Raw genomic sequence first — 115343 nt, 5'->3', positions numbered from 1 at the left:
GAAAATGATGCGCCGGATGGTACAGGATTTCGCGCAGAATGAGGTGGCACCGGCCGTTGAACGTATGGAGAAGGAAGACCGCTTCCCGGAAGAACTGATTCCTAAAATGGGGGAGCTCGGTTTAATGGGGATCCCGATCCCTGAAGCATACGGGGGAGCCGAGATGGATTATACCTCCTATATCATTGCGATTCATGAACTATCTAAAGTAAGTGCGACCCTTGGTGTCATATTATCTGTACACACATCAGTGGGGACCCACCCGATTTTATATTTCGGATCGGAAGAACAGAAATCCAAATACATCCCGAAACTCGCATCGGGTGAATATTTAGGTGCCTTCGCTTTGACGGAACCGAGCGCGGGCAGTGATGCCAGCAGCCTGAAGACGCGTGCTGAGAAAAAGGGAGATCGATACATCCTTAACGGCTCCAAGGTGTTCATTACGAATGGAGGCAGTGCAGATACCTTCATCGTTTTCGCGCGGACGAATCCCGAAGTGTCTCCGAGTAAAGGCTTGAGCGCTTTTATTGTGGAGCGCGGCACACCTGGGTTCTCGATTGGAAAAGCGGAAAGGAAAATGGGCATGCATGGGTCGAGTACGGTTTCTTTGAACTTTGATGCCTGTGAGCTACCAGCTTCCCAGCTCCTTGGTAAAGAAGGAGAAGGTTATAAAATCGCCCTCTCCAATTTGAATATCGGAAGAATCGGCATCGCCGCCCAGTCACTTGGTATTGCGGAAGCCGCTTTGGAGCATGCCGCCGCCTATGCAAAAGAGCGGGAGCAGTTCGGGCGCCCGATTGCCCATCTGCAGGGGGTTTCCTTCAAATTGGCAGACATGGCCACGGAAGTCGAAGCTTCCAAACTGCTGGTCTACAATGCAGCATCGATGCAGGCATTAGGAAAACCGTGTAGTAAAGAGGCATCGATCGCTAAGCTGATCGCTTCCCGTACAGCAGTTAAAGCAGCCATTGAAGCGGTTCAGGTCCATGGAGGCTACGGATACACAGAAGACTATGCGGTGGAACGGTTTTTCAGAGATGCAAAAGTGTGTGAGATCTACGAAGGAACAAGCGAAGTCCAGCGTGTCGTCATCGGCAATCATCTGGTGAGAGATTAGGAGGATGGAGAAATGAATTTCACATTAACAGAAGAGCAGGAAATGCTTAGAAAAATGGTTCGGGACTTTTCCAAGAATGAGGTGGAACCAACAGCGGCAGAGCGGGATGAAGAGGAGCGTTTTGATCGTGAAATTTTCGACAAAATGGCTGAACTCGGGCTGACGGGAATACCATGGCCGGAAGAATATGGCGGCATCGGTTCGGATTTCATCAGTTACGTGATTGCTGTGGAGGAGCTTTCCAGAGTGTGTGCTTCCACAGGCGTCACCCTTTCTGCGCATATTTCTCTGGCCAGCTGGCCGATTTATACATTTGGAACGGAAGAGCAGAAGAAGAAGTTTCTGGCTCCACTGGCTGCGGGTGAAAAGCTTGGCGCCTACGCTTTATCCGAACCGGGGGCAGGGAGTGATGTGTCTTCCATGCGCACTCAGGCAAAGCTTGACGGTGACAGCTATGTACTGAATGGAAACAAAGTGTGGATCACCAATGGTGGTGTCGCTGATACGTATGTCGTCTTTGCTAAGACGAATCCGGATGAAGGGAACCGCGGCATCAGCGCCTTCATCGTAGAAAAAGACACACCGGGATTCTCCACAGGGAAAAAAGAGAAAAAACTCGGTATCCGCTCTTCTCCGACGACAGAGTTAATCTTTGAAGACTGCCGGATTCCTAAGGAAAACCTGCTTGGTGGAGAAGGCCAGGGCTTTAAAATCGCGATGATGACGCTGGACGGTGGTAGAAACGGCATCGCTGCCCAGGCTGTAGGAATTGCGCAGGGGGCGCTTGATGAGTCTGTCGCCTACGCCAAGGAGCGGGAGCAGTTCGGCAAGCCGATCGCTGCTTTACAGGGGATATCTTTCAAACTCGCGGATATGGCAGCTGAAATCGAAGCTTCCCGTCTGCTTACGTATCAAGCGGCCTATTTGGAATCTGAAGGTCTTCCGTATTCCAAGGCGTCGGCCATGGCGAAGTTGTTTGCCGGTGATACGGCGATGAAGGTAACCACAGAAGCGGTTCAAGTTCACGGCGGATATGGATATACGAAGGATTACCCGGTGGAACGGTACATGCGGGATGCGAAGATCACTCAGATCTATGAAGGGACCCAGGAGATTCAACGTCTCGTTATCGGCCGGATGGTAACGAAGTAGGAAGGTGATGGATGATGCACCCGCTGGCGGAACGAATACAAAATCAGGATATGAGGGCGCTTGCCCGTGCCATCACGCTCGTTGAAAATGAAGATCCGGAAAAGCTTCCACTGATGAGTGATATCTTTTCGATACAGAAAAAGGCACACTATATCGGCATCACAGGCTCCCCGGGGGCAGGGAAGAGCTCCTTGATCAACCACCTGCTGACGTTTTTAAGAAAGCAGGAGCTTACGGTCGCTGTTATTGCTGTCGATCCTACAAGTCCATTCAGTGGAGGGGCTCTCCTTGGGGATCGCACAAGAATGAACCAGCACTTTCTTGATCCTGGAATCTTCATCCGCAGTATGGCGACGAGAGGCAGTCTGGGAGGTTTGGCAAGAGCGACGAAGGACAGCATCCGGGTCTGTGATGCTTACGGATTTGATGTCGTACTTGTGGAAACGGTGGGTGTGGGTCAGTCGGAGCTGGATGTGATGAAGGTGGTGGATACCACAGGTCTTGTCCTGACACCGAACAGTGGCGATGTCCTTCAGATTTTCAAAGCCGGGATCATGGAAATTGCCGATCTCTTTCTTATTAATAAAGCAGACCTCCCCGGCGTGCGGAAGCTGAAATCGACCCTCGAGGAATATTTGATGATCATTCAGCCGGAAGGGTGGCAGCCGCCTATTGTTGAGACGGTGGCCACGGAATCCAAAGGAATGGCAGACGTCTGGGAAAAGGTGCAGGATCATCGTACGTATTTATACGAAACCGAGGCAGGGATGAAGCGGAGAAAAGACCAGCTGCAGCTGGAAGTCTATGATCTGATCCGTGAAGAAATATGGCGGAACGTAAAATCTTCGGTAGAGATGGACCCGGAGAAAACACAGGCCTTCCAAAATCCCGACGCCGACCCCTATCAGCTGGCCCGATCATGGTTTCAGGAATGGGCTGGGAAGGATGAATGATGTGACAGATCAGCAGGTACCATCCACCATCAAAGACGAAGCATTGATTGTGAAGCGGCGGAATCAGATGATCAAGGGTGCCGTCACGCTGTTTATGGAAAAGGGATTTCATAAAACGACGACACGGGAGATCGCCAAAGCTTCCGGTTTCAGTATTGGAACCTTATACGAGTACATCCGCAAGAAGGAGGATGTATTGTTTCTTGTCTGTGATTCTATTTATCAGCGTGTAAAAGAAAGAATGGAAGCTTCGATCGACCCGGAACAGACAACCGTCAAAAGTCTGATTCAGGCGGTCCGATCGTATTTTCAATTGATGGACGATATGCAGGATGAGGTTCTGGTGATGTATCAGGAAGTGAAATCGCTGTCACGGGAAGCTCAGGAATATGTCCTGCAGAAAGAGCGTGACATGGTCGCCATGCTGGAGCAGGTCATCATCAACAGTCTCCCGGGCGAGTACGCGGAAGCGGAAGTACGCTTAATGGCCAACAATATTTTTGTGCAGGGACAGATGTGGGGATTCAGGCGTTGGATTCTGCAGCGTAATTTTACGATTGAAACGTATACCGATACCCAGATCCATCTGCTTTTAAGAGGACTGGGGAAAGAGACAGAAGGAATTACAGCCGGCTGACAGCGCGGGGCATGCGTAGCAGCAGCTGAAAAAGAAAGGAAGAGCGGAAATGGAACAACCGATAATCTATAAGCCGAAAAATCCTGTTCGATTCGTAACGGCTTCCAGTCTTTTTGATGGTCATGATGCTTCCATAAATATCATGAGGAGAATTCTTCAATCGACCGGTGCGGAAGTGATCCATCTCGGTCATAACCGTTCTGTCGAAGATGTAGTCAACGCCGCCATCCAGGAAGACGCCCAGGGCATTGCCATCTCATCCTATCAAGGCGGACATGTAGAATATTTCAAATATATGGTCGACCTTTTGAATGAAAAAGGGGCGGGACACATCCGTGTCTATGGCGGAGGAGGCGGTGTGATTATTCCGAGAGAGATCAAGGAGCTTCACGAGTATGGTGTGGCCCGGGTATTTTCTCCAGAAGACGGCCGTTCACTCGGCCTGCAGGGGATGATCAATAAGATGATGGAGGAATGTGATTTTCTCCCGCCACTGGATGTGGAAAAAGGGGTGGCCGATTTATCTGAAGGGAGCCACCAGGCGATCGCCCGCTTCATTACCTACGTAGAAAACACATCCAAGGAAGAACGCGAGGCCGTAGCTGCCTTTGAAACAGCAGTTGAGAAAACGCAGGATAAAACGATCCCGGTTCTTGGAATCACCGGTACAGGGGGAGCAGGAAAAAGTTCGTTAACCGATGAACTGATCCGCCGCTTTATTCATGAAGTCCCGGAGAAGAAAATCGCTGTTCTGTCGGTCGACCCGACGAAGAAGAAAACAGGCGGCGCTCTGCTTGGGGACCGGATCCGGATGAATGCGATTTTCCATCCCCGTGTCTATATGAGGTCCATGGCGACAAGGGAGGCCCGTTCAGAATTGTCTACGGCAGTGGAAGAAGCCATCCAGGTCGTTAAAGCCGCTGGTGTAGACTTCATTATTGTCGAAACGAGCGGGATCGGACAGGGGGATGCCGCTGTAACAGATATTACGGACTTGTCCATGTATGTAATGACCGCGGAGTTCGGGGCACCTTCCCAGCTCGAAAAAATCGACATGATTGATTTTGCTGACTTCATCGTCATTAATAAGTTCGAGCAGAAGGGTTCGGAAGATGCTTTTAATCAGGTGAAAAAGCAGTATCAGCGCAGCCATATGCTGTTTCATGAAGATGACAGCCGCTTTCCTGTCTTTGGGACCATTGCCAGCCAGTTCAATGACCCGGGCACCAATACATTGTTCGCCGCTCTCCTTGAGACGTTGAACGAAACCTATGCCTGGGAGGATGAGACTTCTTATTCTTCACTGAACCAAAAAGCGGAAAAGCAGAATGTGATTATACCGAATGAAAGAAAGCAGTATCTGCGGGATATTTCCATGGCAGTCCGCCATTATCATAAGCGCACCGATACACAGGCGGAAGCGGCGAGTAAGCTTTATCAGCTTCAGGGAACCCTCGATATGGTGGAGGATGAGGGTGTGAGAGAGAACCTCCGCCGCTTAATGGAAGATTATGAACGGACCATCGACCGTCATGACCTCGGCAAACTGGAAGATTGGGATGGTCTTCATGAACGTTACAGCGGGGATACCTATACATTTAAAGTGAGAAACAAAGACATTACAATGGACCTCACAACCGAAAGTCTGAGCGGAACGAAAATCCCGAAAGTCGCCCTGCCGCACTACAAAGACTGGGGAGACCGGTTAACGTGGCTTCTTCAGGAAAATGTTCCAGGAGCTTTCCCATTTACAGCCGGCGTTTTCCCGTTCAAGCGGAAGGGAGAGGATCCGAAGCGCCAGTTTGCCGGAGAAGGAACGCCGGAGCGGACGAACCGCCGCTTTCATTATTTATCCGAAGGTGATGATGCGAAACGGCTGAGTACGGCCTTTGATTCTGTCACCCTTTACGGGGAGGACCCCGATGAACGGCCGGATATATACGGGAAAGTCGGCGAGAGCGGAGTGAATATCTGCACGCTTCAAGATATGAAAAAGCTGTATGACGGGTTTGACCTTGTCGATCCAACGACGTCGGTATCGATGACGATTAACGGACCGGCTCCGATTATTCTGGCGATGTTCTTCAACACAGCCGTTGACCAGCAGCTTGCCAAGTTTAAGAAGGAAGAAGAACGGGAGCCGACAGCTGAAGAAGCACAAAAGATAAAAGAGGAAACGATCCATGTCGTCCGCGGCACCGTGCAGGCAGATATTCTGAAAGAGGACCAGGGACAGAATACATGCATTTTCTCTACAGAATTTGCCTTGCGGATGATGGGGGATATTCAGCAGTATTTCATTGACCATCAAGTCCGCAACTATTATTCCGTTTCCATATCCGGCTATCATATTGCCGAAGCAGGGGCCAACCCGATTACACAGCTGGCCTTCACTCTTGCGAACGGCTTTACTTATGTGGAATATTATTTGAGCCGGGGGATGGACATCAACAAGTTCGCACCCAATTTATCCTTTTTCTTCTCCAACGGACTGGATCCGGAGTACACCGTACTCGGACGCGTAGCGAGACGGATCTGGGCAGTGGTGATGCGGGATAAATACGGTGCTGATGAGCGGAGTCAGAAGCTGAAGTATCACATTCAGACATCCGGACGCTCGCTCCATGCCCAGGAAATAGACTTTAATGACATCCGGACGACGCTGCAGGCATTGATTGCGATTCAGGATAATTGTAATTCCCTGCACACCAACTCCTATGATGAAGCCATTACAACGCCGACCGAAGAGTCGGTGAGAAGGGCCATGGCGATTCAAATGATCATCAGCAAGGAGTTCGGCCTCACGAAAAATGAAAACTCCCTGCAGGGGGCGTACATTATAAGGGAATTGACTGACCTTGTGGAAGAAGCAGTTCTCCAGGAGTTCGAACGGATCAACGACCGTGGTGGTGTGCTGGGTGCGATGGAGCGCCAGTATCAACGGGGGAAAATTCAGGAAGAGTCGTTGTATTATGAAGGGAAGAAGCATTCAGGTGAACTGCCGATCATCGGAGTGAACACGTACTTGAATCCAAATCCTCCTTCTGAAGAAGAAATCGATTCGATGGAGCTCGCCCGTGCTTCGAAAGAAGAGAAGAATCATCAGATTACAGAACTGCGCCGTTTCCAGCAGTCGAATGAACGGACGGCTGCTGAGGCTCTGCATCGGCTGAAGCAGACGGCCGCCGGCGGTGGAAACATTTTTGCTGAGCTGATGGAAACCGTCAAAGTGGCCAGCCTCGGCCAGATTACGAACGCCCTCTATGAAGTAGGGGGGCAGTATAGAAGGAACATGTAGGCTGTTCTGAAAGATAAAACCCGTCCTGTGATTTGGAAATCTCCTCACAGGACGGGTTTTACATAAGTTTAGACGCATCGTTTTAGTGGCCGCCCACCTGATCGTCATCGTGGGCCTGGTTCACTTCTGTCACATACGGTTTTTTCATGCCGTACCATTCATACGTAATGTTGTAGGTTCCTCCTTCTTCAAGGAGCATCCAAGTGCTCGTATCCTTGACAGATACTTTCTTCTCATCAATCGTGACATAATAGCCTTCATCATTATGGACTTTCTTCGTCACTTCTGCTTCCTCGAGGTGTTCGGAGTGGATGATTCCGAAGCTTGAGTAGAGCCAGACTCCAACAGCGGCAGCAGTCAGAATGATGGCTGTCCAGTTAAAAGGGCGGTTTTCCATTGATCGTCTCTCCTTACATAGAGCATTCTCCTTTTTATTTTAAAGGATATCTCCAGGAACACAAAGGCTTATGTTTGTTTTCTATTTTTCAGCACAAGGTTTACTTTCATGCAGCTTTGGCTAGAAAAGTAAAGAAGAGGCAGACTCTATTTGATTTTTGTACAGGCACCTCATATAATGGATGGTATGATTAAATGTGATTCGTATGCCCATGAAGTCATTAATTCTATTTTGTCTAGATAAAGGAGTGCTGAATCGTGAGCGTAAAAGAACTCAGCCCACAGAAGATTGAAGAAATTTCCATGATCGAACTGGCGACCATGATATTGGAAGAGGAGCGCGAAGCCATTGATTTCAATGAAATCTTTAACCGGATTTCAAAAATGAAAGGTTTCACAAAAGCGCAGAATGAAGAGTACATTTCCCAGTTCTACACAGATATGAACATTGACGGCCGTTTCATGACGATCGGGACGAACCGTTGGGGCTTGAAAAAGTGGTACCCTGTAGAGCAGATGGAAGAAGAAATCGCCAACCTGCCTCAGAAACGCAAAAAGAAGAAGAAAAAGAAAAAACCTTCCAAGGTGCTTGAAGATGAGCTTGGGCAGGATGGATACAACGATGAAGATGAGAATCTCGAGGATGATCTTGAGCTTACTGATGAAGACCTTGACCTTGATGATGACGATGATTACGATGGTGATTATGAAGAGGATGACCTGGATGAAGAAGAGGAAGAAATTGTGGAAGATGACCTCAGCTTCGTTGGAGATGACGATGAAGATAAATAAGGAGGTTGACTTTCAAAAGTCATATCAGTAAAATCTTATTTGGGCTCTTTAATTTCCTTGAACGGAATCCAAACGCTCCCCGGCAATGACGGGGAGCGTTTTTTGTTTTTACATCCCCTTATCAAATTGAAGCTTTAGTAAATAACTAATTAATACAAATAGAGAAAGAGGGATTTGACGTGGCAACAAAATACATTTTTGTAACAGGCGGAGTGGTGTCATCTCTAGGAAAAGGGATTACAGCTGCTTCATTAGGACGATTATTGAAAAACAGAGGCTTGAAAGTAACCATCCAGAAATTTGATCCATACATCAACGTAGACCCGGGTACGATGAGCCCGTACCAGCACGGGGAAGTTTTCGTTACAGATGACGGCGCTGAAACCGATTTGGACCTTGGTCACTACGAGCGCTTCATCGATATCAATTTGAACAAATTCAGTAACGTGACAACAGGGAAAGTCTACTCCACCGTTATTAAAAAAGAACGCCGCGGCGACTACCTCGGCGGAACCGTTCAGGTTATTCCGCACATTACGAATGAAATCAAAGACCGTGTATTCCGTGCCGGTCATGAGACGAATGCAGATGTCGTCATCACAGAAATCGGCGGAACCGTCGGGGATATCGAATCCCTGCCATTCCTTGAGGCGATCCGCCAGATCAAGAGCGATATCGGACGCGAGCACGTCATGTACCTGCATTGTACATTGGTACCTTACTTGAAAGCGGCCGGTGAAATGAAGACAAAACCGACCCAGCACAGTGTGAAAGAGCTGCGCTCTCTCGGCATTCAGCCGGATGCGATTGTCCTTCGTACAGAGATGGAAATTTCCGAAGACATGAAGGAGAAAATTGCCCTGTTCTGTGACATCAACAAGGAAGCGGTCATTGAAATGGCGGATGCTGATACGCTTTACAATGTTCCGATCAACCTTCAGGAGCAGAAACTTGACCAGCTGACATGCGACCACTTCGGTCTGGACTGTGCACCGGCCGATATGACCGAATGGAATAAGCTCATTGATCGTGTGAAAAACCTGCAGCACAAGACGACAATTGCGCTTGTCGGTAAGTATGTAGAACTTCCGGATGCGTATATTTCCGTTGTAGAGGCCCTGAAACACGCAGGATACAGCTACGATTCCGATGTCGAAGTGAAATGGGTCAATTCAGAAGGGCTGAATGCGGCCAACGTGGAAGCTGAACTGAACGGTGTAGACGGCATCCTTGTTCCAGGCGGATTCGGGGACCGTGGCATCGAAGGCAAAATCGACGCCATCCGGTATGCACGCGAAAACCGCATCCCATTCCTCGGCATTTGTCTGGGGATGCAGCTGGCAACAGTTGAATTTGCCCGTAACGTTCTCGGTCTTGAAGGAGCGCATTCGGCAGAAATCGATCCATCTACCGCGCATCCGATCATTGATCTTCTTCCTGAGCAGAAAGAGGTATCTGATCTTGGAGGGACGCTGAGACTGGGCATTTACCCGTCCCGCCTCAAAGAAGGGTCCAAAGCATTGGAAGCCTACGGGGAAGAAGTCGTCTATGAGCGTCACCGCCACCGTTTTGAGTTTAACAACCATTACCGTGAACAGATGGAAGCAGCCGGCTTCAAGTTCTCAGGAACAAGCCCTGACGGCCGTCTTGTTGAGATTATCGAAGTGGAAGATCATCCTTGGTTCGTGGCGAGCCAGTTCCACCCGGAATTCAAATCACGCCCGACTCGTCCGCAGGAGTTGTTCTACGGCTTTATCGGAGCAGCTATGAAAACTTACCAATAAAAGAGCTGGAAAGAAAGGCTGGAGCGGGGGACCGCGCCAGCCTTTCTTGTTCAAAAAACTTCTGACAGAAGAGGCTTTTTCATGTCAGGGAGAAGAATGATGTCGAATTCCAGTTTGATTCCAGAAAATATGACAACGCATCCATTTGTAGGCAGGAAATGACAGGGGGCGCCTCGAAACTAAAGGAATGAGAGAAAAAGTACACGATCATGGAAAGGGAGGGAGAAAGAATGACGAATAAAATCCTGATTGTCGATGATCAGCCGGGGATCCGGTTACTGCTTGAAGAAATTCTGAAAGCAGAAGGCCATGAGACCATTTCGGCTAAAACAGGTAAAGAAGCGTGCCAGGTGGTGAAGGAAGAGAACCTTGACCTTATCATCATGGATTATAATCTTCCTGTCATGCATGGAAGAGACGTTCTCCAATTTCTTGAGGAAATGAACGATTCTTCTCCAGTTATGATTATCACAGGGGATTCGGAGGAATCAGTAAGAAAGGACATCGATTTCCATTTTGTCACGCATATCATAACAAAACCTTTTGATATCCATAACTTGAAGGAAATGGTAAATGGGACGCTTGTTCACAGCCGTTCATGACTTTTTTCTTAATGTAAGCGTTATATAATCCTCCTATTGTTGCACCATAAGAAGGGTATTGGTATTCTATTACTGTAACCAAACTTGCATGGTGTGTTTTCGTATGGAAACAGACTTGTAAATAGGGAAAGCACGTTATTCAAAGGAGGATATCTTTCATGCCACTAGTATCAATGAAAGAAATGCTGGAAAAAGCGAAGGAAGAACGCTACGGTGTAGGTCAGTTCAACCTTAATAACCTAGAATATGCCCAGGCCATCCTGCAGGCTGCAGAAGAAGAGCAGTCTCCGGTCATCCTTGGTGTTTCTGAAGGTGCCGGACGTTACATGGGCGGCTTCAACGTAGTCGTTGACATGGTGAAGGCCCTTATGAAAGCCTACGGTACAACTGTACCGGTTGCGATTCACCTTGACCACGGTTCCAGCTTCGAAAAATGTGCAGAAGCGATCCACGCCGGATTTACTTCTGTCATGATCGATGCTTCTCACGATCCATTGGAAGAGAACATCGCTGTAACGCAAAAAGTTGTTGAGCTTGCTCACATCCACGGCGTATCTGTTGAAGCAGAACTTGGCCGTGTAGGTGGTCAGGAAGATGACTTGATCGTAGACGATGCTGAAGCTGCCTACGCGATCCCTTCTGAGTGTAAGCAATTGGTAGACGAAACAAATGTTGACGTATTTGCGCCGGCACTTGGTTCTGTCCACGGCCCTTACAAAGGTGAACCGAACCTTGGCTTTGACCGCATGGAAGAAATCATGGGACTTGTAGACAAGCCGCTTGTTCTTCACGGTGGTACAGGAATCCCGACGGCTGACATTAAGAAAGCTATTTCTTTCGGTACAGCTAAAATTAACGTGAACACTGAAAACCAGATCGCACAAGGGAAAGCCGTACGTCAAGTTCTTGCTGACCAGCCTGAACAGTACGACCCTCGTAAATATCTTGGACCAGGCCGTGACGCAATCAAAGAAACGGTTATCGGCAAGATGCGCGAATTCGGTTCTTCCAACAAAGCGTAAGAACCTCTGTATCAAGGAAGCCGCTACCCCTGTAGCGGTTTCCTTTTAAGCATGAATGAAAACGCAATCATTCGACATTTTTCATGGTTGAGCATCCAACACAAAGGGAAGAGGAGTGGAGATTATGAAATTTTTCATCGATACAGCCAATATTGAGGATATCCGCGAAGCCAATGCTCTCGGCATTCTTGCAGGTGTGACGACAAACCCGAGTCTCGTCGCCAAGGAAGGCGTTTCTTTTCACGACCGCTTAAGAGAGATTACGGCAGAAGTAGCCGGATCTGTCAGCGCGGAGGTCATTTCTGAAGACGCAGAAGGAATGATTGGGGAAGGGAAGGAACTTGCAGCCATTGCGCCGAATATTACCGTAAAGGTTCCCATGACAATGGAAGGGTTGAAAGCTGTAAAAGCATTCAGTGACTTGAATATCAAGACAAACGTCACGCTTGTGTTTTCAGCCAATCAGGCGCTGATGGCAGCCAGAGCAGGCGCTTCCTACGTTTCACCATTCCTCGGCCGTCTTGATGATATTGGCCAGAACGGCATGGAATTAGTCGCTCAAATCTCAGAAATCTTCGATCGTCATGCGATTGATACAGAAATCATCGCTGCTTCGGTCCGCCATCCGGTTCATATCACGGAAGCGGCCCTGCATGGTGCGCACATTGCAACGGTTCCTTTTAAGGTGCTGAATCAAATCGTGAAGCATCCTTTGACGGATCAGGGAATCGAAAAATTCCTGAATGACTGGAACAACCAAAAATAATGTGTGATTTGGTAAAAATTGCACATAATAAGTGAAAATCTTGACCTTTAAAGCGAGGAGTTTTCCATGCGTAAACTATTAGTAAAAGGCGGGGCCCCGCTGCGGGGACAGGTAAGGGTGAGCGGCGCCAAAAACAGTGCGGTTGCTCTTCTTCCAGCTGCGATTTTAGCTGAATCCCCTGTAACGATTGAAGGCCTGCCGGATATATCGGATGTTGGTATTTTGGCTGATCTTCTGGAAGAGATCGGTGGCACGGTGGCAAAGGAAGGCAGAACCGTACATATCGATCCGTCCAATATGGTGGACATGCCGCTCCCGAACGGGAAGGTGAAAAAACTTCGGGCTTCCTATTATTTCATGGGAGCTATGCTCGGCCGTTTCAATAAAGCGGTCATCGGGCTTCCCGGCGGCTGTCACCTGGGCCCGCGTCCGATCGACCAGCACATCAAGGGTTTCGAGGCTCTTGGGGCGGAAGTGACGAACGAACAGGGCGCCATTTATCTAAGAGCGAAAGAACTTCGAGGCGCACGTATTTATCTCGATGTAGTCAGTGTTGGAGCGACTATCAATATTATGCTTGCTGCCGTCAGGGCAAAAGGGAAAACCGTCATTGAAAATGCCGCAAAAGAGCCGGAAATCATTGATGTGGCCACCCTGTTGACGAGCATGGGCGCCAAAATCAAAGGTGCGGGTACAGATGTCATCCGCATCGAAGGGGTGCAGGAACTGCAGGGATGTCTGCATACGATTATCCCCGACCGGATTGAGGCCGGTACCTACACCATTATGGCAGCAGCCCAGGGAGACGGGATGGTCATTGATAACGTCATTCCCCAGCATCTCGAGTCCCTGCTTGCCAAGCTCAGGGAAATGGGCGTGACCATTGAAGAAAATGATGAGCAGCTGTACGTACGTCCCGGGAAACAACTAAGAAGTGTGGATATCAAGACACTCGTTTATCCAGGGTTTGCGACAGACCTTCAACAGCCGTTCACTTCCCTGCTTACACAGACACAAGGGACGGGTGTTGTCACCGATACGATCTATCAGGCCCGCTTCAAGCACGTGGATGAGCTCAGACGAATGAATGCCTCCATAAAAGTGGAGGGGGGATCAGCGATTGTGACCGGTCCTTCCAAGCTTCAGGGCGCGAAGGTGAAAGCCACCGATCTAAGAGCTGGTGCCGCTCTAGTGATTGCCGGTTTAATGGCAGATGGAATTACAGAAATCACCGGAGTAGATCATATCGAACGAGGGTATGAAAATATAACCAATAAGCTGATTGATCTGGGCGCCGACGTCTGGTATGAGGAAATGTCGGAAGAGGAAATCGAACAGTTCCAAAACTCTTAAGTTTTCACCTGGGGCGTTATTCTCCAGAGGGACTGCAGGAGAACCGCCTCCCGTGTGTCGTACGCGCTGTGGGTGGGAAGGAGAGGAAGAGGGAGCCGGAAATGGCGGCTTCCTTTTCCTTTTCCTATCCTCACAGCATCTTCTGAAAAAATAACATTGAAACTCTTGAGTGACAGGAGTACAATGAATGTTGTTTATGAGTTAGAAGGATCATGTCACTTGCTTCTTTAGGCTTCTTTTTTTTACTTCACTTAACTTCTCCTTTTTCTTCTTTGCAAGTATTCACTTTGAGAAGTCGTTGACTCCGTTCACATTTAATTCCAAGAACCTATAAATTGGGTCCATCCATACCTTGATTGGGTTCAGGGTCGGAAAGGGCCTATTGATGCAGATGGTGACCCATGAACGCCCGGTCCTTTAGTGGGACAGGTACGTGTATCCAAGCGATAAGAAATGAAAAGAGTGGTGATTACGTGGCAGATTTAACAATCTCCAATTTAGAAACATTGACCTTAAAGGACCTTTATACAAAAGCCAGGCAGTATAAAGTTTCTTATTATGCAAAGCTGACGAAGCGTGAATTGATTTTTGCCATTCTGAAAGCTCAGGCAGAAAAAGACGGCTTTTTGTTTATGGATGGCATTCTGGAAATCATTCCTTCTGAAGGCTTCGGTTTCCTGCGTCCGATTAATTATTCTCCAAGTGCAGAGGACATTTATATTTCTGCCTCCCAGATCCGTCGTTTTGACCTGCGTAACGGGGATAAGGTGTCCGGAAAAGTCCGTCCGCCGAAAGAAAACGAAAGATATTATGGGCTGCTTCACGTAGATGCGGTCAACGGGGAGGACCCGGATTCCGCCAAGGAGCGTGTCCACTTCCCGGCATTGACACCGCTTTATCCTGACAGACATATGAAACTGGAGACGGAAACGAAAAAGCTTTCCACAAGAATTATGGATTTGATGGCTCCCGTGGGTTATGGACAGCGTGGCTTAATTGTTGCTCCTCCTAAAGCAGGGAAAACGATGCTGCTGAAGCAGATGGCAAACAGTATTTCCACCAATCACCCCGATGCAAAGCTGATTATTCTGTTAGTCGATGAGCGTCCGGAAGAGGTGACGGATATCGAACGGTCCGTTGCCCCGGATGTGGATGTCGTCAGTTCGACCTTTGATGAAGTCCCGGAAAACCATATCAAAGTGTCGGAGCTGGTACTGGAAAGGGCGATGCGCCTTGTGGAACACAAGCGTGATGTGATTGTGCTGATGGACAGCATCACCCGTCTTGCCCGGGCGTACAACCTGGTCATCCCGCCAAGTGGCCGGACATTATCCGGTGGTATTGACCCGGCTGCCTTCCATCGTCCGAAGCGTTTCTTCGGCGCTGCACGGAATATTGAAGAAGGTGGAAGTCTGACGATTCTAGCCACGGCGCTTGTTGATACAGGCTCCCGGATGGATGATGTCATTTATGAAGAGTTCAAGGGCACAGGGAACATGGAGCTGCATCTTGACCGCAGTCTGGCAGAACGCCGGATTTTCCCTGCTATTGATATTGTAAGGTCCGGTACGAGGAAAGAAGAGCTTCTTCTTCCGCAGACCCAGCTGGATAAAGTCTGGGCCATCCGGAAAACGATGTCCGATTCCCATGATTTTGCTGACCGGTTCCTCCGTCGACTCCGTGCGTCGAAAAACAACGACGAATTTTTCGATCTGATGGACAAGGATATGAAAGGCAAAGCTTCACCGGCGCGCCGCTGATCCCTCCGCCGGGCTTTTGGCGGGCCTGTGGGTGGAAACAACACCTTCTCTGACCATTCATAAAAACTGGTTGTTGCATTGGGGTCTCCCCCCTGTTATAATCTTTCTATGTGAGTTTCAGTACAAGGTGTATGTTGAACCTTCGACGGCTCTTACAATAACTCTGTCTCTCAAGGATTCAGGGCAAAAAGGAGTGGAAGAACATGAAAGCAGGAATTCATCCAGAATACCGTAAAGTCGTATTCCTAGACACAAGTTCTAATTTCAAGTTTCTAACAGGATCTACTAAGACTTCTGAAGAAACGATCGAGTGGGAAGATGGAAACACTTACCCATTGATCCGTGTAGAGATTAGTTCTGCGTCTCACCCGTTCTACACAGGTAAGCAGAAAGCTGACAAAGCTGGCGGCCGTGTGGATCGCTTCAAGAAGAAATATAACCTTTCATAATTATGATCCACCTTCTACGGAAGGGGACATCATCATTTTGAACAAAAACAGGCAAATTGTCTCAAAGGTTTGCCTGTTTTTTTGTCAAAAAAATGCGGGAAAAGAGGTTCAAAAGACTGAACAGCTGCTTCCCGGGGAAGTATGAATATTAGGGAGCTGTCCTTGGTGTTTGAGCCGCGGTGGGATCCGGGGCTGCCGAGGAAGCTCTTTTTTGATGAGATACAGGATAAACGAAACAATTTTGCTGGATTGAGCTTGATTGATGGAGAAGGGAGCGACAGTGGACGTGTATGTGATGAAACAGAGCGGATGGGTTGAACTGATCTGCGGAAGCATGTTCAGTGGAAAATCAGAAGAGCTGATCCGCAGGGTAAGACGGGCAACCTTTGGAAACTTGAATGTGCGCGTGTACAAACCTGCGATCGATGACCGTTATAAGGAAGATGCTGTAGTTTCCCATAATGGGACTTCAGTGACGGCGCGGCCGGTAAAAAACTCTTTGGATATTCTGCAGCAGGTCACGGATGAGATGGATGTTGTAGGGATTGACGAAGTACAGTTTTTTGACGAACATATCGTAGAAGTAGTCGAATGCCTCGCAGACAAAGGCATACGCGTCATCGTCGCTGGTTTGGATACGGACTTCAGGGGAGAACCTTTCGGTAAGATGCCTGAGCTGATGGCTCTGAGTGAAAGTGTGACAAAATTGAACGCGATCTGCCCGGTCTGCGGATCGCCCGCAAGCCGTACGCAGCGTTTGATTGATGGGGAACCGGCCTCTTATGACGATCCGGTTATTCTGGTGGGAGCGTCAGAATCCTACGAGCCGCGCTGCCGTCATCATCATGAAGTGCCGAACAAACCCAGGCAGAAGGAAATAAAAGCCGCTTATGCGGAGTAACCTGTTTTAAAAACAGCCGGTCTTGGTGCCGGCTGTTTTTTTATGCTTGGCTCTGTTATTGCTTGGTGTTGTTATGTAACATGTGAGCTCAGATCACCCCTTTCTGTTATGGGATTTGTAGGAGGCGGCCTTGGGAATGACTCCCTTTCCACGGGGTATCGTGAGCTTCCTCAAACTTCGTTCCCCGCGGAAAGCGGACGGTTTTCCCTGCCAACCCATGCTCTGAGTAAATAGCGGACCGGACCCCTGATTCCAGACGGAAACGATTTAGTAATCGTTTAAAATATCAACAACAGATTTTAACAGAGCTTTATGCTTAAAACGGACTGGGTGTGCTTCGATGTGCTGACGAAGGTTTTTCATCGGCGTGGATGTGGTATTCTATGGAAAAGCAGAGGATTCCTATCTTCTTTATCCCTCGGAAAAGGAGTGGAAAAAATGAAAACAAGCGCATATCTTATGGAGAAATCCAATTTGTTGGAAGAATCCATGAACGCCTATAAATATGCGGTGGAAGTGGTTCGAAAAAACAGTCCTTTGAGCCGCGATTTAGCTCAATCGTGTGCGGAAGTGTGCCGTTCCTGTGCCGACGAGTGTCTGAAACTCGGGGACAGCCGATCCGGCAGGACATATAAGATGTGCCTTGATTATGCGGAATTGTGTGAAGAGCTGGAATATCACATTCAGGAGGACCCCCGCCGGTTAAGGAAACTTGTGTAACAGCAGGCCATCGATGTCCTGCTTGTTTCAGCATGTTGAAAGCTGCACGGAACCTTATTACATACCCTCACCTCTTCTGGTCATACTAGGCCTAAAAGGATAAGAGGTGATACCTTGAAACAGCACGTATTGATACCAGCCGCTGTGCTGTGCCTGCTTGCTGCCGGCTGTGGGACACAAGTGGAAAAATATCAGGGGCAGACGAGCCGTGACGATGTAGAGAATATGGGAATGAACAATGAAGTGACCATGGAAGATGAGAACCCGCGATCCGTAAATAAAGTCGGTCACACATGGGGACTGAAACAGGATCGCGAGTTGATCAAGACAGCCGCCCAGCAGCTGGAAGGGGTGGCGGTTAAACGTGTCATCATGGAGGCGGACCAGGTTTGGGTGACCGTTGATATAGCTGGTGAAGAGGACATGTCAGAGGAAGAACGGGAAGAGTGGAAAGACCAGGTTGGTGAAGCGGTTTACAAAGCAGTCCCCCGTTATGATATCCATGTCAAAATAAAGTGACGTCTGTGGACCGGCCCCGTATTGGTGCCGGTTTTGTTTGGTGGTTTTCCGGGGTTGTTGTATCTCCAGGCGCTCTATAATATAATTAGACTGTTATGGAGAAAGAGGTGCATACCATTGATCGAACGTTTACAAACATTAGAAGATCGTTATGAAAAATTGAATGAATTACTTAGTGATCCTGAAATAATTTCTGATACGAATAAACTGCGCGAGTATTCCAAAGAACAGTCCGGATTGCAGGATACCGTGACTGCCTATCGTGAATATAAAGAAGTGACCGAGCAGCTGGATGATGCAAAAGCGATGCTTGACGACAAAATGGATGCGGATATGGTGGAAATGGTCAAAGAAGAAATTCATGAACTTTCCACACGCAAACAAGATCTTGAAGAGCGCTTGAAAGTCCTTATGCTTCCGAAAGACCCGAACGATGACAAGAACGTTATCATGGAAGTGCGCGGCGCAGCCGGTGGGGATGAAGCGGCTCTATTTGCTGGTGACCTTTACCGCATGTACGCACGCTATGCAGAGGCTCAGGGGTGGAAGACAGAAGTCATTGAAGCAAATGCAAGTGATGTCGGCGGTTATAAAGAAATTATCTTTATGGTGTCCGGAAACATGGCCTTTTCCAAGCTGAAGTTCGAGAACGGCGCTCACCGCGTGCAGCGTGTACCTGAAACGGAATCAGGCGGACGTATTCATACTTCTACCGCGACTGTCGTAGTTATGCCTGAAGCAGAAGAAGTCGAAGTAGAGTTGCACGATAAAGATATCCGAGTCGATACGTTTGCTTCAAGTGGTCCAGGAGGGCAAAGTGTCAACACGACCATGTCCGCCGTACGTCTGACTCACGAACCAACAGGAACTGTTGTATCTTGTCAGGATGAAAAATCACAAATCAAGAACAAAGAGAAGGCGATGAAAGTTCTTCGTGCTCGTGTTTATGATAAATTCCAACAGGAAGCACAAGCAGAATACGATGAAAACCGTAAATCTGCTGTAGGTACAGGAGACCGCTCCGAGCGTATCCGTACGTATAACTTCCCGCAAACACGTGTGACGGATCACCGCATCGGTTTGACGTTACAGAAGCTTGACCAGATTCTTCAGGGAAACATGGATGAAATCATTGATGCCCTGTTGATCGAAGAGCAGACGAAAAAAATGGAACAGCTTGGTGAATAGTATGCAGCCTACTTTTACGACGATTCGGGAAGCCCGCCGCTGGGCTTCTCTTTTTTTGCAGGAGCATGACAGAGAGACCCAGGCCGCGCAGCTTTTACTCGAAGGATATCTGGGATGGAGCTTTTCGAAAATGCTTGCCTATGAAGATGAACCACTGAATGAGGAAGTGAAAAAGAACTTCATCAATGCTGTCCGGGCGCATGCGGAGACCGGAGAGCCCGTTCAGCATCTGCTTGGTTCTGCTTCCTTTTTTGGCCGGGAGTTCCACGTGACGCCGGATGTTCTCATCCCACGCCCGGAAACGGAAGAACTTGTCCTTGGTGTCATGGAATGGGCACGTGCCGAAAAAATAGCATCGCCAAAGATTGTGGATCTTGGAACAGGAAGCGGGATCATTGCCATTACAGCTTCATTGGAAATACCGGGAAGTGATGTGACTGCTGTGGATATTTCCGAGGCAGCCCTGAGAGTGGCAGCGGCCAATGCGCGTCGCCACGAGGTGGATATCCAGTTTTACCAGGGTGATTTCCTATCCCCTGTACAGCATGAACCATTTGATATTCTCATTTCAAACCCTCCTTATATTTCTGAAGAAGAAAAAGCGTTGATGGATGATACCGTTCTTGATTTTGATCCTTCTCTGGCGTTATTTGCAGAAGAAGAAGGCCTGGCCGCCTACAAGCGTATTCTCACTCAGGTCGCGCATGCGGAACAGAAGCCTCTTCTCCTCGCCTTTGAAATTGGATGGCTTCAGGGAGAACAAGTCTTGTCTATGATTGAACAACTGCTGCCCGGCTTCCAGGCCGAGGTCAGAACAGATATCAACGGACGGGACCGGATGGTTTTTGCAAGCCGGAGGAAAACAGAATAAAAATCTGGTTTTTTTAATAGATTCATAGGTCAATGGTTTAAGATATTTCCTCCCTGCCCATACTAGCAACTAGTAAGGGACAGGGAGGAAGAGGACGATGAAAAACAGTGTACTGCTATTATTCAGTTTAATTATTCTTATGACCGTTCTGCCGTGGGGGCAGCGCTCAGAAGCCGGCATAGATTATCAAGTCATCCCGGATGAAGCGATTCGTCTCCGGATTCTTGCAGACAGCAATGACGGGGAGGATCAGCGTATCAAACGGAAGGTGCGCGACCAAGTGAATGCTGAAATTACTGAATGGGTGAAGGACCTCACATCTGTAGAATCCGCCAGGCAGTTAATTGAAGCCCGGCTGCCTGAATTGGAAGTCATCGTTGAAGAGACGTTGAAAGCCGAGGGGGAACGTTCCTCCTATACGGTGGATTACGGGGAAAACGTCCAGTTTCCAACAAAGCTTTACGGGTCTTATATTTATCCAGCCGGAGAGTATGAAGCGGTGTTGATTACGCTTGGAAGAGGGACTGGCGACAACTGGTGGTGTGTGTTGTTTCCTCCTTTATGCTTCCTTGATTTTTCAAACGGCACAAGTGTAGCTGAAGCTGAAGAAACACCTTCGGACAATGAGGAAGATGTGAAGGAAGAGAAGGAAGAAAAAGAAGTGAAGTTTTTCGTTGTAGAGATATGGGAAAGTCTATTTTCCTAGCATAGAATCCACCCCTTTTTTCATAGAGTGAATCAAAGGGGTGGATTCTATCATGTTTATTAAACAAATAGACGATCAAAACTTCCAGTTGGTTAAGGAGAATAAGGTTGTAGGCTCTTTTTGTCTGACGCCTGTGTCCGCCGGTCGGAAAATGGAGAAACTGCATGTGCAGGCTGCGGTGACGCCTGGGACAATCCTGCAGATTTTTGAGCTGATCCAGGTTTATGTGCAAGATAAGAACCTGGGACCGCTTCACGTGGAGAGTCATTCCCAAACGCTGGACCTTCTTTTACAGCATCAGGGTTTCCGTCTGGAGGATGTCGAAAAAAGATTGTGGATATATGAAGGGTCACATGCGAAATTGTGAATAACTAAGGAACTTATTCACAATTGGCCTTTTTGTTGTTGATAACCTGTGCACAGTGGTGGATTTATCTTCCAAGTTACTAACGGATTCTTTGGATATGTGGGTATTTTTGTGGATAACTTGAGGACATCTTGTGAATAATGTCTAAATTTGCGATATATTGTAGAATTCATCATAATATATGTAGATATTTACCTAGAACAAAGGAGTACGGACCATGTGTATGCAAACGAAGATGTGGAAAAGATTGAATCATCCACAAAAAAACGATGAAGCTGTCAAGGAAGCGGCGGAGCTGCTTCTGAATCAGCAGGTGGTAGCTTTTCCGACGGAAACGGTATATGGACTGGGTGCTGATGCAACCAACAAAAAAGCCGTCCAGAAAATTTTTGAAGCCAAAGGACGTCCTTCAGATAATCCTTTGATTGTCCATGTATCGGACCGCGCCCAGGTGGAAAGTCTGGCCGTGGAAATTCCTCCGGTAGCAGCTGAACTTATGGATGCTTTCTGGCCGGGACCGCTCACCTTGATTGTTCAAAGCAATGGATCCGCAGCGGAAAATGTGACGGCTGGATTGTCGACGGTCGCTGTCCGTATGCCGGATCATCCATTGGCCCTGGCTCTTTTGGAGGCGGCCGATACACCGCTGGCCGCTCCGAGTGCCAATCGCTCCGGCCGTCCGAGCCCTACGACCGCTGCCCACGTCTATCAGGATCTGAATGAGCGGATTGCCGGTATCCTTGATGGCGGACCGACAGGAGTCGGTCTGGAATCAACGGTGCTGGATATTACTGCCGGGATTCCGGTCATTTTACGCCCCGGGGGAGTGACGAAGGAAGATTTAGAGACCGTGCTTCCACGCGTTGCCGTGGACCCGGCTTTGGCCGGCAGCGCCGAAGCTCCGAAGTCTCCCGGTATGAAATATAAGCATTATGCACCGGAAGCGCCACTCTGGCTTGTGGAAGGGGACGATTCCTTTTTTGCTGAAACGCTGGCTGCGTGTAAATCCCGTGGAGAACGGATCGGGATTATTGCAAGCCGGGAACTGGCGGATTCCCTGGATCACGACCGTATCATCCGCTGTGGATCCCGCCGCCGCCTTTCAGAAGTGGCGGAAGGTTTGTATGGTGCTCTTCGTGAATTCAAGGAAGCAGATGTTGATGTTATTTTGTGCGAATCCTTCCCTGAAACCGGGGTGGGTGCTGCTGTGATGAACCGTTTGAATAAAGCTGCTGAGAAAAAGGTCAAAGACCAATGACATAGCTCCCCCTCCCCGCGCATACGATGATACAGCATGTCCGGGGAGGGGGTTTTTCGTTGGAACAATTATCTTCACTGCTGCTGCTTTCCATCGCTTTGGGGCTGGATGCTTTCTCTGTGTCGTTAGGAATAGGGATGCAGGCGGTGCGTATGAGATATGTCCTGCTGACAGGGATCGCCATCGGGCTTTTTCATATTTTCATGCCTGGACTGGGAATGCTTCTCGGACAGTGGTTGTCTGCCGGCGCGAGCGAGTGGGCTGAAATGGCTGGAGGCTTTATGCTGTTCGGTCTTGGTGCCTACACTGTGTTTGCCTCGTTTACGGAAAAACACGCGGTCTCCTATCGTCTCAGCGGGGTCGGTTTCTGGCTGTTTGCATTAAGTGTTAGTATCGACAGCTTTCCTGTGGGCTTCAGTCTGGGGCTGCGGGAGGCGGATGTGGTGATGACGATTGCCTCTTTCGGCCTGTTCAGTATGCTGTTGACGTGGACGGGCTTTCTTATAGGAAGAAGGGCTGGAGCTTTCCTGGGGATTTACAGCGAGCTCCTGGGAGGCAGTATCCTGTGTGCCCTCGGCCTCTATGCTATATTTTGAGCATTCTTTCAGGAAGAGAATCCTCTGTGATATGATGGAATAAAACGGATTCTATATGAGGAGAAATTGGAAATGAATATCTTATTTGTATGTACAGGTAATACATGCCGAAGTCCGATGGCAGAAGCGCTTCTCAAATCAAAATACGATCAGGACAAGGTGCGTTCTGCCGGTATTTTTGCCGGAAAAGGAGAACCGCTCGCGGAAAACTCCAGCCTCGTTCTACGTGAAATCGACCTGTCACTGAACCATCAGACAAGCCCCGTTTCAGCTGAAACCCTTGAATGGGCAGACCTTGTTCTGACAATGACAGACCGCCATAAGCAGACGCTTGCAATTCAGTATCCTGACCATCAGGAGAAGTTCTTCACCCTGAAGGAGTACGTGCTCATTGATGAGAATCAGTGGGGGGAATTGAAGGAACTGTACAGCCATTTTGAAGAAAAGCGGACAAGCCTGCTCGCCAAATACCATCACCTCAATGATGAAGAACTCGAATCCAGACTCCGTGAAGAGCTGGACGATGAAATCAGCCGGATTGAACGGTTGGAAAAACAGCTCCCGGATGTGAATATTACGGATCCGTTCGGAGGAAGCCTGAATGTCTATCGGAGGACCAGGGATGAACTCAGCCGGCACATCGATGTTCTCGTGGACAAGCTGAAGGATGAGCAGTCATAAAAAACGGACCCCTTCGGGGGGCGTGTGTACATAAGGATTTCCCTTCTTTCTATTCATTGACAGTCCTATAGGAAACTGGCACGATATAGTGGAATGTAGAAGAGGGGAGTGTGCGTAAATGAAAGTCATTCTTGCCTCCGATCACGGCGGTGTGAATTTGCGTAGAGAAGTAGCAGAGGTCCTGACAGAACTGGACGTGGCGTTTGAGGATGCCGGATGTGATTGTGAAGGATCGGTGGATTATCCGGATTATGCGATACCGGCAGCGGAGCGCGTAGCAGCCGGTGAATTTGATAAAGCCATTTTAATCTGCGGGACGGGTATCGGGATGTCCATTTCCGCAAACAAAGTGAAAGGTATCCGAGCTGCCCTGGTGCATGATTTATTTACGGCAAAGGTCACACGTGAACATAATGACTCTAATGTCCTGTGCATGGGAGAGCGCGTCATCGGACCCGGCCTGGCGAGGGAAATTGCCAGAACGTGGGTATCTACAGATTTCGAGGCTGGTCGTCACGAAAGACGTGTAAGTAAGATTGCCGAATATGAAAATAAGTAATACAATGGGATATAGAAATGCGGAGGTCTTACAGCTTTCGCTGCGATAAAAAGGAGGAGCAGAATCAGCTTCTCCTTTTTTATCATAAAGCCTGTGTTACCGGTGTTCCGGGTACTTAACAAAGGAGGTGCGGGGAAATGGCGCAATGGAATCATGTGGAGAATGATATGAAGCAGCTGATAGATGAACTGCTTGAATCCGATATTCTGCAGAAGGGATTGTTTGTAGTCGGTTGTTCGACCAGTGAAATTGCCGGGGAACGTATCGGCACATCCGGCAGCGAGGCGATCGCTGAATCTGTTTTTCATGCTTTGCTGAGCATTCAGTCTGTCGACGGTGTCGACCTGGCTTTTCAATGTTGTGAACATTTGAACAGGGCTCTGGTGGTGGAACGCTCCGTGCTTGAGCGTGAACGGCTGCAGGAAGTAGCGGCTGTTCCTGTTCCGGAGGCGGGAGGATCGATGGCTTCCTATGCCTTTAAGCATTTGAAGGATCCAGTCCTTGTTGAAGCTGTACAGGCAGCGGGAGGTCTCGATATCGGAGACACGCTGATCGGCATGCATTTGAAGCGGGTGGCTGTTCCTGTCCGATTGAAGCAGAAAACAGTGGGGCATGCCCATATGACAGCAGCTAAAACCCGTCCTCCGCTCATCGGGGGAGCACGGGCGGTGTATGAAAGGGATACAGAAGGATCGTTTTGTGACTAAGAGCCATGAAAGGGGAACGAAATACGATGAATCATGTAAAAACAGCAGATGCAGAAATCTTTGCCGCGATGGAGAATGAAAGACAACGCCAACAGGATAATATTGAGCTGATTGCCTCTGAAAACTTTGTTTCTGAAGCCGTAATGGAAGCCATGGGTTCTGTACTCACCAACAAATATGCAGAAGGGTACCCAGGGCGCCGGTACTACGGCGGCTGTGAGCACGTAGACGTCGTGGAAAATCTTGCGCGCGATCGTGCCAAGGAATTGTTTGGAGCGGAGCACGTAAACGTACAGCCTCACTCCGGAGCCCAGGCAAATATGGCTGTTTACTTTACAGTATTGGACCACGGCGATACTGTACTCGGCATGAACCTCAGCCATGGCGGTCACTTAACACACGGCAGTCCAGTGAACTTCAGTGGGAAACTGTACAACTTTGAGGAGTACGGCGTTGATGAAAACGATCAGAAAATTGATTATGACGCTGTGCTCGCGAAAGCCAAAGAAGTGCAGCCGAAGCTGATTGTTGCGGGTGCCAGTGCCTATCCGAGAGAAATCGATTTTGCAAAATTCCGGGAGATTGCTGATGAAGTGGGTGCCTACCTGATGGTGGATATGGCTCACATTGCAGGACTTGTAGCATCCGGCCTTCATCCAAACCCTGTCCCTCATGCCCAGTTTGTAACAACAACGACCCACAAGACACTCCGTGGTCCTCGTGGTGGAATGATCCTCTGTGAAAAAGAGTTTGCGAAGAAAATTGATAAGAACGTCTTCCCTGGTATGCAGGGCGGCCCGCTTATGCACATCATCGCAGCGAAGGCGGTCTCCTTTAAAGAAGCGCTGCAGCCTGAATTCAAACAGTATTCCCGCCAGGTGATCGCTAATGCGAAGCATCTTGGAGAGGCTCTTGTAAATAAAGGAGTGGATATTGTTTCCGGCGGAACGGACAATCATCTGCTGTTACTGGACTTAAGAAGCAAGGAGTTAACCGGGAAAGTCGTTGAGAAATCCTTGGACGCCATCGGACTGACAACGAACAAAAATGCCATTCCGTTTGACCCCGAGAGTCCTTTCGTTACGAGCGGCATCCGGATCGGGACAGCTGCCGTTACAAGCCGCGGCTTCCAGGAAGCGGAAATGGAAGAAATCGCAGATCTGATTGCCTTCACGCTTGACCACCATGAAGACGAAGAGAAAATGAAAGAAGCAGAGAAGCGCGTTCGTGCTCTTACTTCCCGCTTCCCTCTATACCAGACGTTAAATTATTCATCCATCTGACACAAAAAGCCTTCCAATATAGAGTTGTCCATTAGTCGTGTGAAGGGCCACTTTCCGCATATCGATGGATGAATGCCGCGGGCATCGCCGCCGATAAGCTCCTCGTCTGCGGAAAGGGAAGGGGCTTTCGCTCCTGGCGGCAAGAAAGAAAAAAGCTTATAAAGAAAGAGCTGCCTGTACACAGGGAGCTCTTTCTTTATGGATTCTTTTCCTTTTCCATCCATCTGTGAATGATTCTTTTCTGCTGTTCATGAAGGAAATTAACATTTTGTAAGGAAATCGAAATGAAATCCGGGTTGCAGGAGAGAGGCTTTTTCAGTACAATTTAAAGGATGTAAATTTTGAGAAGGAGTGAATGGCAATGGCAAACGTTTATGTACTGGATCACCCTTTGATTCAACATAAGTTGACCTACATACGTAAAAAAGAGACGGGGACGAAAGACTTTCGTGAGCTCGTGGATGAAGTAGCTGCTCTTATGGCTTTTGAAATCACGCGTGATCTTCCATTGGAAGAAGTGGAAATCGATACGCCTGTCGTGGAACAGGCCAGAGCGAAAGTGCTGACAGGGAAGAAAATCGGCCTTGTTCCTATTTTACGTGCAGGCTTGGGTATGGTGGATGGAATTATACAACTGATTCCAGCTGCGAAAATCGGTCACGTTGGACTTTATCGTGATCCTGAGACGCTGAAGCCGGTGGAGTATTATGTCAAACTTCCAAGTGATATCGAAGAACGTGAACTGATTGTCATCGATCCGATGCTGGCCACAGGCGGATCTGCCAATGAAGCAATCCACTCCTTGAAGAAACGTGGAGCACGCCAAATCCGCCTGATGTGCCTTGTAGCGGCGCCTGAAGGTGTAGAAGCTGTTCAGGCAGAGCACCCGGATGTTGATATCTACCTGGCAGCCCTTGATGAAAAACTGAATGAAAAAGGCTATATTGTCCCTGGTCTCGGAGATGCCGGTGACCGCCTATATGGCACTAAGTAAACGTACGGCTACTATTCCTCAACAGAAGGAGGCAGCACCATGGCAGAGCGAATTAAAGTAATGACCATTTTTGGTACGAGGCCGGAAGCCATCAAAATGGCTCCGCTTGTATTGGAATTGAAAAAACGCAGTGACCAGTTTGAGCCGATTGTAACAGTCACCGCTCAGCACCGTGAAATGCTGGATCAGGTGCTCACGATTTTTGATATCACTCCTGATTTTGATCTGGATATTATGAAAGATCGACAGACACTGGCCCAGGTAACGACGAGGGCGCTGGAAGGTCTGGACAACGTCATGAAGGAGACGAAGCCGGATGTTGTTTTGGTGCACGGAGATACGACCACGACATTCGCTGCTTCCCTTGCGGCCTATTACAACCAGATTCCTGTCGGGCACGTGGAGGCTGGACTCCGCACGTGGAATAAGTACTCTCCGTTCCCGGAAGAAATGAACAGGCAGCTGACAGGGGTCATGGCAGATCTTCATTTTGCTCCGACGAACAAGTCCAGGGATAACCTGATCGCTGAGAATAAATCAGAGGACCATATTTTCGTAACCGGAAATACGGCCATCGATGCCCTGCAGACGACTGTCCGGGATGATTATCAATCGGCTGTACTGGATGAAGTGGGTTCCAAGCGTCTTGTGTTAATGACGGCGCACCGCAGGGAAAACCTCGGTAACAATATGGAACAGATGTTCAGAGCGATTAAGCGCCTCGTTCAGGAACACGACGATATTGAAGTTGTCTATCCAGTTCACCTGAATCCAGTGGTTAAAGAAACGGCGGACAGCATTCTTGGTAATGATGACCGGATTAAATTGATCGATCCACTCGACGTCATCGACTTTCATAACTTTGCTTCCCGTGCGCATTTGATTCTGACTGATTCCGGCGGCGTGCAGGAAGAGGCACCGTCTCTCGGTGTACCTGTCCTTGTTCTGCGTGATACGACCGAACGTCCAGAGGGGATTGAAGCAGGTACGTTAAAACTCGCCGGGACAGATGAAGACCACATTTTCCACCTTGCTCATGAGCTTCTATCTGAGGATGAGAAGCATGAACAGATGGCGAAGGCGTCCAACCCTTATGGAGATGGACAAGCATCTGCGCGTATTGCAGAAGCCATCCAATATTATTTCGGCCGCAGGCAGGAAAAGCCGGCAGCTTTTGAAATTGACGAATAAAAAGGAAGCTGAGCTCATTCGAGCTCAGCTTTCAGTCTGTAGAAAAAGTTCATCATAACCAGTTAGAGTTGTCCGTATGTCATGTTGAGAGGGCACGTTCCGCTTATCGGTGGATGCTTGCCGCGGGCACGGCCTCAGCTAACTTGGTCAAGAAAACCATGGGACCAAGTGGATCTTCGGCTCGCGCTGTTCCCGCAGGCGTCACCACCGAACGCTCCTCGTGCCGATGCCTGTGGGGAGACAGCTTTATCCTATGATAAAAGAGAACGTTGAGCGTAGCTCCTTCGCTATTGCAAAAGAACAGTACAGCCTGCGTTACAGCTGCTTGCGTGGGAAAGATCCTATCCATAACCAATTATTGGTGATCGATCCTTTGGAGTCACTAGAAAAAAGGTTTCTCTAAAAGCTGAGCTCATTCGAGCTCAGCTTTTTTTATGGAAGTATAATCGTTCTCTACTGGCAGAAGCTATCCTAAAAAGGAGCGCACCGTTATGAAACTTTTGGTTCCCATAATATCTGTCTTTCTGATGGTTTCAGGCTTTCGTGCTCCCGAGCCGGATGAAGAGGTCACCATCATCATAGAAGTGGAACAGCCTGTGGCAGAGTTTGTTGATGAGCTGGAGCGGAGGTTTCCGAGGCTTGAAGTGGTCGCCCGATATGACACGCTGTTGAATGCCGCAGCCGTGAAGGGCCGGGTGAATGAACTTGAACAAGCAGCGAGGATGGAAACGGTCAGGAATCAGCACGCTGTTACCCAGTATCAGGCCCTCGCCACAGATGAAATCCCCTACTCCACACACACGCTCCGTAACGAGATGCAGACTTCCTATACAGGGAAGGGCGTGAAAGTGGGGGTGATTGATACCGGTGTGGACTACACCCACCCTGATTTAACGAAAAATTATCAGGGAGGCTGCGACACCGTGGACTTTGATGATGATCCAATGGAAACAGAAGGAGAGGGTGCGACGATCCACGGCACGCATGTTGCCGGAGTCATTGCTGCGGATGGGGAGATGAAGGGGATGGCCCCTGATGCTGATCTGTATGCGTATCGAGCACTCGGTCCAGGGGGGATGGGGACATCGGTCCAGGTCATCGCCGCACTGGAAGAAGCTGTGGAAGATGGCATGGACGTCATCAACCTTTCACTGGGGAATGATGTGAACGGGCCGGATTGGCCAACGACGCATGCTGTCAACAAAGCCGTGGAAATGGGAGCTGTCGTAGTAGCTGCCGCAGGGAATTCAGGTCCGGATGCGTGGACAGTCGGTTCACCGGCCACTTCCAGCCTTGCCGTAACCGTCGGGGCCTCCTCTATGAAAACGAAAGTCCCAGCCCTGAAGATCCCTGGTGAAAAAGAGCGCATACACATCCAGACACTTTCAGGCTCTGTTCCCTGGTCGTTGGAAAAAAAGTACCCGGTCGTTTTTGCAGGGACAGGGGAGACAGAGGTTTCTGATGCCCGCGGGCATATCGTCTTGTTTGAGCGTGGAGGGCTGCCTTTTTTCGAAAAAGCCTTAAAGGCGTATCAAGCGGGAGCGGAGGCTGTGCTCATCTACAATCATGAAGAGGGTTCATTCAGTGGCGGGCTGAATGGAAGCAGGATTCCAATTCCGGCAGCCTCGCTGACGAAGAAGGAAGGGCTGTGGCTGAAGGAAAAGGCCGTCGAGCAGAATCAATGGGTCGAAACCGTCATGCTTGCGGAGGATGAGCAGGTGGCGCCATTCAGTTCACGGGGACCTGTCACAACAAACTGGGAGGTCAAACCTGATCTCCTGGCACCCGGTGTAGCCGTGTGGAGTACAGTCCCGGGCGGCTACACACCCCTGCAGGGCACGAGTATGGCTGCCCCGCACATTGCCGGTGCGGCGGCCTTGTTGAAAGAAGCACATCCGGACTGGACGCCGAAAGAGATCAAAAGTGCGTTGGTTAGTACAGCGGATGTGATGGAGGGAAAAGGAGAGACATTTCTCCCGACGGAACAGGGAGCCGGGGTATTCAATATGACGGAAGCTCTTCAACCACCCCTTCTTTTTCATCAGGAGGACATGGTTATTGGAAAAGTTGAGGGACGGCTGGAGCGGAAAAACCTTGCATTAACCTTGGAAAACCGAACTGACGAATCCGTAGAGGTCCGGTTTCAACAACCGGAAAGAAAACAGGGGGAGACATGGGAACTGCCACTGCCGTTCCGCCTTGAAGGAAATGAAACAAAGGAAGTAAGCATAGGACTTGGGTTGAATGGATCCTTCCTGGACGAGGGTGTGCAGGAAGGGTACGTGTCCTTTCAAGCAGGCGGTGTGTCTTACAATGTTCCTTATATGTACGTGAATCAGAAATCGACCTATGAATGGGTTTCCGGATTTGAGTTCACCCAAAGGTGGCCGGCTGGGGAAAAGGCCGACTACCGTTTTCACCTTTCGGATCCTGTGGATAGTATTGTTATTGACCTGTATCGTGCGGGGACGATGATGTGGACAGCCACCCTCGTGGAGCTGGAGGAACAGGAAGCCGGCATGGTGGAAGGTGAAGTCTCTGTCCGTAATCAGGAACTGGCAGGGATGTATACAGCAGTGGTGGAAATTGTGCATGGAAGGGAGAAGGCCAGCTATGCCTTTCCAGTATATATAGAAGGGAACCGATAAAAAAGCACCACAGAACGAGGTTCTGTGGTGCTTATCCGTGGCCTTGGAATCATGGTTATTTATATGCAGGAAGATTGTGTCACAATTGTGACGGAAATGTGATCGAACGGTGTCAATCCTTTGTATTTTTAATCACAAACACATTGACATGAAACCACCCCTATTGTATTCTTACATAGTGTGGAATGATAAGGTTTTCATAGGTGACTTGCAGATGCCATCCTGAAAGTGGAAGGGAAGGAAATGATTGAAAAAATACGACCCTCCTTTTAAAGCGATGGCGCTGACCAGCAGTATCCTTTCCCAGCTTGCAGGCGGTCCGCTCGCAGGTGTTTTTTTAGGGAAATGGGTGGACAGTCACTATTCCACTGAACCCACATTCTTAATCATTGGATTATTCCTTGGGTTAGGTGCAGGTACATATGGAACCATTCATTTAGTACGGACGTATACGGGAGACGATTAACATGCAAGGATATCATCAGATGATTACCCGTCAGCGAAAATGGATGTTCTACCTTCTGGCATTATTTGTACTTGGTTGGGGGATTACCCCTTGGCAGCCAATTTTTCTTGGACTTCTGCTTGGAAGTGCATTGAGCTACTACAACCTCTGGCTCATGCAGAGAAAGATCCGCAAATTAGGAGAAGCTTCCTCAGACAACCGCTCCGTAAGAGGGATTGGCACATTTACGCGACTGGCTTCCGGCGCTTTAGCTGCAGTCATCGCCCTTCAATATGAAGAATATTTCCATTTAATTTCTGTAGTTCTGGGCTTAATGACAGCCTACATTGTCATTTTGATAGATTATCTGTTCAATAAATCAACAGTATAGCATGATGGAAGGCAGGTGAACAGTTTGAATCATGAAGCACCGATTTATGAGGATGCGTTTGGTATTGGTTGGCTGGATTTTAACTTATCAAACGTTCTGATGATGTTTGTCGCATCATTGATTGTTTTTATCCTCGGCGTAGCGGCAACACGTAACATGAAGCGTTATCCTAAAGGTTACCAAAACTTCATGGAATGGCTCATCGATTTCATTAAAGGGATCATAGGGTCCAACATGGACTGGAGGACAGGTAGGTTATTCCTGCCGCTTGGGTTGACATTATTTGCCTACATATTTGTGGCCAACATGCTTGGGGTCGTCACGAATGGTGTAGTAGGACACACTCTCTGGTGGAAATCTCCGACAGCCGATCCGGGTATCACATTAACCCTGGCTACGCTCGTCGTCGTATTGTCCCACTATTATGGCGTGAAATTGAGAGGCGGGAAGGAATATGCCAAAGGCTTTGTCCGTCCGCTGCCATTCTTATTGCCATTTAAGATTATTGAGGAGTTCTCCAACACGCTGACACTTGGTCTGCGTCTTTACGGGAACATCTATGCTGGTGAAATTCTGTTGAGCTTATTGGTTGGATTGGCAACAACAGGCGTCGGCGGTTTCCTTGGTGCCACGGTACCAATGGTTGCGTGGATGGGCTTTAGTACGTTTATTGGTTTCATCCAGGCGTTTATTTTCGTTATGTTAACGATGGTCTACTTGTCTCACAAAGTGAGCGAAGATCATTGATATAAAGCATCATAAACAAATTTTTTTAAAATATTGAGGAGGATTTTCATTATGGGTCTTTTAGCAGCTGCAATTGCAGTAGGTTTAGCAGCACTGGGTGCTGGTATTGGTAACGGTCTAATCGTAAGTCGTACAGTCGAAGGTATCGCGCGTCAGCCGGAACTCCGCAGTGCTCTTCAAACAACGATGTTCATCGGTGTTGCACTAGTCGAGGCGATTCCTATCATCGGCGTAGTTATTGCATTCATCGTAATGGGACAATAATCAGGACGAGTATATACGCTTATGGCGAAGTTCAACTCAATCGATCTTCGCCTTTCCTTTATACTTTATGAAAACTTTATACCCGCAAGTCACAGGAGGAAAACTTCGACGGAAGCTGTACAGCCAGCGGAAGCCGGGTTTTTCGCTTGTCTAGCCTCAGCCGGACTGGATGGGGACAGGCAGCGTTCGTGATGATTTGGTGTGGAGAGGAGTGAAAACTGTGCAAGGATTCGCAGCTAATCTGGTCCTCGGTGCTGAGGGAGGACTGTTAATCGGTGATATGATCGTTCAGCTTGTTTTCTTCCTTGGTCTTCTTGCCCTATTAGGGAAGTTTGCGTGGGGACCATTGATGAAAATGATGAAAGATCGTGAAGATTATGTAGCCAATGAAATAAATACGGCTGAAAAAAGCCGTGAAGAAGCTCACCGTATGCAGCGTGAAGCTTCAGATGAACTGAAGGCCACTCGTCAGGATGCACAGAAGATTATCGAAGATGCCCGCAAAACGGCGGGAGAGCAGGAACGTGATATTCTCGATTCTGCACGTTCGGAAGCTGAGCGCCTGAAAGAATCAGCGCGTCAGGAAATCGAGCAGGAGAAAGAAAAAGCCGTACAGGCTCTTAAAGATCAGGTGGCAGGCATGTCTGTCATGATCGCCTCCAAAGTGATTGAAAAAGAACTTTCTGAAAAAGATCAGGAAGCTTTGATCAACCAGTATATCGATGAGGCAGGCGAGAAGCGATGAGTCAGTCGATCATTGCCCACCGTTATGCCGATGCTCTTTTTCAGCTGGGACAGGAAAGATCCAAGCTGGAGAAGTTTGAAACGGAACTGCAGACGCTGAAAGAAGTATTCCGAAGCAGTGAAGAGATCATCTCTTTTCTTAAGCACCCTCGTTTCTCCATCGATCAAAAGAAAACAATGATTGCCGAGTCTTTTCAGTCCTTCTCTGAAGAGATCGTGAACTTATTGAAACTTTTGGTAGAGAGACACCGTGAGGATATTATTCTGGATATGATCCAGGATTACATTCGGATGATGAATGATGCCAAAGGAATTGCAGATGCGGATGTCTATTCTGTTCGTCAGCTTTCCGAAGCTGAAAAGCAGCGTATATCTGAATCTTTTGCACCGAAAGTCGGGAAGCAATCCTTGAACCTGACAAATATCGTAGACCCTTCCATTATCGGCGGCATACGCCTGCGTGTAGGGAATCGCATTTTTGATGGTTCTGTCAGTGGAAAACTGCGCCGTATAGAACGGAAGCTTCTTTCCACGAACAATAGATGATAGGGGTGAAATCGCATGAGCATCAAAGCTGAAGAAATCAGTGCGCTGATTAAACAGCAGATTGAAAACTATGAATCAGATATAGAAGTCAATGATGTGGGGACTGTTATCGAAGTGGGTGACGGTATTGCCCGTGCACATGGCCTTGATAATGTCATGGCTGGTGAGCTCGTTGAATTCTCAAACGGTGTCATGGGACTGGCACAGAACTTGGAAGAAAGTAACGTTGGTCTTGTCATTCTTGGACCATATACAGATATTAAAGAGGGCGATGAAGTACGCCGTACCGGTCGTATCATGCAGGTTCCAGTAGGTGAGGAACTGCTTGGCCGTGTCGTCAACCCGCTTGGCCAGCCGGTCGATGGTCTGGGTCCGATTGAAACTGGCAAAACCCGTCCAATCGAATCTCCTGCACCAGGAGTTATGGATCGTAAATCCGTAGATGAGCCGCTTCAAACAGGAATCAAGGCGATTGACGCCCTTGTACCTATTGGACGTGGCCAGCGTGAGCTGATCATCGGAGACCGTCAGACAGGTAAAACATCTGTAGCGATCGACGCGATCATTAACCAGCACGACCAGGATATGGTTTGTATTTATGTAGCCATCGGACAAAAAGAATCCACTGTCCGCGGAACAGTAGAAACACTGCGCCGCCATGGTGCTCTTGATTACACGATTGTCGTTACAGCAAGTGCTTCCCAGCCTGCACCACTCTTGTACCTTGCTCCTTATGCTGGTGTATCGATGGGTGAGGACTTCATGTACAACGGCAAGCACGTTCTTGTTGTTTATGATGACCTGTCCAAGCAGGCAGCCGCTTATCGTGAACTTTCCCTGCTTCTTCGCCGCCCGCCGGGTCGTGAAGCATTCCCGGGAGACGTTTTCTATCTGCACTCCCGTCTGCTTGAGCGTGCAGCTAAGCTTAGTGATGCCAAAGGCGGCGGCTCTTTGACAGCCCTTCCTTTCGTTGAAACTCAAGCCGGTGATATTTCGGCGTATATCCCGACGAACGTTATCTCCATCACGGATGGCCAGATTTTCCTTCAGTCGGACTTGTTCTTCTCAGGTGTACGTCCAGCCATCAACGCTGGTTTGTCCGTATCCCGTGTAGGTGGTTCAGCACAGATCAAAGCGATGAAGAAAGTAGCCGGTACCTTAAGGCTTGACCTTGCTTCCTTCCGTGAACTTGAGGCCTTCGCCCAGTTCGGATCTGATCTGGATAAATCCACACAGGCGAAGCTGAACCGCGGTGCCCGTACGGTAGAAGTTCTCAAACAGGGTCTTCACCAGCCACTGGCAGTTGAAAAGCAGGTTATGATCATTTATGCCCTGACAAAAGGTTTCTTGGATGAAATTCCAACCGAAGACATCACACGTTTTGAAGCGGAATTCCACAACTGGCTGGATAACAACCGCAAAGAACTGCTGAATCAGATCCGTGAAACAGGTAAGCTTGCGGAAGACGATGATATGAGCGGTGCTGTGAATGAATTCAAGAAAACATTCGTCGTTTCTGAATAAATGAATCATAGCAGGAAAGGGTGGTGAAACAGCGTGGCGTCCCTTAGAGATATTAAAGGCCGGATTACGTCTACCAAAAAGACGAAACAAATCACAAAGGCGATGGAAATGGTCTCTGCCTCTAAAATGAACCGTGCGGAACAGAATGCTAGAAATTATGTTCCGTACAGCGAAAAAATTGAGGAAGTTGTATCAAGCATCGCCCAGGGTGGTGGAGACGCAAGTCATCCAATGCTTGAAGCGCGTGATGTGAAGAAGACCGGTTACCTTGTCATCACATCGGACCGGGGACTCGCAGGTGCTTTTAACAGCAGCATTCTGCGCCGTGTCTACCAGCAGATCCGCAGTAAGCATACATCCGCTGATGAATATACGTTGATTACAATCGGACGTATTGGACGTGATTTCTTCCGTAAGCGTAATATGCCTGTCGATATGGATATTACAGGCGTGTCCGATCAGCCGGACTTTGCCGACATTAAGGACATTGCATCCAATACCGTTCAATTGTATACCGACGAACGGATTGATCAGCTCTACATCTTCTATAATCACTACGTCAGTGCGATCACTCAGGAAGTGACAGAGAAGAAAATTCTTCCATTGACGGATTTGAATACAGAAGGAAAAGCAGGCCGGAGCTCTTATGAATATGAGCCGAATCAGGAAGAAATTCTTGAAGTACTGCTTCCTCAGTATGCTGAGAGTTTAATTTACGGGGCTCTTCTTGATAGTAAAGCAAGTGAGCACGCAGCCCGTATGACAGCCATGAAGAGTGCGACAGACAATGCCGATGAGCTCATCGGGGATCTGACGCTCTCCTATAACCGTGCCCGTCAGGCTGCGATAACCCAGGAAATTACCGAGATAGTCGGCGGAGCCGCAGCCCTCGAGTAGGAACTCTCGGATTTTTAAAAGTAAGTTAGGAGGGAAAACGATGAGTAATGGACGCGTAACCCAGATTATGGGACCCGTTGTTGACGTAACGTTCGATGATGGACATCTCCCAGATATTAATAACGCGCTTCACGTTCGCTACGAAGCGAAAAATGAAAACGAAAAAAGCGTCGACCTTACTTTAGAGGTTGCCTTGCACCTAGGTGACAATACGGTTCGTACCGTTGCTATGTCATCAACGGATGGTGTCATGCGTGGAACGTCAGTAACAGATGCCGGTAAGCCGATTTCTGTACCTGTCGGAGAAGTAACTCTCGGTCGTGTATTTAACGTAGAGGGCGGAACTATCGATTTAGATGAGCCGCTTCCAGCTGATGTACGCCGTGATCCGATCCACCGTGAAGCTCCTAAGTTTGAAAACCTTGCCACTGAGACTGAGATTCTGGAAACAGGAATTAAAGTCGTTGACCTTCTTGCCCCTTACGTAAAAGGTGGTAAGATCGGCTTGTTTGGTGGAGCTGGTGTAGGGAAAACCGTATTGATTCAGGAACTGATCAACAACATCGCTCAAGAGCACGGCGGTATCTCCGTTTTCGCTGGTGTTGGAGAGCGTACCCGTGAAGGAAACGACCTTTACTGGGAAATGACAGATTCCGGAGTTATTAAGAAAACAGCCATGGTATTCGGACAGATGAACGAGCCGCCTGGTGCACGTATGCGTGTAGCCCTTTCCGGACTGACAATGGCCGAGTACTTCCGTGATGAGCAGGGACAGGACGTCTTGTTCTTCATTGATAATATCTTCCGCTTCACACAAGGTGGTCTTGAAGTGTCTGCCCTTCTTGGCCGTATGCCTTCAGCCGTAGGTTACCAGCCGACGCTGGCAACGGAAATGGGACAGCTTCAGGAGCGTATCACATCAACGGATAAAGGTTCTGTAACGTCCATCCAGGCGATTTATGTTCCTGCCGATGACTATACAGACCCGGCCCCTGCGACAACATTCGCCCACCTTGATGCGACGACGAACCTTGAGCGTAAGCTTTCCGAGCAGGGAATCTACCCGGCGGTGGATCCGCTTGCTTCTACTTCCCGCGCCCTTGATGCGGATATTGTGGGAGAAGAGCACTACAATGTAGCCCGTGAAGTTCAGCGTACGCTTCAGCGTTACAAAGAGCTTCAGGATATCATTGCGATCCTCGGTATGGATGAGCTTTCTGATGAAGATAAACAGACCGTGTCCCGTGCACGTCGTGTCCAGTTCTTCCTTTCTCAGAACTTCCACGTAGCCGAGCAGTTCACCGGACAGCAAGGGTCTTATGTCCCTGTTGCTGAAACGGTGAAAGGCTTCCAGGAAATCCTCGACGGTAAGTATGATGATATTCCTGAGGATGCCTTCCGACTAGTTGGACGCATCGAAGAAGTCGTTGAGAAATCAAAACAAATGCAATAAACAACTCTGAAGGTTAAGATGCTCCCCATGGAGCATCTTACACCCCTTCATGAGATCGCCAAGGAGGAATACGTATGAGCACACTAACGGTGAGTGTAGTCACTCCTGACGGCCCGGTGTTGGAAGATGCATTTGAAATGGTAAGCTGTAAGGCAGAGAGCGGCGAACTTGGAGTCCTTCCGGGACATATTCCAATGGTGGCGCCTTTGACCATCAGTGCTGTCCGTCTAAAAGGCGAAGGAAGATCTGAACGAATTGCTGTCAGCGGCGGTTTTTTAGAAGTGCGTCCGGATAAAGTGACCATCCTTGCGCAGTCTGCTGAAAAACCAACGGATATAGATGCCGATCGTGCCCGTATGGCTAAAGAACGTGCAGAACGACGCCTTCAGGATAAGCAGGCCGATATTGATTTCCAACGGGCTGAAATGGCCCTTAAGCGAGCCATTAATCGTTTAGACGTTATTGAAAACAATTTCTAACTGCTTTCATTATGAGAGCAGTTTTTTTGTGAAAAGCTTGAGGCAGTCAGATGAATTGTCATTCCCCTGTAACTATGATGGAATATAGGGGATATTCTCGATATTCCCCGGGAAATACAAAGGCTGCGGCTTTTTTGTCGTTATGCCCGTATGATTAAAGGACTGGTAGATGAAGGAGGGTGAACAGACATGGAACAATATTTTGCCGAAGAAGCACTGATGAGCATGACCTCCCATTTGATTTTCATCATTATTACATGGCGTGCTCTGCAGTCGGTTAACTTTGATGCGTTCTTCCGAAAAAACCGCGTCTTTGAAGCAAGAGCTCTCCTTATTATAATCACGATTGCCCTTGGGACGACTGTCAGTAATTTTTTCCTCGACTTTCTATCGTGGTCAAACAGTCTTGTGTACTTGTTTTAATGTCTAATGCTGTTAGGAATTGTATCGTATGATTGTGCCTGTCCCTGGTCAAACTGAAAGTAAGACGATGCTTGGGGAGGCATAAACATGTGGAAGAATATTTTGGCCGGTGTGCTGGCAGCTGCCATTGTAGGAACAGGTGCTTATCCACAGGAAATGACACAGGAGCAGGAACCACTGATGATGTTTGCGTCATTTGCTGAGGATAAGCAGCTCAACGTAGAAGAATGGACCATGATGATGAAACGGAAGGTTTCCGCAGAACGATCCGGAGAAATCATGGAAAGGATTTTAGAACAGGGGCAGCATCAGGATGTTTCCCATGAGGAAACGGCACAGGCGGAAAAATGGATTGTCACAAACCGTCACAAAAATAAAAAGATCGTCGAAACATATAGTATGATTTCTCCCAGAAATATGAAGAACAAGGTAGAATTGGTTTATTCTATTCAGGGAGAGGGAACATCTTCTCTGACACAGGACTTGTTCCTTAGTGTGGAAGATGTAAAAAGTCGATATTTCTCTAAATCTGCTACAATTTTCTCTTGTCTTAAGGCCGTAAGCAATGGTATTATAGACGATGTTTTAGTGTATAAAAAATTCAAAGAAACTTTCGACGTAGCAACAATAGATGAAATCGACGAGAATGGCTGGACGAGCAGATCCGGCTGGACAGAGAAATGGGCTCAGTCAATACCCTCAGGTAAACAATCAATGAATGTTCAATTCGCCACAAGAACTTTGGGCGGGGAGACAAACATCACTATTGGCACACCCATTATTACTGCTGAATATTAATAATAGTGAATATGGACGCGGAGGAGAATGAACCTTGGAAAAAATCATCGTCCGTGGTGGGAGGCAGCTGAATGGTACCGTTAAAGCTGAAGGTGCTAAGAATGCCGTACTGCCTGTCATCGCAGCAAGTATTATCGCAAGTGAAGGAAAAAGCGTACTACACGAAGTACCTACTCTAGCTGATGTATATACGATCAACGAAGTGATTCGACATATGAACGCAGATGTCAATATGGTGGGGAACACTGTCACTGTAGACGCCTCAGGTGAGCTGCTGACAGAAGCTCCGATCGAGTATGTAAGGAAAATGCGTGCTTCTGTTCTTGTACTGGGACCACTTTTGGCCCGCTATGGCCATGCTAAGGTAGCCATGCCTGGCGGCTGTGCTATCGGATCACGTCCTATCGACCAGCACCTCAAAGGCTTTGAAGCCATGGGAGCTGATGTTACTGTAGGAAACGGGTATGTCGAAGCGGAAGTAAAAGGCCGTCTCAAAGGTGCAAAAATCTATTTTGATGTTCCAAGTGTAGGGGCGACAGAAAACGTCATGATGGCGGCAGCTCTTGCAGAAGGAACGACTACTTTGGAAAACTGTGCCAAAGAACCTGAAATCGTTGACCTTGCCAACTACTTGAACAAAATGGGCGCCCACATTGTAGGCGCAGGTACGGAAACCATCCGTATCGAAGGTGTGGAAAAGCTTTACGGAGCCGAACACACCATTATTCCGGACCGTATCGAAGCAGGAACCTTCATGGTAGCTGCAGCGATTACCGGCGGAAACGTTCTAGTACAAGGTGCTATGCATGAACACCTGAGATCCCTTGTCGCCAAGATGGAGGAAATGGGTGTTATCATCGAAGAAGAGGATGAAGGTCTGCGTGTGATCGGCCCTGATATTTTGAAGGCGACGGATATCAAGACGATGCCGCACCCTGGATTCCCGACAGATATGCAGTCTCAAATGATGGCTTTAATGCTGAATGCTACTGGAACGAGTGTCATTACAGAAACTGTTTTTGAGAACCGTTTTATGCACGTGGAGGAATTCCGCCGCATGAACGCAAGTATCAAAATCGAAGGACGCAGTGTAATTATTGAAGGACCATCCTCACTGCAGGGCGCAGAAGTAGCTGCGACAGACCTGCGTGCAGGTGCAGCCCTGATTCTTGCGGGTCTTGTTTCTGAAGGATACACAAGAGTGACAGAGCTTAAGCACCTGGACCGTGGATATGTAGACTTCGCAGAAAAATTAGCTCAACTCGGCGCTGACATCGAACGCGTGAAAGAAGAAGATGCCTACAGCGAAGAGCACGAACCAAGTGAATCTGTATCGACCTTATAATATACATTTTTACAGCCTGCCTGTTTCAATATATTTGAAATAGGCAGGCATTTTTTGTTCTATCATCTTTCATTTCTGGATACATTTTTAGTAGAGGATTTTACTATGTGTACAGCCAGGAGGGTGCGGATGAAAAAAAACAATCGAACAGGTCTGATGGTTGTTCTCGGCTTAATGATCACCATACTTGTCCTACCGACTTTAATCGTTATCCCCTTCACGAGTCCTGCGGATACATCAGAGGTGGAAGAAGCAGAACCGAAGGAGAAACAGGGAGAGGAGGAGTCTCCATTCCTTGTGAAGGTTCTGCGTTCCCAGACAGACCAGGTGGAAGAAGTCCCATTGGAGACGTATGTAGCGAGGGTGGTGGCTTCAGAAATGCCGGTCAACTTTGAATTGGAAGCCTTGAAGGCTCAAGCGCTGGCAGCAAGGACGTACATCACCCGTCATATGATTGAAGGAGCTCAGGTGTCAGAAGCAGCCGATGTTACAGACACGGTCACCCACCAGGTATATAAGAATGAGGATGAGCTCAGAGGCCAGTGGCAGGATGCGTTTAACAGCAACATGGAAAAGATTGAACAGGCGGTAAAAGCCACTCAGGGGGAAATCATCACCTATGATCACAAACCGATTACGGCTTCTTTTTTTTCCACGAGTAATGGCTACACCGAAAATGCAGGCGATTACTGGGAGCACGACATCCCTTACCTGCAGAGCGTAGAAAGTCCGTGGGATGAAGATTCTCCGAAATTCGCTGATCAGAAAATTGTTTCCACAGCGGAACTGGAGCAGACGCTCGGCATAGCCATGGATGGATCGATTCAGACGTCCACGATGACCAAAACAGAAGGCAATCGGGTGGATGAAGTTCATTTCGGCAGCCAGACTTTCTCAGGAAGGGAAATCCGCGAGAAATTCGGCTTGTCTTCAAGTGATTTCACAATCGAACAAAAAGGCGATCATGTCATTTTCACAACCAAAGGATACGGTCACGGAGTGGGGATGAGTCAATACGGAGCCAACGGTATGGCGAAAACAGGGAAGAATTATAAAGACATCATCCACCATTATTACCAGGATACTGAAATCAGCCCCTTAAGCACCCAGACCGCCCTCCTCAGCTCAGCAGCCGAATAAGGATGAAGCAAAAAGCCGGATCCCCGGCTTTTTTTCTTTTTAAACTAAGCTCTGTTAAAGTCTGTTGCTGATATTTCAAACGATTACTAAATCGTCTCCGTCTGGAATTAGGGGTCCGGTCCGTTGTTTACTCAGAGCATGGGATGGCAGGGAAAACCGTCCGCTTTCCGCGGGGAATGATGAGCCCCACGGAAAGGGAGTCATTCCCAAGGCCGCATCCTACAAATCCCATGACAGAAAGGGGTGATAGGAGCTCACATGTTACATAACAACACCAAGCAATAACAGAGCCTTAAACTAAGGAATTATCTCCTTTTACCTCCTGGTTGAAGAAAGATGAAGGATAGGGCTCTTATTTATGTTGTGATGATGACAGAAGTGGGTTTCGAAGTGATTTCGAGAACTTTATATGGCAAGGGGCGTAGGGGGAGGGGGAGACTCCTGTGGGAGCAGCGTTCAAGGTGAGATCCCACAGGACGGAACGTCCGAGGAAGCTCACCGAACGCCCACGGAAAGCGACTCCTTCCCAAACGCCCCTCATATACATCCAATTCTCGAAATCAGATATTCATGGACCGTCCTGTACAGTAAATCATCACCATGGTGGTTTTGCCTTCATCTGTAAAATTTTTCATCACCGATGTATAGATTGGACAAGATCTGTTCAGAATGGTTTTTGAGGTGATAAACATGAAAGATGAAGGTAAAAAAAGCGTGACTAAATTAAAGTTCAAACGCTTGATGCGCAAGAAGTGGTTGTATCCAGCTTTGTATTTGTCCGTAGCTGCTTTAGTCCTTGTCGGCGTATTCTGGTATCAACAGAGTGCCAATGATGTAGAAAACCAGATTGCTGACCAGCAGAAATCGCAGAGTCAGGATGAATTCCTTGTCAATGAAGATGGAGAGTCTGTACCCGTTATGGACCACCAGGAAAATCTGCAGATGCCTGTGGCTGACGAAAAGACAGCTTCCATCGTAACAAAATTCTACGACTACGAAGCTTCTGAGCAAGATCAAGAAAGTGCACTGGTCCTATACAACAATAAATACTACCAAAGTGAAGGCGTAGATATTACAAGAGAAGATGGAGAAGCCTTTGAAGTAACGGCTGCTCTATCAGGAACAGTGACTGAAGTGAAAGAAGATCCGCTGTACGGCAATGTTATTGAAGTTCAGCACGACGAGAATCTCTCTACCGTGTATGCTAGTTTAGAAAGTGTCGATGTACTGGCTGGATCGGATATCGCTCAAGGAGATGTCATTGGATCAGCAGGACGTAATTCCTTCGGACAGGCAAGCGGTGTCCATGTGCATTTCGAAGTCCGTAATGACGGTCAGCCGGTGAACCCGGAAGCATTCTTCGGTCAGCCGGTCAGCCAGATTGTGGAAAGTGCAGAAAAAGAGCCCGCTGAAGCTGAGCAGACAGAAGAAGGAACTCCTTCCGACAGCCCTGAAGAAGAAAACGGGGAACCATCGGATGAACAACTGAATAATGAGGAAGACCCGGCAGAAACAGAAGGCGGAGAACAGGCGCCTGATGAAGAAAGCGCATCTTCCATCTCTACAACACAGGCATAACAGATAAGGCTGACAAGAACATTCTTGTCAGCCTTATTTTTTTATTTTTTCGGGCATAAAATTAAGAAATCCGAACATCATGCGCATGCGAAGGCATATCGGGGCGGTTTTATTAATACAATGAGATAACCGAGCACTCGGTAACATCCAGGGTGAAACACCATGAATAGACATCCAGAAGCAAGTACCCCCTCATGTTATAACGGACGCTTTCCTAAACGCCCTATCTCCTTGGATAGTCAATCACAGGAGGCGAGTGGAGTGCATGATTACATCAAAGAGAGGACCATCAAGATCGGAGAGCACATTATTGAAACGAAAAAAACGGTGAGAGTGATCGCCAAAGAGTTTGGCGTTTCAAAAAGTACGGTTCACAAGGATTTAACAGAGCGGCTCCCTGAGGTCAATCCGGAGCTGGCGAAGGAAGTCAAAAAAATCCTGGATCATCATAAGGAAATCCGACACCTCCGTGGTGGGGAAGCAACAAGGCGTAAGTATAAAACGCAGATCATTGAAGAGCAGCCGGTTCAGCCTCAATTGTGAACAGTCCCTCCCATTGTCAAAATCCCTCAAGACTTGGTAACTTTTTTCAACTCCCATGAGACGAATGTCGTAATTTTGTGATAGAATATAGAATTAGATGTGTGATCATTTCAACAAAATAGACTGACTCAAATAGGGAAAACATAAGTTATCGAGTATTTGTATGGCATTGCCTGACAGCATAACGGATAACGGCCATCCGTTATGTGTTTTGTGGTGAGGTAATGATGTTTTTACAATAGGGAGGATCTACAGGACATGTTTGCGAGAGATATAGGTATAGACCTGGGTACAGCCAATGTACTTATCCACGTAAAAGGTAAAGGTATCGTTTTGAATGAGCCATCGGTCGTTGCGATGGACCGGAATACAGGCAAAGTATTGGAAGTTGGAGAAGAAGCACGGCGGATGGTCGGACGGACACCGGGGAACATTGAAGCGATCCGTCCTCTTAAAGACGGCGTGATTGCTGATTTCGATGTGACAGAAGCGATGCTGAAGCATTTTATACAAAAAACGAATGTGAAAGGTTTCCTTTCGAAGCCGAGGATGTTGATCTGCTGCCCGACGAATATTACGAAAGTGGAGCAGAAAGCCATCAAGGAAGCAGCGGAAAAATCCGGTGGGAAGAAAGTATATCTTGAGGAAGAGCCTAAAGTAGCGGCGATTGGTGCCGGCATGGATATCTTCCAGCCGAGCGGTAATATGGTCGTTGATATCGGTGGCGGTACAACGGACGTTGCGGTGCTCTCCATGGGGGATATTGTAACAGCTTCCTCCATCAAGATGGCCGGTGATAAATTCGACCACGAAATCCTTCAGTATATTAAGAAGGAATACAAACTGTTGATTGGTGAACGGACAGCTGAAGATATTAAAATCAGTGTAGCCACGGTGTTCCCGGGTTCCAGAAGTGAGGAAATCGAAATCCGCGGACGCGATATGGTTTCCGGGCTTCCTAGAACCATTACGGTCAATTCCGAAGAAATCGAAAAATCTCTTCGTGAATCTGTCCAGATGATTGTTCAGGCTGCAAAGCAGGTGCTTGAACGCACACCACCTGAATTATCCGCAGACATTATTGACCGAGGGATCATCATGACCGGCGGCGGAGCCCTCCTTCATGGTATTGATCAGCTCCTTGCAGAAGAATTGAAGGTTCCTGTTCTTGTAGCCGAGTCCCCGATGGACTGTGTGGCTACAGGAACGGGAATTATGCTTGAAAACATAGACAAGCGTATCTCTACAAAGTTATAAAAGGCTGAGATATCCGGGAGGAGTGAACGGACGTTGTTAAGAGGTTTTTATACCGCTGCATCAGGGATGATGGCCAACCAGCGGATGCAGGAAATGTTATCGAACAACATATCGAACGTAGAAACGCCGGGGTATAAACAGACCCAGGGAAGTTTACGGGCTTTTCCCGAGCTGCTTTTGCAGCAGATGGGATCGAAAACACAGCCGACGTCAACGGCTCCTGTCGTTCCGGATCAAGGTGAGGTCGGATCTCTTCACACAGGTGTATATCTTCAGGAGACCACGCCTGACTTTTCCCAGGGGGCTCTTAAAGAAACCGGAGTCTCTACAGATATGGCACTTGTCGCAGATGAGCTGCCTGATGAAGACGGTGCTGTTCTTTTTCAAGTGGAGAACACCGATGGTGAAGCCCGTTACACGAGGAATGGGAGCTTTACGGTGGATGTGGAAGGATTTCTGACCACGAATACAGGGTACAGACTTCTTGATGAAAGCGGCAATCCAATCAATACCGCAGGACAAGCGTTTCTTGTGTCCAAAACCGGTATGCTCACGACAGACAGTGGCAGCACTCAGCTGGCCGTTTCCTATACACCAGATGCCAATGGGCTTGTCCCGGAAGGCAGCGACCTTTACGGCCCCGGAGAAAATGCCCAGCCTTTAGGGAACGCTCTGGAAAACGAAGGTGTGAATTTTTCCGTGCACCAGAACTACATTGAACGGTCGAATGTAGATATGAACCAGACGATGACAGAAATGATGAACACCTATCGTTCGTTTGAAATGAACCAGCGTGTCCTGAAAGCTTATGATCAAAGTATGCAGCAGGCCGTATCTGAAATCGGCCGCATCCGCTGAGGGAGAGGATCTATATGATTAATCGGTCCATGATTCAGTCAGCTGCAACGATGGGGCAGCTGCAGCAGAAACTGGATATCATCGGGAACAATATGGCCAACAGCCAGACGACAGGATACAAAAGTACCGGAGCGGATTTTGCCTCCCTCCTCGTTCAACAGTTGAACAACCAATCCAATGGACAAGCCGAAACAGGGCGTTTGACTCCTGAAGGCATCCGGGTCGGGACAGGTGCTGTACTCGGAAGTACGCGCGTGGATAGCAGCGGGGGGAGCCTGAAGGAGACAGACAGAGCTCTGGATGCTGCCCTGCTGGAAGAAAATCAGTTGTTTGTCCTCGATGTCTCTGATCAGAATGGCGGCTCAGAAACCCAGTATACAAGAGCTGGTCACTTTTATCTGAACCCTTTGGGGAACAATCAAGTGATGCTTACAAACGCTGATGGGCATGCGGTCATCGGTGAAGATGGTAATCCAATCATGATCAAAGATACCTTTGACGGAATATCCATCGCTGATGATGGATCGCTGCTTGTCCAGCGAAACGGCACCCAGGAAGTGGAAGGACAAATCCAGGTTGTGGAAGCGTCCCGCCCTCACTTACTGGAGTCCGCAGGTGGAAGCCGGTTCCGGATCCCTGAGGGAAGCGGGGAGGTTGGACTCATCGAGGCGCTTGAAGCAGGAAACATCAAGCTGCAAGGAGGAGCATTGGAACAATCCAACGTGGATATCGGTGCTCAAATGACGGAAATGATGACAGCTCAAAGAGCCTATCAATTGAATGCTCAGTCTATTTCAACAGGAGACCAGATGATGGGACTGGTAAACCAGCTGAGATCATAAACGTAAGGAGTAGAACGACCATGGCGACAGATCCAAAATCAAAAGGTAAAAAACTGAATAAAAAACAAGAGAAAGAACCCAAACGCACAGAAACGGGTGAAAAAGCAGGAGCTCAAGCAGATAAGAAAGAAAAAAATCTCCAGGGGCGCCGGCGTATTCTGCCGATCTGGCTGCGTATTATTCTTGTTGTGCTGTTCAGTGCGGCCGCTTTGATCATTGGGTTGATGGTCGGTTACGGCGTTCTCGGAGATGGAAATCCTATGGATGCTCTTAAGCTGGATACATGGAAGCACATCCTGGATATTGTAATGAAAACTGAATAAAAGAAAGCTTGTACTCTAATCTTTATGCTTTCTTTCAGTAAAAAAGAACGGGCGCTGCAGCTCGTTCTTTTTTTTATATTCCTCCCAGCTTTCCGGCCGATGAAAGATTTCTCCACCGGTTATGGGACGGACGCACTGCCCGGATTTGGATACCATGTTCTGGAATATCGTTGTCGTTTGAAAGGTTTTCAAGTTCCGAATTAGGGAAAGAAAACCATACGGACATGAATCACAACGGGGAGGGTGACAGGTGAAAGCAGAAGTGTTTATCGCAGGTGGCGGTGTCGGCGGACTGGCTCTTGCTGCCAAGCTCGCTTCAAGAGGTGTACACGTCGTTATCGCAGAACAATTAAAAAAAGAATCTCCTGCTTATAAAGGAGAACTTCTGCAGCCAAAGACGCTGGCGATACTGGAACGCCTCGGGGTGCTCGATGAAATAGAGGCGAACGGCCATGCTTTGGATGAACTTCGATTCCAGGAAGTCCACCGCCGGGAAGGGCAGCCTCCGGAAGAAATCAATATGACTGAGCTGAGTTACAGTCGTGTGGCAACGACCTATGACCATTCCTTGATGGTCCCTCACGAAAAGACGAAGGAGATTCTCCGCAATAAGGGAATGGAATATGAAGAGTATTTTCATTATCTTCCGGGCGCACGCTTCTTAGGGTTTGAGAATGGGATGGCTAAAGTCAAACAGAAGAAGGAAATCCTCTACATCCAAGCCGGTGTGTACATAGGAGCTGAAGGCAGGAGCTCTCCTACACGGGATGCGATGAACGTGGAAGTGAACCGGAAAGACTATAACCATCACTTTCTTACAGTCACCATCCCCCGGCCGGAAAGCTTCACAAAAGGGAAAATCATCACGACCTCCAGCTGTTTCCTCGGCTTATTCCCACTTCCTGACCGCGAAGTCAGAACAGTGTTCCTGATTAAGGCGGGAGACTACAAAAAAATAAAAGAGCTGGGGCTTGAACATCTGTACAAAGCTTACAGTGAACTGGAGCCTGAACTTGCTGAAGGTGTCAGGGCCATTAAAGACTGGAAGACGGTCCAATTGATGATCCCTTTTACGTATCACGTGGACAAATACTACTCAGGCAACCTGGCGATCTTAGGTGATGCCGCTCACACGGTTCATCCGATGGCAGGAGAAGGAATGAACCTGGCTGTTCAGGACGCCGATGTGCTTGGTGAACTTTTGGCGTGGTGCTGGGAGGAAGGAAAATCCTACGCGGATCATCTGCATTATTACGAAGAGGTTCGAAAGCCGAGAGTCGAATTCCTGTTGAACCTCAGTCATATGTCCGCCCTCGTTTATTCATTTAGATATGAGTGGTGGAGGCGTTTCCGCATGAAGGCCGTCCAGCGGATTTTCGATGATGACCCTCTTCATGTCAAGCAAATGCTGAATATATCAGGATTGGGGAAATGGGATTTCACTTTCATTGACCGGGGCATCCAGGGAAATGTCCTGCCCGTGAGAAAGAAGAAAGTATCGGATCAGGAACAGCAGCGCTTCTTGTTTTCTGAAGCTGAGGATTATCCTTGGAAAAGACCAAAGAAAGGGAGATGACAATGAATGAGTGGGTCACAGCTATGCAGGCAAGAAAATGGATGAAGAATAATGAATCCTTTTTACCGGGCTGGCATGCGTATGTTGGAGCGGAGCTCGGGTTGTTCGATGAGTTCAGGACGGCAAGGACGGTGGAAGCGATCAGCGAGAAAACCGGCTATCCTTATGACCTGCTCTCATCCTGGGTGAAAGTCGGTGTCGCCGTCAAACATTTAAAAAAACGGCCCAACAACCGATTCAGGACTTCCAAACGGAAGTGTGGTGCTCTTATGGGAGATGATGCTTCTCCAGGTGTCAAAGCCCTGCTGAAAGAAATGATGGAGCTGCATATCCCGACGATGCTCAGGTATCCCGATATCATCAAATCTCAGGAGCGGGCGGAATTCGATCATGAACGTCACGGAGGAGTAGTGGCTGAGACTTCAGCCCTTCTTGAACATTTTGCGATTAAGAAAATCAAGAAGATGATCCGTGAAAAACAGGTCCATTCCATTGTCGACTTAGGCTGCGGCCATGGAGGATATTTGAGGAAGCTGGCTGCTGAATTTCCGGATGTGCAGATGATTGGTGTCGATATTAACCAGAAGGTCATTGATAAAGCCCGGGAAATGTCCGGGGATTATTCGAATGTCACCTTTCAAGTCGGAGACATCAATAGCTGGACTCCGGAGGATGAACACGTGGATGTGATTCTCCTCCACAATATTTTTCATTACATTCATCCGGATGACCGGCCGCCGCTGTTGGACCACCTTTACTCGTACGTGCGCGCCGAGGGGCTGATATCGGTCATTACGCCGATCAATGAAACAGAGCATGGAGAAGCCTTTTCCTCCGCATTCAACAGTTTCTTTGTGGCTCACTCCAACCTTTTCGCCCTTCCGACGAAAAAAGAACTGCAGGAAGTATCGCAGACATGTAAATTTGATCTATTCGACCTGAGTCCAATCGTTAAAGAAGGCTCGTGGTATACGTTCTGGCTGAGCCCGGCGAGCCCGGTAGAGGAAATCCACCAGACCGGATATTCAGGCGAATCGTCACGATCCCTGAAATCAAACGCCCGCAGCGCCGAATTGACCAGAAGTTCATAACCACCTTTTCAATGACAGAATCGTACAATTTCCGAAAAAATTTTGTTCCAGAGAGCTCCTGCCCTTATAATTAGAAAAGAACGCAGGAAAGGAGCTTTTAACATGTTGGACATTAACCAAATTAAAGAAATCATTCCCCACCGCTATCCCTTTCTTCTTATCGATCAAGTAGAAGAGCTTGTGGAGGGGGAGCGCGCGGTAGGCTATAAAAACGTAACGATGAACGAACCCTTCTTTCAAGGGCACTTTCCGGATTACCCGGTGATGCCGGGTGTTCTGATCACTGAAGCCCTGGCCCAGATGGGGGCAGTGGCGATGTTGAAGAAAGAAGAAAACCAGGGAAAACTGGCCTTTTTCACAGGTATTGACAAGTGCCGTTTCAAACGCCAGGTCAAACCAGGGGACCGTTTGAAGCTTGAAGTGGAAATTGTCCGCCTGAAAGGCCCTGTAGGTAAAGGGAAAGCGAAAGCCACCGTCGATGGTGAGCTTGCCTGCGAAGCGGAAATTATGTTCGCTTTAAAATAACTGATGAAAGACCCGTCTGAATGCGGGTCTTTTTTTATGGAAAAAGCTCTGTTAAAGCCTGTTGTTGATATTTTAAACGATTACTAAATCGTCTCCGTCTGGAATTAGGGGTCCGGTCCGTTGTTTACTCAGAGCATGGGATGGCAGGGAAAACCGTCCGCTTTCCGCGGCTCACGGTACCCCACGGAAAGGGAGTCATTCCCAAGGCCGCCTTCTACAAATCCCATGACAGAAAGGAGTGATAGGAGCTCACATGTTAAACAACAACACCAAGCAATAACAGAGCCATGGAAAAAAAGCAGGGAGGATGGATGGATCTCCACCCGCTGGACATACTAACACTCAAGATGAGAAAAGGAGGAAATGAAATGAAATCCTTATTACTTAAGCTTATGACAGCTCTATTTGCCATCACATTACTCGGCGCTTGCGCTTCTGAAGAGGAGCCCGCAGAAGAGGAAAACGACACAGAAGAAAACATGCAGGAAGAAGAAAACATGGAAGAAGAAGAGAATATGGACGAAGAAGAAAATATGGATGAAGAAATGAAAGAGGAAGAGAAGGAGCAGGAAGACATGACAGACGAAAATGCTCCTGAAGATGAAGAAAATAACGAATAACCGAAAGCAGGGAGAGTTCTCTCCCTGCTTGAACTTTATCCTCTTAAATCTACACGATTACCAAGATCAGGGTGGGAAACCGACTGGTTCAGCATTTCCACCATCTGACTCCCTTTTGCCTCGGACTCATCTTTCACTTTGTCCATTAATGCAAGGTTGGTCTGCTGTTTGAGCTGCGTCTGACCAAGGACCATCGATAAAGCGGCAGTATCCATAATATCCCTCCTTTCGTATTACCATCGGCGCCTCCGGAGCAAAATGAAGAGAAAACAGGAGGAAGCCGTCTATCAATCTTTGAAAACCTTTGGAAAAAGCATGCGTGTTATGTAAAATGGAAGTATAAACGTTCATACAGACTTTACAAATACGTGTTTCCACGTTTGGGTTGTGTGGAATAAGCGAATTGAGGTGATTAATGATGAAGTATAGAACGGCGAACGACTTAAAAGACCTGCTGTTGGAAGACTATGAAAAAGTAGTGAACAACATCCCGCTCGAAAAACTGGATGTTTATGTTTACCTGCAAACCGTCTTCCATGATACTTATGTGCCGGACGACACCTTGTACCAATTCATCTTCCGTCATTTCTTCCGGCTCGATAATCCAAGCTTAACGAAGGAATTCGAGATTTTCTATTTTAAACTGATGGAAGAACAAAGGGGATATGAACGGCCGAATATCGTCCAGATCACCAGGGATTTATATGAAGTGAAGAATCATAAGGGAAACCCTACGATGCAGTTTCCTCTGGCGGCTTCCATGCTTCATACCATCAATCCAGGCTTTCCTTCCTATGACAGTGATATTGTGAAAGCCTTTGATTTCTCCTCTACTTATCACCTGTCCGGATTTGAGAAGAAAATGAAGCGGTATATCGGACAGTATCAGCATACATTCAAAACGTATGAAGAGCTGATCCAGGATGAAGCCCTTGAACCGATGTTCAATCATTTCGATGAACGGTTCCCTGAATACGACCTGCCCAAGATTAAAAAATTGGATCTTATGGTTGCCCAGCTCGGCAACCTGCTTCAATGAAAAAAAGAACCTCCTGAAAAGGAAGGTTTCCGGCTGTCGAGAACAATCTCGGCAGCCTTTTTTTGATTTCTCTAAGGGAGAGGATGGAGCAGTTCCGACCGGTGTCTGCTGGAAAAAAGAACCCTTTTTTTGAAGTCACCCCGGGGATGTCACGAGGAGTTTCCGATGGTGACGCCTGAGGCAGGCATTCACCGGTAAGCGGAACGTGGCCATTCCCAGCACTTATGGATGACCCCGGTGTATCACAAAGTCCCCTCTAATAGTGCTTGGGCCTTTCACAATATTGTCATTTTCGCTAAAACACTACAAGTTGCAATACATTTCACACTTTAGTAACATAATTCATAATTGTGACTATTTGGTCACTCCCACAAAAACAGTGGGATTTTGTCGTATGTTTGCGGAAGGTATTAGGGAAAATATAGATAGGAAAATGATGGGACCTCGGAGTCTTACTACGGAAGGGAAGTCTTTAATGAAACGGTTGTTGTTACTACTTATACTACTTTTCTTTGTAACCGCTTGTATGCAGGAGGAAAGCTCGGAAGAGACAGAAGAACGGGTGACTCCGGTGAAGGTGGATGGTGTTCAAAACGAGGATTTCGTTATTGAACGAAAAATTACAGGACGCGCGGCCTCGCCTGATTCCTCCCCGGTGATGCCCGAGACGCCAGGGGAAGTGGCCACTTTGAATATCGCTAAAGGGGACCGTGTAGAAAAAGGGGAGACGATAGCCGTCGTCCGCCCCGGTGGGAATGTGGGGGATCAGGTAGAACTACAGGAGATTGCTGTCCGACAGGCAGAAAAACAGCTTGAGAATGCCAGGATTTCTGAAGAGCAGGCGCAGCTTGGCGTTGAGAACGCAAAAGACCAGGTGGAATTGGCAGAACAGGCCTCTCAGTCGGAAGCCGGTCAGACTGCTCAAGCGGCAGAGGCGGCAGGTCAGCAGTATGAGCAGGCGCAGCAGATTGCCGATGAAACGAAAAAACTGGTGGATGAAGGCACCATTCCAGAAGCTCTCTACAGTCAGGCGCAGAGTAGAGCTGATCAAGCCCAGGCTCAGTATCAGCAGCTTCAAGGACAGAAGTCCCAGTCTTCTTCAGCCGTCGCTCAGGCGGAAGCTCAAGTCGATCAGGCGCAGCAGCAGCTCGATCAGGCAGAGGTGGCTGTCGATCAGGCGGAACTTCAAGTAGAACAGGCGAATGTGCAGCTGAACCAGGCGGAAGAACAGGCAGCGAATGAGGCGATTACAGCTCCTGTGACAGGTGAAGTCGCAAGTCTGAGTGCAGAAGAAGGGGACACGGTGACAAATCAGCAGCCCTTTGCAACAATCGTTCGTTTGAACCCGATGACTATTTCCGCTTCCATCACTCCTGAACAGCTGGATCTTTTTGAAAAGGGACAGGAGCTCCAAGTCGATCTCCCTGCTTTGGAAAAAGAAGCAGCGGCAGTTATCGATTACATCTCTTCTGTTCCCGACGATACCGGCCTTTATCCAGTTGAAGCGACGGTCGACAATGCCGGAGAGGAAATCAAGCCGGGGATGATGGCCTCCTTCCTGCTCCCCGAAAATGTCGTTGAGGACACGTTGATTATTCCTACGGACGGTCTTGTTGAACAAAATGATGAGACATTCGTATATAAAGTCGAGGAAGAGAAGGCTGTCCGTGTGGATGTGGAAGTGATCGAATCACAGAGTGACTTCTCTGCCGTTTCTGGTGATCTTACGGCAGAGGATGAGGTTATTACTACAGGACAGCTGACCCTCTCAGATGGTGCACAGGTGACCATCATGAAGGAGGATTCTGATGAAGCTCGTTAATCTGTCCGTCAAAAGACCTGTGGGTGTCATTATGATTGTGGCCGCCATCTTAGGCCTTGGATTCGTTTCATTAAGAAGTTTAACCATTGACTTATATCCTGAAATTGAGCTTCCGATTGCGGTCGTATCCACTTCATACGAGGGAGCGGCCCCCCAGGAGGTGGAGAAGCTGGTCAGCCGGCCGGTGGAATCGTCTGTCAGCAGTATTGAAGGATTGGAGGTGCTTCAGTCTCAATCACAGGCTGGAGCGTCTCTTGTCCTTCTTCAGTTTAATACAGGAGTCAATCTGGACAGCACGCTTTTACAGGTAAGAGAAAATGTGGATCAAATCACCGGGGTCCTTCCGGAAGGAGCCTCGGATCCAAGTGTGCTGCGATTTGATCCACAGCAGCTTCCTATTATGACCATCGGCCTTTCGGGAGATACCCCGGATGAATTACAGCAGGCAGCGGAAAACCGGATTGTCCCGTTTCTGGAAAGGCAGGAAGGGGTTGCTTCCGTCAGTATTGAAGGCGGTCAGATGAGTGAAATCCAGGTGCTTGTCGACCGTGCGCAGATGGCCCAGTATGGACTCGATTCACAAACGGTCATCCAGGCGCTCAATGCCTCCAACCAGTCCGCCTCTGCAGGAACGATCGAAAAAGGACAGAAGGACCTCCAGATCAGGGTGGACGGGGAGTTCAGCTCGATTGACGACGTGAAGAATACGAGAATTCAATCACAGACAGGTGCCCAGGTTACCCTTGATCAAATCGCAGATGTCAGTGAAACACTGACGAACTCTGATACGGTGAGTAAAGTAAACGGAGATTCATCGGTCGTTCTTTCTATTTTGAAAAAGTCGGAAGCCAACACAGTGGAAACAGCGGACAATGTCAGGGAAGCCCTTGATGAAGTGCAGGGAGACCTTCCAGAAGAAGTCGGCACGAATATCGTTCTGGATACATCGGAGTTTATTAAAATATCCATTAACAGTGTCGTTTTAAACATCATTCTCGGAGGAATCTTCTCCGTGCTCGTCCTGCTGCTATTTTTGAAAAGTATCCGGGCGACGCTTGTCATTGGTCTGTCCATTCCGATCGCCATCATTTCGACCTTCACATTAATGTACTTCACAGGAGAGACACTGAACGTGCTGACGATGGGAGGACTGGCTCTTGGGATCGGTATGATGGTGGACAGTTCCATTGTTATTTTGGAGAATATCGTCAGCTACCGTCAGCGGGGATACTCAATGGTGGAAGCAGCTAAACAGGGAGCTTCAGAGCTTGCTCCTGCTGTTGTTGCTTCGGCTACGACAACACTTGTTGTCTTTCTGCCGATCATTTTTGTAGAAGGGATTGCCTCGGAACTCTTTACTCCGCTTGCGCTGACAATCATGTTTGCTTTGATTGCCTCGCTGGCTGTATCGGTCACGTTAATTCCGATGCTGTCGTCGAAGCTGTTAACAAAGTCCTTGAAAGAAAGCGGACGACGGTATTGGTTCGATCGATTCCTCGATAAAGTGAACAATGGGTACCGATCGATGCTGCGCTGGGTATTGAAGTTCCGGAAAACGACGATAGCAATTACAGGAGCTCTAATCGTCGGAAGTGCTGCTCTGGTGCCTCTGATCGGCACGGAATTCATCCCTCCGTCTGACCAGGGTCAGGTGGAAATAAGGGTCAACATGCCGGCAGGGACCTCGCTGGATGAAACAGAGTCCGTGACCGCTCAGGTGGACGAGCAGCTGGATACTTTTGAAAATCTCGTGGATGTTCGTTACCTGTCTATCGGAGGAGGTAATATGGGCGGCTTCGGAGCAAGCACCTCTGACTTTGCTTCCTACACCATTCAACTGGTCGAACCTGATCAACGGGAGAAAACGACCCAGACGGTGATGAAGGAAATGGACGAAGCCGTGTCTGATATTCCGGGAGCTGAAATCGAAGTCAGTGAACTGGATGCAGGACTGGGGACAGGAGCACCTCTTCAAGTACAGTTGAACGGTCCTGAATATGAAGTGCTTGATGAACTCGGCGGTCAGGTCGCCTACTTGATGAATGAAGTGGATGGTGTTCAGAACGCCGCTTCTTCGACCGATGAAGGACGCCCGCAGATGAATATTACCGTCAATGAAGCGAAAGCGTCTCAATATGGGCTGACCGAGCAGCAGGTGATCAGCCAGGTGCAGCTTGGATTCAATGGACAAGTCGCTACCCGGTACCGGGATGGTACGGATGAAAAAGACGTACGCTTCCTGCTTCCGGAGGAGGAGCGGCAGACGATTGCGGACTTAGAGGGCATGTCGGTTCAAACACCGAACGGAGCTCTGGTTCCACTTGCGACGATTGCCGAGTTGGAGCAGGTCCAGGGGCCGGTCTCACTGTTGAGAGAAAATCAGCAGCCTCAGGTGAACGTTGAAGCGGAAATCTCAGACATTGATCTGGGAACAGCGACCGAGGAGGTCCGGGCGGAATTGGATGCCTTGAATTTCCCGGATGGATACTCCTACACGATTGGCGGCCAGGCGCAGGATATGCAGGAAGCTTTCGGTGATTTATCCCTGGCCCTGCTATTCTCTGTGTTTCTCGTTTATGCGGTCATGGCTGTGCAGTTTGAGAACTTCCTTTTCCCATTCATCATCATGTTCTCTCTCCCTGCTACCATTATCGGGATCAGCGGTGGATTGTTCATGACAGGACTTCCATTCAGTCTGCCGGCCTTTGTCGGTATAATCATGCTGGCAGGGATTGTCGTGAACAACGCCATTGTTCTAGTGGATTATATAAATATACTCCGCAGGAAATCCTATGACAGGTATGAAGCCATTCTGGAGGCTGGACCAAGCCGCCTGCGTCCAATTCTAATGACGACGCTGACAACGGTTCTAGGCATGGTCCCTCTGGCCATAGGTATCGGACGTGGAGCTGAAGCCCAGCAGCCACTGGCCGTCACGATTATATTCGGACTTACCGTCTCCAGTTTCTTCACATTGGTCTTGATTCCGGTTGTCTATACGTATTTTGATGACCTGTCTGCAAAAATCACAGGATTCTTCCGAAAACGATCGGCGAAAGAATAAATGAAAAAGGGTCTTCTCTACGCAGGGAAGACCCTTTTTCATTGTATGATAACAGCCTGAATTGAAGTGATAAGAATAGGACGGGCACGTACAGAGTAGCGGCAGCGTTGGACTCCCGTAGTAGAAGGGACGAAGCGGGAGTCTGAAGGTCCTGACGGTTCCACCAGAGGAAAGCGGGCCGTTTTCCCCCATCCCTGCTGCCGCGTGTGCGCAGCCCACCGGATCTTTCCTGGATTTTTGAAAGGGGTGATGGAAAAAGGCGCATATAAAAAGCCTCCTTGTTAAGGAGACTTTGATTCTATTTGAGTCTTTTGATGTTCTGCCAGGGAATCTCCAAGCTTTTGAATGGTATTCTTCAAACGGTCCGGGTAATCAAAGACATGTAAACCACACGTTGTTTTCTCTTCATTGGTTTTCAGCCAGATGATCCGGCCTTCAAAGGTGAAGGTTTCCCCGTCCATCATAAACGAAATAATCACTTCATCTCTCATCGACAAATGAGGCTGCGGGGAGGAGGTAAAGCGCATGCCGTTCAGGCTGATGTCATTGACCTCAAGCGGCCCGGACACCTGTGGGCTGAATTTCTTGTTATAAAAACCAGGGAGAGGTGATTGGAATGGATATCTGAAAGGTTCTTGTCTTCTTTCGTGCAACGTCGGCCACCTCTTTCTTATATGGTCAGTTAAGTCCATCATATACTCCTGAATACATGGATTCAATCTTTAATCAGTTAAAATTCCGAATTACGAAATATCCTGTTCCCGCCTATCGACTTTAATCAAATCCCACGTGGTAACGATTCCCATAGGAAGGTCATCCGGTTGTCCTGTTTTCGTAAGAATGACCGCTTTCAGTTTCTTATCTTCATTCAGACTCTTCTCAAACCTTTCCTCTAAGTCGAATACTGAGGCGGTCGTGGAAAGAAATTGAACATTGGCATGTTTCTCATAGCCAAGAACATCGGCGGCCTGTGCGTGAAGGGCGGGAGGGTCTCCATGTTCAGCTGTCTGTGCAAGGAAACGGACAATGCCGTCATTAGTCAGGAGTCCGGCAAAGCGATGGCTGTCATCATAGATGGGGAACTGGGAAATCCCGTGCTTGCTGAATGCCTCCATAATATGAAGCAGATCCGTGCTCATCTTAAAGAACAGGACAGGACGCGTAGCGAAGGTCAGAGCTTCAGGTGGCTGCTCAAGAACCTTTTTAATGCTCTTCAAATGATGGACGACATCTTCATGCGGCGTGGCGATATAATAATCACCGCTGATCCGTTCATGGACAATGGCGTTTCTTAATTTGGCATATTGTTTAAGCTGGTCAAAATGAACACGGACGACACTGTGCTTCAGTTTGGAATGCTGAAGCAGCTCTACGAAATTGTCGTTTTTAGGATATCCGTTCAGTTCCTTCAGGTGCTGGTGGATTTGATTGAAGGTTATTTCAAACTCTTCTACAATATCATGCATGCAAATCACCTTTTTTTTGATTTGTTTATAGTATTTCTGTTTTTGATGGTATCAATTCCTGATCTGATGAAGAACAAAAAATTAAAGAATTTTTTGTCGAAGCCGATAATAATAGGTAGAATAAAAAACGGGGGAATGCGGCTTACTACTTTCGACACGTTTCAAGGTAAAAACGTGCTTTAAATAGAACGAAAACCGTAAGTATGCTATACTCGTAGTACATAGAAAGAAGGTGAAAATATGATCGGTGAACGCATACAGAAAATACGTAAAGACCGACATATGTCGCTGTCAGAACTGGCGGATAGAGCAGGGGTCGCAAAGTCTTATTTGAGCTCGATCGAGCGGAACATCCAGACGAATCCTTCGATACAATTCCTGACAAAAATTTCTCAGGAACTTGATGTTTCCATTAATTTTCTCCTTCACGGCGAATCAGAGCCGATGGATGAAACACTGGATCAGGACTGGATGACACTTGTCCAGGAAGCCATGAATTCAGGGGTATCCAAAGAGCAGTTCCGTGAATTTTTAGAATTTAACAAATGGAGAATTCATCAGAATAAATAAGAACCTGACTGGATGCGCTCAGTCAGGTTTTTTTCTGGGAACACTCAGTTTGTTAGTAAAGATGGGAATTTATTTTTGACGTAGGACATGCTGATTTCAAGGCTTTCCATCGGGGTCCGGCGGCTTTCGTCCTGCTCCACCACCCACCATTTCACACCGTTTTTCTCCCCGAGGGTGAAAATGGTATCCAGATCGACGCCTCCTGTACCCAGTTCCGCAAAAAACTGCTCCTCATCCAGTGTCATATCCTTTAAGTGGATGAGCGGTGTACGCCCCTGGTAACGGTCGATCCAGGCCGCAGGATCCCCACCAGCCTTTTGAATCCAGTAGATATCAAATTCCGCCTGTACGTCCTCTTCACCGGTTTCCTGAAAGATTTTTTCCAAAGGAACGGCTCCATCAGGAAGCGGAGTCAATTCAAAGTCGTGATTATGGTAGCACAATGTCAGGCCGTGATCACGGCAGACAGCGCCGATGTTTTTCAAATCCTCAATCAGAACCTCGTAATCCCCGGGCTCCCTGTCCTCGATATAAGGACACACGATGTAAGGACTTCCGATGATTTTATGGTTTTCAATCACCTGGGTCAAATTTCCCCTCAGTTCCTCAAGTGGAACGTGACTGGAAGCTGCTTTCAGTCCCAGCTCGTCCAGAAGTGCGCTTACTTTCTCAGGGGAAAGTCCACCGAAACCGGCAAACTCAACGCCTTGGAATCCTAAATCTGCTACTTTCCTTAACGTTCCTTCAAAATCCTTCTCTGTTTCGTTCCTTAATGTATAAAGCTGGACAGCGAATGGTATGGTGGTCATGATTTCATTCCCCTTTCTTTTTATATAGACACTTTTGCGTTTTACACTCCAAAATCCTTCCAAAAATGAAAAAACGATAAGCCAAAGGAAAAAAAGTAAACCGAATCTCCGTTGAATGACGATGAATCGGCGTTCGTCATCGTTGAAAAAATCCCCTATACTACAACCAACAGAAAGGAGTGATCCAGGTGACGACGGTTGAACATACTTTGAAAACCCTGAATGGATTCCGTTCCCTTTGCTGGAGCTGCAAGCAGGAACTGTTGGAAGAGGAAGTGGTCTTCAAGCAGGACGTTCACGTTTCTATACCCTTATGTTTCGATTGTTATAACATGGAGGTCGATGATTTCGGGGAGTGACACATTCCAGTGACGGGGGAATAGGATAGTCTAGAAAAGGTGAGGTGAATAGAAATGCCTGTATCCGTCGTCTTTAATCAGATTGCTGTCAATTCACTAAGCGAGAATGGCCTGATATCCACTGGTCAGAATAATCAGCCGGACTGGTCGTGGCAGGGCAAGAACAATAATGCAGCTGGTATTCCTGTCGGTTTTTTCATTGCCACCAATAATGTGAATACGATTTTTGATAATGACTTCACAGATACTCCGATCAATAACCCTACGGTGAATAACCCTCAACCGAACGTTCAAGTGTAGGAGGGACGCATATCGACATTCGTTTCGATTCTATTTATGTTAATCAGATTGTAGAGAACTCGGGCATCTTCGTCGGACCCAATACCCAGTCAAACTGGAGCAGTCATGAAAAACTAAATGCAGCGCTCGGCAGCGTGATTGGAGACGGCAACATTCTTTCGTGCAACATCAATGTGGTGTATGACAATGATCTGATCGATATGCCTGTCACCAGTTACAGTTCAGAGCATAAGAAAAAAGAGAAGCCCGGGAACTATTCAGCTTCCTGAGCCTCTCTCATTTTTTCTTCCATCATGTTTTGAATCCATTCCGGCAGTTCCGTGTCTTCTTGTTTGGACATGAAATCCAGCAGCGCCGAGTCGCTGAGGATGGATTTTAGTTCTTCCAATGTGTTTCCGTCCCCGTGAATGGTTCCGAACCCTTGGTTGAGTTTCTGATGTCCTTCAAAACCTGTGGGTACGTTATTCCCCATGTTCAGGCAGGAAGCATTTTCGATCGTTCCGATCCGGATACTTCCGATGAAGAAATTCGGTGATAAATAAGCCATCTTACTCCTCCTTGGAAGGGAAGGTGAATTTTAAGCCGTCATTTGTTTGTCTAAGCTTGGGTGCGGGGGAGGCCTTGGGTTTTACATGGACCCCGAAGTTATTCCCCATGTTCAATGCACCGCTCAGTTCCTCAATATCGAGTTGATCAAGCTGGAAGGTCAGCTGTTCCAGAGAAGGTTCCTTGATTGTTACATGGTCGATATGGATGTGGTATTCGATCGGACGTCCCTTGACCTGCTGCAGAGCTGCTTTTAATTCTTCAATCTGTTTTTCCAAGTCATCTGTTTTTTTATTGGAATCCCGCCGCTTTCGTGAAAAAAACATAGCGGTTAATCCCCATCGGCAGAAGGGCGTTTCATTATTAAGTGTTTATTATGGAGGAGGGAGTTGCGATGCCCGACGACTTTTCCATTCCCTTCATACACACGGGCGTGTGCCTTGAAGCCGGACTGGAAATTCGTACCTGAAAACACTCCTGAGGATTTGGAAACCTGGTGGATCGACAGCTGACCAAAATGGATGCGGCTCATGAAATCACCTCCTATGACTAATGTATGAAAGGGAAAGATAAGCATGATGGACTTTATGAAATGGTTCAATCCGGTTGGTGGTGAAGATGGCAGCTGGAACGGTCCCGTTCCCGTTCCCAACTGGATGAATGGCGATAAAATGAATGACTTTCTCCAACAGTCGATGAAGGAAGCTTTGTCTTCTACTCCTTTTCACCATGAATCACACCTGAGGAAAGAACAGGAGCTGGATCAGGTGAAGGTCGTGGAACTGATGAATGAAGTTGTGGTTACAGTATCCCTCAGTCATCCGGTGGATCCGGATATGATCAGACTGAGTGTCGGCAGCGGATATTTGTATGTGGAGGGAGTGGAAGCCGGCCGGATGACCATTAAACTTCCGGCGGCAACCAGCAGAAGAAACGTCTACGCCCAATATCGGGAAGGCCGGATTGAGATACGTCTGCAGAAAAAACAAACCGATGAAAAAGAAATTTTTCTGCATTATTAATCTTCAAAAATGACCTTCATCTCCTGACGATGCGGACGTTTGAAAATAGTAATAATCAACAGGCCCTCTTTATAGGAAGTGACAACATCCTCGAATGCAAAATGGAAAGGGATCGGAATGACTCTTTTGAACTTCCCTTTCATTCGTTCATTGTGATGGAGCTCTTCTACAGGTACTGGATAATGAGGTGTGATTTCGCCTTGAATAATGAGGTGTGTCCCTTGCTGGGAAAGATGGAGTGGATCATTTTTACTGAACCCGGGGAGTTCAACGACAACGACCCCCTGATCCTTTGTTTCGAATAAATCATACGATGGTCCGCGTTTCGGAATGACGTGATGCATATCATTCCAGAAGTCTTCTCCCAGAACTTTTTCAACATTTTCAGAGAAAGCTTCCCAGTTGATGGAATTGTTCTTTTTCTTCATATCGATCACCTCATTTCATTAGTTTATGTTGGGGACGGGCTTCCCATAACCGTGAAGGAAACGGTCTTTTGAAAGCGCTGCCCGTTTCAGGAATTATTTGAAAAATGGTGTTGTGTTTAAGACAGGCACATGTTATGATTTAATCAACTCAAGTGGTCATTGAATTTTATGCAAACGTATTCACATGAATATCAAGCACTCTTCTTTATATTCAATGGACAAGCCGGCGAGCTTTTTTTAATATCATTTGTGCAAACGTATGCACGATTCGTTGCACAACACCGCCGGAATGGTTCTCTTTTTTTCATGTGATATGAAAGCGGATTCAATGATTAATAGAAAATAGGGGTGGATGTAATGAAAAAGAACAAACTTTATTCGGGTTTTGCTACTGCTGTACTCGCTTCAACTGTTGCTCTTGCAGGCTGTTCCTTCGGTTCTGACAGCAGCGGAGATTCAGGCTCCTCTGATAGTGCATCCGGCGATCAGACAACTGTAGATATTTTCCAGTTCAAAGTAGAATTCAAGGATCAATTTGAAGAGCTTGTTTCCATGTATGAAGAAGAAAACCCTGATGTAAATATCAACGTAAAAACAGTGGGTGGAGGAAATGATTACGGAGCTTCCTTGAAAACATCCTTCTCCTCCGGGGAAGAGCCTGACATCTTTAACGTAGGCGGACCAACAGATGTAGATGAATACGAGCAGTACCTTGCTGACTTATCTGATACAGAAGCCGCTGGAGCTGCATTGGAAGGAACCCTGACAGGCGTATCCCGCGATGATCAGGTTCTGGGACTTCCATTCAACCAGGAAGGCTACGGCATGCTTTATAACAAGGAAGTTTTTGAAGAAGCCGGAATCAACGCGGAAGAAATTACAACCTTTGATGCCTTTGAAGAAGCTTTGGAAACCCTTGATTCCAAGAAGGATGAGCTTGGCATCGAAGCACCGATCGCCTTCGCAGCAAAAGAGAAGTGGGTACTTGGGAACCACCTTTCCAACGCATACTTGGCGGATGAGTTCAATCACAGTGTGACGGAAGCCTATGAAGCCGATACAGTCGAATTCCAAATGGGTGATCAGATGAAACGTTTCACCGATCTCCAGAAAGATTATTCCGTCCAGCCTGTTTTGAGCCTTGATTATTCCCAGCAGGTGGAAGAAAACTTCTCCCTTGGAAAAGTAGCTATGATCCAGCAGGGGAACTGGGTATACAATACCGTTGAATCCATGGATGAAGAATTCGCTCAAAACAACGTAGGCATCCTGCCTATTCCGGTGGAAGGTTATGAAGGCAGCATCCCTGTCGGTGTGCCAAACTACTGGGTTGTGAACAAAGAGTCTGAAGATGAAGTGGTTCAAGCAAGTAAAGACTTCCTTGATTGGATGTACACATCTGAAGAAGGTAAGAAATTCGTAACGGAAGAGTTCAAATTCATTCCTGCTTACGAAGGGTACGAGGATCTTGAAATTGCCGATCCAATTTCCCAGCAGATCTACGAGTACGCAAGTGAAGGCAATACACTTGGATGGGTCTTCCTCGGCGCTCCTACAGGCTGGACAGAAGACGCGATGGGTGTAGCGATGCAGGAATACATTGCCGGCGATATCACTTGGGAAGAAGTGGAGCAGAGAGCAACAGAAGCCTGGGAGAAAGCCCGTCAGTAAATGGATGTTGGTGACCGGCGGCGGCCATGCCGCTGCCGGAACTATAAAACTCTCCTCTATTAGGATATTTGCTGAAGTAAGTATGTTAATAGATGGGATGTTTTGATCCTATTCTTTTATGAAATCGATACCATAACCAGCGGCATCTACCGCATCATGTATTGGAGGAGTTGTACATGCAGAACCGCAGCTTATCATTCTGGCTGTTTTTGACACCGGTTATTCTTGGTTTGGGGATTGTCGTCGTCATCCCATTCTTCTATGGTCTTTTCTATTCATTTACAGACTGGAATGGAATTACGGCTACAGCTTTTATCGGGTTTGAGAACTACATCAACCTGTTTCAGGAAAGTGAATTTGTGGATTCCATATGGTTCACTGTGAAATTTGCCCTCATTACGGTCGTCCTGCTTAATGTGATGGGACTGGGCCTGGCCCTGCTTGTGACACGGAATATTAAATCAAGCAGTCTTCTGCGGACCGTCTTCTTTATGCCGAACTTGATCGGTGGATTGATCCTCGGGTTTATCTGGCAGTTCATTTTCATCAGTGTGTTCGGTGATATTGCCGGAATTACAGGAATCGAAGGTTTTGAAGGCTGGTTGTCCACCACAGATACCGGCTTCTGGGGTCTTGTCATTCTGACAGCGTGGCAGATGGCTGGTTACATCATGATCATCTACATTGCTTACCTTGAAAACATTCCGAAAGAACTGATTGAAGCGGCGAAAATTGATGGAGCAAGCAGTTTCCAACGCTTCAAAAATATTACGTTCCCCCTGGTCGCACCAGCGTTTACGGTTAGTATGTTCCTTACATTGTCCATGGCTTTCAAGATCTACGACCAGAACTTGTCCCTGACCAACGGTGGACCATTCAACTCCACGCAGATGGTAGCGATGGAAATCGTACGTACAGCGTTCTCTGACAACGATATGGCCTATGCCCAGGCAAAAGCGGTTATTTTCTTCCTGATCGTTGCTGTGATTGCATTGACTCAGGTGTATTACAACAAGAAGCGGGAGGTTGAGATGTAATGAAGAAGAACAAAGAGAGAAGAAATTTATTATCGATAGAAATCCTCGGCCTTCTGCTTGGATTGATCTGGATCTCGCCATTTTACCTGATGATTGTCAATGCGTTCAAAACGAAGCGGGACATTTTCAGCGGGGTACTCGGATTTCCGAGTGAACCGGTTTTTGAAAACTTCGTCGAAGCGTTTGTTGATCTTGAATTCCTGAAGTCTCTTTTCAACTCGCTCATGATTACAGGGTTCAGTATTGCGATCATCATCCTGTTTTCATCCATGGCCGGTTATGCGCTGGCGAGAAATAAAAGTAAGCTGAGCAGTGTGATTTTCTTCATCTTTGTGGCCGCGATGCTTATTCCGTTCCAGTCGGTCATGATTCCGCTTGTATCGATCTTTGGACAGGCTGACATGCTGAATGCCGGCGGATTGATTTTCATGTATCTCGGATTCGGCTGCAGTCTTTCCATCTTCCTTTATCACGGAGCGATGACAGGAGTATCGAAATCCCTGGATGAAGCGGCTATCATCGATGGAGCGAACCGCTTCCAGACATTCTGGTACATCATTTTCCCGCTGCTTAAACCGATTTCCGTTACGGTAGCTATATTGAACGTCATCTGGATCTGGAACGACTACCTGCTTCCATCCCTTGTTCTTAACGAATCCAACGCAACCATACCGTTGAAAATGTTCTATTTCTTCGGGCAATATACGAAACAGTGGCACCTGGCGCTGGCTGGACTTACCATTGCCATCCTGCCGGTCATCATCGGATACTTCTTCGCACAGAAGCAGATCATCAATGGTGTATCAGAGGGTGCTGTTAAATAAACGAAGAAGGGAGGTAGATGAACGTGTCCGTAACAATCAAGGATGTGGCCAAAAAGGCCGGCGTCGCGCCATCTACCGTCTCCCGTGTCATCTCGGATAGTCCGAGAATCAGTGAAAAAACGAAGCGGAAAGTCCGGAAAGTCATGGATGAGCTTGGCTATCACCTGAACTACAACGGCCGTGTCCTTGTCAGCCAGTCCACGCAGACCATCGGCATCGTAACGAAAGTTTCTTCTGATCACTTTTTCGAAAATCCGTTTTTCTCCGAATTGTTACGGGGAATCAGTGATGCCTGCCATGAACGGGACTACAGCATGTACCTGACAACAGGGAATACAGAGGAAGCGATTTTTCAGGAAGTCGTCAAGATGGTCCAGGGAAAACGTGTGGACGGTGTGCTCGTGCTTTACTCCAGGGAAGACGATCAAGTCGTTCCTTTTTTAAGAGAATCCAGCTTTCCTTTTGTTGTGCTTGGAAAGCCTGTCGATCGACCGGGAGAGACGATGTATGTAGACAACGATAATGTAGAGGCCAGTAAGGAAATGACCCGGTACTTGATTGGACTTGGTCACGAAAGAATCGGATATGTCGGAGGCAACTCCCAATTTGAAGTCGCCCGCGACCGGTTGGAAGGATATCGCGCCGCCATGAAGGATCAGGGGCTGCCGGTTGATGAAAAATGGCTGAAAAATGATCCATCAGACAAACAGGATCCCGATCAGGTTGCTGAACAGCTCCTGGTCCTTGAAAAGATACCGACAGCTTTAATCTTCACTGACGAATACAATGCGCTCACAGTTATGCGGTCCTTGTCCCGCAGAGGAGTGTCTATTCCGGAACAGATGAGTATCGCCGCCTTTAACAATACGGTGGTGTCAAGACTCGCTGATCCCCCGCTGACGACGGTGGATACGCAGGCGATCCAGCTTGGACATGAGTCAGCCTCCAGCTTGATCGACCTGCTCAAACGTCCGGATATGGTCAAGAAAAGCATGATCATCCCTACAAGAATCGTGGAACGGGAGTCGTCCTGCAGGCCGGAGCGTAGCAGACAGAAAAAAGCATGATCCATAGAAAAATCAAACAGAGATAAAGGAAAAGGAGATGGAAAGAATGAATGTACTAGTATGGAACGAATATCGACATGAAAAAGAAAACCAGGTCGTTGCTGATGTTTATCCCGACGGCATTCACGGCGCAATTGCAGAATTTCTGGGCGAAGATCATGCCCAGGTGAAAACAGCCACCCTCGATGAAGAGGAGCATGGATTGACAGATGAAGTCCTTGCCGAAACAGATGTCCTCGTCTGGTGGGGCCATAAAGCCCACGACGAAGTCCAGGATGAGATTGCTGAGAAGGTGAAGCAGCGTGTCCTTGACGGGATGGGACTTGTCGTTCTTCATTCCGGCCATTTTTCCAAACCGTTTAAGAAATTGATGGGGACTTCCTGTGATCTGAAATGGCGGGAAGCCGATGAGAAAGAACGTCTATGGGTCGTTGATCCCACCCACCCGATCGCTGAAGGGATCGGGGAATACATCGAACTGGAAAAAGAAGAGATGTACGGAGAGCATTTTGATATTCCTGCGCCGGATGAGCTGGTCTTCCTCAGCTGGTTTGAAGGCGGCGAAGTGTTCCGCAGTGGTGCCACGTTCAAACGCGGACGCGGAAAGATTTTCTATTTCCGTCCAGGTCATGAAACGTATCCAACCTATTACAACAAAGAAATACAAAAAGTCATCCGCAACGGTGTGAACTACGTCCGTAACGCAGACACGCCGAAGCCGGTTTATGGAAATGCCCAGCCTTTAGAAAACATTACGAGTAAATCATAAAGGAGCTGTAACGATGACAATGCTGAAAGTTGCTGTAATCGGATGCGGAAGCATCGCCCAGAACCGTCACTTGCTGGAATATGAAGCGAATGAACATGTGGAAATCAAGGCGGTTTGTGATATCGCTGAGGAACGGGCCCGGAAAGTAGGGCAGCTGTATGGAGCTACAATCTATACGGATTATGAAGATCTTTTAGAAAAAGAAGATATAGATGCGGTGAGCGTCTGCCTGCCGAACTACCTGCACGCTCCTGTGTCCATCGCCGCTTTGAACAAGGGAGCGCACGTGCTCTGTGAAAAGCCGATGGCTACTTCAAGAGAGGAAGCGGAGGACATGATCGCTGCGGCAGAAAAGAATGGAAAGAAATTGATGATTGCCCACAACCAGCGTTTTGTGCCGTCCCATCAGAAAGCCAGGGAGCTGATTGAGTCCGGCAGCATCGGAAAAGTGTACAGCTTTCGTACGACTTTCGGGCACGGCGGTCCGGAAGGCTGGAGTGCCGAAGGGGAAGACAGCTGGTTCTTTAAGAAAGATCAGGCTTTCATCGGTGCCATGGGGGATTTAGGTGTACATAAAGCCGATCTGCTCCGCTACATCCTCGGACAGGAATTTGTCGAAGCGGCCGGCTTTGTCGAGAACAATGCGAAAAAAGATATCACGGTGGACGATAATGCGGTCTGTATCCTCCGCTCAGAAAACGGCATCGTCGGAACAATGACAGCAAGCTGGGCTTACAATACCCACGAGGATAACAGCACAGTCATATATGGAGAGAAGGGAACGCTGCGTCTGGAGGACGATCCTGTGTACTCCCTGATTGCCCAGTATACGAACGGGGACATCGTGAATTATCAGCTTGGGAAAATCCAGTCGAATGACGAAGGCGGTCAGACGAATACGCAGGTGATTGATCATTTTGTCGACAGCATCCTCAATGACACGGAACCACTCATTACTGGGGAAGAAGGTCTGAAATCACTTGAACTGATCCTTGCTGCGGTCCGTTCAGGGGAAACGAAGGAAATCAGTCGTATCGAGCGTGCTCTTCAATGACTCGGTTGAAAATGGGAATCATTGGAGCGGGGGGAATTGCCCAGGGGAGGCATATTCCCTCTTTCCTTGAATTAAGCGGAAAAGTAGAATTAACCGCCGTTCAGGATGTGAACCGTGACCGGGCGGAAGAGGCAGCGGAGACGTTCGATATCCCCTACGTCTTTTCTTATTATAAAGATATGTTCCAGGAAGTGGATGCTGTAACGATCTGTACGCCGAACAAGTTCCATGCAGAGATTGCGGTTGCAGCTCTGGAAGCCGGGGTCCATGTGCTCTGTGAGAAACCGATGGCCATGACAACGGCAGAGGGAGAGGCGATGATCGAGGCGGCAGAGCGGAATAACTGCATCCTTGACGTTGCCTACCACTACCGGTTTACTCCAGAGGCGCAGCTGGCGAAGAAAGTTTTGTTGAACAATGAAATCGGGGAGGCCTTCGTGACGAGAGTCCAGGCTATGCGCCGCCGTAAAGTTCCCGGCTGGGGTGTATTCACAAATAAGGACCTCCAGGGTGGAGGAAGTCTGATCGACTTCGGCTGTCATCTCCTTGATCTTGCTCTCTGGCTTCTGGATGATCCGGAACCGGTTGAAGTGACGGGCCGGACTTATGACCGGCTGAGCAGGACACCGGGACTTGTCAATGACTGGGGCAGCTTTGATCATGAAACCTTTAACGTAGATGATCATGTAACAAGCTATATCACGTTTGAAAATGGCGAGTCGCTCCAGTTTGAGTGTTCATGGGCAGCGAACATTAAGGAAGACCATACAACCTTGACCATTTCAGGCACGGAAGGCGGCTTGAGTGTCTATCCGTTTGAATTATACCAGGCGAAATACGGTGCCTTGTTTGACAGCTCAGCGAAAATCCGTGAAGGAGAGCCGGAAGTCGGGGTTCTTCAAGCGGAGAATTTTATTGATGCGTGTCTCGGCCGGGCAGAGCTTGTCGTAAAACCGGAGCAGGCACTGAAAGTCACCAGGCTGATGGAAGCCATTTATGAAAGCAGTCAAACCGGAACAAGTGTTAAACTAAACCATAGAGCGGAGGATGCTGAATGAAACTAGGGGTATTTACCGTCCTTTTTTCTGATAAATCGTTTGAAGACATGCTCGATCATGCGAAAGAATCCGGCTTGAAGGCCGTTGAAATCGGGACAGGAGGCTATCCAGGCGATGCTCACTGCAACCTGGATGAACTGCTGGAAAGTGAAGACAAGCGTAAAGAATACCTTCAAAAAGTCCATGACAGAGGTTTGACGATCAGTGCCTTCAGCTGTCACGGCAACCCCATTTCTCCTGACAAAGCGTTTGCAGAGGAATGTCATGACACCTTTGTTAAAACCGTCAAACTGGCAGGCCTGATGGACGTACCTGTCGTCAATACGTTTTCCGGAACACCGGGAGGACACGAAAATGACACCGCTCCGAACTGGCCGGTGACTCCGTGGCCGCCGGAATATTCTGATATTCTTGAATGGCAGTGGGAGAAGAAGCTGATTCCATACTGGAAAGAGCAGGCTCGGCTCGCTGAGGAGCATGGCGTGAAAATCGGCCTGGAACTGCATGCCGGTTTTCTCGTCCACACGCCATACACGATGCTGAAGCTCCGCGAAGCTGCAGGAGAAGCCATTGGTGCAAACCTGGATCCGAGTCATTTGTGGTGGCAGGGCATCGACCCGGTCGCAGCGATAAAGATTCTGGGTCGTGAACAGGCGATTCACCACTTCCACGCCAAAGATACGTACATCGATCAGGAAAACGTGAACATGTATGGCCTGACGGATATGCAGAATTACGCAGCCGTGCAAACAAGAGCATGGAGCTTCCGTTCTGTCGGATACGGCCATGGGACGAAAGAATGGTCTGATATCATCAGTGCTCTAAGGACGTTCGGATATGACCATGTGGTGAGTATTGAACACGAAGATCCGATCATGTCCATTCAGGAAGGGTTCCAAGCTGCGGTGAAGAACTTAAAAGATGTGATGATAGAGGAACCGGCAACGGACATGTGGTGGGCCTGACGGCTGGCTGACATGGACAAATAAAGCCGCTGGAAAGGGGAAAAAACGATGGAACAGACATCAGGAGTAAGAGGAGGACTATATGCCGTAAGTGAATGGATCAGCCGGCTGGCCCTGGCCAATCTGTCCTGGACATTCTTCAACCTTCCCGTTGGACTGCTGCTGCTGAGTTTGCTGTACAGCTCGGGGTTGCAGGATCTATGGTATCTGCTTCCACCACTGGTGATTCTGCTTCCCGTCGTTTTTTTTCCGGCAACGACTGCGTTGTTTGCCCAGGCACGCGAGTGGGTCCGTAAAGATGAAGAGAAAGCATCCCGGCGTTCTTATTGGAGCTATTATAAGGAAAACTATAAAACCAGTGCGGCGGTTGGAACGTTCCTTACGGTTTTATGGGGACTGCTTGTGGCGGATCTGTACTATTTCTCTGCTGTGAACCAGCTTCTGATGAACGTTTTCCTTGTTCTCGGCATTCTCTTATTCGTGTATACCATCAACTGTTTTTCTGTGATGGTTCACTATGATATGAAAGCCCGGCACGTCATGAAGCAGGCGCTGCTGATTACCATTACAAGTCCTGTTCTGTTTGTGGCTGTTGCGGTAAGTGCAGGGTTTATGCTGATGGTCAGCTTGTATATTTTCCCGCTGATCATCCCGATTTTTACAGGTTCCATCATTGCGTTTCTATCATTTTCCGCCTTTTACCGGGTGTACAGGAAACTAAATACAGAGGACTGACCCGGATGACGCCATCCGGGTTTTCTTTTTTTTTCTGTAAGGTAAAATGGAGGAAGTAATACAAGGGTTCATATCAAACCATAAAGCGGAGGGATAGCATGAAGATTAGGAAACTGGAAAGCTCCGAATATGACCGGGTCCTTTCACACACGCACCAAATGATTTATGAAGGGACCATGCGTACGGTCAAGGTGGGGCAGGAGCAGGCGAAAACTTTCGTCCGGCCGGTTCTTGATGAAGGGGGAACGTACATCATCGCAGAGAACGATCAGGGACAGCTGCTTGGCTGGCTGCTGTCGGGAGAGAAAAGCGATACGTTTTCCGGAGAGAAGTTCGGGTTCATCTATGAGTTGTTTGTTCTTCCGGAATTCAGAGGCCGGGATGTCGGCCGGGCTCTTATGGAAGAAGGGATCAGCCGTCTTCAGCAGCAGTACCGGGAAATCCGCTTGAGCGTCTATGCGGGGAATGACGCATCTAAACTTTATGAATCGCTCGGTTTTCAGAAGAAGACCATAACGATGAGTCTTACGAAAGAAGAGAAAGGAAATGGGTAAGCCGATTTTCTTCCGTTCCATGACAGCTCAGGAGAAAAAAGGATGGAACAAAGGCATTTATGTCGGTTTTTATACGTACCTGATTGTTCTGTTCATCAACTTCTCTTACGAAACCTTTGCTTCCGGATCTCTGTTTTCCGCTCAGATATTATTCTGGTCGGGAATCGCCGCCGCTTTCCTAACCGAACTGATCTATGTGTTTGTGCAGAAGCGGAGACACTCACAGGCCGACCATACATAAAAAATGATCCAGGAAATCGAAAGCGACTTCCTGGATTAGGATTGTATCTTTATAAGAAAACGGTTACAATTTATGCAGTGACTAGTGAATAGACGGAGATTGAAGAAAGGCGGTGATTTAGTGTGCCGCAACAGATTAAGATTGGTAAACTGGCTGTCCTGGCCGCCTCTTTGACAGAAGAAGAACGGTCTGTGTTTGCCGACAGTTTCAATCATGTCCGTTACTGTCAGGGAAAAGCCGGTTCCATGGATGTTCAGAAAATCATCGCTGCTGTAGAAACGGCGGCGAAGCGCAACGGCATCATCAAGGAACATGTCTACAGGGAAACCCATGCGTTGTATCATGCGATTCTCGAAGCGCTGCACGGTGTCACCCGGGGGCAGATCGGCGTAGGCACGATGATGCGCACAGTAGGGCTCCGCTTTTCAGTCGTCCGCGGCCGCCCTTATGACCATCCTGGAGAAGGGGAATGGCTGGCCGTTGCGTTTTACGGGACGATCGGCGCTCCTGTAAAAGGTTTGGAGCATGAGACATGTGGACTTGGAATCAATCATATATAAAAGAATAGGTGGCCTGTAGTCATTAGATATGAGAAGGCGGCAATGGTAGGGATTTCGTGCCATTGCCGCCTTTTTTTAAGCCGATCCACCTGAACGATGGGAGAAGTCTGAAAGGGGGATGGCCATGGTCGAATTGGACGGAGATCATTTGACGCTGGAGGAAATGGAGAGGATCTGTGTACACAACGAGCAGGTTCGTGTGGCCCAGGGCAGTCTGATCCGTGTACGTGTGGGAAGAGAGACGGTTGAGAAGATTGTAGCGGACGGACATACGGTTTACGGAATCAATACTGGATTTGGCAAGCTGAGTGACGTCAGGATTGCCGCTGAAGACGTCGATACGCTGCAGCGGCATTTAATCCGGTCGCATGCCTGCGGGGTGGGAGAGCCCTTTCCTGAAGTGATCAGCCGGGCAATGCTTGTACTCAGGCTGAATACGCTTTTGAAAGGGTTCTCAGGTGTCCGGGAGGTCGTAGTTCAACGGCTGCAGTTGTTGATTAATGAGGGGATTCATCCCGTTATTCCTTCGCAGGGATCTCTTGGCGCGTCGGGGGATCTCGCCCCTCTCGCCCATTTAGCGCTGGTGATCATGGGTGAAGGTGAAGTGTTTATTCGCGGCAGACCACGTGCGGCGGCGGTTGTTTATACCGAGTTATCGATTCCACCGCTGTCATTAAAAGCGAAGGAAGGGCTGGCGTTGATCAACGGGACCCAGGCCATGACGGCTGTCGGCGTCACAGCCTGGCTTCGGGCGAGAAAATTAGCCGTACAGTGTGACTGGACTGCGGCCGTAACGCTGCAGGCGCTGGAAGGGGTCCGTGATGCCTTTCATCCGAGTATTCATGCTGCACGGGGCTATCCGGAGCAGGAGGCTGTCGCCGAGCGTATCCGGCACCTGACAGATGGAAGTCAGCTGATGACCTACCAAGGCGAAAAGCGGGTACAGGACGCTTATTCGTTACGGTGTATCCCACAGGTTCATGGAGCGACCTGGCAGGCGCTTCACTACGTGAAAGAAAAGCTGACCATCGAAATGAACGCAGCTACAGATAATCCGCTCCTTCTTGAAGGCGGGAGCGTCGTAGTATCCGGAGGGAATTTTCATGGACAGCCGATTGCCCTGGCGATGGATTTTTTGAAAATTGCGCTCAGTGAACTGGCTTCGATTTCCGAGCGGAGAATTGAAAGGCTCGTCAACCCGCAGTTGAATGATCTTCCCGCCTTTTTAAGTCCAGATCCAGGACTGCAGTCGGGGTTCATGATTGTTCAGTATGCGGCAGCCTCTCTTGTCTCAGAAAATAAAACGCTCGCTCATCCAGCCAGTGTGGATTCCATCCCCTCCTCGGCCAACCAGGAAGATCACGTCAGCATGGGAACGACAGCGGCCCGCCATGCCGCTCTTATTCTTGAGAATGTGGAGAAAGTCGCCGCCATCGAACTGATCTGCGGTCTGCAGGCACTCGAATGGCGCGGCATTGACCGGGCATCTCCACGGATCCGGAAGCTGTGGGAGAAAGCCCGGACCGTGGTTGCACCGCTGACGGAGGACAGAATTCTTTCTACAGATATTGAAAAAATGACGGCATGGATGAAAAGTGATTCGTTTGACTGGGAAGAGTGGCGGTCGATTCACGAAGGAGGAGATGCTTATGTCGACAAGCCGTAACATAAAAGCTGCAACTGGACAGACGCTTGAATGTAAGGGGTGGGAGCAGGAAGCTGTCCTGCGTATGCTCTCCAACAATCTTGATCCGGCGGTGGCCGAAAAGCCGGAGGAATTGGTCGTTTACGGTGGAATTGGGAAGGCAGCGAGGAACTGGGAGGCGTTTGATGCCATCGTCCGTGTGTTGAAACGGTTGGAAAATGACGAGACGCTCCTTATCCAATCCGGCAAACCGGTCGGTGTTTTCCGTACCCACCCGGCTGCCCCGCGTGTGCTGCTTTCTAATTCTGTTCTCGTTCCGAAGTGGGCGGACTGGCCCCATTTTCACGACTTGGACAAAAAAGGATTGATGATGTACGGGCAGATGACGGCTGGGAGCTGGATCTATATCGGCTCACAGGGAATTCTACAGGGCACTTACGAAACGTTCGCTTCCTTGGCAGAGAAGCATTTTGATGGCTCCTTAAAGGGAACCATCACCTTGACCGCAGGACTTGGCGGAATGGGAGGCGCGCAGCCGCTGGCCGTGACGATGAACGGCGGCGTCGTCATTGCTGTTGAAGTCGATCAGGACCGCATAGCGAAAAGGCTCTCATCCGGTTACTGTGACAGACGGGCATCAAGCCTCGAAGAAGCCCTTCATTGGGCAGAGGAGGCAAAGCATCAGGGGGAAGCGTTGTCCATCGCCTGCCTCGGCCATGCGGAAGACATTCATAAACAGATCATGGATCAAGGATTTCCGATTGATATTGTGACCGACCAAACATCCGCCCATGATCCGCTGAATGGGTACGTGCCAACAGATCTCTCCATGGACGAAGCGGATAAACTGAGAAAGCAGAACCCGGAATTATATGTGGAAAAGGCTTCCCATTCCATGGCGGAGCACGTCCGGATCTTGCTGGAGTTTCAGAAGCATGGAAGCATTGTTTTTGATTATGGCAACAACCTGCGCCAGGTGGCTTATGATGCCGGCGTCACCGAAGCCTTTGACTACCCGGGCTTTGTCCCCGCGTATATCCGGCCGTTATTCTGCGAAGGAAAAGGACCGTTCCGCTGGGCTGCCTTATCGGGGGATCCGGAAGATATTTACCGCACCGATCAGCTCGTACGCGACCTATTCCCGGATCAGGCCCCGCTCCTCCGCTGGATTGACAAGGCTCAGAAAAGAATCAAATTTCAGGGGCTTCCTTCAAGAATCTGCTGGCTCGGTTACGGGGACCGGTTGAAAATGGGGCTTGGCATCAATGAACTGGTACGGAAGGGAGAATTAAAAGCACCGGTCGTCATCGGCCGGGATCATCTGGACTGTGGTTCGGTAGCCTCTCCCAACCGTGAGACAGAAGCGATGAAGGACGGCAGTGATGCTGTCGGAGACTGGGCGGTATTGAACGCGCTGATCAACACGGCCGCCGGTGGTTCGTGGGTTTCCTTCCATCACGGCGGCGGGGTCGGCATGGGCTATTCGCTTCACGCTGGGATGGTTGCTGTGGCCGATGGGACGGATCTCGCAGAGGAACGTCTGAAACGGGTATTGACGACGGACCCCGGCATGGGCATCTTGCGCCATGCAGACGCCGGCTATGAAAAGGCCGAGCAGGAAGCACGAAGACACAATCTGGATATTCCGATGCTGGGGAGGGATAAGCATGATGGATGATCAAATCATTGAAAACATTGGTACCCTCCTCCTTCCAAGCGCAGGACCCTTGAAGGGGAAGGCGATGAAGGAGCTGCCTGTCCGTCATCAGGCCGCTATCGCCATAAAGGGAGAGAAAGTCGTCTGGATCGGTTCTTCGGAAGAGGCCCGTGCACGGCAGGCCCGTCAGCGTTTCAATGCTGAAGGCAGAGTCGTATCACCGGGGTTGGTGGACCCACACACCCATCTCGTTTTTGGAGGATCAAGAGAAGAAGAACTGGCGCTTAAACAAGCAGGTGCAACGTATCTGGATATTTTGAAAAGTGGTGGAGGCATCCTTTCGACGGTACGTGCAACGCGGCAGGCGGATGAAAGTTCCTTGTATAGAAAAGCTCGTAGGTTTGCCAGCGGTATGGCGGCTTATGGAGTGACTTCGCTGGAAGCGAAAAGCGGCTACGGATTGGATGAGGAAACAGAGTTGAAGCAGCTGGCTGTCATTGACCGGCTGAACGACGAGGGGCTGCTTGATATCGCAGCCACCTTTCTCGGCCCTCATGCCATACCTCCTGAGTATAAAGGGCGGGAAGACGCTTTTCTTGACCAGATGATGGACCTGCTTCCGGTCATTAAACAAAAAACATCGGCGGTTTTTACGGATATATTCTGTGAGACGGGGGTGTTTACGACCGAACAGGGAGCCCGGTTCATGGAGGCTTCGCTGAGCCACGGGTTCCAGGTGAAAATCCATGCGGATGAAATCGACCCGCTGGGCGGCACAGAGCTGGCTGTTCAATACGGTGCGGTATCGGCCGACCACCTGGTGGCGGCATCATCCGAAGGCATCAAACGACTGGCAGCCTCTGACACGATTGCGGTCCTTCTTCCGGGTACAACCTTTTATTTAGGCAAAGACACCTATGCGGATGCAGGAAGGATGATACAGGAAGGGGCGGCCGTAGCCCTGGCGACGGATTTCAACCCGGGCAGCTGTGTTACCCATAATCTGCAGATGATCATGGCGCTGGCCGCTTTGAAAATGAAAATGACGCCGGAAGAAATCTGGAACGCTGTGACGGTCAATGCGGCCCATGCGATCGGCATGGAGAAAGTGGCTGGAAGAATTACGGTGGGCGGGCAGGCCGACCTTGTCTTCTGGGACATTCCGAATTACAAGTACCTTCCTTATCATTACGGTGTGAATCATGCCCATTCGGTATGGAAGCGGGGGCGGTTAATCTGGGAAAGGAGGGAGGCGGATGTCTTTCCAACACCTTAATCCCGGTCCGGTACGGGGGTTCAAAGACAGGTTCACGACGAAAGTGGAGGAAACGAAGCAGTGGTATGAAAAAGGAAAATCCGGAGATATCGGCCTGCTCGGTCTGCCTTACTCGAAATCATCCATCTCTGCCTCCCAGGCATCGGAAGCCCCGCAGAGCATCCGCCGGGCTCTGGGATTTTATACGACGTATTCCCATGAAAAAGAACAGGACTATATGGATGTGACGATGCTCGACTTCGGAGACGCTCCCGTCCATCCGACAGATACGGAAAAAACGAACGATTTATTGAAGAAGAGTGTGAAGGAAATGCTTGAGGAAGAAGCCTGTACCCGTTACATCCTCCTCGGAGGAGATCACGGGGTCAGTTTTCCTTCTATCACTGCTTTTCATGAGCGGTGGGGCCGTGTCGGCGTGCTTCAATGGGACGCCCATCATGACGTAAGGAACACAGAGGACGGCGGACGGACGAACGGCACCCCCTTTCGCAGCCTGCTCGAATCCGGCATTGTAAGGGGAGAGGATTTGGTCCAGATCGGCATCCGGGACTATTCCAATGCTGAAGCCTATGCGGACTATTGTGCACGCCATGGGGTGGCTGTCTACACGATGGCAGATGTAGTGGCGAAGGGCATTGTATCGATCGTGAAAAAAGAGATTCAGCGATTGAAGCAGCAGGTGGATATGATCTATTTATCTGTCGATATGGATGCCGTGGATCAGGCCGATGCTCCCGGATGTCCTGCCATCGGCCCTGGTGGATTGACGTCACGGGAACTGCTGATGAGTGTACAGGCGGCTTCCAAGGATCCTATCGTTACCGCCATGGATATTGTCGAGGTCGATCCATCCAAGGATTTCCGGGATATGACAAGCCGCCTCGCCGCGCACGTCATGATGCGGTACATGTATCAATAAAAGAGGATCATGAATAAGCAGGACCTGCCCCGGTCCTGTTTTTGATCTGTCCATAGTTCAGGGAAATGGTCACCTTCCGACCGAGGGCTTCTCGCGACCTGCCAAATGACGAGTTGGAAACAAGGAGGATATATATAAGACGGAGAACCCTCAAATGTTTACATACTGAAATAGGGAAGTCCCCTCCCGCAGTCAGTTTGCGGGAATGAGTGGAGGAGGGAGACAGGGGTTAAAAGAGTCGCTCAGCCCGTCTCACTTCTGCTGAAATGCGGACGCTGCGTGGAGCCCTGGTCTTTGTTTGTTAACCAATAATCATTTGTTCTTTTGGATAGCGGTATACATCTTGAATGTTCCGGCGTCTTAGAATGAACAGGAAGGAGAAGATGCCGATACGTCCGATGAACATCAATCCGATGATGATCAGCTTGCCGGCTGTGCCAAGCTCCGGGGTGATGCCCATGGACAAGCCGGTAGTCCCAAAGGCCGAGCAGGCTTCAAAAATCACTTCCATCAAAGTAAACTGCGGTTCGTAATAATTCAAAAGCACAATCGCCGCACCTGTAATGGCGATGGCGGTTGTAATCACGATAAAAGAGCGGAAAACATCGTCCTCGTGAATTTCCCTGCGGAACACACGTACATGATTTTTCCCACGGGCAAAGGAAAAGATGGTCAGCACCATAATGGCAAAGGTCGTCGTCCGGATCCCTCCACCTACACTGCTTGGAGAAGCTCCGATGAACATCAACAGACAGATCACCAACAAAGTCGGCGTGGAAAAATCAGCCACATCCATCGTTGCCAGTCCCCCGTTCCGTGTCGTGACGGATTGGAACAAAGCATAAAAGAGAGACTCGTGCCAGCTTTTCCCTGCAAAGAAGTGATTTCGGTCAAACCAATAGATAAGCAGAGTACCAGCAAGAACGAGGTGTCCGAACGTGACAGATGTCAATTTCGTAAACAAGGAAAAGTGAAACAATTCTTTCCTCCGATTGGTTACATAATCTTTGATTTCAATCAAAACAGGAAAACCGATGGCTCCGAGAGTCAGCAGCAGCATTGTGACGACCTGGACAAAATAGTCGTCCTGGAACATGACGAGGGAAGACCCGGTTATATCGAACCCGGCATTTGTCGTGGCACTCACGGAAGCGAAGGCCCCTTGGATGAAAGCTTCCTCCCAGCTGGGGAAATAACGGATATAATAGATACCGAGAACGACGGCCCCAACTCCTTCAATAAGCAGGATGATCAGGAGGATCTGTCGGATCAGCCGGACCATTCCGGAGAATGTGGAACGGTTTTGATCGGTTTTGATCAATTCGCGGCGCTTTAATCCGATTTTCTGACCGAGCAGAATCCAGATGAATGTGCCGAGCGTCATAACGCCGATGCCTCCGAACTGGAGGATAAACATCAGCGCAACGTACCCCGCTGTGTTGAAAGTATCCGGTGTGGAAACGACTCCCAGTCCTGTCACACTCACAGCGCTGACGGCAGTAAATAAGCTGTCGATCAAGCTTACGTTAACGCCTTTTTTATGAAGAAAAGGAAGACTGATCAGCAATGTAGCGATGAGGGAGGCGGAAAAGTAGAAGAAAACGATGATCTGAAAGGGGGAAAGGCGGTTGAAAAATCGATTGAATCGTGTCTGTTTCATCGTGTCATCCCTTTCTACTTCCTTTGATCAATGGTCTTATAATGGATTTTATAGCGGAACCGCGGAGGAAGCAATACTGGAATCAAAAGGGACTTACTGGAAAACAGCGGGTGTGATATAGTGAGAAAGAACTGAACCATTGATTTTTACAGGATAGGAGAAACATATGCCATGAAAGAAATCATTCTCTTGTTAGCAGAAGTCGTCAACCTATGGCATGACGTCATCGCAAAATTTTCCAGAATGATGGGATGGGAACTCTCAGATAAGGATCTGCATTTCTGGGTAATTGGAATTCTGGGAATCATCGGTCTTATTTTTATAGATGTTCTGTTTCATGCTCTTGCAAAATGGAGTATTACGGTTATTTCCTTTCTTTTCACATTTGCTATGGTGCTTGTCTTCGTTTTTGCGGTGGAAATCCAGCAGAAGATCACAGGCCGTGGCAACATGGAATTTGCGGACGCACTCGTCAGTGTGCTCGGCTTCTTTTTCTTTTGCAGCCTCTACATGATTTTCCGTTTGATTACCAAGGGAATCCAGCGGTACAGGAAGAATAAAGAAGATGAAACCGCCGCTTGAGCGTGCGGTTTTTTTACTCGATTAAAAACGCTGCAGCAGCGTCGTCAGGATGGAGTGGAGGAAGATGCTGAAACGCTTTTTCAGTTATTATCGTCCGCATAGAAAACTGTTTTTCATCGATTTTTTCTGTGCGGTTTTTGTTGGACTGCTTGAACTTGGGTTTCCGATCGCTGTTTCCTGGTTTATTGATGATCTGCTTCCCGAGGGGAACTGGGGAACGATTGTGGCGGTCAGTACCGGGCTGCTGCTTTTATATATGCTGAGTTCAAGTATGCAGTTTGTCGTCAACTACTGGGGGCATAAGCTTGGAATCAATATCGAGACAGATCTTCGCAGAGATTTGTTTCTGCACGTGCAGCGGCAGTCCTTCGGTTTCTTTGATAATACGAAGACCGGAAATATTATGAGCCGGATCACCAACGATCTCATGGACATCGGGGAACTTGCCCATCATGGTCCAGAGGACTTTTTTATAGCCATCATGACCTTTGTCGGTGCTTTCTGGATCATGCTGACCATCAATGTGAAGCTTGCGCTTGTCGCCATCATTATCGTCCCATTCCTCATCTGGCTCATCTATTTTTCCAACATCAAAATGAATGCAGCCTGGACGAAAATGTTCGGCAATATTGCAGAAGTGAATGCACGGGTCGAAGATAGTGTATCCGGGGCCCGTGTCGTGCAGTCATTTACAAATGAAGCGTATGAAATCAAACGCTTCAACACGAACAACCAAATGTTCCGAAAAGCGAAGCTGACCGCCTACAAGGTGATGAGTCTGAATTTGACGGGCATTTATCTGACAACGAGACTGATGACCATCACCATTCTCGTGTACGGCGCCTGGCTCAGTTTTTCCGGTGCTTTAAGCTACGGAGAGCTTGTGGCATTCATTTTGTATTTGAATATTTTATTTAAACCGATCGAAAAAATCAGTGCGCTGCTGGAGTTGTATCCCAAAGGGATGGCCGGCTTCAAGCGGTTTACCCAGTTGATGGATACCATTCCTGATATCCAAAACCGGAGGGGAGCCGTCGACGTTCCTCACCTGCACGGTGACATCCGTTTCCAGAAGGTCACGTTTGGCTATGACGAAAACCGGGAGATTCTGAAGGACTTGAGCTTGTCCGTAAAGCCCGGCGAGACGATTGCTTTTGTCGGACCTTCCGGAGCTGGGAAATCGACGATCTGCTCGTTGATTCCTCGTTTTTATGACGTCAAGGGTGGCGCGGTTATCATTGACGGCATCGATGTTCGTGACATGACGAAAGAATCCCTCCGTTCCCAGATCGGCATTGTCCAGCAGGATGTCTTTTTGTTCGCCGGAACGATAAGGGAAAACATTGCGTACGGACGACTGGATGCCAGCCAGGAAGAAATTGAAGACGCTGTGGAGAAGGCCCATCTGAAAGAGATGATTGAAAACCTGGCCGATGGATATGATACGCAGATTGGAGAGCGGGGATTGAAGCTGTCCGGCGGTCAGAAGCAGCGGCTTGCCATCGCACGGATGTTCTTGAAAAACCCTTCCATTCTCATTTTGGATGAGGCAACATCCGCGCTGGATACTGAAACTGAAACCCAGATCCAAAAGGCGCTCACCGAGCTTTCCAAAGATCGGACGACCTTGATCATCGCCCACCGTCTCGGGACGATAAAAAAAGCCGACCGTATTCTCGTGATTACGGAAGAGGGAGTGGCTGAAGAAGGAAGTCATGAAGAGCTTCTCGGGCGGGAAGCCGGCCTCTTTGCCAAGCTGCACGCCCTCCAGCACTAAAGAAACCGTTCTAGTTAACTAGAACGGTTTTTTTCTTGCCGTCAGGAGCGGAAGTCCCTTGAACTGGATATCACCGACTTTTACTGCGCCGCTTTTTCCTGATCCTCCCTGGAAGGACGTTTTTTTTCCGGCGAAACTTCCTGCTTATCCTTTTTCTCTCTCTGTTTCTTTGTTTCTTGTTTCCTGGCTGTTTCCGTTTCCTGATCTGTATCCGCATCTTTATAGCGCTGCTGCTGGCGGTAGCCATAGGTGGAGGACAGCACGACTTCTTCATTTTCAAGGGCTGAGCCGAGCGCGCCGATAATGATGGATATGCTGGTAGCCGTCCAGGCGATGTAGAAATAATTATCGTAACCGACAGCGCCGGAAACTTCCGACTCCAACAGCCCCATTGGGATGAAGACGACAACGGCAACCGAAAACATTACAAAGAGGATGAAGTAATAGATGACAACGGTTACCCCAAGCGTAAGCAGCGTGGTCATATTGTACAGTTTCCGGAGATAGGGGGCCCGGTCTTTCCGTTGCTTTTCCCATAAATTGTGAGCAAGAATGATCCAGCCGACCATTAACGAAATGGACAGAATGGTAAGCAGAAGCATCCGCCACGAACTGTAATTATTGCTCAACCGCCATAACGTCGGGAACACAAGGGCGTAGGAACCGGTGGCAAAGGCGAAGATGATGACCTTCATAAAGGCGGGGAAAATCGCCCATGGGCGGTTGGCCCGCACCATCCCGGTCAATACTCTTAACGCACCACTGATTCGGGACTGGACGATGAACCGCACGTCCATATACGTATCCTCTTCATCCGGTGTCACCCGTTTAATGGGGGAGAATCGGTCTATTCCACGTTTTTCCACAAGCCGTCGGGAGCCTTTTTTCTTTAAATTTTTATGTTCGCCATCTTCTTTTGACTGCAGCCTCTCCTGCGCCTTTTCTCTGTCTTCTTCACCGCTTCCATAGTACATTTCATTGACGAGCTGCAGAATCGACTGCCGGACACGTTTTAATAGAGGTGTGGATCCGAGCCCGGGGAGGGTAATGATGGCAATTTTGTCATTGGTTGATGCTTCAGCCATAATCGGCTTCCGATCATGAAAGAAAGGAAGATCGGTCAGACAGACGATATAATCCCAGTCTTCTTCTTCTTTCTTTTTTAATCCGGCTTCAAATACTTCCTCCGGGTCTTCCGTGACGCCGGTCAAAGGATCGATTAAGGCTTCGACCTGCCATTCACAGTCGTCTTTCACGTAATATTTGAGCATGTCTGGAAGCTGTTCGCTGATTGTTTTACTGAGCTCCTTGGGATAACCAGGCGGTGTGACAATCCCAAGCGATCGCTGATGTTCACTCATATATGGTCATCTCCTGTTTGTAGGTTGGGTTTGTACAATATGAAATACCCTTTGGATCCGCTTCCTATGCAGGATTTTCCTATAAATTATATAAAAATAATAAATAAAACGCGCGGATAGACGAGCGTTAAGGGTGATAATGAAACTCCCGTGAACGTACGTCCACGGGAGACTGGTGTGCAGATAGTGGTGATATGTATCCGCATAGGGATAAAAGGGGGATTTCCTTAAAAGGTATACCCCTCCCTTTAGAGCATAAACATCCAATTTTCATATAGGAACATAATAGAGAGAGTGAATGAACATGCATTGAACTTTTTTCAAACGCACGCCAACCAATCATCGTAAGTTGAACAATCACACCAATGACTGTGAATGCGAGGAGAGATTCAAAAGATTTTCAATGGATGTAAACATAAATAGGAAGGACCAGGAGGATTCCCTCTCCGATATAAGCGGAAACGAGGTTTTCCAGAACGCCTGTTTCAGCCGGCGAAGGTATCCAGTAAAAAACCTCCGCCCATAGGGGCGGAGGTTTTAAGATTCAAAAGATTCCACAACAATTTTTCCGATGGCTTTCCCGGATTCAAGCTTCTCATGAGCTTTTTTCATGTTTGCGGCATGGATGGGAGAAAGGGTTTCATTCAACGTCGTCTGTATGTTCCCTTCATCAATAAGACCGGAAATCTCATTGAGGAGTTCATGCTGTTTGATCATATCATCGGTTTGATACATCGGACGTGTAAACATCAACTCCCATACAAATGTTGCACTTTTACTCTGCAGCATGGTTAAATCAACGGGTTCCGGCATCTCTACGATGGAACAGATTTTCCCTTGAGGAGCGATGGATTCTGCCATGTTACTCCAGTGCTGCTCTGTTGCATTCAGGCAGAAAATAAAGTCCACCGTTTCGATTTGGATTTCCTTCAGCTGAGAAGAAAAGTCGTGATAGTGATTGATTGTGAAATCAGCTCCCCGCTTCTTCGCCCATTCCTCTGTTTCCGGACGTGAGGCTGTGCCGACAACCGTAAGCCCGGCCCGCTTCGCCAGCTGGGTGGCAATGGATCCGACACCACCGGATGCACCGATAATCAGAATAGACTTCCCTTTATTATCTTCTGGATGATGACTGACTTTTAAACGATGAAACAGGGCTTCGTAGGCTGTAATCGTTGTTAATGGAAGAGCGGCGCTTTCTGCAAAGGATAAGGAAGCCGGTTTCTTTCCGACAATGCGTTCGTCTATGAGGTGGAATTCACTGTTCCCGCCTTGCCGGGTAATATCTCCGGCATAGTAGACGTGGTCGCCTTTTTTGAAGAGGCTGGTTTCAGCTCCGGTTTCCACGACAACGCCGGCAACGTCCCATCCGAGGACCTTGGCTTCTGTTTCCGTGTCACCATTCGCTCTTACTTTGTAGTCGACAGGGTTGACTCCGACGGCTTCCACGCGTACGAGTAAATCACGACCTTCGGCTTTCGGTTTGTCCAGTTCCAAGTCGATCAGGCTTTCCTCATGGTCGACAGGCAGATGTTTATATAATCCAACAGCTTTCATTTTACTCATCACTCCCACATCCTTTCTCAACATCCATAGCTTTCGGTGTTAGAGTTCCTATTTTGATCGTAAAGGATTCTTTATATTTTTTGAAGTACGCACATTTTTGTGGGAAAGTATCAAAAAGGATACCTGCTGGGAAAGACTTCTGCTCCTCTTCACACATGAACTTATGGTATAGTGACAGTATATAAAAAGTGATTACAATTGAAATGTTTCCTATAGAACAGGGGAGGGGCCTCTATGAGTGCAGAAAAAAAAGATCAGACGGTTGGGAAACCTTTCTTGAACCAATATTCCTGTCCCGTAGAAGGAACGGTCCACGTCATCGGCGGGAAATGGAAAAGTGTCATCATTTTTCATCTGCTGGATGGAACGAAGCGGTTCAATGAGCTCAAAAGGCTGAACAGCGGCATTACCCAGCGGATGCTGACGCTGCAGTTGAGAGAGCTGGAGGCAGACGGGATTGTGCACAGAGAAGTGTATCCAGTTGTTCCTCCGAAAGTAGAATATTCCTTGACGGAGTTTGGTTTCTCCTTGAAGCCGATCGTCGTCATGATGCGGGAGTGGGGAACGGAGAACATGGAGAAGGTCCTTTCCCACAGGGAATCGTATCAGGAAATGGAAAAGAGGAATGGATGAAGATCCATTCCTCTTTTTCTATCCGTCCCCTCAAGTCCATACACCTGTTTTAACGGTCAGGAGCCGGCCGATCTGTTCAGCTGTCTCCGCCAGATTGTCCCGGGCTGTGTCCGGATTCAAAGCGTCCTGTAAGGAGGAAGGTCCTCTCATGATCGAAAAGCAGGCATCGATTCCTGCACCATGAAGTCCTTTTTCAACACCTGTAATGTCCCCGGCAAGAGCGATGACGGCTCTGCCCTGCTGTTTAGCACGTTCCGCTATGCCGGATGGAGCTTTTCCCATTGAACTCTGGGCATCAAGTTTTCCTTCTCCGGTAATGATGAGATCGGCTCCGGCTATGCGCTCATCCATCTTTATCTCATCGAGAATGAACTGGACACCAGACTGCAGGGAAGACTGGAGAAATCCTGAGAAGGCGGCTCCAAGTCCACCCGCCGCACCACTTCCTGCGGTGTCCTGAAGATCCAGCCCCAGCTGTTTTTGTACAATGTCAGCGAAATGCTTCAGCCCTTCATCAAGGAGAGAGACTTCCTCGGGGGATGCCCCTTTCTGCGGAGCAAAAATGTGAGCGGCCCCGTTCGGTCCATAAAGTGGATTGGAGACATCGCACATCGTGTGAATGACAACATCCTTCAGCCGGGGATGGACATGAGTCGTATCGATGTGAGCCAGTCGTGATAAATGACGGCCCCCATCACCGATACTCCGGCCATCCGCGTCCAGAAATTGAAAACCGAGGGACCGGAGCATCCCGGTGCCTCCGTCTGTCACTGCGCTTCCTCCAAGCCCGACGATCATTTCCCGGCAGCCCTTTTCAAGAGCTTCGACCATGAGCTCTCCGACGCCGTAGGAGGTAGCGGATAAGGCATTTCTTTCTTCTTCGTTGACAAGCGGAAGTCCGCACGCTTCCGCTACCTCAATGACAGCGGTGGTGTCCTGGTGGATGATTCCATAGGCTGCTTTGACCGGACGTCTGAGAGGACCGCAGACGTTTTTATAAACGACTTTTCCTCCTAGAGCAGATACAAGTGCATCCATAGTGCCTTCACCTCCATCTGCTACAGGGATGGTATCAACGCTGAATGAATCGGATGCGTTGATCAGTCCTTTCTGGACCGCTGCGTTCGCTTCCCTTGAGGATAAGCTACCTTTAAAAGAATCCAAGGCTACTAAAATATTCATGGGGGATCCCTCCGATAGAATGATTAAAAAAACACGGTTTATGTCTGCTATAATAGATGCAACAAAATGAGGTGAACTGACATGAGATTTGAAGAACGTGTTCATAAATATGAATATAAGCTGAATGATACCGATGACCAGATCATTGACTACATCCTTCAATATAAAGAAGATGTGACCGGCGGATCCATCCAACTGCTTGCTTCACAGGCCTATACTGTCCCCAATACCATTACAAGGCTTTCGAAAAAACTCGGCTACGACGGATTCTCTCATATGAAGAACAGTCTGAAAGTAGAACTCGAAGAACCGTATGAAGTCCCGGATGACGATTCCTATTCTTTAATCCAGAAAACCTTTGAAATCCTTGATCAGGACCGGATGATGGAAGCGGCTCGTCAGCTTGCGGAGTCCAAACAGGTGCTTCTTTTCGGGCTTGGAGATTCTTCGGACCTCTGCGAAATGATGGCCAGAAACCTCCGGGTGGTCGGCAAGCCGACGAGCCATCACATTCACCGGCACGAAATCCTCCACAGTCTCGACCAGGCCAATCAGCAGAGCGTCCTTTTCTTAATCAGCCTTTCCGGAGAAACGCCGCTTGTCCTGGAGGCGGCCGAAAAAGCCGTGGAAAAAAAGATTCCTATTATATCCTTGACTCATTTTACGAAGAACCCGCTGCAGGCGATGGCGGCCATCAATCTCTATTGTTATGCACCGAAAAAAACGAAAAACGGCTACAATATAACGGGACGGACGCCGGTCATGGTTGTTTTAGAAACATTATCCCAGTATTTTTGGAAATCTTACTGAAGTTGTTTCCGCATACACAAGAAAACGCTTTAATAAGAAAAAGATGTGTAAAAATAAGAAGAATCCATCTTCTTATTTTTTTTTTGCTAAGATAAAGCCAAGTGATGAAAACACTTACAAAGCGGAGGTGGAACAGAATGGAACTAAGAAAATTGACCTCACCCCATTTGATAAGTACAAAAATACATCTTGCTTCGAAGCAGGAAGCCATTGAGTATTTAGTCAAACAGCTGGATGAGGAGGGAAAGCTTCATTCCAAGGACGAATTTTTGAAAGCGGTTCAAGACAGAGAAGAGCTGTCCCCTACTGGATTTGAAGGAGGCCTCGCAATCCCGCACGGGAAATCGACGGCCGTGAAGGAAGCGGCTTTCGCTGTAGCGACGGTTGAAAAACCACTGACGGACTGGGAGAGCATCGACCCTTCCAATCAGGTCGAACTCATTATCCTGTTAGCGATCCCGGATCAGGAAGCAGGATCCACGCACTTATCTTTATTATCTGAATTTGTCACCCGTTTATCAGACGACGCGTATAAACAAGGCCTTCTGAACGCTTCTTCAAGCGAAGAGCTATTTGAACGGCTTGATGCGGTAGGAGAAGAAGCAGAGGAATCAGAGGAGAACGCAGAACAATCAGCGGAAAGCCGTCTCATTCTAGCTGTCACCGCCTGTCCAGCCGGAATTGCCCATACGTATATGGCCGCGGAAGCGTTGACGAAGGCAGGAAAAGAGATGGGTTATAGAGTTCTCGTAGAAAAACAGGGAGCCAACGGTATTGAAGACCGTCACACGAAACAGAACTTAAGAAAAGCGGATGCGGTCATTTTTGCTAATGACGTTGCTGTCAAAGATGAAGAGCGCTTTGCTCACCTGCCGAAAGTGAAAACGTCGGTAGCAGCGCCACTCCGGGATGCCCGCGGAATATTGGAAAAGGCGGAAGCAAAAGCAGCCGGTTATGTGAAGGATGAACAGGTTTCCGAAGCGGCTGCGGCTGATGATACGGAAGAGGAACAGGATGGAAAAGGGTTTAAAGCAGAAATCAAGGATTCCATCCTTACCGGGATTTCTTACATCATTCCGATCATCGTTGCCGGTGGGATGACGCTCGCTGCGGCTGTGTTAATCTCGCAGGCTTTCGATCTGCAGACGCTCTATGATACGGAAGGTTCATGGCTCTGGATGCTCCGTCAGCTCGGCGGTGGCCTTCTCGGTCAGCTGATGGTGCCGATTCTGGCCGCCTATATGGCCTACTCGATTGCAGATAAACCGGCGCTTGGACCTGGTTTTGCTGCTGGTGTAGCTGCCAACTTGATCGGCTCCGGGTTTCTCGGCGGGATGCTCGGTGGTTTCCTAGCCGGATTCTTCCTGAAATTCTTGAAAAACAAAATCAAGCCCAAAGGTACATTTGCCGGGTTCATCAGCTTCTGGGTCTATCCCGTCCTTGGTACGCTTGTGGTTGGATCGATTATGCTGTTCGTCATCGGAGAACCACTGGCCTGGATCAATAACGGTCTGATCAACTGGCTTGGAAGCTTATCGGGAGCCAACGCCCTGATTCTTGGAGCGATCCTTGGCGCTATGGTTTCCTTCGATCTGGGAGGACCTGTCAATAAAGCCGCCTATACGTTCTGTATCGGAGCGATGGCGAGCGGTAACTTTATTCCTTATGCAGCCTTTGCTTCGGTTAAAATGGTGTCCGCTTTTGCTGTCACTGGAGCTACGATTCTCGGGAAGAAATATTTCTCCCTTCAGGAACAGGAAATTGGAAAACAGACGTGGCTGCTCGGCCTTGCCGGCATTACGGAGGGAGCGATTCCATTTATGATCAATGATCCGCTTCGTGTCATTCCGTCCCTGGTAGCCGGTTCTGCGGTGACGGGAGCCATTGTCGCCTACTTTGACCTTGGATTGAATGTACCGGGCGCCGGCATCTTCTCCCTCGCTCTCCTTCAGGGACAGCCGATTCTGCTCGCTGCAAGTCTCTGGTTCGGCGCGGCTCTGCTCGGCGCATTGATTTCTATGGTTCTATTGATCGCAACAAGAAAAAGGAAAATAACGAAAGAAGCGGCTGCTGCCGCCTGATAGAGAAGTACGAATGAATAAGGAGGATATCGAAATGAAGCAGGCCCACATTGTACCGCATATGCACTGGGACAGAGAATGGTATTTTACAACAGAGGAGTCCCGTATCCTCTTGGTGAACAACATGGAAGAAATTATGGATAAGCTTGAGAACGATCCCGACTATCCCTATTATGTGCTCGATGGACAAACATCCATTTTGGAAGATTACTTTGCTGTAAAGCCGGAAAATAAAGAGCGGGTCCGAAAGCTCGTCCAGGAAGGGAAGCTGATCATCGGACCGTGGTATACGCAGACCGATGAAATGGTGGTCGGAGCTGAATCCATCGTCCGCAACTTGTTGTATGGCCATAAGGATTCAGAAGCCTTCGGGGCGCCGATGAAAATCGGCTACCTGCCGGATTCGTTCGGTCAGTCGGCTCAGATGCCTCAGATTTTCAACGGCTTTGACATCCAATATTCGATTTTCTGGCGCGGTACATCGGAGCGTCACGGCACGGATAAAACAGAATTCCACTGGGGAAGTGAGGACGGATCCAGCGTCCTCGTCCAGCTCTTCCCACTCGGCTATGCCATCGGGAAATACCTGCCGGAGGATGAAGAAGCGCTCCAGAAGCGGATGGATAAGTATTTCCGTGTACTCGACCGCGGGGCTACGACCGATCACATCATCCTTCCCAATGGACATGACCAGATGCCGATTCAGGAAAACATTCACACGATCATTGAAAAGCTGCAGCGGCTTTACCCTGACCGGGAATTTTTCTTAAGCCGCTATGAAAATGTATTTGAGGAACTGGAGAAGAACGACGACCTGCCGTTGTTATCCGGAGAGTTTCTTGATGGAAAATATATGCGTGTACACCGCAGCATCTACTCCACAAGAAATGATATCAAAGCAGCGAATACACGCGTGGAAAATAAGCTGACCAACGTGTTGGAGCCGCTGGCGTCCATGGCCTATTCGCTCGGCTTCGAATACCATCACGGACTGATTGAATTGATCTGGAAGGAAATGATGAAAAACCATGCCCATGACAGTATCGGATGCTGCTGCTCTGATAAGGTGCACAGGGAAATCCTCAACCGCCTGTTTCTGGCTGAGGAAAAAACGGATCAGCTGATCGAATTTTATAAGCGTAAAATTACGGATGCGGTCCAAGCGGAGCATGATGTCGTTTCCGCCTTCAACTTCCTCCCTTATGAGCGCGGGGAAGTCATTACAGATAAAGTCGTGACGAAGCTGGAATCCTTCGTCATGGAGGGCCATGACGGCCGGGAAGTTCCTTTTGAAGTCCTGGAGAAAAACATTCTTGATCCAGGTCTCATTGACCGTCAGATTGTCCACTATGGCAACTATGATCCGTTTTATGAATATACCATTCAATGGAAGGACACCCTCCCTTCCATGGGGTATAAGACGTATGAAATCAAACCGGAAGAAGGAGCGCTTGCTGCTGCCGGCCCGCATCAATCAGATAAACGGGAAATCGAGACCGATCACTACCGGATTCAAGTGAACAGCAATGGTACACTCACCATTTACGACAAAAGGAACAACGTCGAAATCCAAGATGTCCTGCTTCTGGAAAACGGCGGTGATGATGGGGATGAATATGACTATTCCCCGCTTGAGAATGAGACGTTGATCTATAGTCGTTCGATGGAAGCAGACGTTCAAGTGTATGAAAATGATTACAGTGCCAGGCTGGATATCGCGTTGGAATTACCTGTACCCGCCAACTTGGAAAGCCGGAAAGCCGGGAAAATCGACAGCTTCGTATCTGTGCAATGGCACTTACACATTGCGAAGCATAAGCCGGTCATTGAGGTGAAAGCAGACATTAACAACCAGGCCGGGGATCACCGTCTGCGCGCCCTCATTCCAACACAGATTGCCTCCGCTTTCTCATGGTCGGATAATCAATTCGGCATGATCAAACGCGATGTCGTCGACAGCGCGATGGATTATTGGGAAGAGGAAGACTGGGATGAACGCCCGGATTCCATTTATCCGATGCTGTCCTATGTCGGTTTATCAGACGACAAACGCGGGGTCACGCTGCTTACGAACAGCGTTCGTGAATATGAAATCATCGGAGATTCCTTTGATACGATCGCAGTCACGCTGTTCAGGAGTGTCGGCGTATTAGGAAAAGAAGAGCTGGTGAGGCGTCCGGGACGTCCATCAGGAATAAAACTTCCGACACCGGACTCCCAGATGATCGGCCGTCTGGAACTTGACTTTGCACTGGTGCTTCATGAAGGATCACTCTCAGATGCCGGGGCAGGGAGAATCGCGAAAGAGTATACAACCCCTGTGGAGATTTATAATAGAATTCCTTACAATGCAATGAAACTGAATGAATCCGGCCTCGTGACCCCGGGATCGTATTCACTGCTGAAGGAAGGAAATGAAGGAGCCGTTCTAAGTACGCTCAAAAAAGCAGAAGATGAGGAACGTCTGCTGCTGCGCTTTTTCAATCCGAAAGAAGAGGAGCAGGAAGCAGAATTTCACCTTTCCTCCCATTCGGAGAACATCCAGGAGGCGAAATTGAACGAGGTGCCTCAGGAAACGTTGCTGCACCAACAAGGAAGAGTCTCTCTATCCTTGAAGCCGAATCAGGTGAAATCCATCTTGTTTTAACATAAAGAAAGCCCCGTCTTCGTAAAGACGGGGCTTTCTTTATGGTTGATCAGGAACCGAAGTTCACAATCATATCATGGGTTTTCTGAATTTCAGCATCAGACATGAAAATCAGGTACATGCCGTTCACCATCTGCCCATCTCCGGACATTTGGTAGGTGGACGTATTTTTACGGGCGCTGCTGTAGTTCGTCGCCAGACGCCTCATATCAGAGAACTGCATGTTCGTACTCACATTATCTCCAAGCACATCCATCACATTTCCCACCTTATTCACCGCATCAAGGCTTGCTCCTTTATCAATAATACCAGTGATAACCTCGCGCTGCCGCTCGTTACGGCCGAGGTCTCCATTTGGATCGTCTTTCCGCATCCGGACATAGGACAGAGCTTCCTGTCCATCAAGCTCAAGCTCGCCTTCTTCAAAGGTGTAATTGCCGGACGTAAAGGTCATATCGTTCTGAACCGTTACACCGTTGACAGCATCCACAACCTGGGACAGGCCTTCCATGTTCACACGAATATAATAGTCCAGGTCGATATCAAGGAAATTTTCCACCGTATTGACCGCCATGTCACTTCCGCCATAGGCGTAGGCATGGTTGATTCTCGTCACGCGGCCGTCATTGGCGATTTCCGCCCGTGTATCACGGGGAATGCTGACCATCTGCATCTGGTCATTGTTCGGATCAAGCGTCATCACAATCATCGTATCGGAACGACCGACGTCATTTTCGCGTTCGTCGACGCCCAGCAGAAGGATATTGATCGGGTCTTTATTGTCTACTTTCGCTTTCGTTTCGTCATTATCAATGGAAGCCACACTTTCGTGTAAATCTTCATTCACTGTTGTGCGGACATCCTGCAGGATCATATATGCATAAACTCCTCCTGCGACAAGGATCAGTGCCAGTGCAGCCAGGAGGATTCTCCAGCGTTTTTTCTTTCTGCGCTTTTTCTTCTTGGAACGTCTGCGCTCTTCCATACCCCCACCTCTTTCATTCAAACTACTTCTATTATACGATTTTTGTAGAACCTTGTAAAAATAATCCTGCATTTTGTCTTGGGAGAAAAGTCATTCTGATCATTCGTGGAAATGGGAAATTCATTTGTAGAGAAGGAAAATGGTGTCGCATAACGAAATGGTACCGTGGGTCTTTATCTACCAACCAAAGGAGGATTTGATGTTAAAACGAGCCATTCATGTATCCAACACACTCATGCAGCGTTACCTGCCCGATCCCTTTCTTTTCGTCATTCTATTAACGATGGTGGTCTTCGGGTTAGGGTTGATTTTTACACCAAGCATGCCTGTCCAGATGGTGCAGTACTGGGGGGAAGGGTTTTGGAACCTTTTATCGTTCTCCATGCAGATGGTGCTCGTACTTGTCACCGGCTTTGTTCTGGCGAGCAGTCCGGTGTTTAAAAGGGCGCTCGGACGACTGGCATCTACAGCCCGCACACCGGGCCAGGCTGTTGTCATTGTGACGGTTGTTTCCCTGGCAGCCAGCTGGATCAACTGGGGGTTCGGACTTGTCATCGGAGCCTTATTCGCAAGAGAGCTTGCCAAAAGAGTGGAGCGGGTGGATTACCGGCTTTTAATTGCAAGCGCTTACTCAGGGTTCCTTGTCTGGCATGGGGGACTGGCCGGGTCTATACCACTGACGATCGCCACACCTGATCATTTCACAGCAGATTCCATCGGGATCATCCCCGCTTCAGAGACGATATTTGCCGGATTCAACCTTGCGATAACAGCGGCGTTATTCATCGCTGTACCACTTTTGAACAGGAGGATGTCACCAGCAGAGGAAGAAAGGTTTGTCATCGACCGGTCCCTGCTTGAGCAGCCTCGTCATCAGGAGGCAGCCGGACTGGAGGCGGACGCCCTGACACCGGCCGTCCGCATGGAAAACAGCCGGATTCTTTCCATGATCATCGGAGGACTTGGCGTTGGATTTCTCGTGTACTATTTTGTTACGACCGGTTTTCAATTGAATCTGAACATCGTCAACTTTGCTTTCTTATTTATGGGGATCCTTTTCCACGGTACGCCCAGGCATTTTTTGGACGCTGTGAGCGATGCGGTGAAAGGGGCGGGAGGCATTATCATCCAATTTCCGTTTTATGCAGGAATTATGGGGATGATGGTCGCATCCGGATTGGCAGCGCTTATGTCAGAAGCGTTTGTGTCCATCTCCACCCCCTTTACGTTTCCCTTCTTTGCCTTTTTAAGTGCAGGGATCGTGAACTTTTTCGTTCCGTCCGGTGGAGGACAGTGGGCAGTGCAGGCACCCATTATGCTGGATGCCGCCCAGCACCTCGGAGTATCGATACCAAAAACAGCCATGGCAGTCGCCTGGGGAGACGCATGGACCAATATGATTCAACCCTTCTGGGCCCTGCCGGCACTTGCGATTGCAGGCTTGAAGGCGAAGGATATTATGGGCTTCTGTCTCATCGTCCTTTTTGTAAGCGGTATCATAATTTCGCTCGGGTTACTGTTCTTATAAATAAAAAAGCTCTGCCGAAAAGGCAGAGCTTTTTTATGGTGCCTCCAGGAGAATAGCCCCTTTTCTTTGGGTGGACGAACCTCCGAGTGTCCACGGGTAAACTACCTTGTGGGGCCTGGACCATCTGTTTTCCGCAGGTGTGGAACGATCTGAGCTCCTTTCAAGAGAAGGTTAATGCCATAGTCAGTACCTGCATACGAATGGTACTGAATTCTCTTATAAGATATAAAGCTTGTTGTTCTAGATATATGAGCTTTAAGAAAACGCCTATTTTTTAGATCATCATTCGGTGAAGTCACGAGGAGCGTTCGGTGGTGAGGCCGTGCCCGCGGCAAGCATCCACCGATAAGCGGAACGTGACCACTCACACAACATACAGATAACTCTAATGGAACGTTTTTTACAGCCTGGCAGGGTGTGAAGGACAAAGCATTTTGTGAATTTACATCAAGTAAGTCCGGTGATCAGCCTGAACGAATCCACCGGCGGTGAAAGAGACAACACGATTCCGCCCCAGCTGTTTCGCCTGATATAACGACTGATCGGTCAAATCAATGATCTCCTGCCTGTCTTCCGTTGTAGATGGATACGTGCTCGCCCCGATGGAAACCGTTATCGGAATATGCGATGTGGCATTGATCCAGAAGGTATGGGCCATCACTTCGCTCCGGATCCGTTCGGCAATGGCACAGGCACAGGAATTGGAGCAGTCCGGAAGAATGACGGAAAACTCTTCCCCACCGTTCCTGGAAACGATATCCGAGTTTCTTGTATGTTCCTGAAGAAGACGTCCGAGCTGCTTGAGTACCTGATCTCCAGCCGGATGACCATACGTATCATTCACATGCTTGAAGTGGTCCACATCAATGATAAGAAGGGACAACTCCTTCTTTTTCTTTTCGCTCTCCTCAAGCTGCTGGTTCCAGTGGAAATCGAACTGCCTTACATTGTTCAATCCTGTCAGATGGTCGATGGAAGCTTTTTGCTCATAGCTCTTAAAAAGAGAGTGGGACCGGTCGAGGTATTGAATGAGATAAATGATCCCCACACCGCCGAGACAGCTGATCACCCAGTATACAGGAAGCAGAGTTTCAAGAAGACTCCAATCCCTTACGACCACAGAAAGCACAATGGAAAAGACGAGGTTGGAATAAAAAATCATGTAAAAGCCTGAAATATAGCGGGGCTGATGACTTTTTCTCATTCGATCAATCACGATGATGCCGGCAAGGGTCACGATCATGAAAATAATGGCCGCCAACGATGAAAGGTTGAAGCCATGAAGGAAACGTCCGGCAATAATGAGGATAGTGCCGATAACGGCCGGCCGGACACCGCTGATTAACAGAATCATAAGGACGGGAACATGCCGCAGGTCCACAATCGTCAAATCAGTCACCTGAATGGAATAATACATCATTAAGTTTCCCATTATACCGGCCGCGACTCCATCAATCAGGCAGATCACCTTTAGTGGCAGATGTTTTTCAAGGGTGTGCCATCTTAATTGAAGATAGGAGAAAAACAAAGCGGTCAGGATGCAGATATTGACAAAAAAATCGGATACCATGGAACATCAACTCCCCATTGTACAAAAAAATGTGAACGTTCGTTTAGTCGCATTGCGTCGAATAAAATACAGTAATCTTCCCTCTCATATTACCATGATATTCCTTTGCGAAGAGCGTCCGATGCGCTAAATAGGTCTTTACACCTATATAAAATCTATGTAGAATTATGGTAAATAATATAAAAGGGATCATTCGATGGAGGAGGCAGACAGATGAGAGAGAACTTAGATCACAAATGGCTGGATCTCGTTGAGAAAGCAATGGATGGACCGTGTTCCAAAGAGGAATTCCGCCGTTACCTGAACGAACAGAAAAACCTGAAGGCCGGACGTGAACATGGAGAAAAGAATGCCAGAGAGAGAAATGGGCATTTGACTTTGGTTACGCGCGGACAGTAGTTACCGAACGTTTAGTTACCTTCCTTTATTTTCTAAATACATGTGGATGACAACCACTCATCCTCTGAAAGGGAAACAAAATGAATACGAAACAAACCATTCTTGAAAATGCCCTGCAGTACTTTGCTTCCTATGGATATGACGGGGCTTCGATGTCATTGATTGCCCGCGAGACTCAGATTACAAAAGCGGGGATTTATAGTTATTTCAAAAACAAGGAAGATCTGTACATAGCTGTACTCGACCATTTAGTAGTGTTTCACAAAGAATACTGGATGCAGAAAAAACAGCGGATGAAATCGGCGTCCAGCGAAAAAAAGTTGAGGGACAGCTTTATTATGTCGATCCAGACAGCCGTCAAAGAACCCGCATTGATTGCGTTCTGGCAGATGGCTCAGATTTCTCCGCCAAGGTCACTGGAACAGGTGGTAAGCGAAAAGATATCAGCATCCAGAAACTTTCTACTCGCCTATTTTGAAGAGATGTTCGAGGCTGGAAAAGCTGCCGGGGAAATTGAGACGCACCATTCGTCCCTGACACTGGCTCATTCGTTCTACTGCCTGATGGAAGGGGCTTCCTTAAAGCATGTGAATGCAAATTTCCCTGATTACGAAGCAACGCTTCTTGCGATATTTGATTTGTTCTGGGACGGGTTGGAAGCTCGGGAAGCCGACGAATGGAAGATTGTTTGAACCGAAAACGAAATTCAGTTTAAAAAAAGTGCCCAAACCTCCGGAATGGAAGGTTTGGGCACTTCGTTTATGCGGCGCTTGTATCTTTCTGTTTTTCACTGCCGCGTTTTTTTGCGGCCAGTGCAAACGGTAGAGCCAGCAGCGCCAGGATGATGCCGACAACAACCACATTGGATTCTACAAGGTTGATCAAGTTGCCGAGGACGATCCCGACAACTCCGAAGTCCCCGTCACCAAATGTTGTTCCCTGGAAGCCTAAGGTTCCGAGAACAGGGAGAAGCAGCGCAGGAAGGAAGCTGATCATGACACCGTTGGCCATCGAACCGAAGATCGCACCTTTGCGTCCACCGGTCGCATTCCCGAACACGCCGGCGGCTGCTCCTGTAAAGAAGTGGGGGACGAGACCGGGAACGATGACTTTCAACCCGAGAAGGGGAAGGAACAGCATACTGATCAACCCGGCGGCAAAGCTGAAGAGAAATCCGATGATGACCGCATTTCCTGCAAACGGGAAAATAGCAGGACAGTCGAGCGCCGGTTTGGCGTTTGGTACGATCTTATCCGCAATCCCTTTGAACGCCGGCACAATTTCTCCAAGCAGCATACGCACACCAGCAAGAATGATGTAGACACCGGCAGCAAAAGTCAGTCCCTGCATGAAGGAAAACACCAGGAAGTTCTGACCTCCGCTTAACTCAGATTCTACAAAGCCGGGCCCCGCGGCTCCAGCGACGACGAAAAAGAGAATAACCATCGTCAGTGAGACAGACACAGAAGTATCTCTTAGGAAACTGAGGGATTTGGGGACTTTGATTTCTTCGGTGGACCTGGAGTCTTTGCCAACCACTTTTCCGATTGAAGCGGCAACAAGGTAGCCGACGGAACCGAAGTGTCCGACAGCAAAATCATCAGACCCCGTGACTTTTCTCGTATAGGGCTGAAGCATGGCTGGGAATAACACCATGATAGCTCCAAGGATGATGGAACCGAGAAGGATCATGCCTGCACCGGAAAAGCCCCCGGTCGTCAGAATGACAGAGATGAGACAGGCCATGAACATGGTGTGGTGCCCGGTTAAGAAGATATATTTAAAAGGGCTGATGCGGGCCAGGATAATGTTGACGACCATCCCGAACAGCATAATCATAGCCGTTTCTGTACCGAAGCTTTCCTGCGCCAGTGCAACGATCGCTTCGTTGTTGGGGATGACCCCTTCGACAGCAAAGGCTTCATCAAACATGCTGCTGAAGTTCCCGAGAGACTGGACGAGCACATTCGCCCCGGCTCCCAGGATGACAAATCCCATCACGGTTTTCAGCGTACCGGAGACGACATCTCCGGAATTTTTCTTTTGTACAAGGAGCCCGATGAGAGCGAATAATCCAACGAGGATGGCAGGGGTTCCCAAAATATCTTTCATGATCAAATCAACCATATAAGTCGCTCCTTTGTTTGATGGAATGGGTTAGGTTACAGGTTTTGTTCCAACGCGCTTCTCAACTCGTTCTTGTCCATCAGGTTCTGCAGTTTTACGACGTTCTTCTGCCCATCTTCCAGACTTTCTACAATATCCTCAGATCCGAGGAAGAGGTCGGCCTGCTCGGTTTTGGCCGTCGTCAAATCGGTGTGGGAGACTTCTGCTTCCTTCCCCATGTCCTGAAGGGCTGATTTCACATTCATTTCAACAATCATACTGCTTCCAAGTCCATTTCCACATACAACTAATACTTTTTTCATTTGAATACCTCCTCGTAATTTTACACTTCTATCGTTTGGTTGATCAGGTGAAGAATTTCGTCATGAGATGACGCTTCAATCATTCGATCGACGGCCTCTTCGTCAGAAAGCAGTTCCGTCAGCTGGGCAAGCGCTTTTAAATGGGTTTGATTATCAATGGCTGCCAGAATAATGATCAATTGCGCTCGATGCTTTTCCTTTTCAGAAAAAGCGACCGGTTCATTCAGTTTTAGGAGACTCATCCCGAGCTGCTCCACGCCACTTTCCGGACGGGCGTGAGGGATGGCGATCCTTGGGGCGATCACGATGTAAGGTCCCAGCTCTTTGACATTTGTAATCATAGCTTCAACGTATTCAGGGTGGATGGAAGATTTGTCGATTAACGGCTGGGCAGCCTTGCGGATCGCTTCTTCCCAATCCGGAGCCTGTTCTTGAAGCTGAATCGTATCCTTCGTCAATAACTCGTTAAGCATTGGCTTTCTCAGCTCCTTTCTATCGGTATGAAGGCGGTCCAACATCATAGTCATCTCTTTTTGAAGCCGTTCCTGCTGGTGGACGGTCGCATACTTTTGAATTGTTTCCATCAATGCGGCCGGCAGGCTTCTGTCTGCGGGTTCTGTTTCCAATTGTTGATTCATGATTTGGATGACCCGTTCTTTTTCAAAATTGTTCAAGATGGCCGGCACGTGGATCACCGGTACCTCGTCCGACTTCACATAATTGGTGGAGAATACGACATCGGTGTCATGCTTGTTTTTCTGATACTCCCGTTTGGAAAGAATGGCAGTGATCCGAAGTCCGGCAATCAACTCTTCCAGCTGGGAACGAAGCATGTTGGATGTACCGATGCCGTTTTCACAGACGATGATGCCTCTGTACTTCGTTTCGACGGCTTTTTTTTCTTTGTTCAACCATCCCCCGAAATGAAGGGTGATATAAGCCGTTTCCTCCTCAGGCACCGGCCTGCCGATGAACAGCTCCAGGTGCTTCATGACACGTTGGGTCAGATGATAAAGGTCGGCATAGGTTTCCTGAATGTTTTGAGACAGCTCGTTGGTGACTTTGACTCCATATTTAATCCGGTAATAGGCGGGTTTGATATGGGACAGCAGGTTCTCTTCCAGCCCTTTTCTGTCATCGAAGACGACAAATGAATAAATCTGAAAATCTTCGATCATCTGGTGGATCACCCGTCGCAGTCCTTCACTTTCCCTTTCTGAATACCGGCTGATGTCGTCGTGCTGCACTTTGGAACTAAGCAGGTTCATCGTCAAAAAGCAGATTTCATCTTCCGGAAAAACCAGAGGCCATACGTTTTCCAGTTCCTTTGTAAGAACGGAAGCGGAACGATAGGCGTCGGTCTGTTTCAAAACTTCCTTTTCTTCCGGCTGTACGTGGACGAATTGGTTCATGTCGATCCGTTTGACCATCATCAGCATCTGAAGGGCCAGCAGATCGGCCATTTCGTCGGTAAATGTGGCCCCGAGCTGTTCCTCAACATCAAACAGGAGCCGTTTGATGATCCGGCTGCTTTCTCCGGACAGAAGGAAAGAGGGCAGGGCCATGTGTTGGATGTTGTTTTGAACCGTCACCCACTCAGGATGGGAATAGGCATCAACGACCAGGTTCAAGAGCATCAGCCTCTGGACACCCTCCGGTCCCTCCACCTGGTAGCCTGCTCCTTTTTGGTAATGGAGTCTCAACCCCGTCTGGTCAAATTCCTGTTTGAGTGCTGCAATTGCTTTGGCGACCGTTCCTCTGCTCATATGGGTGAGATCCATAAAGGTATTCATCGATGCATGGGGCTGTAACAGAATGTTTGCTTTAATCAACAGGGTGCGTTCTTTTATTGAAAGCTGGTAATGCCAGCCGTCAAAATGAAGGGAAGCCCCTTCCAGGTGATGTCTGGATGATTCAGGCAAGCAGAGTCCCTCTCCGTGTCTGGTCTCGAGCCGTTCCAGCTGCTGGCCGGCCAGCCAGTCGTTGATCTGTTCGACATCATAGTACACGGTGCGTGGAGAGACATTCATTTGGAAAGCGAGCTCTTGAACAGGGACAGGAGTTGTCGACTGATTCAAAATAGATATCAGGTGTGCACGCCTTTTATCTAAAACCATGGAGGGGCCCTCCTTTGTTTTTCTAGGAAATTCCTGCAAGATTGTACGTTGTGATTGGGATGATCATCTTATGTTATGAGTATAGCCGTTTAATGACGGATATGTAAGGGGTTTCAATGTTCATAGTTTTTCATATGTAAATTTGCAAAATTATACGCATGGAAGGCTGATGAAGGGTTTCTGTGAAAATTTGAATGTCGGCCGTAGAAACGGGGGATATTTTCCATGGTCCTGCATATAGTGGTATAAGCTTTATAATGGAGGAATGGAAACGTGAGAAAGTGGCTGGGAACCTTCTTTGTTTTCCTAATCGTAGCCGGCTGCGGCGCAGGATCTTCGCAGCGGGCCATTCAGGAACTGACATCCACGATGGAACATGAACTTCATATCGTTTACTTTTATGAACAGGAACGTCCTACAGAAAAGCTGGAGGCTCAGCTGACGGGGATGAAAGTGTTTCTGGCGAGAAAAAATATACCAGCTTCCATCAGTTACAGGAAGATCAAGGACGATAAGGATTATGAAGAACTACTGGGAGTCAAAGACGGGCAGATCCTTGTATTCGATTATAAAGGCATCCGCTTTAACGCCCGTAATATACACGTGCTGGAAGGCATGATCTTACAGCTTTCCAACCCATAAGCAGACAGAGACTTAGAAAAGTCTCTTTTATTTTTCTGTTTTTTCCAAATTTAGAAAAACCTCTTCCACGATATCCATGGATATGCTACCTTATACATAATAGATAATTGGAAGCGTTACCATTGAAGGTGGACCAGAAATGAACGCTTGGAAAACCAGGAGACAGTGATGGAGGAGGATGAATCATGATCGATGTATCGACCTGTCAAAAGACGACATTTAAAGGACTGAAAGCGGTTGTACTGGAGAATGAGTATGTACGCTCTGTCATCCTTCCTGACTACGGAGGAAAGATGGTCAGTTTTTATGACAAGACCATTCAATATGAGTGGCTGTATCAGGCACGGGAAGAGTCCCTCCGGATACCGCCGTACGGGGCGGATTTTTCGGCGTATGATTCCAGTGGGTTTGATGAAATGTTCCCCGGTATCGATCAGGGCCCTCATCCTGTAACGATGGACGAAATTCCCGATCACGGGGAAGTATGGGCCATGCCTTGGACATGGAAGGCCACCTGCGATGGAATGGAATTGACGGTGGAGAGTGATCGGTTTCCGTATCGGTTGATGAAACGGGTCAAGCTCGGGAAGAACGATGTGGAAATCACCTACAAGGCAGTCAATAAGGGATCGGTTCCATTTCCTTTTATATGGACACCACATGCGCTGCTCAACTATAACGACCAGACGGAAATCCAAGTACCAGAAGCGATGAAGGAAGTGATGAGTGTAGAAGCTTCCTCCACCCACTTAGGTGGTTGGGGCACAACGCACACCTATCCGGAAACCTCATCCGTTTCTACGGGGGAGCGGATCGACCTGGCTAAGCTCGAGCCGTTGGAGGACGGCACGGCTGAAAAGTTTTATTTCACAAAGCCTCTCAGTGAAGGCTGGTGCGCCCTTGTACAACCGGACCTTGGAAGGAAATTGACTTACCATTTCCCTGAAGAAAAAGTTCCATACCTTGGCGTATGGAAAACCCGCGGGGGCTATAGAGGCGAGCATAACATCGCCCTTGAACCGTGTACTGGTGTCTATGATGATGTGTATGTAGCGGACAAAATCGGCCGGGCATCCTACATTCCCGCAAACGGCTCCTACACATGGAAGTTTAAGATGGAAACAGGCAGCAGTTTTTAAAAAGATGAGAAGCCTGCGAATCATTACAATCCTGGAATGTCAGGAAAGAATGGGAGCTAGCATGTGGTCTCTGGTCACGTTCCGCTTATCGGTGGATGCTTGCCGCGGGCACGGCCTCAGCTAACTTGGGCAGGAAAACCACCTGTCCAAGTGGATCTTCGGCTCGTGCTGTTCCCGCAGGCGTCACCACCGAACGCTCCTCGTGACCTTCCCTGATGATGCTCTATAAAAGGAAGATTTTCTGTTTATCAGAAGATCTTCCTTTTTTATGTCCAAATCATAGAAAAAAGCATGTGCCTTCTCTTTATCAATCTGTATGACGAAACCAAAAGACGTACAACTCATATTCGGTTGTCTGCTCGGGTGCTGTCCATGTCCTGAATCCTTCTCCCCTTATCCAACAGATAAAAGAATGGTCGGAACTTCTGGAGGGGGCTGAAAAGCAGAAGGTTTTATAATTTGTTGAGACTCCGACCATTCATCGGACTCTCTTATGTGTAAAAGATAAAACAGCAAAAAAGTGCAGAATTATGATGGTTTTTGGAAATTCATGGTGAAGAGGCAGGAAGGTCAAGGCTTCTCCCGTCTCTAAACTGTCATAAAGATTCTCCTATTGTAAGCAAAAAAAGACAGAAAACGGCAGAATTTTTACCATTGAAACGCTTTCAGAAAGACCGCTAATATAGGAGTTACATAAAAAAGCGCATACATACATTTGGTTCCGCTTACACAAAGGAGAGGCATCTATGAATGCATTTACAGTCGTATCATTCTTATTTTTTACAGGTTTCGTTGCTCTCGTAGCCTGGTGGTTTACTAGAAAGGAAAAACTCGATACACAGGACGGCTATTTCCTTGGCGGGCGTAACTTGAGCGCCTGGGTCATTGCTGGTTCCCTGATGCTCACGAACCTATCAACCGAGCAGCTGGTCGGCCTGAACGCGCAGGGCTACTCGGATACCCTTGCCGTCATGGGCTGGGAAGTTGGATCGGCCATTTCATTGGTTATTGTAGCTTTCTTCCTGCTGCCTCGCTATATGAAAGGCGGCATCACGACGATTCCCGATTTTCTGGAGGATCGTTATGATTTTAATACAAAACAGATTGTGACGATTCTTTTCTTATTCGGGTATGTATTCAACCTGCTGCCTCCTATTCTTTATTCCGGAGCTGTAGCGATCAACGGTTTGTTTGATATTCCGGGCGCACTCGGTGTAAGCCGTACGGTCGGAATATGGATCACCGTCTTTGCAATTGGTATTGTCGGTTCGATCTACGCAGTTTTCGGAGGATTGAAAGCGGTCGCCGTATCCGACACGATCAACGGCGTCGGTCTGTTGATCGGTGGTTTGATGATTCCGATTTTAGGTCTTTTCGCTCTTGGGGATGGATCGATGACAAATGGGATCCAGACAATTGTGCAGGATTCTCCGGAAAAATTGAATTCTGTCGGCGGACCGGACAGCCCTGTACCATTTGGAACGATGTTTACAGGGATGCTGCTTGTGAACCTGTTCTATTGGGGGACGGCCCAGCACATCATGCAGCGGGCGATTGCTGCCAAAAACTTAAAAGAGGGCCAGAAGGGTGTTTTAATTGCTGCATTTCTGAAGCTGCTCGGTCCTGTATTCCTGATCGTACCGGGAATCATCGCCTTCAATATGTTCGGTCCGGGTCTTGAACCGACCGACGCCTACCCCCGCCTCGTCGCGGAAGTGCTTCCGGCACCACTTGTGGGCTTCTTTGCGGCAGTCTTGTTCGGAGCAATTTTATCCTCCTTCAACTCAGCCCTGAACTCTTCGGTTACCTTGATTGCCTTGAACATTTACAAGCCGTATTTCAACCCGGATGCTCCGGATAAGGTAGTCGTAAGAAAAGGGAAATCTGTCGGTATCATTCTTGCTGTATTTGCGATGTGTATCGCTCCGCTTATCGATAAAGTGCCGCAGGGATTTTTCCAATACCTGCAGATCGTTAATGGGTTTTATAACGTACCAATCTTCACCATTCTCATTGTCGGGTATTTAACGAAACGGGTGCCGTCCATTGCAGCGAAAATATCATTGTTCGTCTTTATTTCCATCTACGCAACGACCCAGCTGGTCTGGGATACAGGCCTTCACTTCCTGCACATTCTCGGCATCCTGTTTGTCCTTTGTACTGGATTGATGCTTCTGATCGGGAAGCTTCGTCCGAGGGATACCGACTTTGTACTGGAAGAAAAAGCGAAAGTGGATATGACGCCGTGGAAGCTCGTCTATCCTGTCGGCCTGGCCGCCACAGCTGCGATGGTCGTCATCTACCTGCTGCTCTCCCCAATCGGCATCTTATCCTGACTGATGTTCCCGCCTTCTTTTTGATATAATGAGAGTATTGTCAAAAGGAGTGAAAGGCGGGAAAAAGAATGGGAAAAGCCAGTCAGCCGATTGAGTCTTTTTATCATAAAGTGTACGAGAACCTGGATGCGTTCCATGAAGAAGCGCAGGAGCTTCAACGAGCAGAGTCCGGTGGCGATCCAGTGGATGACGAAAAGCTGGAGCGGACAGAATTTGCGCTCCAGCTGGCTAAGGACGTCCTCGAGAACTTCGTCGACGATGGCAAGAGCATGACCATCAACTACGATAAACGTTCGGTCACCATTGAAGTACCAAAACGCTGAAAAAGAGCTTGTCGAGAAACTCCGTGTTTCTCGACAAGCTCTTTCCATGTGTACAGGGTTCCCTGCCATTTTCTTTCCCCACAAATGTCTATTCTTCTCTGGAACTTGCACGAAGGAGACGTGACAGGTTGTTACTTCTCAGGGCTGGAATGCTTCTGCTTCAGTGGCTTTTCCTTAACTCAGCTACCTTTAAGGCTTTTAAAATCATCATTTGGTGAGGTCACGAGGAGCGTTCCGTGGTGACGCCTGCGGGAACAGCGCGAGCCGAAGATCCACTTGGACAGGTGGTTTTCCTGTCCAAGTTAGCTGAGGCCGTGCCCGCGGCAAGCATCCACCGATAAGCGGAGCGTGACCTCAAGAAAGGTGTTCCGACCATTCCGCTCCTGCGGAAAAACGGGCGGCCGAGACCCCGCAGGGCGTTCTCTCTGAGGAGGCTTGGACGTTCGTCCGCGGAAAGGGGATGGTCGGACCTTCTGGAGGCGCTGGTTCAACATAGAGCTGCTGGAAGCGTTGAAAGGACTGCCCTGACCGGGGCCGTCCTTTCTTATGTCTGATTCTACTGTTACAAATGTTTGTGAGATTCGCGGAATCTGCCGGGAGTGAGGCCGGCCTGCTTTTTAAAAACCTTCGTAAAATAATTGGCGTTTTTATAGCCGGCAAGGACGGCGATTTCCTCAGCCGAGTATTTCGTATTCGCCAGCAGTTCCTTCGCTTTGTTGATCCTGATCGACGTTAAGTACTGAATCGGCGTCTGACCGGTGGCGGCTTTGAACTGCCTCGTAAAATGATAGCGCGACATGCCGGAGGCTTCCGCCATATCATCCGGGCTGATTTCCTCGGTGTAGTGGTTTTTGGCATACATGCTTGCGGCGATGATGGCATCCGGCCACTGGACGAGTCCTTTTTCCAAGGTGGAGCAGTAATGAAACAGCTCCATCGTGAATTGATAAGCGTAGCCGGAAGCCTGATGGGCATTGGCGATCTCTTTATTGGCCGCTGATTCGAGCAGCTGGTGGACGTAGGAGACGGGCGGCGCATCCGGAGGCATATGGAGGATCGCTCCGACATTCTCCTGAATCTGGTTCCAATAGGACTCCACCACATTTCCATACAGCGTCAAAAACATAAATTCCCATTTATCACTGTGATCGGGGAGATAATACCGGTAGTCCCCGGGGATGTTAACGATGAACGCCTGTCCCGGCGTCAGCTCATAGGTCGTTCCTTCAATATCGATGGCTCCTTTTCCTGCGGTCGTGTACTGGAAAATATACTTCCCGCGGTCGCGCCGGTTCTTTCCGTCCCAGTCATACAGCGTGGTCGTCTGTTCGTCCCAGCCGAGGGACCAGATCTGGGCAAGCTGCTGCAGGTCCGGATCGGAAAACCGGTAGCCGTAGGAGCCGTGTGTCAAAGAAGAAGGGGTCAAAGCAATTCTCCTTTCCTGGAAAAGCAAATATAAGCAGAATTTCATGATGGTTAAGTTTCTGTTTTCCCTCCATATCATAACAGCTAACCTGATCTGGTGGAATATCGATAAGCAAAAATGTGCAGAATGCGTCTTTTTATTTACCATTGATTGAAAAGGGGTTCATTTTTACAATAAAGCTAACAACTACTTGGAAGCGTTTGCGGAAAAGATTGGAGGAGGAAACATCTTGGCGATTCACATCACGGAAGACAGCCGGCAGTTTCACTTACAAGGAAAAAACATCAGTTACATTATACATGTCCTTAAAAACGGTCAGATCGGCCATCTTTATTATGGAAAGAAAGTAAGGGACAGGGACGATTTCAGTCATTTGTCCAAGGAGGAGTTCCGCGTCACTTCTTCCTATGTCTATGAGGAAGATCCAGCGTTTTCTCTGGATATGATTCCCCAGGACTACCCTGGGTATGGGACATCGGATTACCGGGAGCCGGCTTTTCACATCCGGCAGCCGGACGGTTCGAGAATATCGAACTTCGCTTACTCCTCCCACCGTGTCGCCCCGGGAAAGCCTTCGCTTGATGGGCTTCCGGCGACCTATGTGGAGGACGACGCAGAGGCGGAAACGCTGACCATCACTCTCTTGGACGACCATACCGGTATGAAGCTTGATTTAGTGTATACCGTCTATCATGACAAAGACGTTATCGTCCGCTCGGCAAGATTTACAAATGAAGGACCGGAACCGTACCAGCTGGACAGGGCGCTGAGTGCTTCCATGGACTTCCCGGACAGCGATTTTGAGTGGGTCCAGCTTTCCGGCGGATGGTCAAGGGAACGTCACATGCATACACAGCCGCTTCATCCGGGCATCCAGAAAATCCAGAGCACCCGGGGGACAAGCAGTGCCCAGCACAATCCGTTCATCGCTGTCCAGCGGCCGGGGACGACGGAGCATTCTGGAGACGTCTACGGATTCAGTCTCGTTTACAGTGGCAACTTCTTAGGGCAGATTGAAGTCGATCAATATGAGCAGGCACGGATCAGTATGGGGATCAATCCATTCGATTTCAGCTGGAAGCTGGAGCCGGGCGGATCGTTCCAGACGCCGGAACTCGTCTCCGCTTTTTCATCGCATGGACGCAACGGTTTAAGCCATTTGTATCATGATTTGTATCAGAAGCGGCTTGCCCGCGGGCGCTGGAGGGATCAGGAGCGTCCGGTGCTCATCAACAACTGGGAAGCCACCTATTTCGACTTCGATGAACAGAAGCTTCAATCGATTGCCGAACAGTCCAGCCGGCTGGGTGTCGAGCTGTTCGTCCTCGATGACGGCTGGTTCGGCCGAAGGAATGACGATACAACGTCGCTTGGCGATTGGTTTGTAGATGAAGCGAAACTGCCGAATGGATTGAAACCGCTCGTTGAAAAAGTGAATGAGACAGGGATGACGTTCGGCCTATGGTTTGAACCGGAGATGGTATCCAAGCAAAGTGAGCTTTATGAAGCGCGTCCCGACTGGATTATCCAGGTGGCAGGAAGACACCCTTCTACAGGCAGGCATCAGCTGGTGCTCGATTTCTCCAACCCGGAAGTGGTGGACTACATCTATGATCGGATTAAAACCATTTTGTCAGAGGCCAACATCGAATATGTGAAATGGGATATGAACCGCTATATGACAGAAATCGGATCGGCACGTCTGGCTTCTGATCAGCAGATGGAAGTGCCTCACCGGTATATCCTCGGGGTTTATGATTTGTATGAGCGTCTTACCACAGCGTTTCCACACATTCTATTTGAATCGTGTGCAAGCGGAGGGGCGAGATTCGATCCGGGTATGCTGTATTACGCACCTCAAAGCTGGACGAGTGATGATACCGATGCCGTCGAGCGTCTGGCGATTCAATACGGAACCTCGATGGTGTATCCATTGAGCAGCATGGGCGCCCATATTTCCGCCGTTCCCAACCATCAGGTGAAACGGGTGACGAGTCTGAAAACGCGCGGCGATGTCGCCTTCTTCGGAGCGTTCGGTTATGAGCTGGATGTAACGAAAATGAACGAAGAAGAAAAAGAACGGATGAGTGAACAAATCACTTTTTATAAAAAGCATCGGGCTTTGTTCCAGTTCGGTACCTTTTACCGGCTGACGAGCCCGTTTGAAAAGGGCGGGAATGAAACGGCATGGATGGTCGTATCCGAGGACGGACAGCGGGCGGTCGCTGCCAGTTATCAAGTGCTGGCCCGCCCTAACCCAGGCTTCCGCCGGATCCAGCTGACCGGGCTGAATCCGGAGACGGAGTATAGGATTGAAGGCTTGGATCGCACGTATTATGGAGATGAACTGATGCATGCCGGCCTGCAGCTGGAAAGCGGCTACGACGGATCACAGACAGGCGGGCTGGAGGAGTCCGGCGACTTTACTTCCCAGTTGTTCGTCCTGACAGCCGTTACGAATTCTACAACAATGGATGAGGTGGAAAAATGAAGCAGATGATCAAGGCATTTCATGAACAGTTTGGAAACGGGGGAGACATTCACTCGTTTTTTGCGCCGGGGAGGGTAAACTTGATCGGCGAGCACACCGATTATAACGGAGGACACGTTTTTCCCTGCGCGCTGAGTGTCGGCACGTATGCGGCGGCCAGAAAGCGCAGCGATGCGAAGTTACGACTGTATTCGATGAATTTTCCTGAACTTGGTATGATAGAAGCGGACATGACTGCGCTCGTTTATGAAAAAGAGCAGGAGTGGGCCAATTACCCCAAAGGTGTCGCAGCGAAAATCCGGGAAGCGGGTTATCCGCTTTCTGAAGGGGCGGATATCGTCTATTACGGAAACATCCCGAACGGTGCCGGTCTTTCTTCATCAGCCTCCATTGAACTAGTCACAGGTGTCGTACTGGATGCCTTTGCCGGACTTGACATCGACCGGGTGGAGCTTGTGAAGCTTGCTCAAGCGGCGGAGAATGAGTTTGTCGGAGTCAACTGCGGCATCATGGATCAGTTTGCCATTGGTAAAGGCGAGAAGGATCATGCGCTCCTGTTGAACTGCCAGACGCTGGAGTATCAGAAAACACCGATCCACCTGGAAGACGAAACGCTTGTCATCGCCAATACGAACAAGCGCCGAGGACTGGCGGATTCAAAATACAACGAACGACGCCGGGAATGTGAAGAAGCTTTGGAGCAGTTGAAAACCGAAGTGGAAGCCGACTTCCTCGGGGACATTTCTGTAGAAGATTTTGAGGCCTGTAAACACGTGATTGATGATCCTGTTACGCGAAAACGCGCCAAACACGTCATATATGAAAATGCACGTACGATTGAAGCGGTGGAAAAGCTGAATGCCGGGGATATCAGAGGTTTCGGCCGGCTGATGAATGATTCGCACCGTTCACTGCGGGAGGATTATGAAGTAACAGGAAAAGAACTGGATGCTTTAGTGGAAGCCGCCTGGGAAGAAGGAGCCGTTGGGTCGCGAATGACAGGCGCCGGGTTCGGAGGCTGCACCATCAGCATCGTTCCTAAAGCGGACATTGATACTTTTAAGGAAAACGTAGGAGAACAGTATTATAAGAAAACCGGTCTTGAAGCGGACTTCTACGTGGTGGAAATCGGCGACGGGGCGAAACGGTTGGAGGAGGAAGAGGAATGAGTGTACTAGTATGTGGAGGTGCCGGATACATCGGCAGCCACGCCGCAGCCCAGCTGCTGGACAGAGGCGAAAAAGTAATCATTGCAGACAACCTGCAGAAAGGTCATGAACAGGCCATTCTTGAGGGAGCGGTTTTATACAACGGGGACCTGAGAGATGAAGCATTCATGAACCGTGTGTTCGAGGAAAATGAGATTGATTCTGTCATTCATTTTGCGGCGGATTCCCTTGTAGGGGAAAGTGTCGAGGAGCCACTGAAATATTACGACAACAACGTATACGGAGCGGTCTGCCTGTTGAAGGCGATGGCTGCTCATAACGTGAACCGGATTGTCTTTTCCTCCACGGCGGCGGTTTACGGGGAACCGGATCAGGTGCCGATCCAGGAAGACGACCGCACCTTCCCGACCAACCCTTACGGAGAAACGAAGCTTGCCATTGAAAAGATGCTCAAATGGGCCGAACAGGCGCACGGCATCAAGCACGTGGTGCTCCGCTACTTTAACGTAGCCGGTGCTGATCCGGACGGACGCATCGGGGAAGATCACCGTCCAGAGACGCATCTCATCCCGATCGTGCTGCAGGTAGCTCAGGAGAAGCGTGAAAAGATCATGATCTTCGGCGATGACTATCCGACCGCAGATGGCACCTGCATCCGTGACTACATCCATGTGACAGACCTTGTGGACGCCCATCTGCTGGCGATCGACAAGCTGAAACGCACGGAAGAAAGCGGCATTTATAACCTTGGGAATGGACAGGGCTTCAGTGTCAAAGAAGTCATCGATACCGCCCGCCGTGTGACCGGACGGGAGATTCCTGCCGAAGTGGCTCCGCGCCGCGCCGGTGATCCTGCTCAACTCGTCGCATCCTCCGGGAAAGCGATGGAGGAGCTTGGCTGGACGCCGCAGTATGCTGAACTGGAAACGATGATTCAAACCGCATGGGACTGGTTCCAAAACCACCCTGCCGGTTACAACCAATAAATTGAAGGGCTGGTGACAGACGTGTCCATTTATCACACCATTGAACGACTGCTTCAATACGGATTAGCCAAAAAGATGATCTCCGTGTGGGATGTCGATTACACCCGCAACCGCCTGTTCCATTTGTTTCAACTGGAAGGGAAAAATCCAGAAGAAACGCCGGAAGATCCGGTGCCGGATACACCTATAGACCTTTTGGAACCGATGCTTGATTATGCAGTGGAGCAGGGACTGATCGAAGACAACACAACGACAGAACGGGACTTGTTCGACCCGAAGATTATGGACTGTCTCGTTCCACGCCCGTCGGAAGTCATCCGTGATTTCTATCATGCCTTTGAAAAGCAGGGGCCGGAAGCGGCGACGGAAAAATTCTATCAGCTTTCCAAGGATGCGCATTACATCCGCACGGACAGGATCGCCAAAAACAAACACTGGTACAGCGAAACGGAATACGGCGACCTTGAAATTACGATCAACCTGTCCAAGCCGGAAAAAGACCCGAAGGCGATTGCCGCGGCGAAAAATAAAAAAGCCGACAGCTATCCGGACTGTCTGCTCTGTAAGGAGAATGTCGGCTATGCCGGACGTCTCGACCATCCAGCACGGGACAACCACCGGGTGATTCCTGTCGATTTGGAAGGCGAGCATTGGTTCCTGCAGTATTCCCCATATGTGTACTACAACGAACATGCCATCGTTTTATCAAGGGAACACCGTCCAATGAGCATCTCCAAAGAAGGGTTCGACCGGCTGCTTGATTTCGTCGATCAGCTGCCCCACTATTTCGTCGGCTCCAATGCGGATCTGCCGATTGTCGGCGGCTCGATTTTGAGCCATGACCACTTCCAGGGCGGACATCATGAATTCCCGATGGCGAAAGCGCCTGTGGAAGAAAGCATCCATATTCCGGGATATCAGGATGTGGAAGCTGGAATCGTCCGGTGGCCGATGTCAGTGCTGCGTCTCAAAAGCACCGACCGCACACGACTGGCCGAGCTTTCCGACCGCATTTTGACGAAGTGGCGCGCGTATAGTGATGCGTCGGCGGATATTTATGCCGAAACAAACGGAGAGCCGCATAACACGATTACTCCCATTGCCCGCTATCGAGACGGGGCGTTTGAAATGGATCTCGTTTTCCGCAACAACCGTACGAGTGACGAGCATCCGATGGGAATTTTCCATCCACATGAGGAAGTGCATCACATTAAGAAAGAAAACATCGGTCTCATCGAAGTGATGGGACTGGCTGTCCTGCCGGGACGCCTTATTGATGAGATGGAGGCGCTGGCGGGATACATCCAAGGCGGAGAGCTTCAAGGAAAAGCCCTTAAGGATGAAAAAACAGCCAAGCATGTCCCGTGGGCGGAAAGCATCCGCTGGGAAAAGGATGATGTATGGCCGCAGCTGCAGGATGAAATCGGCCGCCGTTTTTCAGTCGTGCTGGAGCACGCAGGCGTATTCAAGCGCACGGCAGAAGGACAGGACGCATTCCGCCGTTTTCTACAAACGATATAGATTGGAATCAGGAGGACAGCTATGACGTACTTAGGTGTAGATTATTACCCGGAGCACTGGCCGGAGGAAAAGATCGACGAAGATTTGGAAGGCATCAAACAGCTGGGGGCCAACATCGTACGAATCGGTGAATTCGCCTGGCATCTGATGGAACCCGAGGAAGGAAGATTTGATTTTTCCTACTTCGATCAAGTCATTGAAAAGCTGAAGCAGAAGGATTTCCATATCATGTTCGGCACGCCGACCGCGACGTTCCCGGCGTGGCTGGCGGACCAATACCCTGAGATTCTATCGGCCGATGAATACGGCCATCCGCGCGTTTTCGGAGGACGCCGGCAGTACTGCTTCAATTCCGACGTCTATCGTTCGTATGCGGCAGAGATTACAAGGAAGGTCGTCGAGCATTATAAGGATGAGCCGGCCATCATCGCCTGGCAGATTGATAACGAATTCGGGCATGAAGGCAGCGATATGTGCTGGTGTGGGTTGTGTGAAAAGAAATTCCAGACCTATCTGGCCGAGAAGTATGACAGCATCGACCAGCTGAACGAGGAGTGGGGAACGATTTTCTGGGGCCAGACGTACAACGCCTTCTCAGAAATTCCTGCACCGAAACCGACGATTACAACGCATAACCCGAGCTTAAAGCTCGAGTGGGCGCGCTTCCGCTCTGACTCCCTGAACGGGTTTGCTCATGAAATGACGGAGATTGTAAAGGAAACAAAAGGCGCGCACCAGCAGGTCACGACGAACGTTTCCGGCGGGTTTTTCTCGAAATGGTTCGATCACGCAGAAAACCTCCGCCCGATGGACTTTGTCTCCTATGACAACTATCCGGTCTGGG

The 115343-nt window shown here is 48.7% G+C and carries 113 protein-coding genes (2 of these 113 only partly in view); 93 read left to right on the top strand and 20 right to left on the bottom strand.

What is annotated here, in order from left to right:
• The 5 genes in view from ACXAD6_RS16265 to icmF are tightly spaced (at most 49 nt apart) and all read left to right on the top strand, a layout consistent with a single transcriptional unit that may run on beyond the window.
• Positions 1-1120 carry the 3' portion of an acyl-CoA dehydrogenase gene (locus ACXAD6_RS16265; RefSeq protein ID WP_474969773.1) on the top strand. Its footprint begins 26 nt before the window's first position, so only the last 1120 of its 1146 coding nucleotides appear in the window; the start codon falls outside the window, past its left edge; its stop codon occupies positions 1118-1120.
• Between the two features lie 12 nt (positions 1121-1132).
• A complete protein-coding gene (locus ACXAD6_RS16260) occupies positions 1133-2272 on the top strand; it encodes an acyl-CoA dehydrogenase (RefSeq protein WP_027954700.1) in 1140 nt (379 codons plus the stop codon).
• Positions 2273-2286: 14 nt separating this feature from the next.
• The gene (gene meaB, locus ACXAD6_RS16255; protein ID WP_474970446.1) at positions 2287-3225 is read left to right on the top strand and encodes a methylmalonyl Co-A mutase-associated GTPase MeaB; all 939 of its coding nucleotides are present in this window, start codon (positions 2287-2289) and stop codon (positions 3223-3225) included.
• A gap of 1 nt (position 3226) precedes the next feature.
• A complete protein-coding gene (locus ACXAD6_RS16250) occupies positions 3227-3862 on the top strand; it encodes a TetR/AcrR family transcriptional regulator (protein ID WP_474969772.1) in 636 nt (211 codons plus the stop codon).
• Positions 3863-3911: 49 nt separating this feature from the next.
• Positions 3912-7160, top strand: coding sequence for a fused isobutyryl-CoA mutase/GTPase IcmF (icmF, locus tag ACXAD6_RS16245; protein WP_474969771.1), 3249 nt, complete (start codon positions 3912-3914; stop codon positions 7158-7160).
• A gap of 82 nt (positions 7161-7242) precedes the next feature.
• On the opposite strand, the gene ACXAD6_RS16240 is transcribed toward icmF, so the two are convergent.
• Positions 7243-7557: a hypothetical protein gene (locus tag ACXAD6_RS16240; RefSeq protein ID WP_474969770.1), complete on the bottom strand. Its 315-nt coding sequence runs from the start codon at positions 7555-7557 to the stop codon at positions 7243-7245.
• Positions 7558-7814: 257 nt separating this feature from the next.
• Here ACXAD6_RS16240 and rpoE point away from each other — a divergent pair, with 257 nt between their 5' ends.
• The 48 genes from rpoE to ACXAD6_RS16000 all read left to right on the top strand — a co-directional run bounded on the left by rpoE (position 7815) and on the right by ACXAD6_RS16000 (position 51682).
• Positions 7815-8348 (top strand): DNA-directed RNA polymerase subunit delta, encoded by a 534-nt coding sequence (gene rpoE / locus ACXAD6_RS16235; RefSeq protein ID WP_474969769.1) that lies wholly within the window; start codon positions 7815-7817, stop codon positions 8346-8348.
• 179 nt (positions 8349-8527) lie between these two features.
• On the top strand, positions 8528-10132 hold the full coding sequence (locus ACXAD6_RS16230) for a CTP synthase (protein ID WP_474969768.1): 1605 nt from the start codon (positions 8528-8530) through the stop codon (positions 10130-10132).
• 230 nt (positions 10133-10362) lie between these two features.
• Complete coding sequence (locus ACXAD6_RS16225) at positions 10363-10734, top strand: response regulator (protein WP_474969767.1); 372 nt, start codon at positions 10363-10365, stop codon at positions 10732-10734.
• A gap of 158 nt (positions 10735-10892) precedes the next feature.
• Positions 10893-11756, top strand: coding sequence for a class II fructose-1,6-bisphosphate aldolase (gene fba, locus ACXAD6_RS16220; protein ID WP_474969766.1), 864 nt, complete (start codon positions 10893-10895; stop codon positions 11754-11756).
• Between the two features lie 124 nt (positions 11757-11880).
• Positions 11881-12522 (top strand): fructose-6-phosphate aldolase, encoded by a 642-nt coding sequence (gene fsa, locus ACXAD6_RS16215; RefSeq protein ID WP_027954708.1) that lies wholly within the window; start codon positions 11881-11883, stop codon positions 12520-12522.
• A 66-nt stretch (positions 12523-12588) separates the two neighbouring features.
• On the top strand, positions 12589-13875 hold the full coding sequence (locus ACXAD6_RS16210; RefSeq protein ID WP_027954709.1) for a UDP-N-acetylglucosamine 1-carboxyvinyltransferase: 1287 nt from the start codon (positions 12589-12591) through the stop codon (positions 13873-13875).
• 473 nt (positions 13876-14348) lie between these two features.
• The gene (gene rho, locus ACXAD6_RS16205) at positions 14349-15635 is read left to right on the top strand and encodes a transcription termination factor Rho (RefSeq protein ID WP_474969765.1); all 1287 of its coding nucleotides are present in this window, start codon (positions 14349-14351) and stop codon (positions 15633-15635) included.
• Positions 15636-15838: 203 nt separating this feature from the next.
• Positions 15839-16084, top strand: coding sequence for a type B 50S ribosomal protein L31 (locus ACXAD6_RS16200; RefSeq protein WP_008632303.1), 246 nt, complete (start codon positions 15839-15841; stop codon positions 16082-16084).
• Between the two features lie 286 nt (positions 16085-16370).
• On the top strand, positions 16371-16985 hold the full coding sequence (locus tag ACXAD6_RS16195) for a thymidine kinase (RefSeq protein ID WP_474970445.1): 615 nt from the start codon (positions 16371-16373) through the stop codon (positions 16983-16985).
• 438 nt (positions 16986-17423) lie between these two features.
• Positions 17424-17705, top strand: a complete 282-nt coding sequence (locus tag ACXAD6_RS16190) for a four-helix bundle copper-binding protein (RefSeq protein WP_474969764.1) — start codon at positions 17424-17426, stop codon at positions 17703-17705.
• Positions 17706-17819: 114 nt separating this feature from the next.
• The gene (locus ACXAD6_RS16185; RefSeq protein WP_474969763.1) at positions 17820-18224 is read left to right on the top strand and encodes a hypothetical protein; all 405 of its coding nucleotides are present in this window, start codon (positions 17820-17822) and stop codon (positions 18222-18224) included.
• 117 nt (positions 18225-18341) lie between these two features.
• On the top strand, positions 18342-19412 hold the full coding sequence (gene prfA / locus ACXAD6_RS16180; protein ID WP_027954715.1) for a peptide chain release factor 1: 1071 nt from the start codon (positions 18342-18344) through the stop codon (positions 19410-19412).
• Between the two features lies 1 nt (position 19413).
• Positions 19414-20283 carry a peptide chain release factor N(5)-glutamine methyltransferase gene (gene prmC, locus ACXAD6_RS16175; protein WP_474969762.1) on the top strand — a complete coding sequence of 290 codons (870 nt, stop codon included), beginning with the start codon at positions 19414-19416 and terminating at the stop codon, positions 20281-20283.
• A 97-nt stretch (positions 20284-20380) separates the two neighbouring features.
• The gene (gene spoIIR / locus ACXAD6_RS16170) at positions 20381-20989 is read left to right on the top strand and encodes a stage II sporulation protein R (protein WP_474969761.1); all 609 of its coding nucleotides are present in this window, start codon (positions 20381-20383) and stop codon (positions 20987-20989) included.
• 52 nt (positions 20990-21041) lie between these two features.
• Positions 21042-21356, top strand: coding sequence for a hypothetical protein (locus ACXAD6_RS16165; protein ID WP_474969760.1), 315 nt, complete (start codon positions 21042-21044; stop codon positions 21354-21356).
• A 223-nt stretch (positions 21357-21579) separates the two neighbouring features.
• Complete coding sequence (locus tag ACXAD6_RS16160; protein WP_474970444.1) at positions 21580-22614, top strand: L-threonylcarbamoyladenylate synthase; 1035 nt, start codon at positions 21580-21582, stop codon at positions 22612-22614.
• Between the two features lie 59 nt (positions 22615-22673).
• A complete protein-coding gene (locus ACXAD6_RS16155; RefSeq protein WP_474969759.1) occupies positions 22674-23210 on the top strand; it encodes a manganese efflux pump MntP in 537 nt (178 codons plus the stop codon).
• Between the two features lie 72 nt (positions 23211-23282).
• A complete protein-coding gene (locus ACXAD6_RS16150) occupies positions 23283-23891 on the top strand; it encodes a low molecular weight protein arginine phosphatase (RefSeq protein ID WP_474969758.1) in 609 nt (202 codons plus the stop codon).
• 118 nt (positions 23892-24009) lie between these two features.
• On the top strand, positions 24010-24450 hold the full coding sequence (rpiB, locus tag ACXAD6_RS16145; RefSeq protein ID WP_474969757.1) for a ribose 5-phosphate isomerase B: 441 nt from the start codon (positions 24010-24012) through the stop codon (positions 24448-24450).
• 137 nt (positions 24451-24587) lie between these two features.
• On the top strand, positions 24588-25157 hold the full coding sequence (locus ACXAD6_RS16140; RefSeq protein WP_474969756.1) for a TIGR01440 family protein: 570 nt from the start codon (positions 24588-24590) through the stop codon (positions 25155-25157).
• A 26-nt stretch (positions 25158-25183) separates the two neighbouring features.
• Positions 25184-26440: a serine hydroxymethyltransferase gene (gene glyA / locus ACXAD6_RS16135; protein WP_474969755.1), complete on the top strand. Its 1257-nt coding sequence runs from the start codon at positions 25184-25186 to the stop codon at positions 26438-26440.
• A gap of 361 nt (positions 26441-26801) precedes the next feature.
• Positions 26802-27434 carry a uracil phosphoribosyltransferase gene (gene upp / locus ACXAD6_RS16130; protein ID WP_027954725.1) on the top strand — a complete coding sequence of 211 codons (633 nt, stop codon included), beginning with the start codon at positions 26802-26804 and terminating at the stop codon, positions 27432-27434.
• Positions 27435-27473: 39 nt separating this feature from the next.
• Positions 27474-28625, top strand: a complete 1152-nt coding sequence (wecB, locus tag ACXAD6_RS16125) for a non-hydrolyzing UDP-N-acetylglucosamine 2-epimerase (RefSeq protein WP_474969754.1) — start codon at positions 27474-27476, stop codon at positions 28623-28625.
• A 491-nt stretch (positions 28626-29116) separates the two neighbouring features.
• A complete protein-coding gene (locus ACXAD6_RS16120) occupies positions 29117-31273 on the top strand; it encodes a S8 family serine peptidase (RefSeq protein WP_474969753.1) in 2157 nt (718 codons plus the stop codon).
• A gap of 247 nt (positions 31274-31520) precedes the next feature.
• A complete protein-coding gene (locus ACXAD6_RS16115) occupies positions 31521-31739 on the top strand; it encodes an AtpZ/AtpI family protein (protein ID WP_027954728.1) in 219 nt (72 codons plus the stop codon).
• A gap of 1 nt (position 31740) precedes the next feature.
• Positions 31741-32109 (top strand): ATP synthase subunit I, encoded by a 369-nt coding sequence (locus ACXAD6_RS16110; RefSeq protein WP_027954729.1) that lies wholly within the window; start codon positions 31741-31743, stop codon positions 32107-32109.
• Positions 32110-32133: 24 nt separating this feature from the next.
• Positions 32134-32856 (top strand): F0F1 ATP synthase subunit A, encoded by a 723-nt coding sequence (gene atpB, locus ACXAD6_RS16105; RefSeq protein WP_474970443.1) that lies wholly within the window; start codon positions 32134-32136, stop codon positions 32854-32856.
• A 51-nt stretch (positions 32857-32907) separates the two neighbouring features.
• A complete protein-coding gene (atpE, locus tag ACXAD6_RS16100) occupies positions 32908-33120 on the top strand; it encodes a F0F1 ATP synthase subunit C (protein WP_014644824.1) in 213 nt (70 codons plus the stop codon).
• Between the two features lie 220 nt (positions 33121-33340).
• Positions 33341-33865, top strand: coding sequence for a F0F1 ATP synthase subunit B (gene atpF / locus ACXAD6_RS16095; RefSeq protein WP_474969752.1), 525 nt, complete (start codon positions 33341-33343; stop codon positions 33863-33865).
• Positions 33862-34410, top strand: coding sequence for a F0F1 ATP synthase subunit delta (locus tag ACXAD6_RS16090; protein ID WP_027954732.1), 549 nt, complete (start codon positions 33862-33864; stop codon positions 34408-34410). The genes atpF and ACXAD6_RS16090 overlap by 4 nt, the downstream gene beginning before the upstream one ends.
• Before the next feature lie 15 nt (positions 34411-34425).
• Positions 34426-35934 (top strand): F0F1 ATP synthase subunit alpha, encoded by a 1509-nt coding sequence (atpA, locus tag ACXAD6_RS16085; protein WP_474969751.1) that lies wholly within the window; start codon positions 34426-34428, stop codon positions 35932-35934.
• Positions 35935-35967: 33 nt separating this feature from the next.
• Positions 35968-36831: a F0F1 ATP synthase subunit gamma gene (locus ACXAD6_RS16080; RefSeq protein ID WP_027954734.1), complete on the top strand. Its 864-nt coding sequence runs from the start codon at positions 35968-35970 to the stop codon at positions 36829-36831.
• A gap of 40 nt (positions 36832-36871) precedes the next feature.
• A complete protein-coding gene (gene atpD, locus ACXAD6_RS16075; RefSeq protein WP_474969750.1) occupies positions 36872-38284 on the top strand; it encodes a F0F1 ATP synthase subunit beta in 1413 nt (470 codons plus the stop codon).
• A gap of 74 nt (positions 38285-38358) precedes the next feature.
• A complete protein-coding gene (locus ACXAD6_RS16070) occupies positions 38359-38763 on the top strand; it encodes a F0F1 ATP synthase subunit epsilon (protein ID WP_027954736.1) in 405 nt (134 codons plus the stop codon).
• 189 nt (positions 38764-38952) lie between these two features.
• On the top strand, positions 38953-39186 hold the full coding sequence (locus tag ACXAD6_RS16065) for a DUF1146 family protein (protein WP_027954737.1): 234 nt from the start codon (positions 38953-38955) through the stop codon (positions 39184-39186).
• 87 nt (positions 39187-39273) lie between these two features.
• Complete coding sequence (locus ACXAD6_RS16060; RefSeq protein WP_474969749.1) at positions 39274-39984, top strand: YwmB family TATA-box binding protein; 711 nt, start codon at positions 39274-39276, stop codon at positions 39982-39984.
• A gap of 34 nt (positions 39985-40018) precedes the next feature.
• Positions 40019-41329, top strand: a complete 1311-nt coding sequence (murA, locus tag ACXAD6_RS16055; RefSeq protein ID WP_027954739.1) for a UDP-N-acetylglucosamine 1-carboxyvinyltransferase — start codon at positions 40019-40021, stop codon at positions 41327-41329.
• A gap of 129 nt (positions 41330-41458) precedes the next feature.
• Positions 41459-42469: a stage II sporulation protein D gene (gene spoIID / locus ACXAD6_RS16050; protein WP_474969748.1), complete on the top strand. Its 1011-nt coding sequence runs from the start codon at positions 41459-41461 to the stop codon at positions 42467-42469.
• A 690-nt stretch (positions 42470-43159) separates the two neighbouring features.
• Positions 43160-44047: a peptidoglycan DD-metalloendopeptidase family protein gene (locus ACXAD6_RS16045; RefSeq protein WP_474969747.1), complete on the top strand. Its 888-nt coding sequence runs from the start codon at positions 43160-43162 to the stop codon at positions 44045-44047.
• A 261-nt stretch (positions 44048-44308) separates the two neighbouring features.
• Positions 44309-44590 (top strand): sporulation transcriptional regulator SpoIIID, encoded by a 282-nt coding sequence (gene spoIIID / locus ACXAD6_RS16040; protein ID WP_027954742.1) that lies wholly within the window; start codon positions 44309-44311, stop codon positions 44588-44590.
• A 258-nt stretch (positions 44591-44848) separates the two neighbouring features.
• Positions 44849-45847 (top strand): rod shape-determining protein, encoded by a 999-nt coding sequence (gene mreB, locus ACXAD6_RS16035; protein ID WP_027954743.1) that lies wholly within the window; start codon positions 44849-44851, stop codon positions 45845-45847.
• A gap of 33 nt (positions 45848-45880) precedes the next feature.
• A complete protein-coding gene (locus ACXAD6_RS16030; protein ID WP_474969746.1) occupies positions 45881-46705 on the top strand; it encodes a flagellar hook-basal body protein in 825 nt (274 codons plus the stop codon).
• 14 nt (positions 46706-46719) lie between these two features.
• Complete coding sequence (locus tag ACXAD6_RS16025; protein ID WP_474969745.1) at positions 46720-47547, top strand: flagellar hook-basal body protein; 828 nt, start codon at positions 46720-46722, stop codon at positions 47545-47547.
• Between the two features lie 20 nt (positions 47548-47567).
• On the top strand, positions 47568-47870 hold the full coding sequence (locus ACXAD6_RS16020; protein ID WP_474969744.1) for a DNA-directed RNA polymerase subunit beta: 303 nt from the start codon (positions 47568-47570) through the stop codon (positions 47868-47870).
• A gap of 250 nt (positions 47871-48120) precedes the next feature.
• Positions 48121-49446, top strand: a complete 1326-nt coding sequence (locus ACXAD6_RS16015; RefSeq protein ID WP_474969742.1) for an FAD-dependent oxidoreductase — start codon at positions 48121-48123, stop codon at positions 49444-49446.
• A 2-nt stretch (positions 49447-49448) separates the two neighbouring features.
• Positions 49449-50537, top strand: a complete 1089-nt coding sequence (locus ACXAD6_RS16010; protein ID WP_474969741.1) for a class I SAM-dependent methyltransferase — start codon at positions 49449-49451, stop codon at positions 50535-50537.
• A gap of 102 nt (positions 50538-50639) precedes the next feature.
• Entirely contained in the window at positions 50640-51062 is a 423-nt protein-coding gene (fabZ, locus tag ACXAD6_RS16005) for a 3-hydroxyacyl-ACP dehydratase FabZ (protein WP_027954748.1), read from the top strand.
• Positions 51063-51430: 368 nt separating this feature from the next.
• Positions 51431-51682: a hypothetical protein gene (locus ACXAD6_RS16000; protein ID WP_474969740.1), complete on the top strand. Its 252-nt coding sequence runs from the start codon at positions 51431-51433 to the stop codon at positions 51680-51682.
• 35 nt (positions 51683-51717) lie between these two features.
• On the opposite strand, the gene ACXAD6_RS15995 is transcribed toward ACXAD6_RS16000, so the two are convergent.
• Positions 51718-51897: a YjfB family protein gene (locus tag ACXAD6_RS15995; RefSeq protein ID WP_474969739.1), complete on the bottom strand. Its 180-nt coding sequence runs from the start codon at positions 51895-51897 to the stop codon at positions 51718-51720.
• Between the two features lie 203 nt (positions 51898-52100).
• On the opposite strand from ACXAD6_RS15995, the gene ACXAD6_RS15990 reads away from it, so the two are divergent.
• The 3 genes from ACXAD6_RS15990 to ACXAD6_RS15980 all read left to right on the top strand — a co-directional run bounded on the left by ACXAD6_RS15990 (position 52101) and on the right by ACXAD6_RS15980 (position 57607).
• Positions 52101-52721, top strand: coding sequence for a hypothetical protein (locus ACXAD6_RS15990; protein ID WP_474969738.1), 621 nt, complete (start codon positions 52101-52103; stop codon positions 52719-52721).
• Between the two features lie 526 nt (positions 52722-53247).
• A complete protein-coding gene (locus ACXAD6_RS15985) occupies positions 53248-54543 on the top strand; it encodes an efflux RND transporter periplasmic adaptor subunit (RefSeq protein WP_474969737.1) in 1296 nt (431 codons plus the stop codon).
• Entirely contained in the window at positions 54530-57607 is a 3078-nt protein-coding gene (locus tag ACXAD6_RS15980) for an efflux RND transporter permease subunit (protein WP_474969736.1), read from the top strand. Before ACXAD6_RS15985 ends, ACXAD6_RS15980 begins: the two co-directional genes overlap by 14 nt.
• Positions 57608-57888: 281 nt before the next feature.
• On the opposite strand, the gene ACXAD6_RS15975 is transcribed toward ACXAD6_RS15980, so the two are convergent.
• Both ACXAD6_RS15975 and ACXAD6_RS15970 read right to left on the bottom strand, forming a co-directional pair.
• On the bottom strand, positions 57889-58260 hold the full coding sequence (locus ACXAD6_RS15975) for a PilZ domain-containing protein (RefSeq protein ID WP_474969735.1): 372 nt from the start codon (positions 58258-58260) through the stop codon (positions 57889-57891).
• A gap of 90 nt (positions 58261-58350) precedes the next feature.
• Positions 58351-59073 (bottom strand): CBS domain-containing protein, encoded by a 723-nt coding sequence (locus tag ACXAD6_RS15970; protein ID WP_474969734.1) that lies wholly within the window; start codon positions 59071-59073, stop codon positions 58351-58353.
• A 240-nt stretch (positions 59074-59313) separates the two neighbouring features.
• Here ACXAD6_RS15970 and ACXAD6_RS15965 point away from each other — a divergent pair, with 240 nt between their 5' ends.
• Positions 59314-59643: a helix-turn-helix domain-containing protein gene (locus tag ACXAD6_RS15965; protein WP_474969733.1), complete on the top strand. Its 330-nt coding sequence runs from the start codon at positions 59314-59316 to the stop codon at positions 59641-59643.
• Positions 59644-59687: 44 nt separating this feature from the next.
• Here the strand turns inward: ACXAD6_RS15965 and ACXAD6_RS15960 are convergent, their stop codons facing one another.
• Both ACXAD6_RS15960 and ACXAD6_RS15955 read right to left on the bottom strand, forming a co-directional pair.
• On the bottom strand, positions 59688-60452 hold the full coding sequence (locus ACXAD6_RS15960) for a sugar phosphate isomerase/epimerase family protein (protein WP_474969732.1): 765 nt from the start codon (positions 60450-60452) through the stop codon (positions 59688-59690).
• 155 nt (positions 60453-60607) lie between these two features.
• Positions 60608-60751 (bottom strand): hypothetical protein, encoded by a 144-nt coding sequence (locus ACXAD6_RS15955; RefSeq protein WP_474969731.1) that lies wholly within the window; start codon positions 60749-60751, stop codon positions 60608-60610.
• A 114-nt stretch (positions 60752-60865) separates the two neighbouring features.
• Between ACXAD6_RS15955 and ACXAD6_RS15950 the strand changes: the two genes are divergently transcribed.
• Positions 60866-61111 carry a hypothetical protein gene (locus tag ACXAD6_RS15950; protein ID WP_027954760.1) on the top strand — a complete coding sequence of 82 codons (246 nt, stop codon included), beginning with the start codon at positions 60866-60868 and terminating at the stop codon, positions 61109-61111.
• A 253-nt stretch (positions 61112-61364) separates the two neighbouring features.
• Here ACXAD6_RS15950 and ACXAD6_RS15945 read toward each other — a convergent pair whose 3' ends face one another.
• Genes ACXAD6_RS15945 through ACXAD6_RS15935 form a run of 3 tightly spaced genes read right to left on the bottom strand, consistent with a single transcriptional unit; the run spans position 61365 to position 62189 of the window.
• The gene (locus ACXAD6_RS15945; RefSeq protein WP_474969730.1) at positions 61365-61658 is read right to left on the bottom strand and encodes a hypothetical protein; all 294 of its coding nucleotides are present in this window, start codon (positions 61656-61658) and stop codon (positions 61365-61367) included.
• 1 nt (position 61659) lies between these two features.
• The gene (locus ACXAD6_RS15940) at positions 61660-61983 is read right to left on the bottom strand and encodes a hypothetical protein (protein WP_474969729.1); all 324 of its coding nucleotides are present in this window, start codon (positions 61981-61983) and stop codon (positions 61660-61662) included.
• A 5-nt stretch (positions 61984-61988) separates the two neighbouring features.
• Positions 61989-62189 carry a hypothetical protein gene (locus ACXAD6_RS15935; RefSeq protein WP_281658960.1) on the bottom strand — a complete coding sequence of 67 codons (201 nt, stop codon included), beginning with the start codon at positions 62187-62189 and terminating at the stop codon, positions 61989-61991.
• A 43-nt stretch (positions 62190-62232) separates the two neighbouring features.
• On the opposite strand from ACXAD6_RS15935, the gene ACXAD6_RS15930 reads away from it, so the two are divergent.
• Positions 62233-62679 (top strand): Hsp20/alpha crystallin family protein, encoded by a 447-nt coding sequence (locus tag ACXAD6_RS15930; protein WP_474969728.1) that lies wholly within the window; start codon positions 62233-62235, stop codon positions 62677-62679.
• Here the strand turns inward: ACXAD6_RS15930 and ACXAD6_RS15925 are convergent.
• Positions 62676-63107, bottom strand: a complete 432-nt coding sequence (locus ACXAD6_RS15925) for an Hsp20/alpha crystallin family protein (RefSeq protein WP_474969727.1) — start codon at positions 63105-63107, stop codon at positions 62676-62678. The genes ACXAD6_RS15930 and ACXAD6_RS15925 overlap by 4 nt on opposite strands.
• Positions 63108-63464: 357 nt before the next feature.
• On the opposite strand from ACXAD6_RS15925, the gene ACXAD6_RS15920 reads away from it, so the two are divergent.
• The 16 genes from ACXAD6_RS15920 (at position 63465) to hutG (ending at position 79139) form a co-directional block, all read left to right on the top strand.
• A complete protein-coding gene (locus ACXAD6_RS15920; protein ID WP_474969726.1) occupies positions 63465-64778 on the top strand; it encodes an ABC transporter substrate-binding protein in 1314 nt (437 codons plus the stop codon).
• 176 nt (positions 64779-64954) lie between these two features.
• Complete coding sequence (locus tag ACXAD6_RS15915) at positions 64955-65815, top strand: carbohydrate ABC transporter permease (RefSeq protein WP_474969725.1); 861 nt, start codon at positions 64955-64957, stop codon at positions 65813-65815.
• Entirely contained in the window at positions 65815-66639 is an 825-nt protein-coding gene (locus ACXAD6_RS15910) for a carbohydrate ABC transporter permease (protein ID WP_474969724.1), read from the top strand. Before ACXAD6_RS15915 ends, ACXAD6_RS15910 begins: the two co-directional genes overlap by 1 nt.
• Before the next feature lie 23 nt (positions 66640-66662).
• Entirely contained in the window at positions 66663-67706 is a 1044-nt protein-coding gene (locus ACXAD6_RS15905; RefSeq protein ID WP_474970442.1) for a LacI family DNA-binding transcriptional regulator, read from the top strand.
• A 46-nt stretch (positions 67707-67752) separates the two neighbouring features.
• Positions 67753-68475, top strand: coding sequence for a ThuA domain-containing protein (locus ACXAD6_RS15900; protein WP_474969723.1), 723 nt, complete (start codon positions 67753-67755; stop codon positions 68473-68475).
• Positions 68476-68488: 13 nt separating this feature from the next.
• Positions 68489-69529, top strand: a complete 1041-nt coding sequence (locus tag ACXAD6_RS15895) for a Gfo/Idh/MocA family protein (RefSeq protein WP_474969722.1) — start codon at positions 68489-68491, stop codon at positions 69527-69529.
• Positions 69526-70587, top strand: coding sequence for a Gfo/Idh/MocA family protein (locus tag ACXAD6_RS15890; RefSeq protein ID WP_474969721.1), 1062 nt, complete (start codon positions 69526-69528; stop codon positions 70585-70587). Before ACXAD6_RS15895 ends, ACXAD6_RS15890 begins: the two co-directional genes overlap by 4 nt.
• Positions 70584-71552 (top strand): sugar phosphate isomerase/epimerase family protein, encoded by a 969-nt coding sequence (locus ACXAD6_RS15885; RefSeq protein WP_474969720.1) that lies wholly within the window; start codon positions 70584-70586, stop codon positions 71550-71552. The genes ACXAD6_RS15890 and ACXAD6_RS15885 overlap by 4 nt, the downstream gene beginning before the upstream one ends.
• A 48-nt stretch (positions 71553-71600) precedes the next feature.
• Positions 71601-72287: a YesL family protein gene (locus ACXAD6_RS15880; RefSeq protein WP_474969719.1), complete on the top strand. Its 687-nt coding sequence runs from the start codon at positions 71601-71603 to the stop codon at positions 72285-72287.
• Between the two features lie 98 nt (positions 72288-72385).
• Positions 72386-72841 carry an N-acetyltransferase family protein gene (locus ACXAD6_RS15875; protein ID WP_474969718.1) on the top strand — a complete coding sequence of 152 codons (456 nt, stop codon included), beginning with the start codon at positions 72386-72388 and terminating at the stop codon, positions 72839-72841.
• Positions 72834-73082 (top strand): hypothetical protein, encoded by a 249-nt coding sequence (locus ACXAD6_RS15870; RefSeq protein ID WP_474969716.1) that lies wholly within the window; start codon positions 72834-72836, stop codon positions 73080-73082. Before ACXAD6_RS15875 ends, ACXAD6_RS15870 begins: the two co-directional genes overlap by 8 nt.
• A 122-nt stretch (positions 73083-73204) precedes the next feature.
• A complete protein-coding gene (gene hutP, locus ACXAD6_RS15865; RefSeq protein ID WP_474969715.1) occupies positions 73205-73642 on the top strand; it encodes a hut operon transcriptional regulator HutP in 438 nt (145 codons plus the stop codon).
• A 124-nt stretch (positions 73643-73766) separates the two neighbouring features.
• Entirely contained in the window at positions 73767-75308 is a 1542-nt protein-coding gene (gene hutH / locus ACXAD6_RS15860) for a histidine ammonia-lyase (protein WP_474969714.1), read from the top strand.
• Entirely contained in the window at positions 75292-76965 is a 1674-nt protein-coding gene (hutU, locus tag ACXAD6_RS15855) for a urocanate hydratase (RefSeq protein ID WP_474969713.1), read from the top strand. The genes hutH and hutU overlap by 17 nt, the downstream gene beginning before the upstream one ends.
• Positions 76958-78220 carry an imidazolonepropionase gene (gene hutI / locus ACXAD6_RS15850; RefSeq protein WP_474970441.1) on the top strand — a complete coding sequence of 421 codons (1263 nt, stop codon included), beginning with the start codon at positions 76958-76960 and terminating at the stop codon, positions 78218-78220. The genes hutU and hutI overlap by 8 nt, the downstream gene beginning before the upstream one ends.
• On the top strand, positions 78201-79139 hold the full coding sequence (gene hutG, locus ACXAD6_RS15845) for a formimidoylglutamase (protein ID WP_474969712.1): 939 nt from the start codon (positions 78201-78203) through the stop codon (positions 79137-79139). The genes hutI and hutG overlap by 20 nt, the downstream gene beginning before the upstream one ends.
• 301 nt (positions 79140-79440) lie before the next feature.
• Here hutG and ACXAD6_RS15840 read toward each other — a convergent pair whose 3' ends face one another.
• Positions 79441-80799: a TrkH family potassium uptake protein gene (locus ACXAD6_RS15840; RefSeq protein ID WP_474969711.1), complete on the bottom strand. Its 1359-nt coding sequence runs from the start codon at positions 80797-80799 to the stop codon at positions 79441-79443.
• A 171-nt stretch (positions 80800-80970) separates the two neighbouring features.
• Between ACXAD6_RS15840 and ACXAD6_RS15835 the strand changes: the two genes are divergently transcribed.
• Positions 80971-81381 (top strand): hypothetical protein, encoded by a 411-nt coding sequence (locus ACXAD6_RS15835; RefSeq protein ID WP_474969710.1) that lies wholly within the window; start codon positions 80971-80973, stop codon positions 81379-81381.
• 64 nt (positions 81382-81445) lie between these two features.
• The gene (locus ACXAD6_RS15830; RefSeq protein WP_474969709.1) at positions 81446-83158 is read left to right on the top strand and encodes an ABC transporter ATP-binding protein; all 1713 of its coding nucleotides are present in this window, start codon (positions 81446-81448) and stop codon (positions 83156-83158) included.
• Positions 83159-83238: 80 nt separating this feature from the next.
• Here ACXAD6_RS15830 and ACXAD6_RS15825 read toward each other — a convergent pair whose 3' ends face one another.
• Together ACXAD6_RS15825 and ACXAD6_RS15820 are read right to left on the bottom strand one after the other, a co-directional pair.
• On the bottom strand, positions 83239-84519 hold the full coding sequence (locus ACXAD6_RS15825; protein WP_474969708.1) for a hypothetical protein: 1281 nt from the start codon (positions 84517-84519) through the stop codon (positions 83239-83241).
• Between the two features lie 537 nt (positions 84520-85056).
• Positions 85057-86085: a zinc-binding alcohol dehydrogenase family protein gene (locus tag ACXAD6_RS15820; protein WP_474969707.1), complete on the bottom strand. Its 1029-nt coding sequence runs from the start codon at positions 86083-86085 to the stop codon at positions 85057-85059.
• Positions 86086-86319: 234 nt separating this feature from the next.
• Between ACXAD6_RS15820 and ACXAD6_RS15815 the strand changes: the two genes are divergently transcribed.
• A complete protein-coding gene (locus ACXAD6_RS15815) occupies positions 86320-86718 on the top strand; it encodes a winged helix-turn-helix transcriptional regulator (protein WP_474969705.1) in 399 nt (132 codons plus the stop codon).
• 30 nt (positions 86719-86748) lie between these two features.
• Here ACXAD6_RS15815 and ACXAD6_RS15810 read toward each other — a convergent pair whose 3' ends face one another.
• Positions 86749-87900, bottom strand: coding sequence for a glycerate kinase family protein (locus ACXAD6_RS15810; protein ID WP_474969704.1), 1152 nt, complete (start codon positions 87898-87900; stop codon positions 86749-86751).
• An 81-nt stretch (positions 87901-87981) separates the two neighbouring features.
• On the opposite strand from ACXAD6_RS15810, the gene ACXAD6_RS15805 reads away from it, so the two are divergent.
• The 3 genes from ACXAD6_RS15805 (at position 87982) to mngB (ending at position 93438) form a co-directional block, all read left to right on the top strand.
• Entirely contained in the window at positions 87982-88710 is a 729-nt protein-coding gene (locus ACXAD6_RS15805; protein ID WP_474969703.1) for a MurR/RpiR family transcriptional regulator, read from the top strand.
• Between the two features lie 137 nt (positions 88711-88847).
• Entirely contained in the window at positions 88848-90791 is a 1944-nt protein-coding gene (gene mngA / locus ACXAD6_RS15800) for a PTS 2-O-a-mannosyl-D-glycerate transporter subunit IIABC (protein WP_474969702.1), read from the top strand.
• Between the two features lie 34 nt (positions 90792-90825).
• A complete protein-coding gene (mngB, locus tag ACXAD6_RS15795) occupies positions 90826-93438 on the top strand; it encodes a mannosylglycerate hydrolase (protein WP_474969701.1) in 2613 nt (870 codons plus the stop codon).
• 49 nt (positions 93439-93487) lie between these two features.
• On the opposite strand, the gene ACXAD6_RS15790 is transcribed toward mngB, so the two are convergent.
• On the bottom strand, positions 93488-94423 hold the full coding sequence (locus ACXAD6_RS15790; protein WP_474969700.1) for an LCP family glycopolymer transferase: 936 nt from the start codon (positions 94421-94423) through the stop codon (positions 93488-93490).
• 199 nt (positions 94424-94622) lie between these two features.
• On the opposite strand from ACXAD6_RS15790, the gene ACXAD6_RS15785 reads away from it, so the two are divergent.
• Positions 94623-95951 carry a short-chain fatty acid transporter gene (locus ACXAD6_RS15785; RefSeq protein ID WP_474969699.1) on the top strand — a complete coding sequence of 443 codons (1329 nt, stop codon included), beginning with the start codon at positions 94623-94625 and terminating at the stop codon, positions 95949-95951.
• A gap of 442 nt (positions 95952-96393) precedes the next feature.
• Here the strand turns inward: ACXAD6_RS15785 and ACXAD6_RS15780 are convergent, their stop codons facing one another.
• On the bottom strand, positions 96394-97521 hold the full coding sequence (locus tag ACXAD6_RS15780; RefSeq protein WP_474969698.1) for a GGDEF domain-containing protein: 1128 nt from the start codon (positions 97519-97521) through the stop codon (positions 96394-96396).
• Positions 97522-97734: 213 nt separating this feature from the next.
• On the opposite strand from ACXAD6_RS15780, the gene ACXAD6_RS15775 reads away from it, so the two are divergent.
• Positions 97735-97920: a hypothetical protein gene (locus tag ACXAD6_RS15775; protein ID WP_474969697.1), complete on the top strand. Its 186-nt coding sequence runs from the start codon at positions 97735-97737 to the stop codon at positions 97918-97920.
• Between the two features lie 80 nt (positions 97921-98000).
• Positions 98001-98612: a TetR/AcrR family transcriptional regulator gene (locus tag ACXAD6_RS15770; RefSeq protein WP_474969696.1), complete on the top strand. Its 612-nt coding sequence runs from the start codon at positions 98001-98003 to the stop codon at positions 98610-98612.
• Between the two features lie 67 nt (positions 98613-98679).
• Here ACXAD6_RS15770 and ACXAD6_RS15765 read toward each other — a convergent pair whose 3' ends face one another.
• The 3 genes from ACXAD6_RS15765 to ACXAD6_RS15755 are packed head-to-tail and all read right to left on the bottom strand — an operon-like array spanning position 98680 to position 102466.
• The gene (locus ACXAD6_RS15765) at positions 98680-100047 is read right to left on the bottom strand and encodes a PTS ascorbate transporter subunit IIC (RefSeq protein ID WP_474969695.1); all 1368 of its coding nucleotides are present in this window, start codon (positions 100045-100047) and stop codon (positions 98680-98682) included.
• A gap of 35 nt (positions 100048-100082) precedes the next feature.
• A complete protein-coding gene (locus ACXAD6_RS15760) occupies positions 100083-100349 on the bottom strand; it encodes a PTS sugar transporter subunit IIB (RefSeq protein WP_474969694.1) in 267 nt (88 codons plus the stop codon).
• A gap of 20 nt (positions 100350-100369) precedes the next feature.
• Positions 100370-102466, bottom strand: coding sequence for a BglG family transcription antiterminator (locus tag ACXAD6_RS15755; RefSeq protein ID WP_474969693.1), 2097 nt, complete (start codon positions 102464-102466; stop codon positions 100370-100372).
• 273 nt (positions 102467-102739) lie between these two features.
• Between ACXAD6_RS15755 and ACXAD6_RS15750 the strand changes: the two genes are divergently transcribed.
• The 4 genes from ACXAD6_RS15750 (at position 102740) to ACXAD6_RS15735 (ending at position 106906) form a co-directional block, all read left to right on the top strand.
• Positions 102740-103108 carry a hypothetical protein gene (locus tag ACXAD6_RS15750; RefSeq protein WP_474969692.1) on the top strand — a complete coding sequence of 123 codons (369 nt, stop codon included), beginning with the start codon at positions 102740-102742 and terminating at the stop codon, positions 103106-103108.
• A gap of 185 nt (positions 103109-103293) precedes the next feature.
• Positions 103294-104247: an aldose epimerase family protein gene (locus ACXAD6_RS15745; protein WP_474969691.1), complete on the top strand. Its 954-nt coding sequence runs from the start codon at positions 103294-103296 to the stop codon at positions 104245-104247.
• Between the two features lie 746 nt (positions 104248-104993).
• Positions 104994-106583, top strand: coding sequence for a solute:sodium symporter family transporter (locus ACXAD6_RS15740; protein WP_474969690.1), 1590 nt, complete (start codon positions 104994-104996; stop codon positions 106581-106583).
• Between the two features lie 68 nt (positions 106584-106651).
• Positions 106652-106906, top strand: a complete 255-nt coding sequence (locus tag ACXAD6_RS15735; protein WP_474969689.1) for a hypothetical protein — start codon at positions 106652-106654, stop codon at positions 106904-106906.
• A gap of 562 nt (positions 106907-107468) precedes the next feature.
• On the opposite strand, the gene ACXAD6_RS15730 is transcribed toward ACXAD6_RS15735, so the two are convergent.
• The gene (locus tag ACXAD6_RS15730; RefSeq protein ID WP_474969688.1) at positions 107469-108332 is read right to left on the bottom strand and encodes a helix-turn-helix domain-containing protein; all 864 of its coding nucleotides are present in this window, start codon (positions 108330-108332) and stop codon (positions 107469-107471) included.
• Between the two features lie 229 nt (positions 108333-108561).
• On the opposite strand from ACXAD6_RS15730, the gene ACXAD6_RS15725 reads away from it, so the two are divergent.
• The 5 genes in view from ACXAD6_RS15725 to ACXAD6_RS15705 are tightly spaced (at most 21 nt apart) and all read left to right on the top strand, a layout consistent with a single transcriptional unit that may run on beyond the window.
• Entirely contained in the window at positions 108562-110823 is a 2262-nt protein-coding gene (locus ACXAD6_RS15725) for an alpha-galactosidase (protein WP_474969687.1), read from the top strand.
• Complete coding sequence (locus ACXAD6_RS15720; protein WP_474969685.1) at positions 110820-111992, top strand: galactokinase; 1173 nt, start codon at positions 110820-110822, stop codon at positions 111990-111992. The genes ACXAD6_RS15725 and ACXAD6_RS15720 overlap by 4 nt, the downstream gene beginning before the upstream one ends.
• On the top strand, positions 111989-112978 hold the full coding sequence (galE, locus tag ACXAD6_RS15715; protein ID WP_474969684.1) for a UDP-glucose 4-epimerase GalE: 990 nt from the start codon (positions 111989-111991) through the stop codon (positions 112976-112978). Before ACXAD6_RS15720 ends, galE begins: the two co-directional genes overlap by 4 nt.
• 21 nt (positions 112979-112999) lie before the next feature.
• Positions 113000-114499: a UDP-glucose--hexose-1-phosphate uridylyltransferase gene (galT, locus tag ACXAD6_RS15710; RefSeq protein WP_474969683.1), complete on the top strand. Its 1500-nt coding sequence runs from the start codon at positions 113000-113002 to the stop codon at positions 114497-114499.
• Positions 114500-114520: 21 nt separating this feature from the next.
• Positions 114521-115343 carry the 5' end (the start) of a beta-galactosidase gene (locus ACXAD6_RS15705; RefSeq protein ID WP_474969682.1) on the top strand. 1130 nt of this gene lie beyond the right edge of the window, so the window shows 823 of its 1953 coding nt (coding positions 1-823); it begins with the start codon at positions 114521-114523; its stop codon lies beyond the right edge, outside the window.

Source organism: Halobacillus sp. ABH2_015, assembly GCF_056158945.1.
The sequence above is the reverse complement of the archived record's forward strand: the minus strand, read 5'-3'. Positions and strand labels throughout refer to the sequence as shown.

Excerpts from the sequence above, each read along its gene's own strand:
- ACXAD6_RS16260 (WP_027954700.1), top strand. The coding sequence starts at position 1,133 with ATGAATTTCACATTAACAGAAGAGCAGGAAATGCTTAGAAAAATGGTT.
- meaB (WP_474970446.1), top strand. The coding sequence starts at position 2,287 with ATGCACCCGCTGGCGGAACGAATACAAAATCAGGATATGAGGGCGCTT.
- icmF (WP_474969771.1), top strand. The coding sequence starts at position 3,912 with ATGGAACAACCGATAATCTATAAGCCGAAAAATCCTGTTCGATTCGTA.
- ACXAD6_RS16240 (WP_474969770.1), bottom strand. The coding sequence starts at position 7,557 with ATGGAAAACCGCCCTTTTAACTGGACAGCCATCATTCTGACTGCTGCC.
- ACXAD6_RS16225 (WP_474969767.1), top strand. The coding sequence starts at position 10,363 with ATGACGAATAAAATCCTGATTGTCGATGATCAGCCGGGGATCCGGTTA.
- fba (WP_474969766.1), top strand. The coding sequence starts at position 10,893 with ATGCCACTAGTATCAATGAAAGAAATGCTGGAAAAAGCGAAGGAAGAA.
- fsa (WP_027954708.1), top strand. The coding sequence starts at position 11,881 with ATGAAATTTTTCATCGATACAGCCAATATTGAGGATATCCGCGAAGCC.
- ACXAD6_RS16210 (WP_027954709.1), top strand. The coding sequence starts at position 12,589 with ATGCGTAAACTATTAGTAAAAGGCGGGGCCCCGCTGCGGGGACAGGTA.
- ACXAD6_RS16200 (WP_008632303.1), top strand. The coding sequence starts at position 15,839 with ATGAAAGCAGGAATTCATCCAGAATACCGTAAAGTCGTATTCCTAGAC.
- ACXAD6_RS16190 (WP_474969764.1), top strand. The coding sequence starts at position 17,424 with ATGAAAACAAGCGCATATCTTATGGAGAAATCCAATTTGTTGGAAGAA.
- prmC (WP_474969762.1), top strand. The coding sequence starts at position 19,414 with ATGCAGCCTACTTTTACGACGATTCGGGAAGCCCGCCGCTGGGCTTCT.
- spoIIR (WP_474969761.1), top strand. The coding sequence starts at position 20,381 with ATGAAAAACAGTGTACTGCTATTATTCAGTTTAATTATTCTTATGACC.
- ACXAD6_RS16165 (WP_474969760.1), top strand. The coding sequence starts at position 21,042 with ATGTTTATTAAACAAATAGACGATCAAAACTTCCAGTTGGTTAAGGAG.
- ACXAD6_RS16160 (WP_474970444.1), top strand. The coding sequence starts at position 21,580 with ATGCAAACGAAGATGTGGAAAAGATTGAATCATCCACAAAAAAACGAT.
- ACXAD6_RS16150 (WP_474969758.1), top strand. The coding sequence starts at position 23,283 with ATGAATATCTTATTTGTATGTACAGGTAATACATGCCGAAGTCCGATG.
- rpiB (WP_474969757.1), top strand. The coding sequence starts at position 24,010 with ATGAAAGTCATTCTTGCCTCCGATCACGGCGGTGTGAATTTGCGTAGA.
- ACXAD6_RS16140 (WP_474969756.1), top strand. The coding sequence starts at position 24,588 with ATGGCGCAATGGAATCATGTGGAGAATGATATGAAGCAGCTGATAGAT.
- glyA (WP_474969755.1), top strand. The coding sequence starts at position 25,184 with ATGAATCATGTAAAAACAGCAGATGCAGAAATCTTTGCCGCGATGGAG.
- upp (WP_027954725.1), top strand. The coding sequence starts at position 26,802 with ATGGCAAACGTTTATGTACTGGATCACCCTTTGATTCAACATAAGTTG.
- wecB (WP_474969754.1), top strand. The coding sequence starts at position 27,474 with ATGGCAGAGCGAATTAAAGTAATGACCATTTTTGGTACGAGGCCGGAA.
- ACXAD6_RS16120 (WP_474969753.1), top strand. The coding sequence starts at position 29,117 with ATGAAACTTTTGGTTCCCATAATATCTGTCTTTCTGATGGTTTCAGGC.
- ACXAD6_RS16110 (WP_027954729.1), top strand. The coding sequence starts at position 31,741 with ATGCAAGGATATCATCAGATGATTACCCGTCAGCGAAAATGGATGTTC.
- atpE (WP_014644824.1), top strand. The coding sequence starts at position 32,908 with ATGGGTCTTTTAGCAGCTGCAATTGCAGTAGGTTTAGCAGCACTGGGT.
- ACXAD6_RS16090 (WP_027954732.1), top strand. The coding sequence starts at position 33,862 with ATGAGTCAGTCGATCATTGCCCACCGTTATGCCGATGCTCTTTTTCAG.
- atpA (WP_474969751.1), top strand. The coding sequence starts at position 34,426 with ATGAGCATCAAAGCTGAAGAAATCAGTGCGCTGATTAAACAGCAGATT.
- atpD (WP_474969750.1), top strand. The coding sequence starts at position 36,872 with ATGAGTAATGGACGCGTAACCCAGATTATGGGACCCGTTGTTGACGTA.
- ACXAD6_RS16070 (WP_027954736.1), top strand. The coding sequence starts at position 38,359 with ATGAGCACACTAACGGTGAGTGTAGTCACTCCTGACGGCCCGGTGTTG.
- ACXAD6_RS16065 (WP_027954737.1), top strand. The coding sequence starts at position 38,953 with ATGGAACAATATTTTGCCGAAGAAGCACTGATGAGCATGACCTCCCAT.
- ACXAD6_RS16060 (WP_474969749.1), top strand. The coding sequence starts at position 39,274 with ATGTGGAAGAATATTTTGGCCGGTGTGCTGGCAGCTGCCATTGTAGGA.
- spoIID (WP_474969748.1), top strand. The coding sequence starts at position 41,459 with ATGAAAAAAAACAATCGAACAGGTCTGATGGTTGTTCTCGGCTTAATG.
- ACXAD6_RS16045 (WP_474969747.1), top strand. The coding sequence starts at position 43,160 with ATGAAAGATGAAGGTAAAAAAAGCGTGACTAAATTAAAGTTCAAACGC.
- mreB (WP_027954743.1), top strand. The coding sequence starts at position 44,849 with ATGTTTGCGAGAGATATAGGTATAGACCTGGGTACAGCCAATGTACTT.
- ACXAD6_RS16025 (WP_474969745.1), top strand. The coding sequence starts at position 46,720 with ATGATTAATCGGTCCATGATTCAGTCAGCTGCAACGATGGGGCAGCTG.
- ACXAD6_RS16020 (WP_474969744.1), top strand. The coding sequence starts at position 47,568 with ATGGCGACAGATCCAAAATCAAAAGGTAAAAAACTGAATAAAAAACAA.
- ACXAD6_RS16010 (WP_474969741.1), top strand. The coding sequence starts at position 49,449 with ATGAATGAGTGGGTCACAGCTATGCAGGCAAGAAAATGGATGAAGAAT.
- fabZ (WP_027954748.1), top strand. The coding sequence starts at position 50,640 with ATGTTGGACATTAACCAAATTAAAGAAATCATTCCCCACCGCTATCCC.
- ACXAD6_RS16000 (WP_474969740.1), top strand. The coding sequence starts at position 51,431 with ATGAAATCCTTATTACTTAAGCTTATGACAGCTCTATTTGCCATCACA.
- ACXAD6_RS15995 (WP_474969739.1), bottom strand. The coding sequence starts at position 51,897 with ATGGATACTGCCGCTTTATCGATGGTCCTTGGTCAGACGCAGCTCAAA.
- ACXAD6_RS15990 (WP_474969738.1), top strand. The coding sequence starts at position 52,101 with ATGAAGTATAGAACGGCGAACGACTTAAAAGACCTGCTGTTGGAAGAC.
- ACXAD6_RS15985 (WP_474969737.1), top strand. The coding sequence starts at position 53,248 with ATGCAGGAGGAAAGCTCGGAAGAGACAGAAGAACGGGTGACTCCGGTG.
- ACXAD6_RS15980 (WP_474969736.1), top strand. The coding sequence starts at position 54,530 with ATGAAGCTCGTTAATCTGTCCGTCAAAAGACCTGTGGGTGTCATTATG.
- ACXAD6_RS15970 (WP_474969734.1), bottom strand. The coding sequence starts at position 59,073 with ATGCATGATATTGTAGAAGAGTTTGAAATAACCTTCAATCAAATCCAC.
- ACXAD6_RS15965 (WP_474969733.1), top strand. The coding sequence starts at position 59,314 with ATGATCGGTGAACGCATACAGAAAATACGTAAAGACCGACATATGTCG.
- ACXAD6_RS15960 (WP_474969732.1), bottom strand. The coding sequence starts at position 60,452 with ATGACCACCATACCATTCGCTGTCCAGCTTTATACATTAAGGAACGAA.
- ACXAD6_RS15950 (WP_027954760.1), top strand. The coding sequence starts at position 60,866 with ATGCCTGTATCCGTCGTCTTTAATCAGATTGCTGTCAATTCACTAAGC.
- ACXAD6_RS15945 (WP_474969730.1), bottom strand. The coding sequence starts at position 61,658 with ATGGCTTATTTATCACCGAATTTCTTCATCGGAAGTATCCGGATCGGA.
- ACXAD6_RS15940 (WP_474969729.1), bottom strand. The coding sequence starts at position 61,983 with ATGTTTTTTTCACGAAAGCGGCGGGATTCCAATAAAAAAACAGATGAC.
- ACXAD6_RS15935 (WP_281658960.1), bottom strand. The coding sequence starts at position 62,189 with ATGAGCCGCATCCATTTTGGTCAGCTGTCGATCCACCAGGTTTCCAAA.
- ACXAD6_RS15930 (WP_474969728.1), top strand. The coding sequence starts at position 62,233 with ATGATGGACTTTATGAAATGGTTCAATCCGGTTGGTGGTGAAGATGGC.
- ACXAD6_RS15925 (WP_474969727.1), bottom strand. The coding sequence starts at position 63,107 with ATGAAGAAAAAGAACAATTCCATCAACTGGGAAGCTTTCTCTGAAAAT.
- ACXAD6_RS15920 (WP_474969726.1), top strand. The coding sequence starts at position 63,465 with ATGAAAAAGAACAAACTTTATTCGGGTTTTGCTACTGCTGTACTCGCT.
- ACXAD6_RS15915 (WP_474969725.1), top strand. The coding sequence starts at position 64,955 with ATGCAGAACCGCAGCTTATCATTCTGGCTGTTTTTGACACCGGTTATT.
- ACXAD6_RS15910 (WP_474969724.1), top strand. The coding sequence starts at position 65,815 with ATGAAGAAGAACAAAGAGAGAAGAAATTTATTATCGATAGAAATCCTC.
- ACXAD6_RS15900 (WP_474969723.1), top strand. The coding sequence starts at position 67,753 with ATGAATGTACTAGTATGGAACGAATATCGACATGAAAAAGAAAACCAG.
- ACXAD6_RS15895 (WP_474969722.1), top strand. The coding sequence starts at position 68,489 with ATGACAATGCTGAAAGTTGCTGTAATCGGATGCGGAAGCATCGCCCAG.
- ACXAD6_RS15890 (WP_474969721.1), top strand. The coding sequence starts at position 69,526 with ATGACTCGGTTGAAAATGGGAATCATTGGAGCGGGGGGAATTGCCCAG.
- ACXAD6_RS15885 (WP_474969720.1), top strand. The coding sequence starts at position 70,584 with ATGAAACTAGGGGTATTTACCGTCCTTTTTTCTGATAAATCGTTTGAA.
- ACXAD6_RS15880 (WP_474969719.1), top strand. The coding sequence starts at position 71,601 with ATGGAACAGACATCAGGAGTAAGAGGAGGACTATATGCCGTAAGTGAA.
- ACXAD6_RS15875 (WP_474969718.1), top strand. The coding sequence starts at position 72,386 with ATGAAGATTAGGAAACTGGAAAGCTCCGAATATGACCGGGTCCTTTCA.
- ACXAD6_RS15870 (WP_474969716.1), top strand. The coding sequence starts at position 72,834 with ATGGGTAAGCCGATTTTCTTCCGTTCCATGACAGCTCAGGAGAAAAAA.
- hutH (WP_474969714.1), top strand. The coding sequence starts at position 73,767 with ATGGTCGAATTGGACGGAGATCATTTGACGCTGGAGGAAATGGAGAGG.
- hutU (WP_474969713.1), top strand. The coding sequence starts at position 75,292 with ATGTCGACAAGCCGTAACATAAAAGCTGCAACTGGACAGACGCTTGAA.
- hutI (WP_474970441.1), top strand. The coding sequence starts at position 76,958 with ATGGATGATCAAATCATTGAAAACATTGGTACCCTCCTCCTTCCAAGC.
- hutG (WP_474969712.1), top strand. The coding sequence starts at position 78,201 with ATGTCTTTCCAACACCTTAATCCCGGTCCGGTACGGGGGTTCAAAGAC.
- ACXAD6_RS15840 (WP_474969711.1), bottom strand. The coding sequence starts at position 80,799 with ATGAAACAGACACGATTCAATCGATTTTTCAACCGCCTTTCCCCCTTT.
- ACXAD6_RS15835 (WP_474969710.1), top strand. The coding sequence starts at position 80,971 with ATGAAAGAAATCATTCTCTTGTTAGCAGAAGTCGTCAACCTATGGCAT.
- ACXAD6_RS15830 (WP_474969709.1), top strand. The coding sequence starts at position 81,446 with ATGCTGAAACGCTTTTTCAGTTATTATCGTCCGCATAGAAAACTGTTT.
- ACXAD6_RS15825 (WP_474969708.1), bottom strand. The coding sequence starts at position 84,519 with ATGAGTGAACATCAGCGATCGCTTGGGATTGTCACACCGCCTGGTTAT.
- ACXAD6_RS15820 (WP_474969707.1), bottom strand. The coding sequence starts at position 86,085 with ATGAGTAAAATGAAAGCTGTTGGATTATATAAACATCTGCCTGTCGAC.
- ACXAD6_RS15815 (WP_474969705.1), top strand. The coding sequence starts at position 86,320 with ATGAGTGCAGAAAAAAAAGATCAGACGGTTGGGAAACCTTTCTTGAAC.
- ACXAD6_RS15810 (WP_474969704.1), bottom strand. The coding sequence starts at position 87,900 with ATGAATATTTTAGTAGCCTTGGATTCTTTTAAAGGTAGCTTATCCTCA.
- ACXAD6_RS15805 (WP_474969703.1), top strand. The coding sequence starts at position 87,982 with ATGAGATTTGAAGAACGTGTTCATAAATATGAATATAAGCTGAATGAT.
- mngA (WP_474969702.1), top strand. The coding sequence starts at position 88,848 with ATGGAACTAAGAAAATTGACCTCACCCCATTTGATAAGTACAAAAATA.
- mngB (WP_474969701.1), top strand. The coding sequence starts at position 90,826 with ATGAAGCAGGCCCACATTGTACCGCATATGCACTGGGACAGAGAATGG.
- ACXAD6_RS15790 (WP_474969700.1), bottom strand. The coding sequence starts at position 94,423 with ATGGAAGAGCGCAGACGTTCCAAGAAGAAAAAGCGCAGAAAGAAAAAA.
- ACXAD6_RS15785 (WP_474969699.1), top strand. The coding sequence starts at position 94,623 with ATGTTAAAACGAGCCATTCATGTATCCAACACACTCATGCAGCGTTAC.
- ACXAD6_RS15780 (WP_474969698.1), bottom strand. The coding sequence starts at position 97,521 with ATGGTATCCGATTTTTTTGTCAATATCTGCATCCTGACCGCTTTGTTT.
- ACXAD6_RS15775 (WP_474969697.1), top strand. The coding sequence starts at position 97,735 with ATGAGAGAGAACTTAGATCACAAATGGCTGGATCTCGTTGAGAAAGCA.
- ACXAD6_RS15770 (WP_474969696.1), top strand. The coding sequence starts at position 98,001 with ATGAATACGAAACAAACCATTCTTGAAAATGCCCTGCAGTACTTTGCT.
- ACXAD6_RS15765 (WP_474969695.1), bottom strand. The coding sequence starts at position 100,047 with ATGGTTGATTTGATCATGAAAGATATTTTGGGAACCCCTGCCATCCTC.
- ACXAD6_RS15760 (WP_474969694.1), bottom strand. The coding sequence starts at position 100,349 with ATGAAAAAAGTATTAGTTGTATGTGGAAATGGACTTGGAAGCAGTATG.
- ACXAD6_RS15755 (WP_474969693.1), bottom strand. The coding sequence starts at position 102,466 with ATGGTTTTAGATAAAAGGCGTGCACACCTGATATCTATTTTGAATCAG.
- ACXAD6_RS15745 (WP_474969691.1), top strand. The coding sequence starts at position 103,294 with ATGATCGATGTATCGACCTGTCAAAAGACGACATTTAAAGGACTGAAA.
- ACXAD6_RS15740 (WP_474969690.1), top strand. The coding sequence starts at position 104,994 with ATGAATGCATTTACAGTCGTATCATTCTTATTTTTTACAGGTTTCGTT.
- ACXAD6_RS15735 (WP_474969689.1), top strand. The coding sequence starts at position 106,652 with ATGGGAAAAGCCAGTCAGCCGATTGAGTCTTTTTATCATAAAGTGTAC.
- ACXAD6_RS15720 (WP_474969685.1), top strand. The coding sequence starts at position 110,820 with ATGAAGCAGATGATCAAGGCATTTCATGAACAGTTTGGAAACGGGGGA.
- galE (WP_474969684.1), top strand. The coding sequence starts at position 111,989 with ATGAGTGTACTAGTATGTGGAGGTGCCGGATACATCGGCAGCCACGCC.